A 96248-nucleotide genomic window follows, 5' to 3' on the forward strand; every position below is an offset into this window, starting at 1 on the left:
GCCGCCTCGGCCAGCCCCGGGTGATCGGCGAACTGCTCGCCGGGGTGCTGCTCGGCCCGTCGCTGCTCGGCTGGTTGTGGCCGCAGGCGGCGACCGTCATCGCGCCCGACGACCGTGTCGCCGCCGCGCCGCTCAACGCGATCGCCTGGCTCGGGGTGGCACTGCTGCTCGTGCTGACCGGCATGGAGACCGACCTGGTCGCCGTACGCAGGCTCGGCCGGCCGGCCACGTTCATCGCGGTCGGCGCGCTGGGTCTGCCCTTCGCGGCGGGGCTCGGCCTCGGGCTGCTCGTCCCGGTCTCCTTCCACGGGGACACCGCGACGCGGGTGTCCTTCGCGCTGTTCCTCGCGGTGGCGCTCAGCATCTCCTCGTTGCCGGTGATCGCCCGCGTGCTGAGCGAGCTGGGCATGCTGCGTAGCGACGCGGGCCAGTTGATCCTCGCGGTCGCGATGGCCAACGACCTGGTGGGATGGGTGGCGCTCGGCCTGGTGACCGCCGTGGCGCAGGCGGCGCGGCCGACGCTCGCCGACGCCGCGATCCTGGTCGGCGGGGTGGTGCTGCTACTGATCCTCGCCTTCACGGTCGGCCAGCGCCTGGTCGACTCGGCGTTGCGCGCCACAGCCGGTGACGACGGCAAGGGCGCCGACGCGGGCGGGCTCGTGGTCGCGGTGGTCGCCACTGGCGTGCTGGCCGCGCTCGCCCACTTCGCCGGGGCCGACGTCGTCATCGGCGCCTACCTGGCCGGACTGCTGCTCGGCCGGTCCCGCCGGTTCCCGCCGAGCCTGCGCCGCCAGCTCGAACCGCTCACCGTCACCATCCTCGCGCCGGTCTTCTTCGCCACGGCCGGGCTGCGGCTCGACCTGACCACGCTCGCCTCCTTCGAGGCTCTGGCCTGGGCGGGCCTGGTGCTGCTGGTGGCGACCGTGAGCAAGGTCGCCGGGGCGATGGGCGGCGCCGCCCTCGCCCGCCTCGACCGGCGTGACGGGCTGGTGGTCGCCGTCGGCCTGAACGCCCGGGGCGCCGTCGAGGTGGTGATCGCCTCCGTCGGGCTGGCCACGGGGGTGCTGAGCAGCACCGCCTACACTGCGGTCGTGCTGATGGCCGTGCTCACGACGGTCGCCGCGCCGCCCCTGCTCCGGGCCCTGCGCCGGGAGCCCGCGAGGGCGGTGTCATGACGTTCACCATGCGGGCGGCCGGCGCCCTCGGCGCGGCCGGACTGCTCGTGGCGCTCGTAGTGGCGAGCGTCGCCATCGGGTCGAAGGCCATCCCGTTCGACGACGTGTTCCGGCTGCTCGTGCACTTCGACGGATCGGACGAGGCGCTGATCGTCCGGGACCTCCGGCTGCCTCGCACGCTTCTCGGGCTGGAGGCGGGCGCGGCGCTCGCGCTCGCCGGGGCCCTGATGCAGATGCTGACCCGTAACCCGCTGGCCGACCCCGGACTGCTCGGCGTGGAGGCCGGAGCGGTCATCGCCATCGCGCTCGCCATCAGCGTGTTCGGCCTCGGCGACCTGCCGGGCTTCGTGTGGTTCTCCTTCGCCGGATCGGCCGTGGCCACCGTGGTCGTCTACCTCATCGGCAGCGCCGTACCCGGCGGGACCGGGCCGGTGAGGCTGGCCCTGGCGGGAATGGCGGTCGGCGCCACCCTGGCCGCCTCGACCCAGGCGCTGGTGCTGACCGACCCCGAATCCTTCGAGCGCTACCGCTACTGGGGTACCGGCGCTCTCAGCGGCCACGACGTCTCCGTGGGGGTGGAGGTCGCCCCCTTCATCGCCGTCGGCGTGTTGTTGTCGGGCACGCTGGCCAGGTCACTCAACGGCCTGGCCCTCGGCGACGACGTGGCGCGGAGCCTCGGCTACCACCCGGGCCGCACCCGGCTGCTCGGCGTCGTCGCCGTCACCCTGCTGTGCGGCGCGGCCACCGCCGCCGTCGGCCCGCTCGGGTTCGTCGGCCTGGTCGTCGCGCACGTCGCCCGGCTGATCGTCGGACCGGATGCCCGCTGGATTCTGCTGTACGCGGTGCTGCTCGGCCCCGTCGTGGTGCTCGCGGCCGACATCCTCGGCCGGTTGATGCTCTGGCCGGCAGAACTCGAAGCCGGGGTGGTGACCGCGCTGATCGGCACCCCGGTCTTCCTGCTGCTGGCCCGGCGCGGGAAGGTGAACCGCCTGTGAGCCCCGGTGACCTGCTCATCCGTACACCAGGGCAGCGGGTGTCCGCGCGCGTGCACCGCGGGGCCGCGCTGGTCGGCACTCTGCTGGTCGCCGCCCTGGCCGTCGTCACCGTGCTCGCCGTGGGCACCGGTGACTACGACATCGCGCCCGCCGACGTGATCCGCGTCCTGACCGGGGAAGGGAAACGCGCCCACGTCTTCGTGGTGGAGACGCTGCGCCTGCCCCGTGTGCTGACAGCGATCCTCGTCGGAGCCGCACTCGGCCTGGCCGGGGCGCTGTTCCAGAGCCTCACCCGCAACCCGCTGGGCAGCCCCGACGTCCTCGGTTTCGGTACGGGCGCCGCTACCGGCGCCCTGCTCCAGATCATCGTCCTCGGCGGCGGCATGACCGCGGTCGCCGGCAGCGCCCTGGCCGGTGGCCTGGCGACCGCACTCGTCATCTACGGGCTGGCGTTCCGCCGCGGCGTGCACGGCGACCGGCTGATCCTGGTCGGCCTGGCGGTCAGCTGCGGCCTGGTCGCGGTCAACACCTATCTGATCGCCCGCGCGGACTTCGCCGACGCCCACGTCGCGGTGACGTGGCTGACCGGCAACCTGAACGGCCGCACCTGGGACCAGGTCCACCTTTTGACGGTCGCACTGGCCGTGCTGCTGCCCCTCACCCTCGGGTTCGGCCGCCGGTTGCGTCTCATGGAACTGGGCGACGAACTCGCGACCGCCCTGGGTATCGCGGTGGAGAGATCACGGCTGACCCTCCTCCTGCTCGGGGTCGGTCTGACCGCCGTCGCGACCGTGGCCGCCGGGCCCATCCCGTTCGTGGCGTTGGCCGCGCCGCAGCTGGCCCGGCGGCTGACAGGGGCCACCTGTCCGGTGCCGGTGGTCTCCGCTCTGATGGGTGCTCTGCTCCTGCTGGCGGCCGACCTGGCGGCGCAGCGGGTATTCGCTCCTGCGCAGCTTCCCGTGGGGGTGATGACGGGGTCGCTCGGTGGGGTGTATCTGGTGTGGCTGCTGCTCACGGACCGGCGCCGAGCCAGGAGCGGGCGAATCGGCCTGTGATCACCCGGTCGGGTTCTGGGCTATTGGACGCTCCCGTGCCGCAGGGACCAGGTCTTGGGCGAGGAGCTCGGTGGGTGTGAGTTGGAGGGCGCGGATGCCTGCGCTCAGGACCAGGGGGACGGCCAGGGCCAGGGCCATTGAGAGGACGGCCGCGCCTGAGTCGTTGACGAGCATGCCGACCACGCCGCTGACCAGGGCGCCCAGGAGGCCAGCTTTCAGCATGGGGGCGCGTTCGAATGCCACTGGGAGGACTCCGGCGGTGGCTGCGCCGGGGCGGAGCAGAGCGAAGATGAGGAAGGCGAAGGCGGCGATGACGACGGGCATCAGGTTGGGGCTGAGGAGCGTGTGCAGCATCGCTTCCAGTTTGCGGGTGATCACTGGCAGGAAGGTGCCGTCGATCACCTGGCCGACGAAACGGCCCAGGTGCGTCTGCGAGGCCGGGGGGCGGCGGTAGTCGAGGTAGGCGATGGCCATGACGATCACGCCGCCCGCGACGCAGAACGCGCCCAGCTTGATGATCGACACGCGCTTGCCCGCAACGATCAGCGTCGCGACCGCGATACCGGGTACGAACGCGATCACTCCGCCGAAGTCGCTCCCGATTCCCGGCCAGCCGTCCAACACCATGGCGAAGATGCCGAGACTCGCCACCAGGGCGACGGCCAGGCTTCGCCTGCCGTGTCGTACCAGTGTGTCGGCGGCGGCCGTGGCGACGAGCAGGACGGCGGTGGCGAGCAGCGCGAACGGGATGTTGCCGAGGCCGTAGTAGCGGGCGCCCACCACGCCGGTGTAGCCCATCACGCCGTTGAGCTGGAGATGAGTCCCGGTCAGCAGGTCACCGAGCAGGACCGCCGCCGTCACACCCGCGACAACCCCCAGCGGAAGAAGGACATTCTCCGCCGAACCCGAACCCGAATTGGGGGTGCGGCGGGTGAGCAGTCTGGGGAGGCTGAGGGCGATGGTTGCGAGGGCTGCCGCGAACGTGATGATTCCGGCGGCCAGGGTCAGGGTGGGGGATCCGGTGGCGGCCCAGGGTGTGAGGTTGGTGAGGTAGGTCGCGGCGGGGATCGATGCGAGGGCGACCGCCGCGACGCGGACCGCGCCGAGGCCCTTGCGGCGGCGCAGCAGGAAGAAGGCGGAGGCGTAGAAGAGGACCTGGAGGACGGCCAGGCAGGTGAAGAAGATTCCGCCCATGTCGCGGATGGTCTGACCGGCGACGTCCGCGGTGCGGAGCCGCTCGACGGCCTCCTCCAGGGCGATCGGCTCGCCGGGCTGCCAGGCCTGTCCGATGGCCGTCGCCGGGATGTCGGCAGCGGTCCAGCCCGCGCTGAGGAACAGGCTCGTGGTGAGGTCGGGCAGGATGACCATGTCGTCCCGGTGCGTCGAGGCCGCCCCCAGCAACCGCGTCGTGCCCGCCCCCGGCGGCTGGGTCGAGGCCGGTGTCGCCGGGCGCATCATGGCGACCCGCAGATGCGGTACGGAACCGTGATCGGACACCCCGGCCACCAGCACCGTGAAGGACGACGGCAGCCCGGCCAGTACGGTCCCCACCTGGGTGTCGGCCGTGCGGACGGCGGCGCGTCTGGCCTCGGGGGAGAGCTTCTCCGCGGTCCTGGTGAGCTTTTCGCCGTCCAGGTAGGGGCGGACCACGCTGTCCACGTCCACGGCGAGGATCTCGCAGCGGGACCAGTCGGTGACCCGGTCCACGGACGGCTCGTAGAAGTCGACCGCGCCGTTCTCGTCGGAGAGGGCCAGGGCCGCGCCGGGTCCCACCGCCATCGTGCAGCGGTCCGCGTGCCGGATCCGGCCGACGGTGCCCGCGGTCGGCACCCCGGCGACCGAGGAGAACCAGCCGAACTCGCGGAGCGCGGGTTCCCGCAGGCCGGTGTCGGGTTCCGGCGGCAGGCCGCAGCGGGAGCCCACCGCCGATCGTACGCCGGCCGAGACGGTCAGCCACCCGTCGTACGGACACGTGACGCTGCCCACCGTGCGCACCGAGAGCGAGCCGACGGCGCTCTGCCCGGCGAGCCGCCACAGGTTGGGGGTGTCGGTGGCGTTGACGTCGCTCCACATCAGCCCGGGCACCCCGATCAGGGCGACCCGCCCGGCATCGACGGGATTCGCCCGGGCCGGTGCGGCCGCGAACGCCAGGCCGTACAAGATGACGGCCAGCCCGACCAGCGCGCGCCTCACCGAATGACCTCCCCGAACTCGTGAACGGCAAGGGGCACCGTAGGGGCAACCGACCCCCGGCGTCCAGGCGACGCCGCGCGAGCGCCCGATGAGGCTAGGGAAGGGTGATTTTCACGGTTGTGGGGGCGCTCTCGTTGTGCAGGCGGTCGAGCGCGGTCACGTGGAAGAACCCGCCCGCTTTGAGCTGGTACGCGGGACTGGCGCTCGCCGGGATGACCGCGACCAGATTGCGCCCGTCAGCGGTGGCGCAGCTGTTCTGCTGGGAGGTCCGGTAGACGGCGTACGCCCTGGCCCCCGGCTGGGCCTGCCACACGAGGGCGCCGCCGACGGCGCGGACCTGCGCGGGAGCGGCCGGAGTGCTCTTGGGGAGGCCCTGGATCAGCGGCAGCAGCGCGGGACGGGCGTAGTGGTCCTCCTCCAGCCGGTCCATCACCTTGAGCGGATTGCCCCGGACCTGCGACGCGCTGAAGTACACATCCCCCTTCACCTCCGGAAATTTCTGGTTCAGCGCCAGATGCGCGGGCATCTCACCCGCCTTCGACCAGGCGCCCTCCGTCCCGACCTGATACAACGCCTGCCCGATGTAAAGATCGACCCCGGTCCCGCGCACGGCCTTCGCCCACCACGGCACGAGCACCTTGTAGTCGGCGATCGCCAGCCCTCGCGGCCAGTAGAGCTGCGGCGTCAGATAGTCCACCGACCCCGCTTTGATCCACGCCTTCGGATCCGCATAAATCTGGTCATATGCGGACATGCCGCGCGTGTTCGATCCGTTCGGGTCGTCGGACTTGTTGCGCCAGATCCCGAACGGGCTGATCCCGAACTTCACATACGGCTTGGTCTCGCGGACCGCCTTCGACACCTGCGCGACCAGCTTGTTGACGTTGCTCCGCCGCCAGTTCGCCAGCGTCTTCCCATCCCCGTATTTCCGGAATGCCGCCGAGTCCGCGAACTTCGCCCCACTCCCCGGATACGGGTAGAAGTAGTCGTCGAAGTGCACCCCGTCCACGTCATACCGCCGCACGACATCCTTGATCACGCGCGTGACATGATCCCGCACCTGCGGCAACCCCGGATTGTAGTAAAGCCGCCCCTCATGCTTGACCGTCCACTCCGGATGCACCCGCGCCGGATGCCCCGCGGGCAGCTTCGCCGTCTTGTCGTCATACGCCGCCCGATACGGGTTGAACCACGCGTGGAACTCCAGCCCCCGCTTGTGCGCCTCGTCCACCAGGAACGGCAGCGGATCCCACCCCGGATCCTTGCCCGCCGTCCCCGTCAGGAACTTCGACCACGGCTCGAGCGACGACCGGTAGACCGCGTCCGACGCGGGCCGCACCTGCAGGAAGACCGCGTTGAACTTGCGCTTCACCGCCGTGTCCAGCAGCTTCACATACTCGCTCCGCTGCCGGTCCGGGCTCAGCCCGGTCTTGGACGGCCAGTCCAGATTGTGCACGGTCGTGATCCACATGCCCCGCAGTTGGCGCTTGTCGCTCCCGGGCGCGCACGTCGCCGGCGGAACGTTCCCGCCCGTGGCGGTCCCCGGGGTCAGCGCATACGCCGCCACTGAGGCCGCGGACACGGCGACGGTCGCGACGGCGAGAACCTGACCCACCTGACGTTTCACTGAGCCTCCTCGGAGAACGGCTCCTCAGTGTCGCATCGGCGTGGGCATGCTTTGGCCGGAAAAAAGAAATCGACTCGTGATGCGCATGTGACGAAAGGCACCTATGAGCATTGCCCGGCCGCCGGCCGCGCGAAACGGCCGGCGCTCGGAAACCCCTTAATCCTCGGTGCTCGCGACCTTGTCCGCGAGATGGGACGGCAGCGGCTCATAACGGAGGAAACCGCGATGGAATGACCCGGTTCCATGCGACATCGACCGTAGATCTATCGCGTATCGCGTGATTTCCAGCTCGGGCACCTCGGCCCGCACCAGGGTGCGCCCGGTGCCCACCGCCTCGGTGCCGAGCACCCGCCCGCGCCGGGAGGACAGGTCCGACATGACGGCGCCCACGTACTCGTCGGAGACGAGCACCGACACCTCGTCCACCGGTTCGAGCAGCAGCGCCGGGACCTTCGCGGCGGCCTCGCGCAGGGCCAGCTGCCCGGCGATCTGGAACGCCATGTCGGAGGAGTCCACCGAGTGTGCCTTCCCGTCGTACAGGGTGACCCGGATGTCCACCATCGGATACCCGGCGACCACGCCGCGATCCATCTGGGCCCGCACGCCCTTCTCCACCGACGGGATGAACTGGCGCGGCACCACGCCACCGACGATCTTGTCCACGAACTCGAACCCGCCGCCGGACGGGAGCGGTTCCACCTCGACGTGGCAGACCGCGTACTGCCCGTGCCCGCCGGTCTGCTTCACGTTGCGGCCCATGCCCTGCGCCCGGCCGCCGAACGTCTCGCGCAGCGGCACCCGCAGCTCGATCTTCTCGACCTCCACGCCGTGCCGCTTGGCCAGCCGGTCCAGCAGCACGTCGGCGTGGGCCTCGCCCATGCACCACAGCACCAGCTGCCGGGTCTCCGCGTTGTTCTCCAGACGCAGCGTCGGATCCTCGGCCACCAGCCGGGCCAGCGCCTGCGACATCTTGTCCTCGTCGGCCTTGGACTTGGCCCGGATCGCCACCGGCAGCAGCGGCTCCGGCATCTCCCAGGGCCGCATCAGCAGCGGCCGCTCCTTGTCCGAGAGCGTGTCGCCGGTCTCGGCGTGGGCCAGCTTGGCCACCACGCAGACGTCCCCGGCCACGCATTTGGCGATCGGCCGCTGGGTCTTGCCGAGCGGCGAGGTGAGCGCGCCGATCCGCTCGTCCAGGTCGTGCTCGCGATCCGGCACGTGCCCGGAGACGTGCACGGTCATGTCCGGGCGCAGCGTCCCGGAGAACACCCGCACCAGGCTGATCCGCCCCACATACGGATCGGAGGTGGTCTTCACCACCTCCGCCACCAGCGGCCCGTCCGGGTCGCAGGACGGGACGGCGACCGGCTTGCCGTCCAGCGTGGTGACCTCGGGCAGCCGGTGCTCCGGCGGGCACGGGAAGCCCTGCGTGATCACTTCCAGCAGCTCCAGCAGCCCCACCCCGGGCGCGACCGCCAGCACCGGGTGGAATCCGGCCCGCGCGACGGCCTTCTCCAGGTCGTCGATGAGCACCTTGGTGTCGATCTCCTCGCCGGAGAGGTAACGGTCCATCAGGGACTCGTCCTCGCTCTCCTGGATGATCCCCTCGATCAGCTCGCCGCGATACTGCTCGATCAGCTCCAGCTGCTCGGCGTCCGGCTCCCGTTCGGTACGGCTCCCGCCGCCATAGTCGAAGAAACGCTGCGACAGCAGCCCCAGCAGCCCGGTGCCGTTCACCGGCAGGTAGAGGGGGGCGACGCCGTCGCCGAAGGCGTCCTGGCAGGAGGCGAGCACCTCGTCGAAGTTGGCCCGCTGGTGATCGATCTTGGTGATGACGACCGCGCGGGGCATGCCGACGCCCGCGCACTCCTCCCAGAGCATCCGGGTGAGCCCGTCGATGCCCTCGGCGGCCGACACCACGAACAGCGCCGCGTCCGCCGCGCGCAGCCCGGCCCGCAGGTCGCCCACGAAGTCGGCGTATCCGGGCGTGTCCAGCAGGTTGATCTTGATTCCGTTGTGGACCACGGGAGCCAGGGACAGGTTGACCGAGCGCTGTTGCCGTACCTCGACCTCGTCGAAGTCGCTCACCGTGGTGCCGTCCTCGACCCGGCCGGCCCGCTGGATGGCGCCCGTGGCCGCCAGCAGCGCCTCCACCAGGGTCGTCTTGCCCGCTCCGGAGTGGCCGACCAGCACGACATTGCGCACCATGTCCGCCCGATCGGCCGTGGGTGCCCTGCCCGCGGCCCCTGATGTCCCTCCGCCAACTCTTTCCGCCACATCGCCTCCCGGGTCTGAGAAGGTCGCGAGCGGTCGTTCCAGCCCATACGCGCACGTCGCGGGCCGGAGCGGCCGCCCCCGGCCGCAGCTGCGCGCCCTTCCGCACCCCCGGTACTTCAGGCGCGTGTAACCCACCCTTTACCGATGTGCCCCAGATCACAAGACCCTTGCTGTGATTGTGGGTCCCCCCGGATGCCCTACGATCGGACCGCGATGCTGAACGTCCTACGCCCTGTGATCGCCCGAGTCATGACCCCGCTGGGCCGGGTGCTCGCCAAGCACGGCGTCTCGCCGAACGTGATCACCGCGATCGGGACCGCGGGAACCGTCGCCGCCGCGCTCTGGTTCTACCCGCGCGGGGAGCTGGTCTGGGGCACGCTGGTCATCACCTTCTTCGTCTTCGCCGACATGCTGGACGGCGTGCTCGCCCGGCTGACCGGCAGCGGCTCCACCTGGGGCGCGTTCCTCGACTCGACCCTGGACAGGCTCGGCGATGCCGGCATCTTCTCCGGACTTATCATCTATTTTGTCCTGTTTGACCAGTTTATCCTCGCCGGGGTTGGGCTCTTCTGCCTGGTCTCGGGGGCGCTGGTGTCGTACGCGAAGGCGCGCGCCGAAGGGCTCGGGATGACCGCCAACGTGGGCATCGCCGAGCGGCCGGAACGGCTGCTGATCGTGCTGGTGGCGGTGTTCGTCGACGGGCTCGGGGTGCCGTATCTGCTGGCGGCGGCGCTCTGGGCGCTGGCGGCGGCCAGCGCGGTCACGGTCGGCCAGCGGATGATCAACGTCTACCGACAGGCGGTCGCCCATGACGCTCACTGACCGGATCGTGGCCGCGGCGTACTCCGTCGGCTGGTCCCTGGTCAAACTCCTCCCCGAACCCCTCGCGGCCGGGCTGTTCCGGGCGATCGCCGACGTGATGTGGCGGCGGCGCGGCAAGTCCGTGCTCCGGCTGGAGTCCAACCTGGCCCGGGTGACCGGCAGGGACAAGACCGACCCCTACGTCCGGGAGCTGGCCAGGGCGGGCCTGCGCTCGTACTTCCGGTACTGGCTGGAGGTCTTCCGCCTCCCCGCCATGGATCACCGGCGGATCACGGAGAGCACTCACGTCACCGACGAGCACCACATCTTCGACGTGCTCGCCGCCGGGCGCGGCATCGTGATCGCGATCCCGCACACCGGGAACTGGGACGCCGCCGGAACCTGGATGATCGGCCGCGGGCACCCGCTCACCACCGTCGCCGAGCGGCTCAAGCCGGAGTCGCTGTTCGAGCGGTTCCTCGCCTTCCGCGAGGGTCTCGGCATGGAGGTGCTGCCCCTCACCGCTCAGGGCGGCGGCACCGCGCACGCCTTCGGCACGCTGGCCAAACGGCTGCGGCAGGGCAAGGTGGTGGCGCTGCCCGCCGAGCGCGACCTGACCGCGACCGGCGTCGAGGTGGACTTCTTCGGGGCCCGCGCCCGGATGGTGGCCGGGCCCGCCCTGCTGGCCATCCAGACCGGCGCGGCATTGGTGCCCGCGGTCCCCCTGTTCGTGGGCAAAGAATGGGGGCTCCAGGTTTTCGAGGAGATTTCCGTGCCCGCCGAGGGCACCCGGCAGGAGAAGGTCGCCGCGATGACCCAGCGCATGGCGCACGCCTTCGAGAAGGGCATCGCCGAGCGTCCCGAGGACTGGCACATGCTGCAGCGGCTCTGGCTGGACGACCTGGACCCACGGTGAGGGTCGGCATCGTCTGTCCCTACATGTGGGACGTGCCGGGGGGCGTGCAGGCCCACGTCCGGGACCTGGCCGAGGCGCTGATCGAGGACGGGCACCGGGTCTCGGTGATCGCCCCGGCGAGCGACGACGCGCCGCTGCCCGCCTACGTGGTGTCGGCGGGGCGGGCGGTGCCGGTGCCGTACAACGGGTCGGTGGCGCGGCTGACGTTCGGGTTCCTGTCGGCCAACCGGGTGCGCAAGTGGATCAGGGAGGGCCGGTTCGACGTGCTGCACGTGCACGAGCCCGCCGTGCCGTCCATCGGGGTGCTGGCCTGCTGGGTCGCCCGCGGCCCCATCGTGGCCACCTTCCACGCCTCCTACCAGCGCTCCCGGGCCATGTCGGTGGCCGCGCCGATGCTGCAGAGCGCGCTGGAGAAGATCACCGGCCGGATCGCCGTCTCCGACGCGGCGCGCAAGACGCTGGTCGAGCACCTGGGCGGCGACGCCGTGCTGATCCCCAACGGGGTGACCGTCGGCCGCTACGCGGAGGCCGAGCCGCTGCCCGGCTGGGGCCCGGACGGCGACGTGATCGGCTTCCTGGGGCGCATGGACGAGCCGCGCAAGGGCCTGCCCGTGCTGCTCGAGGCGTTCACGAAACTCGCCCCGGAACGCCCCCGGCTGCGGCTGATGGTGGCCGGGCCCGGCGACGCCGAGGACGTCTACGCCCGCGTGCCCAAGGACCTGCACCCCAGGATCGGCCTGCTCGGCCTGGTCAGCGAGGCCGACAAGGTCCGCGCCTACCACTCGGTGGACATCTTCTGCGCGCCCAACCTGGGCGGCGAGAGCTTCGGCATCGTGCTCACCGAGGCCATGTCGGCGGGCGCGCCCATCCTGGCCAGCGACATCCCGGCGTTCCGGCGGGTGCTCGGCGAGGGCCAGGCGGGCGCGCTGTTCGCCACCGGCGACGCCGCCGCCCTCGCCCGCGAGGCCGCCCGGCTGCTGGACGACGCCGCGCTGCGCGCCAAGTTCTCGACCGAAGCCCGCCTGGCGGTCCGCAAGTACGACTGGTCCACGGTCGCCCGCGACGTGCTGCGGGTGTACGAGACGGTCGTCGGGGCCCCCGTCATCGTGGAGGACGACCTCTGATGACGACCACGCTGATCCTGGTCGTGGGCGCCATCGTGCTGCTCACGGCCGTCTACATCTCCTGGCGGGCCGGCCGCCTGGACCGGCTGCACATCCGCCTGGAGACCGCCCAGGCCGCCCTGGACGCCGCCCTGCTGCGCCGCTCGGCGGTCTGCCTGGAACTGGCGGGATCCCGGCTGCTCGACCCGGCCACCTCGCTGGTGCTGGCCGCCGCCGCCCACGAGGCCCGTACGGCCGGCCCCGACGAACGCGAACACGCCGAGAGCGACCTCTCGCGCACCCTGCGTGCGGTCGTCGACCAGGAACGCTTCCTGGAGAAGGTGCACGCGCCGGAACTCCTGGAGGAGCTCGACAGCGCCGTCGCCAAGGTCGTCTACTCGCGCCGCTTCTACAACACCGCCGTCGGGGTCACCCGGATCGCGCAGCGCCGCTGGCTGGCCCGCACGCTCCGGCTGGCCGGGCACACCGACTTCCCGCAATTCTTCGAGATCGACGACGCCCCCCCGGTGGCCTTCGCGACCGAGTAGCGATTGATTAACCAGAAACCCGTCCCCAGACAGCCGCAGAGCCGCCGACCAGGCGACCCACCGCTGCGGCTGCCCAGATCACGACTTTCTAATTAATACCCGCTCTGGCCGATTTCCCAGACAGCCCGGGTAAGCTCTTGCCGTTTCATATCGGGAGGAGACTGTTCGGTGCGGGCAAAACGGGTCATTGGTGCCGCGCTGGCGTCGGGATTGGCGCTTCTGGCCGCTTCGTGTTCCTCCTCGGGGGACGACACGCCCGGCAGTCAGCCGCAGGCGGCCAGTGTCACCGAATCCCCGGCCGCCCCGCCCGAGCATCCGTTCACCGGGATGCCGGTCGCGGCCCGCCGCCCGGTGCTCGCCGTCAAGATCGAGAACACCTCCTCGGGCAAGCCGCAGATCGGCGTGGACAAGGCCGACATCGTCTACGTGGAGCAGGTCGAGGGCGGCCTGACCCGGTTGATGGCGATCTTCTCCTCGCGCCTGCCCAAGGAGGTCGGCCCGGTCCGCTCGGCCCGCATCTCCGACCTGCACATCCTGCCCATGTTCGGCAAGCCCGCGCTGGCCTACTCCGGCGTGCAGACCAAGATGATCCCGTTCGTGCAGGAGGCGTCGCTGTTCGACGTCTCCGACAGCGCGGCGCCCGGCGCGTACTTCCGCTACCCGGGCAGGTACGCGCCGTACAACCTGGTCGGCACCCCGAGCAAGCTGCTGCGCGAGGCCGGGAAGGCGACCAAGGCCAAGGACATCGGCTTCGCCTTCTCCGACGAGCCGCCCGCCGGGGGAGTCCCCAAGAAGAGCTACAGCGTGCGCTACCCGGCGGCCAGGTTCACCTTCGGCTGGAGCGAGGCCAAGAAGCGCTGGCTGGTCTGGCAGGACGGCGAGAAGGACATGGCGGCCGGCGGCGCCCAGCTCGGCGCGGCCACCGTGGTCGTGCAGTACACCAAGACCGAGCGGTCCCAGTTCCACGACGTGAACGGCAGCTACACGCCGCTGGTGCACTCCACCGGCAAGGGCACCGGTATCGTGCTGCGGGACGGCCAGGCGTACAAGGTCAACTGGGAGCGGCCGTCCGAGGAGGACGGCACCACGTTCACCACCGCCGACGGCGAGCGCATGACGTTCGCGCGCGGTCCGGTATGGGTGGTTCTGGCATCCAGGAAGCCGATCCAGCCGTAGGACACTCTGTCCAAGGTTTCCGGCCAACCCTGACAGGGTGGTGCGTCCGGGCGGGCACAGCCCGACGCCTAGGATAGAAACGTCCCGCTTATTAATCAGAAACCCGTCCCATAGCCAGCCGCATAGCCGCCGACCAGGCAACTCTCCGCCGCGGCTGTCCAGATCACGACTTTCTAATTAAGCCAGCACTGTGAGGTATCGCCGTGTCTACCCCTGAAGTCTCCCCGTCCGTCGGCACCGCCCGCGTCAAGCGCGGCATGGCCGAGATGCTCAAGGGGGGCGTGATCATGGATGTCGTCACCCCGGAGCAGGCGAAGATCGCCGAGGACGCGGGCGCGGTCGCGGTCATGGCGCTGGAACGCGTGCCCGCCGACATCCGCGCGCAGGGCGGCGTGTCCCGGATGAGCGACCCCGACATGATCGACGGCATCATCGCCGCGGTGTCGATCCCGGTCATGGCCAAGGCCAGGATCGGCCACTTCGTGGAAGCCCAGGTGCTGATGTCGCTGGGCGTCGACTACATCGACGAGTCCGAGGTGCTGACCCCCGCCGACTACGCCAACCACATCGACAAGTGGCGCTTCACCGTGCCCTTCGTGTGCGGCGCGACCAACCTGGGCGAGGCGCTGCGCCGGATCACCGAGGGCGCGGCCATGATCCGCTCCAAGGGTGAGGCGGGCACCGGTGACGTCTCCAACGCGGTCACCCACATGCGGACCATCCGGGGCGAGATCAAGCGCCTCACCTCGCTGCCCGAGGACGAGCTGTACGTGGCGGCCAAGGAGCTGCAGGCGCCGTACGAGCTGGTCGCCGAGGTCGCGAAGACCGGCAAGCTGCCGGTGGTGCTGTTCACCGCGGGCGGCATCGCCACCCCCGCCGACGCGGCCATGATGATGCAGCTCGGCGCCGAGGGCGTCTTCGTCGGGTCCGGCATCTTCAAGTCCGGCAACCCGGCCGAGCGCGCCGCCGCCATCGTCAAGGCCACCACCTTCCACGACGACCCCGACGTCATCGCCAAGGTCTCCCGCGGCCTCGGCGAGGCCATGGTCGGCATCAACGTCGAGGAGATCCCGGCCCCGCACCGGCTGGCCGAGCGCGGCTGGTGACGCAGGTGAAGATCGGCGTGCTCGCCCTGCAAGGGGATGTGCGCGAACATCTGCGCGCCCTGGCCTCCGCCGGCGCGCACGGCATGTCGGTACGGCGTCCCGAGGAACTCGAAGCGGTCGACGCCCTGGTGATCCCGGGCGGCGAGTCCACCACGATCTGGAAGCTCGCCGTCGCCTTCGACCTGCTCGAACCGCTCCGGGCGCGGATCAAGGAAGGGCTGCCCGCCTTCGGCTCCTGCGCCGGCATGATCATGCTGGCCGACCGGATCCAGGGCGGGATCGACGGCCAGCAGACCCTCGGCGGCATCGACATGGTGGTTCGCCGCAACGCCTTCGGCCGCCAGGTCGACTCCTTCGAGGCCGACCTCGACTTCGCCGGGCGCGGGCCGCTGCGCGCGGTGTTCATCCGCGCCCCCTGGGTGGAGTCCGTGGGCGCCGATGTCGAAGTGCTGGCCCGCGCTGGGGATAGGATCGTCGCGGTCCGTCAGGGGCCGTTGCTCGCGACGTCCTTCCATCCGGAGCTCACGGGTGACGCGCGGGTCCATTCCTATTTCGTTGAGATGGTAAAGGAGCTCTAGGCGATGTCCGGCCACTCCAAATGGGCGACGACGAAGCACAAGAAGGCCGCGCTCGACTCCAAGCGCGGCAAGCTCTTCGCCAAGCTCATCAAGAACATCGAGGTAGCGGCCAGGACCGGCGGTCCCGACCCGGAGGGCAATCCGACCCTCTACGACGCCATCACCAAGGCGAAGAAGAGCTCGGTCCCGAACGACAACATCGAGCGCGCGCGCAAGCGCGGCGGGGGCCTGGAGGCCGGTGGCGCCGACTGGCAGACGATCATGTACGAGGGCTACGGCCCCAACGGCGTCGCCGTCCTGATCGAGTGCCTGACCGACAACCGCAACCGGGCCGCCTCCGAGGTCAGGGTCGCGCTCACCCGCAACGGCGGCTCGCTGGCCGACCCCAACTCGGTGTCGTACATGTTCAATCGCAAGGGCGTCGTCATCGTGTCCAAGCTGGTCTCCGAGAGCAAGGCGGGCCGGGTCGAGCTGACCGAGGACCAGGTGCTCGACGCCGTCCTGGACGCGGGCGCCGAGGAGGTCAACGACCTGGGCGAGTCCTTCGAGATCGTGTCCGAGGCGGCCGACCTGGTGCCGGTGCGCAAGGCGCTGCAGGACGCGGGCATCGACTACGACTCCGCGGAGAGCAGCTTCATGCCCTCGATCAGCGTGCCCGTCGACGAGGAGGGCGCGCGCAAGGTGTTCCGCCTGATCGACGCGCTGGAGGACTCCGACGACGTGCAGAACGTGTGGGCGAACGTGGACGTCTCCGATGAGATCCTGGAGAAGCTGGACGCCTGAAATTCGTTCGCTCCGGGGTCGCCGGCCGGAATACGGTGTGAGGTTGTGGAGATTCGCGATCTGACCGAGGCCGACCTGGACGCCGTGCTGGACGGCCGCACCCGGGCCTTCGGGCCCCTGTCCGGCAGCTCGGCGGTCGTCTGGCGGAGGTTGGTCCAGCCGTTCCTGGCGGCGGGGCGTTACCTGGGGGTGTTCGACGGGACGCGGCTGGTGGGGACCGCGCGGATCAATCCGTACACGCAGTGGTGGCACGGGCGGCCGGTGTCCATGGGCGGGGTCGCCGGCGTCACCGTGGCGCCGGAGGACCGCGGCCGGGGCGCCGGGCGGCGGATCATGCTGGCCGCCCTGGAGCGCGCCGCCGAGCTCGGGCACGCGGTCTCCGCGCTCTATCCGGCCACCACGCACCCGTACCGGCGGCTGGGCTGGGAGCACGCCGGCTCCCAGCTGCTTGCCACCATCCCCGCCGAAGGGCTGCGCACCATCGCCCCCGCCGAGCCGGTCAAGCTCCGCCGGATGGGCCCGGACGACGCGCCCGAGATGATGTCCGTGCTCGCCCGCGTGTACGCGGCCACCCGCGCCTCCGGGCCGATCGGCCACGACGAGGCCACCTCGCGGCTCTGGCTCGACGACGAGGACGACTTCCGCTACCTCGCCGACGACGGGTTCGTGGTCTACAGCTGGTCCGGCGAGGACATCCAGGTCGAGAACCTGGTGGCCGGGTCCGAGGCCACCGCCCGCGCGCTGTGGTCCCTGGTCGGCTCGCACGCCACCGTCGCCAAGCGGGTCAAGGCCGCGGTAACCCCCGACGACCCGGTCTTCTGGCTGCTCGCCGACCGCAAGGAGGACACGCTCACGCAGCCGCGGTGGATGTTCCGCCTGGTCGACGTGGCATCGGCGCTCGCCGCCCGCGGCTACCCCGCCGCCGTCACCATGGACGCCGTCCTCCAGGTCCAGGACCCGCAGCGTCCGGGCAACTCCGGCGGCTGGCGGCTCGAGGTCGCCTCCGGATCCGGTACGGCTACCCGCTCCGATTCCCCCGAAGGCCCCAGCCTCGCCATCGGTGGCCTCTCCGCCCTGTACGCCGGGATTCCCACCTCGACCCTGCGGCGGACCGGCCTGCTGACCGGGCCCACGGAAAAAGATGAGGCGCTGGATGCCGCGTTCGCGGCCAAACCGTACATGATCGACTACTTCTGATCGTGTCCCGCGTGCTTGCGCGCCCCCGGTGGAGTAAAGTCTCCGCCGAACAGGTGTTCGGTGGAGTGGGGGTCTGGGCGTGCTCAGGGTGTTGGGGGTCGATCCCGGGCTGACCCGGTGCGGGCTCGGCGCCGTCGAAGGACGGCCGGGCACGCCGCTCAGCCTGGTGGCCGTCGGCGTGGTGCGCACCCCCGCCGACGACGACATCGGCGCCCGGCTGGTCGCCGTCGAGACCGGGATCGAACGGTGGCTCGACGACGTGCGGCCGGACGCGGTCGCGGTCGAGCGGGTCTTCGCCCAGCACAACGTGCGCACCGTGATGGGCACCGCGCAGGCCGCCGCCGTGGCCGTCCTCTGCGCGGCCAGACGCGGGCTTCCGGTCGCGCTGCACACCCCGTCCGAGGTCAAGGCCGCCATCACCGGCAGCGGCACCGCCGACAAGAAGCAGGTCGGCCTGATGGTGACCCGGCTGCTCCGGCTCGACGCGATGCCCAAACCGGCCGACGCCGCCGACGCCCTCGCCCTGGCCATCTGCCACCTCTGGCGCGGCGCGGCCCAGAACCGCCTCGCCGACGCCCTCGCCCGAGCGAAGGGGAAGCCGTGATCGCATCCGTCTCCGGCCGGGTCACCGCCCTCGCCCCGGACTCCGCCGTCGTCGAGGTCGGCGGCGTCGGCATCCTCGTCCACTGCACGCCAGGCACCCTGGGCACCCTCCGCACCGGCGAGCCCGCCCGCCTGTTCACCTCGCTGGTGGTCCGCGAGGAATCCCTGACGCTGTACGGCTTCGCCTCCGCCGACGAGCGCGTGGTCTTCGAGATGCTGCAGACCGCCAGCGGCGTCGGCCCCCGGATCGCGCTGGCCATGCTGGCCGTGCACACGCCGAACGCGCTCCGCATGGCGGTGGCCGCGGCCGACCTCAAAGCGCTCACCATGGTGCCCGGCATCGGCCAGAAGGGCGCCCAGCGCATCGTGCTGGAACTCAAGGACAAGCTCGGCACCCCGGAGGAGGCGGTCAACACCGCCATCAACGGGGGGCGGCGCGCGCCCTGGCGGGAGCAGGTGCACTCCGGCCTGATCGGGCTGGGCTACTCCACCAGGGACGCGGACGAGGCGGTGGCCGCCGTCACCCCGGAAGCCGACCTGGAGACCGCGGCCGGGCGCGCCCCGCAGGTCGCCGTGCTGCTAAAAGCCGCCCTGAGATCGCTGAGCGTTCGGTGACCGGCCGGCGTGGGGTGGCTGCCCGGGGGTTCGGCGTTGTGAATCTTTCAGGCAGGGGGCGGTCGTGAGTTTCGATCGGGAGCTCGTCTCGCCCGACGCCGAAGGCGACGAGCGGGTCATCGAGGCCGCCCTGCGCCCCAAACGGCTGGGCGAGTTCATCGGCCAGGCGCGGGTGCGGGAACAGCTGTCGCTGGTGCTGCAGAGCGCGCTGCTGCGGGCCAGGCCGCCGGACCACGTGCTGATGAGCGGCCCGCCCGGCCTGGGCAAGACCACCCTGGCGATGATCATCGCGGCCGAGCTGGGCGCCCCGCTCCGGGTCACCTCGGGCCCCGCGCTGGAACGCGCGGGCGACCTGGCCGCCATCCTGTCCACCCTCAGCGACGGCGAAGTGCTCTTCATCGACGAGATCCACCGGATGGCCCGCCCCGCCGAGGAGATGTTGTACCTCGCGATGGAGGACTTCCGCGTCGACATCGTCGTCGGCAAGGGCCCGGGCGCCACCGCCATCCCGCTCGACATCGCGCCGTTCACCCTGGTCGGCGCCACCACCAGGGCCGGGCTGCTGCCCGCGCCGCTGCGCGACCGCTTCGGCTTCACCGCCCACATGGACTTCTACGAGCGGGACGAGCTGGAGCAGGTGCTGCGCCGCTCGGCCCGGCTGCTCTCGGTGGACCTGCCCGGCGAGGCCGCCGAGGAGATCGCCGGCCGCTCCCGGGGCACCCCGCGCATCGCCAACCGGCTGCTCCGCCGGGTCCGCGACTTCTCCGACGTCCGCGCCGAGGGCCTGATCACCCGGGAGATCGCCTCCGCCGCGCTCAATCTTTACGAAGTCGACGCCGAAGGCCTGGACCGCCTCGACCGCGCCGTCCTCACCGCGCTGCTGCGCCGCTTCGGCGGCGGCCCGGTCGGCCTGTCCACCCTGGCCGTCGCGGTGGGGGAGGAGCCGGAGACCGTCGAGGTCGTGGCCGAACCCTTCCTGGTCCGGCAGGGTCTGCTGGCCCGCACGCCCCGGGGCCGGGTGGCGACCGCCGCCGCGTGGACCCATTTCGGGCTCGTGCCGCCCCCGGGCGCGTTCGGCGCCCTCGACGCGTTCGGGGCCGCCGATGAGGAGTAGTTTCCGCGTTCCTGACCGGGCATGGGGGCTCGCTGTGGGCGAAAGGCGTACACGGATGCCTTAGGGTGTGCTACGGATCACAGATCGGTTGCAAGGGCGTGAAAACCGGAACTTTCCCGCGCGCCTAAACGTGGGTTCGTTGCCGGGCTTCTCACCGCTCGCCTACACTGCGTGGCTTGGCTGGCTGTGTAGGCTGACGTGCTGAGCGGCACATTGGCGGCACTCAGCGGCCTGGCCCGGGCAGGCGTACACCTGTGTGACCTCCGGCGCGTTAGGCCGGTCATCTCGTACCGAAGGAGAGCCCCGTGGAAGGGCTTGCGCAGTTCCTCCCGATCATCCTGTTGATCGTGGTGTTCTACTTTCTGCTCATCCGTCCGCAGCGTAAGCGGCAGCAGGAGCAGGTCGCGATGCAGAACTCCCTCACGGTGGGCTCTCGCGTCATGACGACGACCGGTCTGTTCGCCACCGTGGTCGGTTTTATGGACGACGACGTGCTGCTGGAGATCGCGCCCGGCGTGGAGACGCGCTGGATCAAGGCCGCCATCGGCCGCGTGATCACCTCGGGGGAGGAGACGGAGGACCCCGATGAGGTGGACGCCGAGGACGCCGAGGACGCGGATGAGGAAACGGTGGTAGATACCCCTGAGAAGGGGGATCAGAGTACCAAGAAGTCCTGACTCACCTCATTGAAGACCCCTTGACCGAAAGACTGACCACCAGTGGCCCCACCGACAAGTAGCCAGATCAAGCCCGGACGTACGCTCCTGGTGCTGCTGGCGATCATCCTCGCCATGGGCGCGGCGACGATCCTGCAGAAGGCGTTCATTCCGAAGTTCGGCCTGGACCTGGCCGGCGGCACGACGGTGACCCTGTCACCGGAGACGCTGGACAAGAAGGCGCCGCCGGAGGAGAGCCTCAACCGGGCCGTCAACATCATCCGCGACCGCGTCAACGGCACCGGCATCTCCGACGCCCAGGTCGCCAAATCCGGCAGCAACATTCTGATCCAGATCCCTGGGGCCGGTCAGGAACAGGCGCAGAAGCTGGTGACCACCGCCGAACTCCGGTTCCGCCAGGTGCTGGCCATCGGCCCCGCCCAGGACACGCCCGCGCCGCTGCCCAGCGCCGCTCCCAGCGGATCCCCGGCGGCCACTCCCGCCGGCTCCGCGCCCGCCGCTTCGTCCGAGCCGTCCGCGAGCGCCAGCCCGGCGGGCCGTGCCCTCTCCAAGGCGCTCACCGCGCCGTCGCCGAGCGGGACCGCCCAGCCCGAGCCCAACACGTCGGCCAGCCCGGGCGCGAGCACAGAGCCGTCAGCGCTGCCGACGAGCAGGGCCACCACCCCGCCCGCGGACGACCCGCTGGCCGGGCAGGACCTGAGCGGCATCGACCCGGCCGTGCTCCAGCAGTTCAAGGACCTGAAGTGCTCGGCCACCAACTTCGGCCAGGGCCAGCAGGACGACCCGGACAAGCAGTACGCGGCGTGTGACACCAGCGGCCAGATCAAGTACATCCTGGACAAGGCCGCGGTCCGGGGCACCGAGCTCGCGGACGCCTCCGCGGGCACCGACCCGACCACCGGCGAGTGGATCGTCCAGGTCGACTTCAAGAGCGCGGGCGCCACCCAGTTCGCCGACGTCACCCGCCGGATCACCACGCTGCCGCAGCCGCGCAACCAGCTGGCCACGGTGCTGGACGGCGCGGTCATCGTCGCGCCGACCATCAACGAGGCGATCCCCGGCGGCCGGGCCCGCATCTCCGGCGGCTTCACCCAGGTGACCGCCAGCGACCTGGCCGACCAGCTCAAGTACGGCGCGCTGCCGCTCAAGTTCGTCACCAGTTCGGTCGTGTCGGTCTCCTCGACGCTCGGCGCCGACCAGCTGCGCGGCGGCCTGATCTCGGGCGCCATCGGCCTCGCGATCGTCATGCTGTACCTGCTGCTGTACTACCGCGGCCTCGGCGCCGTCGGCATCGCCAGCCTCGGCGTCGCCACGATCGTGACCTACCTGTCGGTCGCCGTGCTGAGCGAGAACGCGGGCTTCCGCCTGTCGCTCCCGCACATCATCGGCCTGGTGGTCTCGATCGGCATCACCGCCGACTCCTTCATCGTCTTCTTCGAACGCATGCGAGACGAGATGAAGGAGGGCCGCCGCTCGATGCGGGCCGCGGTCGAGGTGGCCTGGCGGCGGGCCCGCCGGACCATCCTGGTGGCCGACGCGGTCATGTTCATCGCCGCCGTGGTGCTCTACTTCCTGGCCGTCGGCGACGTGGCGGGCTTCGCGTTCGCGATGGGCCTCACCACGGTCATCGACGTCGTGGTGGTGTTCCTGTTCACCAAGCCGCTGATGTCCCTGGTGGCGCGCACCAAGTTCTTCTCCAAGGGCCACAAGCTGTCCGGCCTCGACGCCGAACGCATGGCCCGCGCCGAGACCTCATCCCAGACCATGCAGGAGGCATGATGCCGGGCGTCATCGGCCGCCTCTACCGCGGCGACATCAACATCGACTTCGTCGGCAAGCGCAAGCTCTGGTACGGCCTCTCGGCCTTCCTGCTCGTCGTGTCCATCGTCGGCCTGATCGTCAGGGGCGGCCTCAACCTGGGCGTGGAGTTCCGGGGCGGCTCGGTCTTCGACTTCGCCAGGACGCCGAACTCGACGGTGGAGACGGTCCGCGCCACCATGAGCGACGCGGGCGTGCACCAGATCATCGTCCAGGAGGCGGGCACCGCCAACTGGCGGGTCACCACCGAGAGCCTGTCCACGACCCAGGTGAGTCAGGTCCAGCAGGCCGTCGCCGACGAGTACGGGATCTCGAAGAGCCAGGTCAGCTCGCAGGTGATCGGCGCGACCTGGGGCGGTGAGGTCTCCGAGAAGGCGGTCATCGGACTGATCGTGTTCATGGTCGCGATCATGCTGTACCTGACCATCGCGTTCGAGTGGCAGATGGCCCTGGCGGCCATCGTGGCCCTCGTGCACGACCTGGTGATCACCGCGGGTGTGTACGCGTGGTCGAACTTCGAGGTGACCCCGGCGACCATGCTGGGCTTCCTCACGATCCTCGGCTACTCGCTGTACGACGCGGTCGTGGTGTTCGACATGATCAAGGAGGTGACCGGGAAGCTGGGCACGTCGGCGAAGATGACCTACACGCAGGCGGCCAACAACGCCCTCAGTCACACCCTGATCCGGTCGCTGAACACCTCGCTGGTCGCGATCCTGCCGGTGGCGGCGATCCTGTTCATCGGCACCACGCTGCTCGGCGCGGGCACGCTGAAGGACCTGTCGCTGGCGCTGTTCGTGGGAATGCTGGTCGGCACCTACTCCTCGATCTGCGTGGCGACCCCGATCCTGGTGTCGCTCAAGGAGCGGGAGCCGCAGTGGCAGGCCCTGGCCCGCCGGGTCGCCCAGCGCGAGGCGTCCGAGGCCAAGCAGGCCACTTCCAAGACCACCGCGAAGGCCAAGACGGAGCCGGTCGGCGCCGCCAAGGCCAAGCCCAAGAAGTAAGTTCCGCTCGCTCGCACCCCGCGATCCCACCAGGGAACGCGGGGTGCGCCGCGTTTAAGGCGTGCTGTGTCTATGGCCGCCCCTCCGGCACGACGGCTTGGCCGCGCCTGTGTCTTCCCTCGTCACTCCGGGCCGCTTCGCGACCCTGCGTTCCTCAGTCCAGACACAGGCGCGGCCAAGCTAGGGTAGGCGCGTGACCGATTGGATCTCACTGATCAGGGACATTCCCGACTATCCCAAGCCGGGCATCCTGTTCAAGGACATCACCCCGCTGCTGGCTGACCCGGCCGCCTTCACCAAGGTCGTCGACGGCCTGGCCGCCGGATACGCGTTCGACAAGGTGGTCGGCATCGAGGCGCGCGGCTTCATCCTGGCCGCCCCGGTCGCGATCCGCTGTGCCGCGGGTTTCGTCCCGGTGCGCAAGAAGGGCAAATTGCCTGCCGAGACGCTGGAGGCGTCCTACGATCTGGAGTACGGCTCCGCCACCATCGAGATCCACACCGACGCGCTCGGCCCCGGCGACCGGGTGCTGATCGTGGACGACGTGCTCGCCACCGGCGGCACGGCGGCCGCGACCGTGGACCTGGTCCGGCGGACGGGAGCGCAGGTGGTCGCGGTCTCGTTCCTGATGGAGCTGTCCTTCCTCTCCGGCCGGGAGAGGCTGCCCGACCTGGACGTCCGGTCCCTGGTGACCGTCTGATCCCGAGCTCAGAGCCGCCACCGATAGACTTGGGGCCTGGACTCGACGTGTAAGGAGTCTGTGTGCCCCGTGATGTGGTCGCCCCCGGCAGCGTGTCCTCCGTCGCGCCCGCGGAGCCCGCGCCGGCGGAACCGCGCGCGGCCGTGCCGGACAGAGGACCGGACAGAGCGCCGGACCGTGCGCAGGAACGAGCGCGGGAAAGTGCTCTTGGAAGTGAATCGCGCCCGCGTGACGTTGGAGTAGACGACGGGGAAAGGATCGGGGAGAAGACCGGCGACAAGCCCGCGCCGGCCGTGCGGCGCAGGCTCGCGCGGTTCGGGGGGCAGTGGGGGGCGATGAATCCGGTTCTGGAGCCTTTGTTCAAGACGGTGCGGGCCAGCCACCCCAAGGCCGACCTGCGCCTGATCGAGCGCGCCTACGACGTGGCCGCCTTCCACCACCGCGACCAGAAGCGCAAGAGCGGCGACCCGTACATCACCCATCCGCTGGCCGTGGCGACCATCCTGGCCGAGCTGGGCACCGACGACGAGACCCTGTGCGCCGCCCTGCTGCACGACACGGTGGAGGACACCGCGTACAGCCTGGACGAGCTGCGCGGCGACTTCGGCGAGAACATCGGGCTGCTGGTCGACGGCGTGACCAAGCTGGACAAGGTCAAGTTCGGCGACGCGGCGCAGGCCGAGACCGTGCGCAAGATGGTCGTGGCGATGTCCCGCGACATCCGGGTCCTGGTGATCAAGCTCGCCGACCGGCTGCACAACATGCGCACCATGCGCTACATGCCCGAGCACAAGCGGCAGCAGAAGTCCCGGGAGACCCTGGAGATCTTCGCGCCGCTGGCGCACCGGCTGGGCATGAACACCATCAAGTGGGAGCTGGAGGACCTCGCGTTCGCCATGCTCTACCCCAAGCGCTACGACGAGATCGCCAGGATGGTGTCCGAGCGGGCCCCGCGCCGCGACCTGTTCCTGCAGGAAGTGATCGAGAACGTCTCCGGCGACCTGCGCGAGTCCAAGATCAAGGCGGCCGTGAAGGGCCGCCCCAAGCACTACTACTCGATCTACCAGAAGATGATCGCCCGGGGCGTGGCCTTCGACGACATCTACGACCTGGTGGGCATCCGTGTCCTGGTGGACACGGTCCGCGACTGCTACGCCGCGCTCGGAACGATCCACGCGCGGTGGAACCCGGTGCCCGGCCGGTTCAAGGACTACATCGCGATGCCCAAGTTCAACATGTACCAGTCGCTGCACACGACGGTGATCGGCCCGGAGGGCAAGCCGGTCGAGCTCCAGATCCGCACCCGCGCCATGCACAACCGCGCGGAGTACGGCGTGGCCGCCCACTGGAAGTACAAGGAGGAGATGGTCACCTCCGGCCCGGCCAAGGTCAAAGAGGTCAACGACATGGCCTGGCTGCGGCAGCTGCTCGACTGGCAGAAGGAGACCTCCGACCCGGGCGAGTTCCTGGAGTCGCTCCGCTTCGACCTGTCGGTCTCGGAGGTGTTCGTCTTCACCCCGCGCGGCCAGGTGGTGGCCCTCCCCGACGGCGCCACCCCGGTCGACTTCGCCTACGCGGTGCACACCGAGGTCGGGCACCGATGTATCGGAGCCCGGGTGAACGGGCGGCTGGTGCCGCTGGAGTCCCGGCTCGGCAACGGCGACACGGTGGAGATCTTCACCTCCAAGTCGCCGGACGCGGGCCCGTCCCGGGACTGGCTGAAGTTCGTCAAGAGCGGCCGGGCCCGCAACAAGATCCGCCAGTGGTTCTCCAAGGAGCGCAGGGAGACCGCGATCGAGGCGGGCAAGGAGGCCATCGGCCGGGCCATGCGCAAGCAGGGCCTGCCGCTGCAGCGGCTGATGTCCGGGGAGGCGCTGCTGGCGCTGGCCCGGGATCTGCGCTACCCGGACGTCTCCGCGCTGTACGCGGCGGTCGGCGAGGGCCACATCGCGGCCCAGAGCGTCGTCCAGAAGCTCGTGCAGGCGCTGGGAGGCGTCGAGGGGGCAGAGGAGGACATCGCCGAGGCTTCGGTCGTCACGCGGCTCAAGGGGCGTCCCAGGGCCAATTCCAACGCGGGCGTCATCGTGGCCGGCGACCCGGACGTCTGGGTGCGCCTCTCCCGCTGCTGCACCCCCGTCCCCGGCGATGAGATCGTCGGCTTCGTGACCCGCGGCCACGGCGTCTCGGTGCACCGGGTGGACTGCGCCAACATCGGCCAGCTCCGCGAGCAGCCCGACCGCCTGGTCGAGGTCGCCTGGTCCCCGGGCGACGACTCGGTCTTCCTGGTCGCCATTCAGGTGGAGGCGTTGGACCGGCCCAGGCTGCTCTCCGACGTGACGAGGACGCTCTCCGATCAGCACGTGAACATCCTGTCCGCGTCGGTGACCACGTCCAGGGACCGCGTCGCGGTCAGCAAGTTCACCTTCGAGATGGGCGACCCCAAACACCTCGGCCACGTCCTGAAGGCCGTCAGGACCATCCAGGGCGTCTACGACGTCTACCGAGTCACCTCATAACGTCCCCTCCTAACGTCACCTCATAGCGAAGCCCTCGCACGATATGCGAGGGCCCTGCTAATGGCTTGGCCGCCCTGTGGTCAACCGCCGCGCCTTAATTCGTATGTCCCGGCTTGGCCGCGACTGCGTCTGGACTGAGGAACGCAGGTCGCGGAGCGGCCGGAGTGACGAGGGAAGACGCAGGCTGAGGGCGGCCAAGCCCGCCGATCCGAAGGATCGGCCAATGTCACGAGAATTCGGCCAGCGTGCGCTCGGCCTCCTGGAGCCAGGACCGGCGAGCCGCGATCGACTCCTCGGCCTCCTTGGCGGCCTTGCTGCCCGGCTGCGCCTTCGCCAGGCGGTTCTCCAGCTGCTCGATCGACTTCCTGAGCTGGTTCACCGTGTCCTGGGCGCGCGCCCTGGCCTCCGGGTTGGAGCGGCGCCACTGCTCCTCCTCGGCCTTGCGGACCGCGTCGTCCACCTTGCGCAGGCCGCCCTCAAGCCGGTCCCGCTGCTCGCGCGGCACCGGTCCGACGGCCTCCCAGCGCTCCACCAGGGCCCGCAGCGCGTTCCGCGCCGCCCGCACGTCGGAGACAGGGAGGATCTTCTCCGCGTCCACCAGCAGCGCCTCCTTGGCCTCGGCGTTGGCCGCGAACGAGGCGTCCCGCTCGGCGAACACCGCCGACCTGGCCTGGAAGAACAGGTCCTGGGCGCCCTTGAACCTGTTCCACAGGTCGTCCTCGGCCTCCCGGGAGGCCCGCCCGGCCGACTTCCACTGCCGCATCAGCTCGCGGTAGGCGGCCGCGGTGGCGTTCCAGTCGGTCGAGGCGGCCAGCGCCTCGGCCTCGGCGACGATGCGCTCCTTCTGCCCGCGCACCTGGTCGCGCTGCTCGTCCAGCGAGGAGAAGTACGCCTTGCGGCGCTTCGCGAACGCCGTCCTGGCCGCCGACAGCCGCTTCCACAGCCCGGCCTCGGTGGCGCGGTCGATCCGCTCGGCCGCCTTCCACTCCTCCACCAGCTGCCGCAGCCGCTCGCCGCCGGACTTCCAGTGGGTGGCGTCCTCGGCGATGCGCTCCGCCTCCGCGACGATCCGCTCCTTGATCTCCTTGGCCTGCGACCTGGCCTGGTCCCGGGCCGCCCGGACCTCCTCGCGGCGCTTGCCGACCAGTTCCGACAGCGCCCCGAGGCGATCGTTGAGCGAGCCGAGATCGCCGACCGCGTGCGCCTCCGCGACCGCCTCGCGCAGCTTGAGGATGCTCGCCTCGGCCTGTGCGGGCGGCAGATCGGTGCCCCTGACCCGCTGTTCCAGGAGCTGGACCTGCCCGGCCAGCTCCTCGAACTTGCGGTGGAAGTAGGCCAGGGCCTCTTCCGGTTCACCGGCCTGCCAGGACCCGACGGCCCGTTCTCCCTCAGCCGTACGCACGTAGACGGTGCCGTCGTCGTCTACCCGGCCCCACGGGTCGGTGGTCACCGTGTCCTCCCGCACTCGAATCAGCCTCCAGGGCGCAAACGGCCCTTGGTTGTATTACGTCAGCTCTTGCCGGTAATTGTCACGTCTTTGATTTCGACGGCCGTCTTCGGCGGGCCGTCGCCGCCGCCGCCCTCGACCCCGTCCTTGGCCACCTTGTCCACCAGGTCAAGACCCTTGGTGATGGTGCCGAAGGGGGTGTAGGCGTCCTGCAGGGCGGCGTCGGTCTCGTCGCCGTACACGATGAAGAACTGGCTGCCGTTGGTGCCCGCGCCGCTGTTGGCCATGGCCAGCACGCCGCGCTTGTAGCTCGCGCCTTCCAGGTTCTCGTCGGTGAAGCGGTAGCCGGGGCCGCCGCTGCCGGACGCCGTCGGGTCGCCGCACTGGAGCACCTTGATGCCCTCGGTGGTCAGGCGGTGACACTTGGTGTCGTTAAAATATTTCTTCTCGGCCAGGAACTGGAACGAGCCGACCGTGCAGGGCGCCTTCGCCCCGTCCAGGGTGGCCTCGATGACGCCCAGGTTGGTCTTGATGGTCATCGTCGCGGGCTGCGCGGCCACCTTCGCGGGCGGCTGGCCGACGTCCTTGGCCGCTTGGCCGTCCGCCAGGTACTCGCAGGTGCCGGAGGCCGGGTCGTACGCCTTCGGCCCGGCGGGCGCGCTCGCCGAGGGCACCGCCGTGTCCGTGGGGGTGGCCGTCGTCGCGTCGTCGCCCTCGCCGGTCAGCAGCATCGCGGCGGCCACGATGCCGCCGATCACCACGACCACGCCGACGGTGGTGCCGATGGCAGCGGTCCGCTTGGCGGCGCGCTCCCGCTGGATGCGCGCGGTCTGCTGGCGCTCGTAATGCTCGCGCGCGAGTTGCTTCTGGCGGTCCTTACCGCTGACCACTTCGTCCTCCCGACTGTCCAAGAATGACTATTGAGGTGGGCGAATCGTATCGGCACACAGGTATTAGTTCGCAGCCCGCCGACCCGCACCGGTACCCTTCGGTTACATTCGCTCGCGCAATCCTTGAGACATCGAGGCCTTTCCGTTGTTGATCGCCGCGTTCCCCGCTGGGTCCTTTCAGGCAAATTGTTATGTGATCGCGCCCGAGTCCGGAGCCGAGTGCGTGGTCGTCGACCCAGGTCAGGACGCTGTCGGGGAGCTGGACGAGGTGCTGCGCGAGCACCGGCTCAAGCCCGTCGCGGTCGTGCTGACGCACGGTCACCTCGATCACGTCTGGTCGGTCGCGCCGGTCTGCGGAGCCCGGGACATTCCTGCATGGATTCATCCCGATGACCGTGAACTGCTCACGGATCCGGCCAAGGGGATCTCGGCGCAGGCGAGCCAGGTGTTCGGCGGGCTCCAGCTGAGCGAGCCGGACGACGTGCGCGAGCTGACCGACGGCGTGACCCTGAAACTCGCCGGCCTGGAGCTGACCGTCGATCACCGCCCGGGCCACACCCGGGGTTCGGTGACGTTCCGGCTGCCCCCGGCCGAGGAGATCCCCCCGGTCTTGTTCTCCGGCGACCTGCTGTTCGCCGGTTCCATCGGCCGCACCGATCTGCCGGGCGGCGACCATCCGTCCATGCTGCGCAGCCTCGCCGCCACGATGACGCTGCCGGACGAGACGGCCGTGCTGCCCGGCCATGGACCACAGACGACGATCGGCCGCGAGCGCGCCGTCAACCCCTACCTTCAGGAGTTGCCGCCCGCGCGTGGCCCGCACAGGGGACTCTAATGAGCTTTCAGGCGCCCAAGGGCACCTTCGACTGGATGCCGCCACGTTCCGAGCGCGTGCTCGCCGTTCGCGACGCGCTGGCCGCGCCCGCCCGCAGGGCCGGGTACGGCTACATCGAGACGCCCGCGTTCGAGGACACCGGCCTGTTCTCCCGCGGCGTCGGCGAATCCACCGACATCGTGACGAAGGAGATGTACACCTTCGAGGACAAGGGCGGGCGCTCCATCACGCTCCGCCCGGAGGGCACCGCCTCGGTGATGCGGGCCGTGATCGAGCACGGCCTGCCCGGCGGCCCGCTGCCGGTCAAGCTCTGGTATTCGGGCAGCTACTACCGCTACGAGCGGGCCCAGAAGGGCCGCTACCGGCACTTCTCCCAGGTGGGCGCGGAGGCCATCGGCACCGAGGACCCGGCCGTGGACGCCGAGCTGATCACGCTGGCGGTGGACGGCTACGCCTCCCTCGGGCTGAGCGGGGTGCGGCTGCTGCTCAACTCGCTGGGGTGCGCGGAGTGCCGCCCGGCCTACCGGGCCGCCCTGCAGGACTTCCTGCGCGGGCTCGACCTGGACGAGCAGACCCGGCAGCGGATCGAGATCAACCCGCTCCGCGTGCTGGACGACAAGCGCCCGCAGGTGCAGGCGCAGCTGACCGGCGCGCCGCTGGTCACCGACCACCTGTGCGGGGCCTGCAAGGCCTACCACGAAGAGGTGCGCACGCTGCTGACGGCGGCCGGGGTGAAATACACCGACGATCCCCGGCTGGTGCGCGGTCTCGACTACTACACGCGTACCACCTTCGAGTTCCTGCACGACGGTCTGGGCGCCCAGTCGGCGGTCGGCGGCGGGGGCCGCTACGACGGGCTGAGCGAGATGATCGGCGGGCCGCCGCTGCCGAGCGTGGGCTGGGCGCTCGGGGTGGACCGCACGGTGCTGGCGATGGAGGCCGAAGGGCTTTTCGACGCCGAGCCCGCCACCGTGGACGTGTTCGCGGTGCCGCTCGGCGAGGAGGCCAAGCGGGTGGCGTTCGGCCTGGTCGTGGAGTTGCGGCGGGCCGGGCTCTCGGCCGACATGGCCTTCGGGGGGCGCGGGGTGAAGGGGGCCATGAAGGCCGCCGACCGCAGCGGTGCCCGGTTCGCCCTTATCCTCGGGGATCGGGATCTGGCGGCGGGGGCCGTACAACTGAAGGATCTCACCACTGCTGAGCAGACCGCGGTGCCGCTTGCCGAGGTCGCCGACACCCTGAAAGGGAAACTCTCGTGATCCGCACCCACGAAGCAGGAACGCTTCGTCGCGAGCATGCCGGCCGGCAGGTGACGCTGGCGGGCTGGGTAGCACGCCGCCGTGACCACGGTGGCGTGGTGTTCATCGACCTGCGCGACGCTTCCGGTTCGGCCCAGGTCGTCTTCCGCGAGGAGGACGACGCGCACGGGCTGCGCTCCGAATACTGCGTGAAGGTCGTCGGCGAGGTGCGGGTCAGGCCGGAGGGCAACGAGAACCCCGACCTGCCGACCGGCGAGATCGAGGTCGTCGCCACCCAGGTCGAGGTGCTGAGCGAGGCCGCTCCGCTGCCGTTCCCGATCGAGGGCAACGCCGGCGTCTCGGAGGAGGCCCGGCTGCGCTACCGCTACCTGGACATCCGCCGCCAGCAGGTCGGCGACGCGCTCCGCACCCGCTCCAAGGCCACCTACCTGGTGCACGAGGTCATGCGCGAGCGTGACTTCGTCTACGTGGAGACCCCCAACCTGACCCGCTCCACGCCCGAGGGCGCGCGCGACTTCCTGGTCCCGGTCCGGCTGCAGCCCGGCAGCTGGTATGCGCTGCCCCAGTCGCCGCAGCTGTTCAAGCAGCTGCTCATGGTGGGCGGCCTGGAACGCTACTACCAGCTCACCAAGTGTTTCCGCGACGAGGACCTGCGCGCCGACCGGCAGCCCGAGTTCACCCAGATCGACATCGAGATGTCCTTCGTCGACCAGGACGACGTGATGGAGCTCGGCGAGGCCATCATGGCCAGGGTCTGGCAGGACACCGTCGGCTACACCATGCCGCGCCCGCTGCCCCGCCTCACCTACGCCGAGGCCATGGCCAGGTACGGCTCCGACAAGCCCGACCTGCGCTTCGGCTGCGAGCTCACCGACCTCACCGAATACTTCGCCAAGACCACCTTCCGGGTCTTCCAGGCCGAGCACGTCGGCGCCGTCGTGATGCCAGGCGGCGCCGCGCAGACCCGCAGGGAGCTGGACGGCTGGCAGGACTGGGCCAAGTCGCGCGGCGCGCGCGGCCTGGCCTACGTGCTGGTCCAGCCGGACGGCTTCGGCGGCCCGGTCGCCAAGAACCTGTCGGAGGAGGAGATCTCCGGCCTGGCCGCCGCCACCGGCGCCCAGGTCGGCGACGCCGTCTTCTTCGCGGCGGGGCCGGCGCGCGCCGCCCGCGACCTGCTGGGCGCGGCCCGCCTGGAGATCGGCCGCCGCTGCGGGCTCATCGACGAGTCCCAGTGGTCGTTCCTCTGGGTGGTGGACGCCCCCATGTTCGAGGAGGACGGCGAGGGCGGCTGGACCGCCGTGCACCACCCGTTCACCGGTCCCAAGCCGGAGTGGGCCGACGACTTCCAGGACCATCCGGGCGAGGCGCTGGCCTACGCGTACGACATGGTCTGCAACGGCATGGAGATCGGCGGCGGCTCGATCCGGATCCACCGCGCCGAGATGCAGGAGCGCGTGTTCGGCGTGCTCGGCATCTCCAAGGAGGAGGCCGAGAACAAGTTCGGCTTCCTGCTCGAAGCCTTCAAGTACGGCCCGCCCCCGCACGGCGGCATCGCCTACGGCTGGGACCGGATCTGCATGCTGCTCGCGGGCGGCGACTCGATCCGCGACGTCATCGCCTTCCCGAAGACGGCCTCCGGCTTCGACCCGCTGACCGGGGCGCCCACTCCGATCACGGGCGAGCAGCGCAAGGAGGCGGGCGTGGACGCGAAGCCGCGCGCCCAGGAACTCGTCTGACCCACAAGCAAGGCCCCGGCGACCGCGCGTCGCCGGGGCCTTGCTTTGTAAAGGAGCCCGCGTGCGGCCGTCAGAAGGCTCGAGGCGGTGTCGGGCAGGCAAATCCCAGAGATGGCTGTTCAGGGCCTTAGGGGCGATTCTGGGGCGTTCAGGGCAGGTAGCCGACCCCGCCGAGGAAGCCGGCCTTGCTCCAGTCGGGGGTGAGGTCGTACTCCGGCCGCCACGCCTCCACCGGCACCAAGCCGGGCTCCAGCAACTCCAGCCCCTCGAAGTAGGTAAGGATCTGCTCCGATGTCCTAGGCGTCAGATTGCCCGTCTTGGTGGCCTTGTACGTGCTGGTCACCAAGATCTCGTCCTCCTTGCTGACCCGCCCCGCGTGCCCGTGCGAGATCACCAGGTAGCTGCCGGGCGCCAGCCGCTCCCGCAGCCGGGCCACGATCGAGGCGGCCTCCTCGTCGTCGGGCACGAAGTGCAGCACGGCCAGCAGGAGCAGGGCGACCGGCCGGCCGAAGTCGATCCTGGCGGCCACCTCCGGGTGGTCCAGGATGCCTTTGGGCTCGTGCAGGTCGGCCTGGACCACCGTGGTGAGCGGGTTCTCGGCCAGCAGGGCGCGGCCGTGGGCCAGCACGATCGGGTCGTTGTCGACGTAGACCACGCGGGAGTCGGGGGCGGTCTGCTGGGCGACCTGGTGCACGTTCTCCCGGGTGGGCAGGCCGGAGCCGATGTCCAGGAACTGGCGCACCCCGGCGTCGGCGATGAGCCGGACCGAGCGGGACAGGAAGGCGCGGTTGTCCCGGGTGAAATCGCGCACGTACGGCATGATCGAGAGTATGTGCTCGGCGGCCTCGCGGTCGGCGGCGAAGTTGTCCTTGCCCCCGAGGTAGTAGTCGTACATGCGCGCCACGCTGGGCACATGGGGGTTGATCACCCATGACGGGGCCTGCTCGCGGTCGGTCACGTCCTCGCCTTCCGGCGTAGCTCCGCCCCCTGCCGGTGGCGAGTCTGAAGGGTCTCGTGACACGCGTGGGGCCCGCGTTTCACGACATTTCCGTGCATGGTACGGCTCGCGACACTATTGGTGCGAACCGTACCAGACACGAGATGTCAGAACCGGACCGGCAACGCGGTCAGGCCGCGCACCACCGCACCGGTGGTCTTGTATTGGATCTCCTCGGGATCGATCCCGAGCTCGATCCCGGGCAGCCGCTCCAGCAGCGTCCCGATGGCGATCTGGCCCTCCAGCCGGGCCAGCGGCGCGCCCAGGCAGAAGTGGATGCCGTGCCCGAAGGCCAGGTGCCGGTTCTCGGTCCTGGTGATGTCCAGCCGGGACGGGTCGGCGACCGCGGCGGGGTCGTGGCCGGCGGCGCCCAGCGAGATGTGCACCATGCTGCCGCGCGGGATGGCCACCCCGCCGAGCTCCAGGTCCTCGGTGGAGAAGCGGGGGGTGGACCGCTCGACCGGGCCGTCGTAGCGCAGGAACTCCTCGATCGCCGACGGCAGCAGGCCGGGATCGTCGCGCAGCAGTTTGAGCTGGCCGGGGTTGCGCAGCAGGGCCAGCATGCCGTTGCCGATCAGGTTCACCGTGGTCTCGTGCCCGGCGATCAGCAGCAGCGTCAGGGTGGAGATCATCTCCTTGTCGGTCAGGCCGCCCTCGTCCTGGATCGCCAGCATCGCGCTGATCAGGTCGTCGCGCGGCTCCGCCCGTCTGGCCTCGATCATCTCGGTGAAGTAGGCCCGGGTGGCCCGCGAGGCCGCCGCGCGGGCCCGCTGCCGCTCCTCCTCGAACCGGGGGTTGATCAGCAGCTCCGACCATTCGCGGAACAGGTGGCGGTCCTCGGGGCGGACCCCCAGCAGCTCGCAGATGACGATGATCGGCAGCGGGAAGGCGAACTCGTCCAGCAGCTCGGCCCGGCCGTTCGGCTCCATGGCCGCGATCAGCTCGTCGGTGATCTCCTGGATCCTGGGCCGGAGCGCCTCCACCCGGCGGGGCGTGAAGGCCTTGGACACCAGCCGGCGCAGCCGGGTGTGGTCCGGCGGGTCGACCGACAACATGTTGGAGTCGAGCAGGATGTCGTCGTCGTTGGCGACCTTCCGGAAGTAGTCCCCGTAGACGGTGATGTCCTTGGACAGCCGGGGGTCGGCGAGGGCCGCCCGGCCGAGCTCCTGGTCGATGACCACGAACGCCTGGAAGCCCGGCGGAAAGTCGATCGGATGGACCGGGCCGCGGGCCCTGACGGTGTCGTACGCGGCGTAGGGGCTGGCGGCGAACTCGGGCGTGAGGACGAACTCAAACGGCAGTTTCTCCGGCACTTGCCGCTCCTAGCTAGGGATCGGATGGGAAGCCATCATGATCCCCTAATCCGGGTGGCGTGTCCGGCGGACGCGCCACCCGGAGGGAACTAGCGCACCACGACCGTCTTGATCTTGACGGGGATCTTCGGCGCGTTCGAGCCGCCCTCGTCGCTGGTGATGTCGACGCCGTCGGGCGCGGTGTTGACGCCACCCGCGACGATCTTGTCGACGATCTCCATGCCCTTCACCACCACGCCGAACGGCGTGTACGCGGCGGGCAGCTGGGCGTTCTCGTTGCTGAAGGAGATCGCGAACTGGCTGCCGTTGGAGTTGGCCGCGTCCCCGCCCTGCGCCATGAAGACCACGCCGCGCACGTACTGCGGGCCGAGGTTCTCGTCCGGGAACAGGTAGCCGGGCCCGCCGGTGCCGTCGGTCGGGTTCTCCCCGTCGCCCTTGGCCTGCGGGTCGCCGCACTGGAGCAGGTCGAGGCCGTTGGTCTCGGCGGTGATCAGCCGGTGGCAGACCGTGTTGTCGAAGTACTTCTTGCTCGCCAGGAACGCGAAGGAGTTCACCGTGCACGGCGTGTACGGCGTCAGCTCGATCACGATGTCACCGTGGTTGGTGCGCACCGTCATGGTCTTGGCCTTCAACGCCGCCTTGGTCGGCTTCTTGGGCGGGAAACCGACGAACTTGGCCGGGCTGCCGGAGTCGTCCTTGCGGTAGTCGCAGGTCACCTTGGCCGGGTCGACCGTGGCGGCGGCGCTCGGCCCCGGGAGCTCCGAGGGGACCGCGGACGGGACCTCCGAGGGCGGCACCGACGTGGGAGCGCCGGACTCGGCCGGGGCCGGTGTCGCGGTCCCGGCGGCCGTTTCCGCGTCTGAGCCGCTGCAGGCGGTCAGGGCCGCGAGCGTGATGACCAGCCCGACGCCGAGGATGGTGCCGCGCTTGGCCCTGCGGTTACGCATGGCCAGCTGCTTCTGCCGAATGGTGTCGGACACCGCTATACCTTCCGTTTTTCGATATATGACCAGTTCGATGCGCAACTCTAGCCGCGATTTCGTTCACTTCGCGTAAGCAGGAGTCCCAGCGGCACCAAGGGCCCCACGCGGCACGAGCTATGCCATTGCCGGGGGCGCGATTAGCATTGTGTGGGTGTCAGACGGGTCATACCTCCGCTTTCCCCACATTCACCGCGACCTTCTGGCTTTCGTCGCCGAGGATGATGTCTGGATCGCTCCGCTGGGCGGTGGCAGGGCCTGGCGGCTGACCATCGACCGGGTCCGGGCGAGCCATCCGAGGATTTCGCCGGACGGCGCCCGGGTGGCCTGGACGAGCTGGCGCGACACCGATCCGGAGGTGCACGTCGCGCCGGTGGACGGCGGGCCGGCGACGCGGGCGACCCACTGGGCCAACTACCGCACCCGGGTGCGCGGCTGGGCCGATCCGCGGACGGTGGTGGCCACGGCGGCCCATGATCAGCCGTTCCACTTCTGGACCATGGCGTACACGGTGCCGGTGGCGGGCGGGCCCGGCACGCGGCTGCCGTACGGGCCGGTCTCGGATCTGCACCTGGCCGGGGGGCGCACGCTGCTGCTCACCGGCTCCGCCAGCCACGACCCGGCGCACTGGAAGCGGTATCGGGGCGGCGGGACCGGGCGGCTGTGGCTGGACGGGACCCGGGTGCCGCTCGCCGTGGAGGGGCAGCTGGCCGCGCCGATGCTGGTCGGGGAGCGGATCGTGTTCCTGTCCGACCACGAGGGCGTGGGGAACCTCTACTCGTGCGCGCTGGACGGCTCCGACGTGGTCAAGCACACCGACCACCACGATTTCTACGCCCGCCAGGCGGCCACCGACGGGGAGCGGATCGTGTACGCCAGGGCCGGCGAGCTGTGGCTGCTGCCCAGCCTGGACGCGGAACCGGAGCGGCTGGAGGTGACGCTGGGAGGCGCGGGGCGGGGGCGGCAGCCGTACCCGGCGCATCCGCATGTCCGGAATCTGGCCTGTGACGCGACCGGGCGGGCGAGCGTGGTCGAAGTGGCCGGAACGGTGCACTGGCTTACCCACGAGGACGGCCCCGCCCGCGCGCTGTCGTCCCGGCCGGGTGTGCGCGCCCGCCTGCCGATCGTGCTGGGCGGCCACGAACCGCCGGAGGACAAGGACAAGGACGAGGAGAAGGAAGAGGCCAAGGAGAACGGGGAGGAGCCGGACGAGAAGAAGAAGCTCGGCAAGCGGATCAACGGCCCGGCCGCCTGGGTGACCGATGCGAACGGGGAGGACGGCATCGAGCTGGCCGAACCCGGCGGCACCGTCCGCACCGTCGCCGCCGGGGAGCTCGGCCGGGTGGTCGGCCTGGAAGCCTCCCCGGACGGCTCGATGATCGCCGTGTCCTGCCACGACGGCCGCCTCCTGCTGATCCGGGTGGAGTCCGGCGCCATCACCGAGCTCACCCGCACCGCCAACGGCCGGATCACCGGCATGGGCTTCGACCCCCGCAGCGAGTGGCTGGTCTGGTGCCACCCGGTGAACGGCTATTCCAGCGCCATCAGGATGGCCCGCCTCCCCGAGGATGGCCAGGAGATCACAGTCGTGGAGGTGACCGACGGCAGGTTCACCGACACCTGGCCCGCGTTCACCCTTGACGGGCGCCACCTCGCCTTCCTGTCCCGGCGCGGCTTCGACGCCATCTACGACGCGCACAGCTTCGACCTGGCGTTCCCGCTCGGCTCCCGCCCCTACCTGCTGCCCCTGTCGGCGGGCGCGCCGTCCCCGTTCGCGCCGTCGGTTCTCGGCCGCCCGGTGGAGAGCCCCAACGGCGACTCCCCGGTCGAGATGGACATCGAGGGCCTGGAGGGCCGGATCGTGGCGCTGCCGGTGCCGGAGGCCCGCTACTACGGCCTGCGCGCGGTCAAGGGCGGCCTGGCCTGGCTTCGCTGGCAGGCGGGGGAGAGCCCGACCCTGGAACGCTTCGATCTGGACAAACGCAAGTGCGAGGAGCTGGCCGAGGGGATCGGCCGGTTCTCGGTCAGCGGCGACGGCGCCAAGGTCGTGGTGCTGGACGGCCACGAGGTGCGGGTGATCTCCGCCACCGGCAAGAACGGCGACGGTGTGACCGTGGACCTGTCCAGGATCCGGGTCGAGGTGGATCCGGTGCGGCGGTGGCGGCAGTCGTACGCGGAGGCCGGGCGGATCGTCCGCGACCACTTCTGGGTCGCCGACATGGCCGGGGTTGACTGGCCGGGCGTGCTGCGGCGGTACCACCCGTGGCTGGACCGGATCGCGGGCGGCGACGACTTCGCCGACCTGCTGGCCGAGGCCGTCGGCGAGCTGGGCGCCTCACACGCCTACGTCTACGGCCGGTCCTGGGGTTCCGGCCGGTATGTCGGCATGCTCGGCGCCGACCTCGCCCCCGACACCGACGGCCTGTGGCGGATCCGCCGCATCTACCCCGCCGAGCTGTCCGACCCGCACGCCCGCTCACCTCTGCAGGGCACGGGCGTACGGCCGGGCGACGCCCTGCTGGCCATCGACGGCCACCCGATCGACCCCCGCAAGGGCCCCGCCGAACTCCTGGTGGACACCGCGGGCCGCGCGATCGAGCTCACCGTCGAATCCGGCGACAAGATCAACCGGATCGCGGTCGTCCCCGTCATCGACGACGTCTACCTGCGCTACCACGCCTGGGTGGGCGACCGCCGCGCCCGCGTCCGGGAACTCTCCGACGGCAGGCTCGGCTACCTGCACGTGCCCGACATGGGCCCGTCCGGCTGGGCCCAGCTGCACCGCGACCTGTCCCGCGAGCTCACCATGGCGGGCGTGGTCGTGGACGTGCGCGGCAACCGGGGCGGCCACACCTCCGAGCTGGTCGTGGAGAAGCTGTCCAGGAGGATCGTCGGCTGGAACATCTCCCGCCGCTACGAGCCGGAGAGCTACCCCAGGGACGCGCCGCGCGGCCCCGTGGTCGTGCTGTGCGACGAGGAGACCTGCTCGGACGGCGACGTCATCACCGCCGCCGTGCAGTCGCTCGGCCTCGGCCCGGTGGTCGGCGCCCGCACCTGGGGCGGCGTGATCGGCATCGACGGCTGGCACCTGCTCGGCGACGGCTCGGCGATCACCGTCCCCGGCTACGGCTACTGGATCGAGCGGTACGGCTGGGAGCTGGAGAACCGCGGCGCGACCCCCGACGTGGAGGTGCTCATCACCCCCGCCGACTGGGCCCGCGGCACCGACCCCCAGCTCGACACCGCAGTACGGCTCGCGCTGGAAGCCCTGGCGGAACGCCCGGCGGGCGGGCCGCCCGACCCGGCGACCCGCCCGTTCCGCGGCCGCTAGCCGACCGGCACCCGATCCTTTTCGGACTTCCCCTCCCGGAGCCCGAACCGGTCGTGCAGGCGGCGCAGCGGCCCCGGGGCCCACCAGTTCCAGCGGCCCATCAGCGTCATCGTGGCGGGCACCAGCAGGCAGCGGACCAGCGTGGCGTCCACCGCGATGGCGATGGCCAGCGCCAGGCCCATCTCCTTGATGCCCAGCATCCGCCCGGCCGCGAAGCCGCCGAACACCACGACCATGACCAGCGCCGCCGAGGTGATGATCTTGCCGGAGCGCTGCAGCCCGACCGCGACGGCCCGGTCGTTGGGCAGCCCGGCGTCGTGGAACTCCTTGATCCGGGCCAGCAGGAACACCTCGTAGTCCATGGAGAGCCCGAAGGCGAACATGAACACCAGCACGGGGACCCAGGTCTCCAGCGTCCCCGTCGGGGTGAACCCGAGCACCTCCGCTAAGAACCCATCCTGAAATATCAGGACTATCGCGCCGAAGGCCGCGCCGAGGGACAGCGTGTTCATGAGCAGCGCCTTGACCGGCACGAGCACCGAGCCGGTGAGCAGGAACAGCATCACGAACGAGCCGAGCGCCACCACCAGGATGGCCCACGGCAGGCGTTCGGCCATCTCCCCCCGGAAGTCCATCAGCCCGGCCGCGTTGCCGGTCACGTACATCGGGAACGCGGGCCGATGCTCCCGCAACCAGGTGACCGCGTCCTCGGCCCGGTCGTCCCGCCCGTCCCCGACCGGGAACACCTCCGCCAGCGCGACCTCAGGCGCCAGCTGCCGGGCCTGCCCCACCTGCGCGAACCCCCGCAGCGTGCCCAGATACCCCTGCAGCTCCGCCTGCGTCGAGCGCGCCACCAGCTGGATCGCCGGCGCGCCGCCGCCCGGGAACCGGTCCCGGGTGATGTTGGCCACCTGGCGGCTCTCGAAGCTCTCCGGCAGCAGGTCGGCGCCCCCGTTGCCGAACCGCACCCCCAGGAACGGCAGCGCGGAGACCACCAGCACCAGCCCGACCACCCCCACGGTGGTGACCGGCCGCCGCTGCACCGCCCGCGCCAGCCGCGCGAAGCGGCCCTCGTCGGAGTCGGCCCGCTGCGGCTTGATCCGGTTCCCGAGCGCCCCCAGCAGCGCCGGGGTCAGTGTCAGGGAGGCCAGCACGGCCACCGCGACCACGCTCACCCCGGCCGCGCCGATGGCGTGGTAGAAGGGCGACTGGAAGACGAACAGCCCGGCCAGCGACACCCCGACGATGACCGCCGAGTAGCCGATCGCCCGCCCGGCCGTCGCCGCGGCCCGCTCGATCGCCCCCACCACCTCGTGGTCGCGGCGTTCCTCCTTGTAGCGGCTGACGTACAGCAGGGCGTAGTCCAGGGAGAGCCCCAGGCTGAGCACGGTGGTCACCGGGACGATGTTCGGGTCCAGGTCGCCCATCGCGCTGAAGCCGTACAGGGTGAGCAGCGCCCCCGCGATCGAGCAGAGCGCGCCGAGCACCGGCACGCCCGCCGCCAGGAACCCGCCGAAGACCAGCACCATGACCACCAGCGCGGCCGGGATGGAGACCAGTTCGCCGCGCGTGGTGTCCTCGGCGACCTGCTGGTTGACCTCCCGGTTCACCAGCAACCTGCCGCCCGCCAGCACCCGCAGGCCGGGCGCGGAGATGGCGTGCAGCCGTTCGGCGACGCGATCCACGGCCTCCGTGGTCTGCTCGGAGGACAGGTCGTTGACCAGGTCCACGACGATCAGCCCGGCCTTGCCGTCGGTCGAGGTCAGCCGCTCGCTGTCCCACGCGGAACGGACCTGGTGCACGCCCGGGATGAGCTTGAGGTCGGCCACGGCGGCCGTGGCCTGGCCGCGGACGGCTTCCACCGGCGGGCCGTCCAGCAGGCCGGTCACCCAGCCGCCGGCAGGGGAGTGCTCGTCGATCAGATTGGCGCCCCGCACCGACTCGAAGACCGGGGAGGCGCGCTGGGGTTCCAGGCGGTCGAAGACCTGGCTGCCGAACCCGAAGCCCGCCAGGAGCAGCAATGTCCACAGCAGCAGGACCAGGCGGCGATGGCGGAAGCAGAGGCGACCGAGGGCGGCGAACATGGTCAAGAGTCTGGCGTCGCCTGAACACTGCCACATCCGCCAAGAGGAGGATCACTTATCCGGACTTTCCGATCTTTCTGAGAACCTGTTCCGGATCACATCCGTATCAAGGGGAGACATTCCAAGGAGCGCCCCCATGTTCGACGAAATCCTCGGTCTTCCGCTGCACCCGCTGGTCACCCACGCGGCGGTGGTCTTCTCCCCGCTGCTGGCGGTCCTGTCCGCCGCGTACGCCCTGATCCCGCGCCTGCGCCCCCGGCTGGACTGGGCGGTCGCCCTGCTCGCCGTGGCCGCCCCCATCACCGTCTTCGTGGCCAAGGAGAGCGGCGAGGCGTTCAAGACCCGGCTCTTCAAGGACCAGACCCCCGAGCCGGTGGCCACCCACGAATCCTTCGCCAACCCGCTGCTGATCGGCTCCATCGCCCTGGGCGTGCTGGCGCTGCTGCTGGTCTACGCGGCCAACCGGTCCACCCGCCAGTCCGCGATGATCCTGGGCGCGCTGACCGTGATCGCGGCGGCCGTCGTCGGCTACTACGTGTTCCGGGCCGGGCACTCCGGCGCGACCGCGGTGTGGGGAGCCTGAGCTAGGCTCCCCATGTGGAGAGCTTGTTCGATGCGGCGGCGAGGGACGCCACTCCCGAGCCGCTCGCCGTCCGGATGCGGCCGCGCACCCTGGACGAGGTGATCGGCCAGCGGCACCTGCTCGGCTCCGGCACGCCGCTGCGACGCCTGGTCGAGAGCGAGGCCCCCATGTCGCTGTTCCTGTGGGGGCCGCCCGGCACCGGCAAGACCACCCTCGCCTACGTCGTCTCCAACGTGACCAAACGCCGGTTCGTGGAGGTCTCCGCCGTCTCCGCCGGGGTCAAGGACGTCCGGGCCGCCATCGACGCGGCCCGGACCGAGCTCGGCATGACCGGCCGCCAGACCGTGCTGTTCGTGGACGAGGTGCACCGCTTCAACAAGGCCCAGCAGGACGCGCTGCTCCCGGCCGTGGAGAACCGCTGGGTCACCTTCATCGGCGCGACCACCGAGAACCCGTTCTTCTCGGTGATCTCCCCGCTGCTGTCCCGCTCGCTGCTGCTCACCCTGGAGTCGCTCGGCGACGAGGACGTGGCCGAGGTCGTCGGCCGCGCCCTCACCGACCCGCGCGGCCTGGCCGGGCGCGCCACCCTGCACCCCGACGCCCTGGCCCAGCTGGTACGGCTGGCGGGCGGCGACGCCCGCCGCTCCCTGACCTACCTGGAGGCCGCCGCCCTGCTGGCCGACGACATCACCGTCGAGGTGGTGGAGAAGGCCGTGGACAAGGCCGCGGTCCGCTACGACCGGCAGGGCGACCAGCACTACGACGTGATCAGCGCGTTCATCAAGAGCATGCGCGGCTCCGACGCCGACGCCGCCGTGCACTACCTGGCCCGGATGGTCGAGGCGGGGGAGGACCCGCGCTTCATCGCCCGCCGCATCGTCATCTTCGCCTCCGAGGACGTCGGCCTGGCCGACCCCACCTGCCTGCAGGTCGCGGTCGCCGCCGCCCAGGCGGTCGAGTTCATCGGCCTGCCCGAAGGCAAGATCAACCTTGCCCACGCGGTCATCCACTGCGCCCTGGCCCCGAAGTCCAACGCGGTCGTCAAGGCCATCGGCGCGGCCTCCGACGACGTCAGGCGCGGCGCGATCGGGCACGTCCCCAGCCACCTGCGGGATGCCCACTACGGCGGGGCCAAGAAGCTCGGCCACGGCGACGGCTACAAGTACCCGCACGACTTCGACCACGGCGTGGTCAAGCAGGACTACGCGCCGCAGGAGCTCCGCGACCGGCGCTACTACGAGCCCACCACGCATGGCGCGGAAGCGCCGGTGGCCGAACGCTGGGCCAAAATCCGAGCCTTCCTGCGTGGAACGTAATCACTGCCTGCGCGGGGCGTGACCGCTCGGTTGACGGGCAGAGCGCGATAGGGTCTTGCCATTCCAGCCAGGATCATCTAGGAGGCCGCATGCTCACCGCGGGAGAGGTCGCGGGCCTGATCGTCGCCCTGTTCTGGGCGATCCTCGTCTGCTTCCTGGCGTTCGTCCTGGTCAAGCTGGCCCGCCTGCTGGTCGAGACCACCAAGATGGTCTCCGAGCTGGGGGAGCGGGTCGGGCCGCTGCTGGAAGACGTCAGCTTCACGATCAACGAGACCAACCGGCAGCTGGTGGCCGTCGAGGCGATCGCCGAGAACATGAAGCACGCCAGCGGCGACATGGCCAAGCTCACCGGCGTCGCCTCCTCGATCGTGGCCGGGCCGATCGTCAAGATCTCCTCGCTCGCGCACGGCGTCAAGGCCGCGCTGACCCGCCGCCGCCCGCGCATGATCGGCGGGAGGAAATCGTGATCCGCCGGTTGTTCTACATGGCGCTGGGCGCGTATCTGGCCACCTGGGTGCAGCGCAGGCTGCGCGCGCTCAAGCCCGACCACGTCGCCCGGCGGGCCGCCGACCAGGTCAGGGGCTTCGCCGCCGACGTGCGCGACCAGGCGTGGAGCCGGGAAACCGAGTTGCGCGTCCGCTACGGGCTGGACAGTGTAAGTACGACACAACTACCACCGAACGTAAGGGATGGCCGCTGATATGGAGTCGGCAGAGATCGCCCGCCGCTTCCTGCGCTTCTTCGAAGAGCGCGGGCACACCGTCGTGCCCTCGGCCAGCCTGATAGCCGAGGACCCCACCCTGCTGCTGGTCCCCGCGGGCATGGTGCCGTTCAAGCCCTACTTCCTGGGACAGCGCACCCCGCCGGCCAAACGCCTGGCCAGCGCCCAGAAGTGCGTGCGCACCCCGGACATCGACGAGGTCGGCAAGACCACCCGGCACGCCACCTTCTTCCAGATGCTCGGCAACTTCTCCTTCGGCGACTACTTCAAGGACGACGCGATCCCGTTCGCGTGGGAGCTGCTCACCAAGCCGCAGTCCGAGGGCGGCTTCGGCTTCGCCGAGGACAAGCTCTGGGTGACCGTCTACCTGGACGACGACGAGGCCGCCGACATCTGGCACAAGAAGGTCGGCGTGCCGAAGGAGCGCATCCAGCGGCGCGGCATCATCGACAACTTCTGGTCCATGGGCGTGCCGGGCCCGTGCGGTCCCTGCTCGGAGATCTACTTCGACCGCGGTCCCGACTACGGGGTGGACGGCGGCCCGATCGCCGACGAGAACCGCTACCTCGAAGTGTGGAACAACGTCTTCATGCAGTTCGAGCGCGGCGCGGGCGGTGCCAAGGAGGACTTCCCGATCCTCGGCGAGCTGCCCAGCAAGAACATCGACACCGGCATGGGCCTGGAGCGCATGGCGGCGATCCTGCAGAGCGTCGACAACATTTACGAGATCGACACCACCTACAAGATCCTCGACCGGGCGGCCCAGCTCACCAAGGCCCGCTACGGCCGCGACCCGCGCGCCGACATCAGCCTGCGGGTCGTCGCCGACCACGTGCGCACCGGCACCATGCTGGTCGCCGACGGCGTGCTGCCCAGCAACGAGGGCCGCGGCTACGTGCTGCGCCGCATCCTGCGCCGCTCGATCCGCAACCTGCGCCTGCTCGGCTCCGGCGAGGACCGGTACATGCACGAGCTCACCGGCGTCGCCATCGACGTCATGGGCGAGCAGTATCCCGAGCTCAAGGCGGACGCGCCGCAGATCCACGGCGTCATCGACGCCGAGGAGGCGTCCTTCCTGGGTACCCTGCGCACCGGCACCGCGATCTTCGACGTGGCGGTGGAGGAGACCAAGCGCAAGGGCTCGGCCACGCTGGGCGGCGAGCAGGCCTTCCAGCTGCACGACACCTACGGCTTCCCCATCGACCTCACCCTGGAGATGGCCTCCGAGCAGGGCCTGAAGGTCGACGAGGAGGGCTTCCGGCGGCTCATGAAGGAGCAGCGCGACCGCGCCAAGGCCGACGCGAAGGCCAAGAAGACCGGCAACGCCGACATCTCCGTCTTCGGGCAGCTGCTGGAGAAGGCCGGCAAGGTCGACTTCCTCGGCTACGACCACGTCAGCGCCGAATCCGAGATCGCCGGCATCCTGCTGGACGGCGTCTCCGTCCCCGCCGCCGGGGCCGGCAGCACGGTCGAGATCGTGCTCACCCGCACCCCGTTCTACGCCGAGGGCGGCGGCCAGCTCGCCGACCAGGGCGTGATCAGGACCGACGGCGCCCAGGTCGACGTGGTGGACACCCAGACCCCGCTGGCGGGCGTCATCGTGCACCGCGGCAAGGTCAGGACCGGCGAGATCCGGGTCGGCGACCAGGCCATGGCCGAGATCGACGTCGACCGCCGCCGGGCCATCTCGCGCAGCCACACCGCCACCCACCTGGTGCACCGCGGCTTCCGTAACGCGCTCGGCGAGACCGCCGCGCAGGCCGGTTCCGAGAACTCGCCCGGCCGCTTCCGCTTCGACTTCACCGCGGCCGGGGCGGTCCCGCCCAGCGTGCTCCGCGACGTGGAGGACGAGGTCAACGCGATCCTGATCAACGACCTCAAGGTCAACGCCTTCCACACCACCCAGGCCGAGGCCCGCGCCATGGGCGCGCTCGCCCTGTTCGGCGAGAAGTACGGCGACACCGTCCGCATCGTCGAGGTCGGCGACTACTCCCGCGAGCTCTGCGGCGGCACCCACGTGGCCAGCTCGGGCCAGCTCGGCCTGGTCAAGGTGCTCGGCGAGGCGTCCATCGGCGCGGGCGTGCGCCGGGTGGAGGCCCTGGTCGGCCTGGACGCGTTCCGCTTCCTGGCCCGGGAGAGCGTGCTGGTCGCCCAGCTCAGCGAGCAGCTGAAGGCGCGCCGCGAGGAGCTGCCCGAACGCATCGACGGCATCCTCACCCGGCTGCGCGCGGCGGAGAAGGAGCTGGAGCGGCTGCGCTCCGCCCAGGTCCTCGCGGTCGCGGGCGAGCTGGCCGCGGGCGCCGCCGACCTGAACGGCGTGGCCGTCGTGGCGCACCGCGCGCCTGCTGGAACTACCCCCGATGACCTGCGTAAACTCGCCCTGGACGTGCGCGGCCGGTTCCCGGCTGAACGCGCCGCGGTGGTCGTCGTGGCCGGAGTTCCCTCCGATCGGCCGGTCGTCGTCGCCGCTGTCAACGACGCGGGGCGCGGACGAGGGCTCAAGGCGGGCCAGCTGGTCGGCGTCGCCGCCAAGGCGCTTGGGGGTGGCGGTGGCGGCAAGGACGATGTCGCGCAAGGCGGCGGAGCCCGGCCGGAGGCGATCGGCGACGCGCTGCGCGCCGTCGAGTCGGCGATCTCCGCGGCGATCGCGTGAGCATGCCGTGAGACGTGGCGTCCGGCTCGGGGTGGACGTCGGCTCGGTCCGGATCGGGGTCGCCCGCAGCGACCCCTCCGGCCTGCTGGCCACCCCGGTCGAGACGGTCCGGCGCGGCAAGGGCGACCTGGACCGGCTCGCGGAGCTCGCGGCCGAACACGAGGCGATCGAGGTCGTGGTGGGCTTGCCCACCACGCTGTCGGGCCGCGAGTCGCACGCCGCCTCGGCCGCGCGGGACTTCGCCGCCCGCCTGTCCGTACGGCTGGCGCCGGTCGAGGTCCGGCTGTACGACGAGCGCCTGACCACGGTCACCGCGACCCAGGGCCTGCGCTCCAGCGGCGTCAAGGCCAGGAACCAGCGCGACATCATCGACCAGGCGGCCGCGGTGGTCCTGCTCCAGGCCGCCCTGGACACCGAACGCAGCACAGGACGACCACCCGGCCACCCTCTCGACCCGCCCCCCGGTGGAGAAACGCGCGGCGGGACCGAGCGGTGACGCCGGTGGACGGGGACGACAGCCCGTTCCTGCTCTCCCGCGACGACGGCAAGCCACCCAAACAGCGCGGCAACCGGACCAAAGTGATCGTCGTCACCGGCACGGCGGCCGTCGCCGTCGCCGGGATCGTCGGCGCGCGCCTGGTGCTCGGCCCGCTGCTGGCGCCCGACGACTTCGAGGGCACCGGCACCGGCGCGGTGACCGTGGAGATCAAGCCGGGCCAGACCGCCGGGCAGATCGCCGAGACCCTCTCGGAGGCCGGCGTCGTCGCGACCGCCCGGTCCTTCGTCCGGGTGGTCCGGCAGCGCGACAAGGAGAACAGCCTGCGGCCGGGACGCTACCGGCTCAACCGGGGCATGGCCGCCGGCGCCGCCCTGGACCAGCTGGTCAGCGGCAAGGCCCGCCTGATCAAGAAGGTCGCCGTGCCGGAGGGCATGCGCGTCAACGAGGCCCTGGCCAGGCTCGTCTCCGGGTCCGGCATCCCGCTGGCGCATTTCCAGCGGGTCATCGCCCAGCCCCTGAGCCTCGGCCTCCCGCAGTACGCCAAGGGGCAGGTCGAGGGCTTCCTGTTCCCCGCCACGTACGAGATCGAGAGCGACACCACCGCGCAGAGCCTGCTCACCGCCATGGTCGCCCGGTACCGGCGCGCGGCCGAGCAGATCAGGCTCGAGGAGAACGCCGCCAAGCGGAAGCTCACCCCGCTGCAGGCGCTCACTGTGGCCAGCATCATCCAGGCCGAGGGAGGCCGGGACGAGGACTATCCGAAGATCGCTAGAGTGATCTACAACCGGTTGGCCAAGGGCGCCAAGCTGGAGATGGACTCGACCGTCCTCTACGCTCAGGGCCGGCATTCCCTCCGAGTCTCCGCGAAGGACATCAAGGTGAGCTCGCCGTACAACACCTACCGGCACACGGGTCTGCCGCCGGGGCCGATCGGAAGCTCGGGGGAGAAGGCGTTGCACGCCGCCCTGCATCCGGCCAAGGGTGATTGGTACTGGTTTGTCACCACCGATCCAGGACGTAGAATCACGAAATTCACTGACAAGGAAGCTGAGTTCGTGAAATATCGGGAAGAGCTGAACAGATACCTCGGGGCCGACTAGGCCACCGGTTCACCGCCCATGACCTCCCCCGATGTCGCGGGCGGCCGAGCCGAGCGACCAATCCGACCCGCATCCCCCCTCGGTTCTGCTCTCTCGCTTGACGTGGAGCGGGTCGGACCGGGAGATTGGCCTGCGCACTATGAACGATCTCGACATGGACTCGCTGCTGGGCGGCGCCGAGGACGAGGGTCCGTCCCGGCGGCGGTCCCGCGCTCCCTCCCGCCGCCAGCAGGCGCGCGGCCGCAAGCGCCGCCGCCGCACCCGCCGCAAGGGCGCGGCCGCCTCGCTCATCGCGGTCGTGGTGATCGTCTGCATCCTGGGCGGCGGCGGATACCTGGCCTACAACTGGGTCCGCGGGGTCATGATCCCCAAGGACTACACCGGCCAGGGCACCGGTGAGGTGACCATCGAGATCGCCGAGGGCGCGTCGGCGGGCGAGGTCGCGCAGACGCTGGAGGAGCAGGGCGTGGTCGCCAGCGCGCGGGCCTTCGTCAACGCCGTCGACGCGGCGGGCAAGGGCGCCTCGCTCCAGCCGGGCTCCTACGTCATGCGCAAGCAGATGTCGGCCGCCGCGGCGGTCGTCCTGCTGGACCCCGAGCACCAGGTGCTCAGGAAGGTCACCATCCCCGAGGGCAACCGGCTCAGCAAGATCTTCACCACCCTGGCCACCGCCACCGGCAAGTCCGTGGACGAGTTCAAGGAGGCGGCCCGCGGCGACCTCGGCCTGCCCGAGTACGCCAAGGGCAAGCTGGAGGGCTACGCCTTCCCGGCCACCTACCAGTTCCCCCCGAACATCTCGGCGAGCCAGATCCTCACCCGGATGGTCGACCGCTTCAACGAGACCGCCGCCAAGGACGACCTGGAGGCGGAGGCCGGCAAGCGCGGCTTCAGCCCGCACGACATCATGACGATCGCCAGCATCGTCCAGGCCGAGTCCGGCAGCCAGGACGACATGCCCAAGGTCGCCCGGGTCATCTACAACCGCCTGGCGCTCAAGCCGCCGATGCTGCTCCAGATGGACAGCACCCTGATGTACGGCCTCAACAAGTACGGCATCGCCGCCACCAACGCCGAGACCCAGAGCGACTCCAAGTACAACACCTACAAGTTCCACGGCCTTCCGCCGGGCCCGATCTCCAACCCGGGAGACCACGCCATCCAGGCCACGCTGCACCCGGCCAAGGGCGACTGGATCTACTTCGTGACCACCGACCCGGCCAAGGGCATCACCAAGTTCACCGCCAGCGAGGATGAGTTCTGGAAACTCCGCGAAGAGTTCAACCGCAACAACCAATGATGAGACGCGCCGCCGTTCTCGGCTTCCCGGTCACGCACTCGCTCTCGCCCGTGCTGCATCGCACGGCGTACGAGGCGCTGGGCCTGACCGGGTGGCGTTACGACGCGATCGAGTGCGCAGAGGACGGCCTGGCCCCCTTCGTCGCCGGGCTCGGCCCGGAATGGGCGGGCCTGTCGCTGACCATGCCGCTCAAGCGGGTGGTGTTCCCGCTCCTGGACACCGTCTCCGGCCTGGCCGTCCAGGTCGGCGCGGCGAACACGGTGATCTTCAGGGACGGTGCGCGGCACGGCGAGAACACCGACGTGCACGGCATCGTGCGGGCGCTGGCCGAGGCCGGGGTGTCCCGCCCCAGGTCCGCGACCATCCTGGGCGGCGGCGCGACGGCCGCCTCCGCCCTGGGCGCGCTGCGCGAGCTCGGCCTGGAGGAGGCCGCGCTGGTGGTCCGCGACCCGGCCCGGGCCGGGGAGACCCTGGCGGTGGCCGACCGGCTCGGCCTGAGCGTGCGCACCCAGACCTTCGACAAGTTCGACGCCGAGGTGGACCTGCTGATCTCCACCCTGCCCTCGGGCGCGGCCGACGCCTTCGCGGGCGTGGCCACCCGGGCCGGCGCGGTGTTCGACGTGGTCTACTCGCCGTGGCCGACGATGCTGGTCTCGGGAGCGCGTAAGGTCATCGGCGGGTTCTCCATGCTGCTGCACCAGGCCGCGCGCCAGGTGGAGCTCATGACGGGCAGCACGATCGCCCCGGTGGAGGAGATGCGGCGCGCCGGGGAGGCCGAGCTGATCAGGCGCGGGGAATGAACCGGAGCAGTTCGCGGTTCGTGGTAGTGTTGTAACTCGATCGGTCTGGCATACCAGCTGGACGCGCAAGCGGAGGTCCTCCTCCCACCTGATCGGCCGAGAGGCCGACGGGTCAAGGATCACATTGAGAGTTTTCGGACTCAGTGGCCCCGCATGCGTGACGTGTGGGGTCTTTTGTCGTTTCTTCCACACGGTCGAGCACTCAAGCGGAAGTCCCTTGGAGGTCCCATCAGCACCGAGCCCCGCATCAATGATCGTATTCGCGTGCCCGAGGTTCGCCTCGTCGGCCCGAACGGCGAGCAGGTCGGCATCGTGTCCATTCATGACGCGCTGAAGCTGGCCCAGGAGGCCGATCTCGACCTGGTCGAGGTCGCCGCCACCGCTCGTCCGCCCGTGTGCAAGCTCATGGACTACGGCAAGTTCAAGTACGAGTCGGCCATGAAGGCGCGCGAGGCGCGCCGCAACCAGGCACACACGATCATCAAGGAGATCAAGCTCCGGCCGAAGATCGACCCGCACGACTACGAGACCAAGAAGGGTCACGTCGTGCGCTTCCTCAAGGCGGGGGACAAGGTCAAGGTCACGATCATGTTCCGCGGGCGCGAGCAGTCCCGGCCGGAACTGGGCTTCAGACTCCTGCAGCGGCTCGCCGAGGACGTCACGGAGCTGGGCTTCGTGGAGTCGCAGGCCAAGCAGGACGGCCGGAACATGATCATGGTGATCGGGCCGCACAAGAAGAAGGCCGAGGCCAAAGCCGAGAAGGCGGCGGCCAGAGCCCAGCGCGGCGACGAGCCCGCGGGTGAGGGTCCCCCCGTGGAGGACGCCGCGAGCGAGGCGCAGCCGCAGCAGTAACACGCTGCGAAGTCGGGGCCGGACGCTGGTCTCGAACGAGTCAGGCATGCCGGTGACTCGGGCCCCGACAAGGCCCGGGGAACCGGCACGGGAACAAACGAGGGAGAGACGGCTCCATGCCGAAGATGAAGACGCACAGTGGTGCGAAAAAGCGGTTCCGGATCACCGGTTCCGGCAAGATCATTCGCCGGCGTGCCAACCGGAAGCACCTTTTCGAGCACAAGCCGTCCACTCGTACGCGCCGGCTGGAGAGTGACATCGTCATCTCCGAAGCCGACCGCAAGAAGATCAAGAAGCTGCTCGCTAAGTAACCCCCGGGGAGATAGATACACATGGCACGCGTGAAGCGGGCGCTCAACGCCAAGAAGAAGCGCCGCGTCGTCCTCGAGCGGGCGAGCGGCTACCGGGGTCAGCGGTCCAGGCTGTACCGCAAGGCCAAGGAGCAGATGCTCCACTCGATGACCTACGCCTACCGGGACCGCAAGGACAAGAAGGGCACCTTCCGGCGCCTCTGGATCCAGCGGGTCAACGCGGCGGCCCGGGCCAACGGCATGACCTACAACCGGTTCATCCAGGGTCTGCGGCTGGCCGGCATCGAGGTGGACCGCAAGATCCTGGCCGACCTCGCGGTCAACGACAGCCAGACCTTCGCCACGCTGGTCGAGGCCGCCAAGAAGGCGCTCCCGGCCGACGTGAACGCCCCGGTCGCCTGACCGGCCGCAGTCGCGGAGGGGCTCACCGACGAGGTGGGCCCCTCTTCGTGTTGCGGCTGGTTAACCAGAAACCCGTCCCTTGGCCAGCCGCGTAGCCGCCGACCAGGCGACTCGCGATTGCGGCTGCCCAGATCACGACTTTCTAATTAAAAGTCGTCCCCGAACCAAGGGGGATCATGTCCGAGCTGACCAACATCAAGTCGCCCCGGGTGAAGGCCGCCCGGCGGCTGACCAAGCGCGCCTTCCGGGACCGGGACCGCGCCTTCCTCGCCGAGGGGCCGCAGGCCGTCCGGGAGGCCCTGGCGACCGACGGGGTCACGGTCGAGCTGTTCGCCACCGCCGAGGCCGAGCTGCGGCACCCCGAGATCATCACCACCGCCAAGCTGGCCGGGGTGCCGGTCTTCCGGGCCAGCGGCGAGGTGATGGCCGAGCTGGCCCAGACGGTCACCCCGCAGGGGCTGCTGGCGGTGTGCCGGTTCGTGCACGTGCCGCTGGAGCAGGCGGTCGCCGCCGACGCGCGCCTGGTCGCGATCCTCGCGCACGTGCGCGACCCCGGAAACGCCGGGACCGTGCTGCGCACCGCGGACGCGGCCGGGGCCGACGCCGTGGTGTTCACCGACGCGTCGGTGGATCCGTACAACGGGAAGTGCGTGCGGGCCAGCGCCGGGAGCATCTTCCACCTGCCGGTGGTGACCGGGGTGCCGGTGGGCAAGGCCGTGCAGGACCTGAAGGGCCGCAGGTTCCGGGTGCTGGCGGCCGACGGGACCGGGCGGCGCACCCTCGACGAGGTGGCCCTGGACGCGCCGGTGGCGTGGCTGTTCGGCAACGAGGCGTGGGGATTGCCCGCCGAGTTGCTGGCGCTCGCCGACGAGGTGGTCCGGGTACCGATCTACGGGCGCGCCGAAAGCCTCAACCTGGCCACAGCGGCGGCGGTCTGCCTGTACGCCGCGGCGCGCGTTCACCGGGAGAAGTGAACACTGGCTTGGCCGCGCCTGTGTCTGGACTGAGGAACGCAGGTCGCGGAGCGGCCGGAGTGACGAGGGAAGACACAGGCTCCCGGGGCGGCCGAGCCCGCCGATCCGGAGGATCGGCCATGAACACGTGGAAGAGCCGCGTACCGACGCTGACAGAGTGCTCGGGAAAACCGCTATTGTCGGGCCTGACGGCTCATAGAGCAGGTGTGACGGGTACTCGATCAGTGACCCCCGGCTGGAGGCGGTCCCCTTTGCGTGGCGAAAACACCCATGACCGGGTTCCCGACCCGGCGAGTGTGATCGCTGTAGATGATCTCCCGGACGGCCTGGTGGCCGTGGACGGAGCCGGCACGGTGCTGGCCGTCAACCGGGCCGCCGAGCGGCTCACCGGGGTGCGCAGGGGCGACGCGGTCGGCGCCCATCTCACCGACGTGCTGCCGTTCCGCGACTCCGACGGCCGCGACTGGTGGAAGTGGCTGGACCCGCACGGCGGCCTGTCCACCCGGACCCGCCAGGTGGAGCGCCCCGTCGTGCTGGACCGCCGCGAGCTGCTGGTCGCCGCCCGGTTCGTCCGCAATCCCGGGCGCCGGGTGATCCGGGTGGTGATCACGCTCAGGGACACCGCCGCCCGCAGCCGCCTGGAACGCAGCCGCGCCGACCTGGTCTCCACCGTGGCGCACGAGCTGCGATCCCCGCTGACCAGCGTGAAAGGCTTCACCGCGACCCTGCTGGCCAAGTGGGACCGGTTCAACGACGCGCAGAAGCTGGTCATGCTGCAGACCGTCAACGCCGACGCGGACCGGGTCACCCGCCTCATCACCGAGCTGCTGGACGTGTCCAGGATCGAGTCGGGGCGGCTGGAGATCCGCCGCCAGCTGGTGGACATCCCGGCCAGGGCGCGCCGGCTCATCGCGGGCCGGGTCGCGGCGGGGGAGCCGGAGGACCGGTTCGTGCTCACCGTGGCGGGGGAACTCCCAGAGACCTGGCTCGATCAGGACAAGATTGACCAGATCCTTGGCAATCTGCTCGAAAACGCGGTGCGGCATGGGCGAGGTAAAGTCACTATTGTCGTAGAACCCGTGGAGTGGGGAGTGGCCGTGTCCGTGCGCGACGAGGGCGAGGGTGTCGCACCCGAGCAGGTCTCGCGCGTCTTCCGCCAGTTCTGGCGCGGCAACGGCCGCCGCCGCGGCGGCACCGGCCTGGGCCTGTTCATCGTGAAGGGCCTGGTGGAGGCGCACGGCGGCGCGATCAGCGTGCAGCGCGCCCCCGGCGGCGGCGCGGAGTTCCGATTTACCGTGCCCACCGGGGCCCCAGACTTCGCCTAGGGCTTCTCCGGTGGGCTCTCAAGCGCGCGCCGCGCACTAGACTTTGCTCGCTCAAGCCCTGGATACGGAGCTCTCTCTTGTCTGATTACGACCCGGTCGAGGTGACGCCGCTGCACGCCGACGAACTGGCGCGCGCGGAGGCCGACGCCCTCGCCGCCATCACGTCGGCCGCGGATCTCGACGCTTTGAAGCAGGTGCGGCTCGCCCACGCGGGCGACCGTTCCCCCGTCGCGCTGGCCAACCGGGAGATCGGCGCGCTGCCGCCGGCCGCCCGCGCCGAGGCCGGAAAGCGCATCGGCGGCGCCAGGAAGGCGATCGCCGACGCGCTCGCCGCCCGGCAGGCCGAGCTGGAGGCGGAACGGGACGCCAAGGTCCTCATCGAGGAGACCGTGGACGTCACGCTGCCCTGGGACCGCGCCCCGCGCGGCGCCCGCCACCCGCTGACCACGCTCCAGGAGCACGTCGCCGACTGCTTCGTCGCGATGGGCTACGAGGTCGCGGAGGGCCCCGAGCTGGAAGCCGAGTGGTTCAACTTCGACGCGCTCAACATCGCGCCCGACCACCCGGCCCGCTCCGACCACGACACGTTCTTCGTCGAATCGGTCGAATCCGGAAAAGTCCTGAGAACGCAGACGTCGCCGGTGCAGATCCGGGCGCTGCTCACCCGCGACCTCCCGGTGTACGTGATCTCGCCCGGCAAGGTGTTCCGCACCGACGAGCTGGACGCCACCCACACGCCGGTCTTCCACCAGGTGGAGGGCCTCGCCGTGGACAAGGGCCTGACGATGGCCCACCTGAAGGGCACGCTGGACCGGTTCGCCGAGGTCATGTTCGGCGAGGGCATCACCACCCGGTTCCGGCCGAACTACTTCCCGTTCACCGAGCCGTCCGCCGAGATGGACCTGCGCTGCTTCGTCTGCCGGGGGTCGTCGGCCTCGCCGGGCAGCCCGCCGTGCCGTACCTGCAAGTCCGAGGGCTGGATCGAGTGGGGCGGCTGCGGCATGGTCAACCCGCGGGTGCTGGTGGCCTGCGGCGTCGACCCGTCGGTCTACTCCGGCTTCGCCTTCGGCATGGGCATCGAGCGCACGCTGATGTTCCGCCACAACGCCGAGGACATGCGCGACATGATCGAGGGCGACATCCGGTTCACCCTGCCGTTCGGACTGGAGGTCTGATGAAGGTCCCGCTTTCCTGGCTGCGGGAGTATGTCGATCTCCCCGCCGTCACCGCGCACGAGGTCGCCGACAAGCTCACCGCGGCCGGGCTCAAACTGGAGAACATCGCCTCGCACGGCCACGAGATCAAGAACGTGGTGGTCGGCCGGGTGCTGGAGATCGAGGAGCTCGCCGAGTTCAAGAAGCCGATCCGGCACTGCAAGGTCGACGTCGGCGAGGCCGTGCCCCGCGAGATCGTCTGCGGCGCGGTCAACTTCGTGGCCGGCGACGTGGTGCCGGTGGCGCTGCCCGGCGCGGTGCTGCCGGGCGGGTTCGAGATCGGCTCCCGCAAGACCTACGGCCGCCTGTCCGACGGCATGATCTGCTCCGAGGCCGAGCTCGGCATCGCCGAGTCCTCGCCCGGCATCCTGGTGCTGCCCGCCGACACCGTGATCGGCGCGGACGTGGTCGAGCTGCTCGGGCTGCGCGACGACGTGCTGGAGCTGGAGATCACGCCGGACTGCGGCTACGCGCTGTCCATCCGCGGCGTGGCCCGCGAGGCCGCCACCGCGTTCGGAGTGGCCTTCCGCGACCCGGCCGCGATCGACTACCCGGTCGCGGGCGGCGCCTCGCACCCGGCCTCGATCGCCGACCCCACCGCCTGCGACCGTTTCGTGCTGCGCGCCGTCTCCGGCTTCGACCCGGCCGCGCCGTCCCCGCTCTGGATGCGGGTACGGCTGGCGCGTTCCGGCATGCGCCCGGTCTCGCTGGCGGTGGACGTCACCAACTACGTGATGCTGGAGCTCGGCCAGCCCCTGCACGCCTTCGACCGGGCCACCGTCCAGGGCGAGATCGTGGTCCGGCGGGCCGAGCCGGGGGAGACCCTGGAGACGCTCGACCACGTCGTGCGCAAGCTGCACGAAGAGGACATCCTCATCACCGACGACTCGGGCCCGATCTCGATGGCGGGCACCATGGGCGGCCTGGCCACCGAGATCTCCGAGGGTTCCACCGACATCCTGATCGAGGCCGCGCACTTCTCCGCCACCGGCATCGCCCGCGAGTCCCGCCGCCACAACCTGGTCAGCGAGGCCTCCAAGCGGTTCGAGCGCGGCGTCGACCGGGAACTGCCGCTGGCGGCGTCCTGGCGCGCGGTGGATCTGCTCTGCACCCTCGGCGGCGGTACGGCCGAGCCGGGCGTCACGCACGCCTCCGTCGAGGTCGCGCCGGTCGCCATCACCATCCCGGCGGGACATCCCGGGCGGGTGGCGGGCGTGCCGTACTCGAAGGAGACCGTGGTCTGGCGGCTGGAGCAGGTCGGCTGCGAGGTCGTGGACGGCGCGGTGGCGCAGGGTGGCGAGCACGGGGTGGCCGCGTCCGGCGTGGTGTCCGGCGGTGACCTGGCCGGGAAGCTGGCGGTCACCGGGGAGAACCCGATCACGGTCTATCCGCCGTCCTGGCGGACCGATCTGACCGACCCGAACGACCTCGCCGAGGAGGTCATCCGGCTGGAGGGCTACGACCGGCTGCCCTCGGTGCTGCCCGCCGCCCCCGCCGGGGCCGGGCTCACCGAGACCCAGCGGCTCCGCCGCCGGGTCGGCCGCGCCCTGGCCCTGTCCGGATATGTCGAGGTTCTGTCGTATCCGTTCATCGGGGTGCGGGATCTGGACGGCCTGCAGCTGCCCGAGGATGACGCGCGCCGCCGCGCCACCCGGCTGGTCAACCCGCTCAGCGAGGACGAGCCGCTGATGCGGACCACGCTGCTGCCCGGCCTGCTCAAGACGCTGGTCCGCAACGTGGGCCGCGGCTTCGCCGACGTGGCGCTGTTCGAGACCGGCCTGGTCTACCGGCCCAAGCCGGAGGCCCCGGCCACCGCGCCCATCCTCAAGGTGGACCGCAGGCCCACCGATGACGAGCGGGACTGGATCGAGGCCGCGCTGCCGGACCAGCCGGTCCGGGTGGCGGTCGTGCTGGCCGGGGAGTTCGACCGGTCCGGCTGGTGGGGCCCGGGCCGCGCCGCCTCCTGGGCGGACGCGATCGAGGCCGCCCGTTCGGTGGCCCGCGAGGCCGGTGTTCTTCTGGACGTGCGGGCCGACCGGCACGAGCCGTGGCATCCCGGCCGCTGCGCCGCGCTGTATGTGGGCGACACGCTGGTCGGGCACGCGGGCGAGCTGCACCCGCGCGTCGTGGAGGCCTACGGGCTGCCGCCGCGCACGGCCGCGATGGAACTGGAACTGTCCCGCCTCACCCCGGCCGGGCCCGCGCAGACGCCGCCGGTGTCCACCTACCCGGTGGCCACCCAGGACGTGGCGCTGATCGTCCCCGCAGACACCCCGGTGACGGCGGTCGAGGCGGCGCTGCGGGCGGGCGCGGGCGAACTGCTGGAGTCGATCCGGCTGTTCGACGTGTACGCGGGCGCGCAGGTGGGCGCGGGCAACAAGTCGCTCGCCTACACGCTGCGGTTCCGCGCACCGGACCGCACGCTGACCGCCGAGGAGATCACCGCCGCCCGGGAGGCCGCCGTCGCGGTCGCCGCCGAGCGCACGGGCGCCCAGCTGCGCGGAGCGTAGCCAGGGTCGTTTCCATCCGGGAGAGGAACCACGCTCCCGGATGGAACCGGGCCCGTGGTCCAGAACGCCTTCCCCGCGCTCTGATCAGCTGACGGCCTCCCGGCGGGCACGCTGCGCGACCGCGTGCTCGTCGGTGCGGGAGTCGTACGCCCGGAATCTCGGCAGCAGCGCCCCCAGCACGAGCACCCCGCCGACGCACAGCAGCCCGCCCGCCCCCAGCGAGAAACGTTCCCCGCCCAGGTGGGACATGAGCCCGGCCCGGCCGTTGCCCAGCATCGGCCCCGCCGAGTACGACAGCAGCTCGATCCCCGCCAGCCGTCCCCGGTACTCGTCCGGGATGGTCTGATTCCAGATCATGCCCCGGAAGATGCCGCTGATCATGTCCGCGCCTCCGGCGAACACCAGGCAGGCCACGATCAGCCAGATGTTCGGCATGATCGCCGCGACGGCCACGCCCACGCCCCACAGGGCCGCCGAGACGATCACCCCGAGGCCGTGCCGGTGCACGTGCGCGGTCCATCCCGACGTGAGCGAGGCGAGCACCGACCCGATGCCGCCCGCCGCCGCCAGCAGGCCGAGCGCGAACTGCTCGTTCGCGCCGCCGTACCGCTCGGCCAGGAACGGGAAGAGCGCGTTGGACATGGCGAAGAACATCGCCGCCATGTCCACCAGGTAGGTGCCCATCAGGTCGGGCCGGCGCGCCGCGTACCTGACTCCGTCGAGCAGGGACCCCAGGGAGGGCGGCGCCGCGTCCTCGGGCGGGGCGACCGTCGCCACCCGCACCAGCAGCAGCAGCGAAAGCAGGAACGACACCACGTCGATGCCGTAGGAGGTCGCCGGCCCGAAGCTGACCACGATCACCCCGCCGAGCGCGGGCCCCGCGATGCCCCCGATGTTCCTGGTCACCCCCTGGATCGCGAAGGCCGCCCCCATCTGGTCGAGCTTGAGCACCCGGTTGATGACCGCCTGCTCGCTCGGCCCGCGCACGCTGTACAGCCCCGCGCTCAGCGCCCCCACCACGAACAGCACCCACACCTGCGGCTCCGGCATCAGGGCGTTCACCATGAGCAGCAGCGAGGCCCCGCAGAGCCCCACCTCGGAATAGATCATGATCTTGCGCCGGTCCATCGCGTCCGCGATCGCCCCGCCCCACAGCCCGCCCACCACCATCGGCACGAACTCCACCACACTGACCAGGCCCACCATCAACGGCGAATCGGTCAGCTCCTTCATCTGGTACGGCACCGCGACCAGCGTGATGAAACTCCCGAACATGGTCACCAGCGACGACCCCAGCAACAACCGGAAGTCCCGCGATTCACGGATGGGGCTCACATCCATGCGCATACGCCGCAGGAAGCCCAGTGAAGTTCGTGACACGAACGGCCATAATCGCCGGATCGCCGGCCCGGCCGCAACGCATTTTCGCGCTGGCGCTAGCGGTAGGAACAGTGGTCAGATGTCACACATCTACCCGCCCAGGACCTCCCGGCGGAGGTGGGTTTTGAGGATCTTGCCGCCGGGGTTTCTGGGCAGGTCGGACTCGTGGAACCAGATTCTGACCGGGATCTTGAAGGGGGCCAGGGTTTCCTTCAGGAAGGCCTGGAGTTCTTCCTGGGTGGCGGGGGAGCGGAGTTTCACGATCGCGCCGACCTGTTCGCCGAGTTCGTCGTCGGGGATGCCGATGACGGCGGCGTCGTCGATGGCGGGGTGGTCGAAGAGGGCGGCCTCCACTTCGGCGCAGTAGACGTTCTCGCCGCCCCTGATGACCATGTCCTTGGCGCGGTCGACGATGTAGACGAAGCCCTCGTCGTCGACGCGGGCCAGGTCGCCGGTGTGGAGCCAGCCGCCGACGATGGTCTCCGCGGTGGCGTCGGGGCGGTTCCAGTAGCCCATGATGACGATCGGGCCGCGCAGGCAGAGCTCGCCGACCTGGCCGCGCGGGAGTTCGGCGCCGGACAGGTCGCAGACCTTGACGTCCACGACGGCCAGCGGGATGCCGATGCTGCCTGGCCTGTCCTGGTAGCTCTGGCCGCTGTTGTAGATCGCCAGGGCGGTGGTCTCGGTCATGCCGTACCCGTTGGACGGCGTGCGGCCCGGCAGGAGTTCGGTGAGGCGTTCGAGGAGTTTGGGTGGGGCGGGGGCGCCGCCGTACGAGACTCCGGACAGGGTGGAGATGTCGTAGGAGCCGAGCGCGGGGTGGGAGAGGAGCTGCCAGGCGTTGGTGGGCACGCCGCTCAGCCCGGTGATCTTCTCGCGTTCGATGAGGCGGAGAGCGCTCTCGGCGTCCCATTTGTACATGAGGATGAGGCCGTTGCCGCTGAACATGGTGGTGAGCAGGACGGCGAAGCAGCCCGTGGCGTGGAACAGGGGCACGGTGAGCAGGGTGATCCGGCGTCGTTTGAGCGATTCGCCGGGGTCCCGGCCGGTCAGCGCCACGCCGCGCGTCATCGCGTACACGACGGACATCGGCGCCTGGCCCAGGTTGCGGTGGCTGCCGAGGGCGCCTTTGGGGTGGCCGGTCGTACCGGAGGTGTAGAAGATCGTGGCGGGGTCTTCGGGGTGGATGTCAGCGGGCGGAAGCACGACATCAGGTGAAATTTCGCCCAAGACCTCCTGCCAATCGGCCCCCAGCGAACCGGAGGAGCGGTTGACGATCATCGGGATGTCGATTCCGGCCAGGGTGGTCGCGCGTTCCCCGTCGGCGATCAACAGCGTCGCGCCCGAGTCGGACAGGCCGTATTCCAGCTCCTTCCGGGTCCACCACGCGTTCAGCGGGACCGCGACGGCGCCGATGGCGAGCGTCGCCGAGAACGCGACGATCCACTCCGGGTAGTTCCGCATCGCGATCGCGACCCGGTCGCCCTTGCGCACCCCGAAGGAGTCCGCGAGCCGGTGCGCGAGGGTGGCGGCGAGCCGGAAATGTTCGGTGTAGGTGAGCCGCTCGTCCTCGTACACGACGAATTCCTTGTCGCCGTGGAAGGCGCTGTTCTCCAGTAGCGCCCGGAATGTCGCGGGCGCGTGCTTCCAGGCCCGTACGCCCCCGCCCACGTCCTCCATCTCGAACAGCTGCCCCGGCGCCGTCAACCGGGCCTGGACCTCGTCGTTCGTGATGATGCTCATCCACGGCTCCCTCACCAAAGGCGATATTTCACGATACCGACCAGTAGGTATGGTGGCCAAGATCTCGCCACAAGTCCACTCCGTGGACGCTGGCTTGCATGCTCATGCTTCCCGGTGCATACTCTCGTTGAGAGGCAAGAAGATAAGTCCCAGTGCATAAACATACAATCCGGGGGGATTCAGGGTGAAAGCGGCCATCGCCGGAGCGAGCGGATACGCCGGGGGCGAGCTGCTCCGGCTCCTGCTCGCGCACCCCGGCATCCAGATCGGCGCGCTCACCGCGGGTTCGAGCGCGGGCACCACGCTCGGCGAGCACCAGCCCCACCTGCCCGCCCTCGCCGACCGGATCATCGAGCCCACCGGCCCCGACACCCTCAGCGGCCACGACGTCGTCTTCCTCGCCCTCCCGCACGGCGCTTCGGCCGCCATCGCCGCCCAGCTCGGCCAGGACACCCTGATCGTGGACTGCGGCGCCGACTTCCGCCTCAGCAGCGAGGCCGACTGGACCGAGTTCTACGGCGGCCCGCACGCCGGCACCTGGCCCTACGGCCTGCCGGAACTCCCCGGCCAGCGCGACGTCCTGGCGAACGCCAAGCGGATCGCGGTCCCGGGCTGCTATCCCACCTCGGTCACCCTCGGCTTGTTCCCGGCGTTCGCCGCGGGACTGGTCGAGCCCGACGTGGTGGTGGTCGCCGCGAGCGGCACCAGCGGCGCGGGGCGCTCGCTCAAGGCGTCCCTGCTCGGCAGCGAGGTGATGGGCTCGGTCAGCGCGTACGGCGTGGGCGGCACGCACCGGCACACCCCCGAGATGACCCAGAACCTCTCCGCCGTCGCCGGTCAGCCGGTCCGGGTATCCTTCACTCCGACGCTCGCCCCGATGGCGCGGGGCATCCTCGCCACCTGCTCGGCCCCCGCCACCCCCGGCCTGACCAAGGCGCGGCTGCGGGAGGCGTACCAGGAGGCGCTCAAGGACGAGCCGTTCACGCACCTGCTCCCGGAGGGCAGGTGGCCCGCGACCGCGATGACCCTCGGCGCCAACACGGCCGTGCTGCAGGTGGCGCTCGACGAGCGGGCCGGGCGCGTGATCGTCGTGGTGGCCATCGACAACCTGACCAAGGGCACCGCCGGGGGCGCGATCCAGAGCGCCAACCTCGCGCTCGGCCTGCCCGAGGAGCTAGGCCTGCCCACCACCGGCGTCAGCCCGTAAAGGAGAGCACCTCATGAGCGTGACCGCCCCCCTCGGCTTCCGAGCCGCGGGCATCGCCGCCGGCATCAAGAAGCGGCAGGGCCCGCCCGATCCGGCCAACGACAGCCGTGACCTGGCCCTGGTCGTCAACGACGGCCCGTCCAGGGCGGCCGCCGGAGTCTTCACCAGGAACCGGGTCAAGGCCGCCCCCGTGCTGTGGTCGGCGCAGGTCGTCGAGGGCGGCCTGGTCCGCGCCGTGGTGCTCAACTCGGGCGGCGCCAACGCCTGCACCGGGCCCGCCGGCTTCCAGGACACGCACGCCACCGCCGAGAAGGTCGCCGAGGTGCTCCAGGACTCGGCGGGGGAGATCGTGGTCTGCTCGACCGGCCTGATCGGTGAGCGGCTGCCGATGGACCCGCTGCTGGCGGGGATCGACACGGCCGCCGCCCAGCTGTCCCGGGACGGCGGCGTGGCCGCCGCGGACGCGATCAGGACCACCGACACGGTCAGCAAGATCGCCTTCAGAAGGGGCGAGGGCTACATGGTCGGCGGCATGGCCAAGGGCGCGGGCATGCTGGCCCCCGCGCTGGCGACCATGCTGAGCGTGCTCACCACCGACGCCGACCTGACCTCCCGGGAACTCGACGAGGTGCTGCGCCGGGCCGTCTCGGTCACCTTCGACCGGCTCGACGCCGACGGCTGCATGTCCACCAACGACACCGTGCTGCTGCTGGCCAGCGCCGCCTCCGGCGTCCGGCCCGACCTGGCCGAGTTCGAGCGCAAGGTCACCGAGGTCTGCGCCGACCTGTGCCGCCAGCTGCTGGTGGACGCCGAGGGCGCGAGCAAGGCGATCGCGATCGAGGTGGTCGGGGCGGCGTCGGTCGAGGACGCGGTGGACGTCGGGCGTACCGTGTCGCGGAGCAACCTGCTCAAGTGCGCCCTGCACGGCGAGGACCCCAACTGGGGGCGGGTGCTGAGCGCGGTCGGCACGACCGACGCGGAGTTCGAGCCGGACCGGCTGAACGTCGCGATCAACGGCATCTGGATCTGCCGGGGCGGTGCGGCCGGGGACGACCGGTCCAAAGTGGACCTGAGGCCCCGGGACGTGACGATCACCATAGACCTGTCCGCCGGCCCGCACTCGGCCACCATCCACACCACCGACCTGACCGCGGCCTACGTGCACGAGAACTCGGCCTACTCCTCATGACGCTGGAGAAAGCCCAGACCCTGATCGAGGCGCTGCCGTGGCTGGCGCGCTTCCACGGCGCCACCATCGTGATCAAATACGGTGGTCACGCCATGACCGAGGACCATCTGCGCGCGAACTTCGCCGACGACGTGGTCTTCCTGCGGTACGCGGGGCTGCGCCCCGTGATCGTGCACGGCGGCGGCCCGCAGATCAACGCCCACCTGGACCGGCTCGGCATCGAGTCGAGCTTCACCGCCGGGCTGCGGGTGACCACGCCGGAGGCCATGCAGGTGGTCAGGATGGTGCTGGTCGGCCAGGTCAACCGGGACGTGGTCGCCGCGATCAACCGGCACGGCCCGTTCGCGGTGGGCCTGTCCGGCGAGGACGCGCACCTGCTCACCGCCGAGCGCAAGCACGCGCTGGTGGACGGCGCCCAGGTCGACATCGGCCAGGTCGGCGAGATCGTCCGGGTGGACGCGGACACCGTCGTGGCGCTGCTCGACAACGGGCGCATCCCGGTCGTCTCCTCGATCGCGCGCGGCGAGGACGGCACCGTCTACAACGTCAACGCCGACACCGCCGCCGCCGCGCTGGCGGTGGCGCTGAAGGCGTCCAAGCTGATCGTGCTGACCGATGTCGAAGGCCTGTACGCGGACTGGCCGCACAGCACCGACGTGATCTCCGCCATCGAGGCCTCCGACCTGGCCGAACTGCTGCCGGGCCTGTCCGCGGGCATGGTCCCCAAGATGGAGGCCTGCCTGACGGCCGTGCGCGGCGGCGTGCCGCAGGCGCACGTGCTGGACGGCCGCAAGCCGCACGCGATCCTGCTGGAGATCTTCACCGACGAGGGCATCGGCACCATGGTCCGGCCCGACACCCCGAAGGAGCGGGCATGACCCTCTTTGACCGGTTCGAGCGGGCGTTCATGCCCAACTACGGGGTGCCGCCGGTCGCGCTCGCCCGCGGCGAGGGCACCCGGGTGTGGGACGTGGACGGCAAGGAATACCTCGACTTGATCGGCGGCCTCGCGGTCACCTCGCTCGGCCACGCCCATCCGGCGCTCGTCGAAGCCGTGTCCACCCAGGTCGCGACGCTCGCGCACACCTCCAACCTATTCCTGCACGAGCCGGAGGTGAAGCTGGCCGAGCGGCTGCTCGAACTGCTGGAGCACCCGGGCCGGGTCTTCCTGGCCAACTCGGGCACCGAAGCCAACGAAGCCGCCCTGAAACTCGCCATCAAATACGGCAAGACCACCGGCCGCACCTATGTCGTGTCGACTGAGATGAGCTTCCACGGGCGCACCCTCGGCGCGCTGTCGCTGACCGGCAAACCGTCCATCCGCGACCAGTTCGGGCCGTTCCCGGCCGATGTGCGTTTCGTCCCGTACGGCGACGCCGACGCGCTGGCCAAAGCCGTCGACGAGAACTGCGCGGCCGTCTTCCTGGAACCCACCCAGGGCGAGGCCGGGGTCGTGCCGCCGCCGGACGGGTACTTCGCCGCCGCGCGGGAGATCGCCACCCGGACCGGCGCGCTGCTGGTCGCGGATGAGATCCAGTCGGCCATCGGCCGTACCGGGCACTGGTTCGCGCACCAGGCGGACGGGGTACTCCCCGACATCCTCACCCTGGCGAAGGGGCTCGGCGGTGGCCTGCCGATCGGCGCGGTCGTCGGCTTCGGCGACGCTGGGACGATCTTCGCCACGGGGGAGCACGGTTCCACGTTCGGCGGCAATCCGGTCGCCTGCGCGGCGGCGCTGGCCGTGCTGGACAACGTCGATCTCGCCCATGTCCGCGTGGTGGCCCAGCGGCTGCGGGACGGGCTGGAGTCGATCGCGCATCCGCTGCTCAAGGGCGTACGCGGGCGTGGCCTCTGGCTGGCCACCGTGCTCACCGAGGACCGCGCCGCCCAGGTGCAGGCCGCCGCGCAGCGGGCCGGGCTCCTGGTCAACGCCGTCCAGCCCGACGCGGTCCGGCTGGCCCCGCCGCTGGTCATCACTCCGGCCGAGATCGACGCGTTCCTCGCGGCCTACCCCGCGATCCTTACAGAGGCCCAAAATGGTTAGACATTTCCTGCGAGACGATGATTTGTCGCCCGCCGAGCAGGCCGAGATCCTCGACCTCGCCGAAGCGATGAAGAAGGACCGGTACGGCTACCGCCCCTACGAGGGCCCCAAAACCGTCGCCGTCCTGTTCGACAAGCAGTCCACCCGCACCCGCGTCTCCTTCGCCGTCGGCATCGGCGACCTGGGCGGCCTGCCGCTGATCATCGACGGCGGCACCTCCCAGCTGGGCCGGGGCGAGCCCATCGAGGACACCGCCAGGGTCCTGACCCGCCAGGTCGCCGCCATCGTCTGGCGCACCTCCGGCCAGGACAGGATCGAGGCCATGGCCTCGGCCAGCGAGATCCCCGTCGTGAACGCGCTCACCGACAGCTTCCACCCCTGCCAGGTCCTCGCCGACCTGCAGACCATCCGCGAGCACAAGGGCGCCCTGACCGGCCTCACCCTCGCCTACTTCGGGGACGGCGCCAACAACATGGCGCACTCCTACCTGCTCGGCGGCGCCACGGCCGGCATGCACATCCGGATCTGCGCGCCCGGCGGCTACCACCCCGATCCGGCGACCGTGGCCGACGCCGCCGCCATCGCCGCGGCCACCGGCGGATCCGTCGCCGTGTTCGACGATCCCGCCGCGGCCGCCAGGGACGCCGACGTGCTCGCCACCGACACCTGGGTGTCCATGGGGCAGGAGGGCAAGGACGAGCGGATCGCGGCGTTCACGCCGTACCAGGTGAACGCCGACCGGCTCGCCGACGCGGCGCCCGGCGCGATCGTGCTGCACTGCCTGCCCGCCTACCGCGGCCTGGAGATCTCCGCCGACGTGCTCGACGGCGCGCAGAGCGTCGTCTGGGACGAGGCCGAGAACCGGCTGCACGCCCAGAAGGCCCTGCTGCACTGGCTGGACGCGCGATGAGCATCCCGCTGACCAAGACCGCCCGGCACGCCAGGATCGTCGAGCTGCTCACCCGCAACAAGGTCAGATCCCAGCCCGAACTGGCCAAACTGCTCGCCGAGAGCGGGGTGGAGGTCACCCAGGCCACCCTCTCCCGCGACCTGGACGAGCTCGGCGCGATGAAGCTGCGGGCCGACGACGGCACCCTCGTCTACGCCGTGCCCGGCGAGGGCGGCGAGCGCATCCCGCTCTACCGCACCGGGAACACCGGCGAGAACCCGGACGCCCGGCTGCGCCGGCTGGCCGAGGAACTCCTGGTGTCGGCGGAGGCGTCGGCCAACCTGGTGATCCTGCGCACCCCGCCGGGCGCCGCCCAGTTCCTCGCCTCGGCGATCGACCACGCCGACTGGGAGTCCATCCTCGGCACGGTCGCCGGGGACGACACGATTCTCGTCATCAGCCGCGACCCCCACGGAGGTGACGTTCTGGCCGAATCCATGCTTCGGCTGACCAACCGTTCGCGTACCAACTCACTGGAGAAGCAATCATGAGCGACCGCGTCGTACTCGCCTTCTCAGGCGGCCTCGACACCTCTGTGGCCATTCCGTTCCTGGCGGAGAAGATCAACGCCGAGGTCATCGCGGTGGCCGTCGACGTCGGCCAGGGCGGCGAGGACATGGAAGTGATCCGCAAGCGTGCCCTCGACTGCGGCGCGGTGGAATCGGTCGTGGTGGACGCCAGAGAGGAGTTCGCCGCCGACTTCTGCGTGCCCGCGCTGCAGGCCAACGCGCTCTACATGGACCGCTACCCGCTGGTGTCCGCGCTGTCCCGGCCCTTGATCGTCAAGCACCTGGCCGCCGCCGCGCAGCGCCACGGCGGGACGATCGTCTCGCACGGCTGCACCGGCAAGGGCAACGACCAGGTCCGCTTCGAGGCCGGCCTGGCCGCCCTGCACCCCGAGTTGAAGGTCATCGCCCCGGCGCGCGACTACGCGTGGACCCGCGACAAGGCCATCGCGTACGCGGAGGAGAAGAACCTCCCCATCGAGACCACCAAGAAGAACCCGTACTCCATCGACCAGAACATCTGGGGCCGCGCGGTCGAGACCGGCTTCCTGGAGGACATCTGGAACGGCCCGATCGAGGACGTGTACGCCTACACCGCCGACCCAGCCGAGCCCCGCGAGGCTGACGAGGTCATCATCACCTTCCAGTCCGGCGTGCCCGTCGCCCTGGACGGCCGCCCGCTGAGCCCGTTCCAGATCATCGCCGAGCTCAACACCCGGGCCGGCGCCCAGGGCGTCGGCCGCCTGGACATGGTCGAGGACCGCCTGGTCGGCATCAAGTCCCGCGAGGTGTACGAGGCCCCCGGCGCGATCACCCTGATCACCGCCCACATGGAGCTGGAGAACGTCACCGTCGAGCGCGACCTGGCCCGCTTCAAGCGCAGCGTGGACCAGCGCTGGGGCGAGCTGGTCTACGACGGCCTGTGGTTCTCGCCGCTGAAGAAGAGCCTGGACGCCTTCATCGCCGACGCCCAGCGGCACGTCACCGGCGAGATCCGGATGACCTTGCACGGCGGCCGCGCCGTCGTCACCGGCCGCCGCTCCGAGACCTCCCTGTACGACTTCTCACTGGCCACCTACGACACGGGCGACACCTTCGACCAGTCCCTGGCCAGGGGTTTCGTCGAACTTTGGTCACTGCCGAGCAAGATCGCCGCAGCCCGCGACGCGCGCGCCTGACCGCCGGACGGCGGGGCCTCGGCGAGGCCCCGCCGTCACCCTCCGGGGCCCAGGTCGGGTCGCCGCGCTGGGGCGGCCTTTTCAGGATCGCCCGGACGCTGTCCGGAATCTCTAGGGCACCTCAGGCCCGCCCCACCGAAGTTGCGACCCCTCGCAGGGGCGATGAGGACCGAGCGCACCGGCCTGCCCGTCGGCCGGGCCGACGTGTTGCGACCCCTCGCAGGGGCGATGAGGACCCGCTCCTTGGCCGTGCCCTCAAGGGTTGGCTGCCGTTGCGACCCCTCGCAGGGGCGATGAGGACGCCAGCGGCGGCGCGGGGTGCCAGCGAGACGGGCGGTTGCGACCCCTCGCAGGGGCGATGAGGACGGGACGGGCGCCCGCGGCGGTGTGGGAATGGGCAGTTGCGACCCCTCGCAGGGGCGATGAGGACTCCATCTCCGCCGCGCTGGCGTCGGTGAAGTTCAAGTTGCGACCCCTCGCAGGGGCGATGAGGACGAGTGGGGAATCAGGTGGCTGGCTGGCCGCGGCGAGCGGTTGCGACCCTCGCAGGGGCGATGAGGACCATCATGCTTAACGGCCGAACCCAGACGGCCTGGTAGTTGCGACCCCTCGCAGGGGCGATGAGGACGGCCGACCATGGCGGACCTGCGCGAGTCGGGCGAGATGTTGCGACCCCTCGCAGGGGCGATGAGGACCCCTGATATTCGCTATTCTCGATGACGTAGGCCACGTTGCGACCCCTCGCAGGGGCGATGAGGACTCCGGATCAACGCCCCCCACGTCCGCGTGCAGACCAAGTTGCGACCCCTCGCAGGGGCGATGAGGACCTCGCCTGCGTAGGTGGATTCGGCCGCGTACATGCGTTGCGACCCCTCGCAGGGGCGATGAGGACACCTTGCCGACCTCGCCCTGAACGGCGCGGAGTTCGGGTTGCGACCCCTCGCAGGGGCGATGAGGACCCCAAGGTAAAGCCGCTGGTCATCGCTGGTGGAGGCGACGGGTTTTGGGGCTGGTTTTCAGCGGACCTTCGGTTGTGCAGGAAAGCCCGGCGTGTCGCTGAAATCTGGCGCTATGGAGGAGTCAAGGAGCAGCGACCTTAAGGGTACAGGTCGGTACTTGCTTCCACGCTTGATACTGTCCTCTTTCGTTTCCCGATCATAGATCCACCTCGAACCAAACCACTCGGCCCTTTGGATGCTGGTGCCAACCCCAGGAGGATGCGATTTCCTGCACAATCCAAAGTCCTAGCCTCCTGGAACGATAAGGCTCCGAGAACGAGAACGGGTGCACTTCCGGGGCGCTATCAGCCGAGCCCTCGTCTATCACCTGCACGCGGATTGCATGTACGCCGCCGGTGACTATTATCCGTAGTCTCCCATTCGGAACTCGACCCGAATCCGAATGCCGCACAGAATTGGTAGCCAATTCCGTAGTGAGTAAGACTACTTCATGAAGGCGGTTGCGGCTTATCCCCGCACATACGCGTTGAACATACTTCCGTGCTCGGGACACCGCGTCCGCGTTACCGAGAAGATTGATGGCACCCATGAACGGGGTCAGAGATCCTCCGCTGTCCCTCGCGCTAGACATAGGTCCCGCCTGGCAAGAAGTAACACCAAAGACCCACCAGCGCGCTGACAGGCGCCCAGCGTCGGCCGGGGATCCCCTTTTGCGTTTGACGCCAACAGGGGCCCAGCCCGGTCCCCCGGCCCGGCCAGGCGCAACCGTTCACTTCTCCTCCCGACGGCCCCGATGACGAGCGATCGTCTTGTGCCATTCCTGCTCGGAGGGCCACTTCTCCGCCGGGGTGACGTAGCTCCCGGTGTCGGCGATGGTGTACACCCAGTTCTTCTCCCGCAGTGCGGCTGTGGCTTCTCCTGCCGTGACCAGACTGGTCTGGAATCGCTTGGCGAGCATTCTCCGGCTCGGGATCTGGCGGCCTGGCGGTATGTCACCGGCGCGGATCCGCGTGGCCAGTTCGTCGGCGATCACCAGATAGGTCGGCATCACCTGGGGGGCGGGTGTGGTGTCCTCCGGTCCGACGAACGTGCCCGCCCCCGCCACCGTGTGTGCCAGGTGCCGGGTACGCAGCGCCTCATGCGCCTTCCGCGAGGTCGTGATCGAGACGTTGTATTGCTGGGCCAGTTCGGTCTGGCTGCCGATCCGGTCTCCGGGCACCAGTTTCCCCTGATGGATCTGCTTCTCGATGTCATTGGCGATCCGCACGTACAGCGGGTCTTCATCCCCGTCGCTCAGGTCGCGAGATGGGCGTCCCGGACCTCTGCCGGCTTCCTTCACCCAGTCCCGCTCGTCCGGGAGGCCTTTGTCTTTGTGGGTCATCATCTATTCCCGCCCCCAGCGGGACCTGTTTGGTTGAGGCGCGACACCATTGACTCCTCTGGGCGGGCCGTTCAAGGGCCGCGAAGGTAGGTGTGCGTGACTTCAATCTCCCGGCCGGGGTGATCGGGCCTCCTCAGCCAGGCGTTCAACTCGGGCGTACAGGAGGCCCTCCCACGTCTTAGGGGTCCCCCGGGGGTGGTCGGGCCTCCCACCAGCCGTGCTGCAAACTCGGGCGGGTAGGAGGCCCTTCCACGTCTTGGGCGGCTCGGGCCACAAATGAGGCGCGACACCAAGAACTTTCGCTGAGCGGTCAAAGGCCGCGAAGATAGGTGAGGGTGACCTGGATCTCTCGAGACAGTTTCGTCGCCGCAGGATCGGTGAAGGCGGCCAGATCGGTCAGCGCGAGTTCCCACTGGGTACGGGCCTGTGGGAGGCGTTGCATCGAGGCTAGGGCCTTGCCCATCCCGACCAGGCTCAACGCCTGATGCCAGCGGTCGCCCAGATCGCGGTGGACCGCTTCGGCGGCGCGGTGCAGGCTAACCGCCTCCGCCGCGCGGCCCTGCGCCCGGTGGGTTTCCGCGGCTGCGGCCAGGGCCAGGGCTTCGCCGCCGCGCTCGCCGAACTCGTGGTGGATCTCGGCGGCGTGCTGGTAGGTCTCCAGCGCGTCGGCGGGCTGCCCAGCTGCGAGCTGCACATGGCCGAACTCCAGCAGCCGGGTTGCTCGCCACGTCGGGTTGCCAACGGTGGTGGTGGCGATGGCCAGGGCGGCGTCTATAGAGGCTCGGGCGCTGACCAGGTCCCCTTGGGTCCGCTGGGCGCGGGCCAGGAGGAACAGCGCGTGGCCTTGGCAGGAGCGGTCGTGGAAATGGTCGAAGACTTCCGCGATTTCGCCGAGGATGTGCGCGGCCTCCGCCGCCCGGTCCAGTTCGATCAGTGTTTCCGCTTCGTTGGTGCCGGTCACGGCCACCCCGTGGGCCATGTCGTCGAGTTCGGCGAAGATGAGCGAGCTGTCCTCAAAGTGCATGCGGGCTTCCCGCAGGTGGCGTCGGCTCAGGGCAAGCAGGCCGAGCGCGTTCACCGAACGTGCCTGGCCGAAACGGTCGCCCAGACGGCGGTAGATCACCAGCGCGTGACGATGATGAGATTCGGCTTCCCGTGGGCGGTAGGTCTGGGCGTACAGGTCGCCGAGGCTTTCGGCGGCCAGCGCCTGACCGGTGAGGTCGCCGTCGGCGACGGCGGAGGCGGCGCCGATGGTGGCCACTTCTTGCCAGTCGGTGAAGGCGTTGCGCTGGGCGTAGACGGCGCGCAGCACGGCCGACATCCGCCAGGCCAGCCCGTGCAGCCCGGCCTGCGCAGCCGTACGGACAATGGAGACGATGGTGGCCCGCTCGGCTTCCCACCAGGCCGCAGCGGCCCGCGGCGTGTCGAAGGTCTTGGGCGTGACCCCGGCCGGGACCTCCTCCTCCAAGTCGTAGGCATCGCACGGGGCCAAGGCATCCTGGACCCAATCACAGGTGTGCAGATACCAGCAGACCAGCCGTACCAGCGCGTCATCTGCCTGTCTGGCGGATGGCCAGGCCCGCTCGGCAGCGTGGGTACGCAACGGCTCATCGAGCCGGTACCGGCCGGGCACCACCCGTTTGGCTAGACCCACCCCGTGGAAACTCTCCAACAGGCTCAGGATCGGCCCAACCCGACTCCCGTCCAGCGCGGCAGCCGACTCCGCCGAGAAATCGGCCCCTGGATGCAACCCAAGCAGCCCGAACAGCCGCACGGCATCATCGGACAGCGCGAAGAATCCTTCCTCTCGTACAGAGCGCGTCTGGACGTCCATTGCTCTTCCTACCTCTCGGTTTGGCTGATCCGGAGGAAACTGCCAGGAACGTGCATGACAAGGAGAGGCCGCGTCGGCAGGCAGGAAACAGCGAAAGGGAAGGACCCTCTCGCGCCGCCGCGCCGGACATCTTCCGCCTCCACAGGACCTCTTCCTGATCAAGCCTCGGTCAGTCGCAAACCCGGCCTTGGGCGCTCGCTTCGGATTTGGCACGCCGAGGAGAGACGCGAGCCTGTCCGCTGTGGACACCTCGTCACCGACTTGGCCGAACTCATAGCCCCGCTCAGTGACGTAATGGCCGGGGACCAACTTGATCGTCTCGACCATGCATGCTGCTGCGGCAAGATTCGTAACCATGAGGCGAGAGGCCACGCAGTGGTCGGTAGTCAGTCCACGTCCCACTGGGAGCGTGGCAAGCTGCTTCAGCGCCGTCGTGCTCGTCATAAGGTCGAGTACACCGGCGGCGTTCATCGGCCGGGAGATGACATCTGATGACACGGAGCAAAAGCCGAAATGCCCAAATCGCTGACGATTACCGGGTCTCGATCCACTCAGCATCGAGAGCTGTCGGAATACAGGGACCTCTTCGCCGCCTATATCGGCCCGTTTGCTGTCCCGGATTCGCATTTCTACCTCGGTGGAGCCAGCGGGATTGATTCGCTCGCCCTGCTGTGGTTGTCCGATAACACCTCCGCCCGCCTCACGGTAGTCGTCCCGGCGACGCTCGCCGACCAACCCGCTGACGCCCGGCACGCTGTTGCGACGGTTCGGGACAGCGGGCGGCTTGATGATCTAGTAGAACTGAAAGGCGAAGCTCGGACGACGGGTTATCACGCGCGCAATCGCTGGATGGTGGACCGCAGTGAGTTCATCATCGGATTCCCGCTCGCTACTGATCTGTCCAGCGGGACGGCCTATACCCTTGACTACGCGGCCACCCATGGGAAACCTAGGCTGATCGTGCCGATCTGAAAGTCTGCCCGTGTTTTACTGCACGTATGGGCACCACCCGGCCAAGTGCCGATATCCTGAGACGCCTTCGACAGGCTCGGGGCTGGTCATGGGCGTACCAGGCCCGCTTGTTGCGCGACCTGGCTCAGACGCTGCAGTTTGCGCGCATTGGATCGAATTCTGTCGCGAGCATCCAGCGGACAATCGCGCGGTGGGAGAACGGCACCAGCACTCCGGACGATCGGTACCAAGTCCTCCTCGCCCACGCCTTCGCGCGCACGCCCACAGGTGATGTCTCTCTAGGCCCCGGCTCAGACTTCGCCGTGCTTCTGAACGCCTTCGAAGAGGCAGGTACAGCCCGGCAAACGTTGGACGAGTTGACCGCGGCCGTGGCGGCGGTCGGGACCGACATGGGCCTGGCGGCGTTCCTCAGCGAGCCGTTGCGAGCTGACATCGCGCGCGCCTTGGCCGATGGCAGCACTATGGAGCTCGACATCCTGGACCGGTTGGGCGACGCGAGCGCTGCCGTGAATCGGCAGATCGGTACGGTCCCGTTCGTGCGGCTGCACTTGGCCCAAGCGGCAATCGTTGAGGTGTGCCGCCGACTACTCGGCCGCCACGCGCACACGCCCATCCGCGCACGGATGGTGGAGGTGGCCGGTGTCACGCTCTCGCTGGCCGCCAGGCTGGCGTTCGAGAATCACGACGATGCGGCCGCACTCGCCCTTTACGATGAGGCCACATCCCTGCCATTCGAAGCTGGTCAGGAGCATAGACGCGCTCTCATCCGCACGAGCCAGACCATGGTGGTCTACTACGCGACCGGGGATCTTGAGAGGGCCAACGCCATCGCCAACGCCGCCGTTCAGGAGGCACGTCGGGGAGCGAGCGTGGTCGTCCGCGCCCGTTGCCATGCCTTGCAGGCCGAGATGGCCGCTCGCTCCGGCAAGGAACGGCACGCCCGCACAGCGTTGCATCTGGCCTGGCATGATCTTGATTTGGACACCACAAGCGATCCGGCCGTGGACAGCTTCACGCCCGGCCATCTCCAGGGCTTCGTAGGCGTCTGCGGCATCTTCATCGGGGAGGCCGAGAAGGCTGAGCAGCAGCTGGCCAGCTCGGCGGCAGCATTGACCGGGTTCCGCGACGCCGTTCAGCGTGGCATCGTCCTCGCCGACCGGGCACTCGCCGTACTCCGCACCGGTGCGCCCGGAGCGGCCGAGGCTACAGCTGGGCTGCTGCACGAGTGCGTCGACTTGACCGCCGCGACCCGCGCACGCGTGCCGGCCCAGCGGCTCCGGCAGACCCGACTTGCCTTGCGGCCCTGGCGTACAGACACGTTCGTAGCCGATCTTGACGACCACATTCATACCGCCCTCGTCGGACTCTGAGGCGGCTGGGCCCTTCCCCGGAGTTGGGTGCTGCGTGGGAGATCGCGACCCTCGTAGGGGCGATGAGGAATTGTGCGTGTATTGCTACCAACTCCACTGGCCGCAGTGTTGTGACCCCTCGCAGGGGCGATGAGGACTTCGGCGCGGTGAATCCAGGCGCGAAGTATCGGTTGTGACCCCTCGCAGGGGCGATGAGGACCCCCCATGCCGCCGACATGATTGTCAACTCACCGTTGCGACCCCTCGCAGGGGCGATGAGGACGAGGGCATCTGGGGTGGCACGACGAAGGCGGAACGGTTGCGACCCCTCGCAGGGGCGATGAGGACATCGGAACTGGTCTGCGGTGAGCCCACGCCCACAAGTTGCGACCCCTCGCAGGGGCGATGAGGACCGGTGAGCCGGTGGACGCCGAAGTCGTCGATGACGTGTTGCGACCCCTCGCAGGGGCGATGAGGACGTGGATGCGCGGGCCGGCGTAGAACGCGGTGTGAGGTTGCGACCCCTCGCAGGGGCGATGAGGACCGAAGATCGCCGGAATCGACCTCGACGAACTGGAGTTGCGACCCCTCGCAGGGGCGATGAGGACCTGGGAGATCGGGCCCAAAGCCATCAGCCCAGCCCGTTGCGACCCCTCGCAGGGGCGATGAGGACTCAGGTCACGGACGACGAGTTCATCACGTGCGTCAGGTTGCGACCCCTCGCAGGGGCGATGAGGACCCCGGCCCCCTACCGGATCGGCAACCCGCCCTACGCGTTGCGACCCCTCGCAGGGGCGATGAGGACCGGACCGAGTGCCTGTGCCAGCGGGTCGAGTCACTCGTGTTGCGACCCCTCGCAGGGGCGATGAGGACAACAGCTCGATCTGCACGCCCTCCCACGACGTCGCCGTTGCGACCCCTCGCAGGGGCGATGAGGACCTTCGTAGCCACCATGCGAACAGCAGCCCCCTCGTTGCGACCCCTCGCAGGGGCGATGAGGACCGGCAGGGCCGTCCCGGTCGAGGAACTTTGGCCGGTTGCGACCCCTCGCAGGGGCGATGAGGACTTCCCCGTGGGGGTAGAGCGCCAGCAGCGTGGTGTGTTGCGACCCCTCGCAGGGGCGATGAGGACGTGGGGGTGGGGCCGAGGGCGGCAGGCCCAGCAACGTTGCGACCCCTCGCAGGGGCGATGAGGACCAATGAGAAAGCGTCCCGTCCTCATCGAGATAAATGCGTTGCGACCCCTCGCAGGGGCGATGAGGACCCGGAGGGCTGGGCGTAGACGTCGGCGATGTTGGCGTTGCGACCCCTCGCAGGGGCGATGAGGACGCCAGCTCGGCGGCCTCGGCCGGACTGTGCCCCTGCCGTTGCGACCCCTCGCAGGGGCGATGAGGACAGCCGAACGGCTCCTTCGGCCGGGCCGACTTCACCGGTTGCGACCCCTCGCAGGGGCGATGAGGACCCGAACAGCAGGCCGCCTACGTCCAACACACACACGTTGCGACCCCTCGCAGGGGCGATGAGGACGTCGTGGTGGGCTTTGTCGATCCAGTTGCGCCATGCCGGTTGCGACCCCTCGCAGGGGCGATGAGGACTGGGGAGTGTCCCCGCCACCAGCGCCTGGGAGTCGTGTTGCGACCCCTCGCAGGGGCGATGAGGACGCTAGCCCAGCGGTTCGGCTGGCGGGTCGAGATCCAGTTGCGACCCCTCGCAGGGGCGATGAGGACCGGCCTCATCGTGCCGAAAATCACCCGGATGCACATGTTGCGACCCCTCGCAGGGGCGATGAGGACTCAAGAGGCCCGACGAGGAGTACTTGGAGAGGCTGGTGTTGCGACCCCTCGCAGGGGCGATGAGGACCGAGTCCCTCGGGTTGTCGGCCGACCAGATGGTGTTGCGACCCCTCGCAGGGGCGATGAGGACAAGGCGTACAGCTCGCCGGTGTCCGCCTCCTCCGAGTGTTGCGACCCCTCGCAGGGGCGATGAGGACCTGGTGGTGTACGGCTACTACGCCTTCACCGTCCAGGTTGCGACCCCTCGCAGGGGCGATGAGGACGTCATCACCACCAACGCGACCACCGACCTCCACTTCGAGTTGCGACCCCTCGCAGGGGCGATGAGGACCCGGTCTGCAGCGGGGAGTAGCCCAGGATGTGCTGGTTGCGACCCCTCGCAGGGGCGATGAGGACCCCAAGGTAAAGCCGCTGGTCGTTGGCGGTGGGGGCGGCGGGTTTTGGGGCTAGTTTTCAGCGGACCTCCGGTTGTGCAGGAAAGCCCGGCGTGTCGCTGAAATTTTGGCGCTATAGAGGGGTCAAGGAGCTGGGTTAAAGGATATCCGTGGGTTCAGGTTCGGTGGCTCCCCAGGCGAGGTGTTGAGGGGTGCTGCCGGGCGGGAAGGTGTAGACGATGACGCTGTAGTAGGTGAGATCGAGGACGGTGGTGACGGAGGCTTGGAAACGGCGTAGTTGGGCTCCAGGCCGAGCGCGTACTTCCAGTCGATCCTCGCCCGGACAGCCTCAGCGGCTTGGCGGTCGGACAGGCCTTCGCCGAACTGCAAGATGGACACCAGCGCCAGACGGGCTGGAGAGAGCGGGTCGTCCCAGGGCCGAGAAGGCGGCGGCGAAGTCCTGATCTCGAAACAGCACGCCCAGCTCGTCGCGGATCCGGATCGCCATGCTCCCCTTGGGGAACGCGGCCCGCGCCACCTCGACGGTGATGCTCGGGATCAGCTCGGATTCGACTTGGCGCAGCGACACCACGACCCGCTCTCGGCAAGATCAACGGTGTCCTTGTAGATGGGGCGGGCGTTCTTGTTGCTGCCCCTCGCAGGGGCGATGAGGACAAGGCCGAACGCAACGCCCAGGCCGCCAACACCGTCCGGTTGCTGCCCCTCGCAGGGGTGATGAGGACCGCCTCCTCCAGGCCATCCACGCCGCCACCGAACAGTTGCTGCCCCTCGCAGGGGCGATGAGGACCGTGGACTCCAAGGACGCCGAACGCCGCAAGCACTTGTTGCTGCCCCTCGCAGGGGCGATGAGGACGTCCCAGCCCCGAGTGACACGGAACCGGTTGCCGCGTTGCTGCCCCTCGCAGGGGCGATGAGGACCCGCACGCCGGACACGTCCACTCGTCCGGGCCGTCATGTTGCTGCCCCTCGCAGGGGCGATGAGGACTAATCGCCTTCGGGTAGTGGCGGCCGTGCTTGCCCGCGTTGCTGCCCCTCGCAGGGGCGATGAGGACCTCGGCGCGGATCGACCCCTGCACACGTAGACGTTGAGTTGCTGCCCCTCGCAGGGGCGATGAGGACGAGGAGCCGCTTCACCTGCTCACGCCGGACTCCCTGTTGCTGCCCCTCGCAGGGGCGATGAGGACCCGGATGAGCGAGACCACCCCGCTGGAGACCTTGCGGTTGCTGCCCCTCGCAGGGGCGATGAGGACATCCGCGCCCGCTGCTCATTCAGCGCGATCTGCATGTTGCTGCCCCTCGCAGGGGCGATGAGGACCGCCGCGTTTCCGGTCGCGCAAGGACAACCGGCAGGGTTGCTGCCCCTCGCAGGGGCGATGAGGACTCGGGGGCGAGCAGTAGCTGGTCCAGCCGCCATCGCGGTTGCTGCCCCTCGCAGGGGCGATGAGGACCAGCGAACACCTCCGGGTTGGCCCGGCGCAGTAAGAGTTGCTGCCCCTCGCAGGGGCGATGAGGACCCCACGGTAAAGTCCCAGCTCAAAGCTCGTGGAGTCGATGCTCTTCGTTCGCGGAATGCAGCGAACCACCGGTTATGCATGTGACCCCGGCGGTTTGCTGCAATCATCATCAATGATGATGATCTTGATTTGGGAGCTGAAGCGCAAGGTATTCGGTCTTCACGTAGTACGGAACAAAAGCGTACAGAAGTGCGCCGCCATGCTCGGAATCGGTCATTCCTATGATGTCCGCCCGAAATAGTCTTTTAGTTGGGCAGGCTGAGGCTACTTCGAGTCATCTGTGCGGGGCGTGGTCGATGCGCTGTCGCCTGGTTCTGGGCGATTGGCCAGCCACCGCAAGAATCGGAAGGCTCGCTCGCTGTGTGCCTCCTTGCCGAACAGTAGGGTCACGACCACAGTTATGATCAAGACCATCTGAACGCCCGTTACCAGTGGACCAACGCTTGGGTGCATGAACCAGGCACCCGTCGAAGTACCGACTAGAACCCCACCTGCGCCTGCAATCCAACTGCGTCGCAGCCTGCCGCCGGGAGACACCCTAAGCGCCAGCCCGGCAGTCAGTGCGCTCCACTGCCTGGTCTGCTGCTATGGGAGGGGGTTCAGCATTTCTAGCTTTTCTGTCCACCGGACAAGCCTCCTGCTCGGTAGTAAGCTGATTGCAATATTTCTCCCTCGTGGTGGCCTGAGGATATACGCCGGACCGACGGCCGCGAGAGTCATTCGCCCGAATACGGGGTTGCAATGTAGTCAGCTGCGTGCATGCGGAGCAGGCGAAGATCTATCTCATCGTCCCTTCGAGGGGCTGGCGCGTTACGAAGTGCCGATTGGGCTGGGTAGCCCTGGCGTTTCTGGCTGATGTGATCACCTGAGGTAGCTTTCTTCTACCCAGATCCGGATCTATCGCCATACGCCCAACTTTTGTCGGTGCGTGCCGCTAGAGTCTGGCGCGGTCCAAGATGGAGGTGGAAGGCTGCATGCGGTTACGGATCGAGATATCCACGCTGGCCCGGGAGATCCCGTGGCAGAGCGTATTGATGCCTGGTCGAGGCTTTTGTTACGACTTGCTAGCCAAAGGTGCTCCCGAACTCGGTAAGCGGTTGCATGATCAGGGCTTGAGTCCGCACGGATTGGTTCCCTTCGGCTACAGCGGCCCTGTCTTTCCGACGGCTCCGCGTAGACGAGGGGCTTATACAGCATCTGGTCGTGGTTACGTGGAGCTGGGTAGTCCCTTGCCTGAGGTGATTGCTGGGTGGTCGGTGGCGCTTATCGGTTGTCGACTGATCGATTGGGGTGGCGTGGCGCTTCGTGTTCATGGAATCTCGCTTGTGGAGGGAGGCGATTTCGCCTCTGGCCGAGCGAGGTTTCGGACGCGTACTCCGGTGGTGATGAAGGGTTCGGGTCGCGACGATTCGGGCGAGAGGATCACGCGGCAGGCGTGGGTGCTGCCGGCTGAGCCGGAGTTCGCTGCTTACCTCCAAAACAATCTGTGTCGGAAGGCCGAGTCGCTCGGTCTGGAGCCGTTGGTTCAGCTTGAGCAGATCACCTGGGTTGGGCCGAAACGCTCCTTCGCGGTAGGTGGGGGCCTGAAGCCTGGCGCGGCTATAGAGGTCCAGCTGACTGGGGAGCCGCACCTCCTGCATGCTCTTCGCGACTGGGGGCTGGGCCAGGCGAATGCTGCCGGGTTCGGGTGGGTGGCCGCATGAATTCTGATCAGTCTCCGGTCGTTTTGACGCCGCATCCGCTACAGCGGGTCGGCGCGTACGCCCTGGCCGCACTTGCCGGTGTCGACTCGCCTGAGGAGATGACGGCCGAGTCGTTCGAACGCGCCTACAACTTGATGACCAAGCATCTCCTGCTGACTGCCAGGGTGGAGGGGAGTAAGGATCCGGGCGGCTTCTGGTTGGGCGCGAGCTATACGTATTGGCCTAATGCGAGCGGGCTGAACACCACCAACCGAAAGAAGATATCCCCGGATGAGCGCCGCGAGCAGATGCGAGCGTGGCGAACTTTCCCGGAAACGGGACCAGATGCGCCATGCATGCTCTGTGGACGGGCATCGTGCGGATTTTACGGAAAGGTCGATCTCCCGCTCGGCGCCAGCACGTCGTATCGCAATACGACGGTGCCTGGTCACGATGGCTTGGCGTTGTGCCGGGGCTGCCTGGCAAGCTTTCATGCCTTGCCGTACGGCTGCAGCCTCAAAGGCGGCAAGGCGGTGACGCTTCACAGCTGGGACGACGAGTTTTTGGCCAGGGCGGTGCCGACGCAGGTTCAGCGGACCAAAGAAGCGGCAGCCTTGACGACTGCGGGGATCAAGTCCGGGCCGTACGCGCGCGAAGTGGAGGCGCTGCGCTGGCTGCGTGGCTATGGGGCAAGAATCACAGAGATGGTCGAGCTGTTCGTTTTCAGCAACAGCAACAAGGAACAGACGCTGGACATCCATGGGCTGGATCAGCCTTTGGCTGAATGGTTGCGCACCACTATGCAGGACACGCGCAACCCGGATGGGTTCCGCTATCTGATCCGTGCCCATCAAACCGAGAAGATTCCTGGCACGGCGCTACTGGCCCGCAATGCCTTTCGCAACCCTCCCGCAGTGGCGCAGCGAGTTGTCAGCTATCTCGTCGGTCTGGCCGTGGAGAAGGATGCTCTGCCGATCGAGGCCCGTCCTCTAACCGAGTTGTGTCTTTCGTACGTGACAGAGGTGTTGCACGTGAACCAACGAGACGTTGATCGAGTCAAGGAACTGGCTGCCCGCGTCGCCGGGGTGTTGGCCGCCAAACCTGAGCGAGGAACACTCAAGAGTTACGAACACATGCATCGCGAATCCCGCAGGTTGGAAGGCTGGCTCAAGGAACAAGCCGTCCGCTGGACACTTCAACCCGACCAGGAGGGCTCCTTCGTTACCGATGAGCAGTGGCGGCTGCTTTTTGATTCCGACGGGCGCAGCCGACTCCACCGCGACATCCTCTTGATCAGCGTGCTGCAGGAGTTGAGTCAACTCAACTGGCTCAAGGGCGTTCCTGAGGATCCTGATGAACGAGCCGACCGCGACGATGACGGCCTCTCAATTTAAGGAGCAGCAGTGACCTATCTGACCGGAAAGATTGCCCTCGATATCGATGCGGGCGCTCCGAACAACGGCCGCGGCGACAACAACCGGGGCGAGGTCAAGCACCTGTGGATCGGTCGGGATAAGCATCCCTACGTCTCGGCCCAAGCGTTCCGCCGTTGGCTGCGTGACAGCCTGCCGGTAACCGAGGCCGCCTCTCCGGTCATCCGGACCGGTTCAGGCGCCAAGCAGCAGGCGTACACATCCGGTCGGCCCGACAAACACCTGGACGATGACCTGTTCGGCTACATGGTCGCCATCAAGAACGAGAACTATCAGCGCGACACTGTGCTGGCCACGGGCACTCTTGTCTCGGTAACCCCCCGTCAGCCTGCCATGGACTTCGGGACGATGAGCCGCGGTTTTGCCGCTGGCGAGAATCCCGTCATCCATGAGCACGAGCATTACTCGGCGGAACTGGGGGGAGGCATCCTGCTTGACCTGCCAAGGGTGGGTACTTTCGAGCTCGACGGGGGCGGACTGCGGCGCACGCTGTCTGCTGACGCCGCCAAGGAGGCACTGGGCGCGGGGGCCGTAGAAGTACAACTTCGCGGAATGAGCTGCCTGCGGCTGCCGCTGGAAGAACGACGTCGCCGAGTCGCAGTGCTGCTGCGTACGCTCGCGGAGGTCCGGGGTGGCGCCAAGCGGGCGCTTCACTATGGCGATCGGACGCCAGCCCTGGTGTTGCTGGCTCCTGTCAAAGGCGGAAACAACCCATTCACCCGCGTGCTGGCCGCCGAAAACAACCAGACAGTTTTTGACACAGACGTCCTTCGCGAGGAGGTTGATGTCTGGGCGGATGAACTGGACGGTCCCGTCCTCCTGGGCTGGGCACCAGGGTTCCTCGGCGACCAGCGAGAGGTCGCCAGCAAGAATCTCGCCGACCTGATCAACGATGGCCGCCTCACGATCGGCCACCCGCGCGTACTACTGCGTGCGCTGGCCGATGGAATTCAGGCGGGCCGGCACGATGACTGGTTTGAGGACCCCGCCCGGTGACTCTTGCACTCGAGGTCGAGGTAACTGCCCCGGTCGTGTCATTCCGGAATCCCCTCTACGCCGGAGTTCAGGTCGGGCTACCCTGCCCGCCGCCCTCAGCCATCGGCGGGCTGCTGGCCTCTACCGTTGGCGGCTGGGCGCACATGCCGATTCACACCCGGTTCGCAGTCTGCTTCACCGCTGGCGGGAGTGGAACCGATCTGGAGACCTATCATCCGCTGGACGCCAAGGGCGCTAAGACTTCCCCAACGCCTAAGGATCGTGAATTCCTGGCGGACATCCGCCTTCGGCTGTGGCTCATCAGTGACCTGGATCTGTGGGAGGGAGCCTTCCGTCGACCTGTTTGGCCCCTTCGATTCGGCCGTAGCCAGGATCTGGCAAGTGCCCGCACCCGCCGGGTGGTTCTGAACGACGGATACGGAACGCAGGGTCAAGCATTGATCCCGGCTGACAGATCCAGCGCAGGCGCCTTGCTGCGGCTGCCGACATCAGTGAGTATCGACCGGGCCAACTCCATCTGGAAGACCTACCGGTACGCCACCACGCGCGGCGATGTCCAGATCGGTGGCGAGTACGTCACTGACCAGGGCCAGGCCGTGACAATGTTGGACGCCGTCCACCCCGCCAACTACTGGCCGACGTCATGAGAAAGCTCAGCCATACCTGGGCTAAAAGCCCACGGAAGAATCAGCAAACGGGAGAGCTGCTAACCGCGCACTCAATGGCCGCGCTGGAGGCAGCCCAACTGCTGTCGTCCAGGGTGGGGCGCATCGCCGTCCTCCCTGGGGACTTTTGGCGGTGGGCTTGCCTGGCTTGCCTGCTGCATGACGCTGGAAAGGTCGCCGAAGGCTTTCAACTCCAAGTAGGTAACGGCCCGGCTCAAGCACGAAGATGGGGAGAGCGCCACGAGGTGCTTTCGCTGGGATTCGTCTCCCATGTTCTGGCCGACCTCCCGCAGGCGGATCGAGAGTGGGTCGCCCTGGGCGTGGTTACCCACCACAGGCCGTTGACCGGCCTCGGTGACCGCTGCATCTTCGCTCGCCACGCCGACCCCGATCCGGCTTCGTTCATCAGCCGATTCGGTCCTGTCGAACTTCCATTGGTTACTGAATTGGCAGCCTGGCTCACGGCCAAGGCACAAGGAGCGGCGTTGCTGAGCTCCGTTCCCTCTGGGATGCAGCCGGCTGATGTCTACCGTTTGGCCCACCAGATGCTGGACGCCCTGAAGGACCGGTGGGATCGCATCATGAGCCGGCGTTCAGGCCTGGCCGCCGTTCTGCTGCAGGGCGCCGTCACTCTCGCTGACCACGTCTCTTCCGCGCACGGCAGCTTGCAGACCCGCCAGCCAATAGATGCCGCCTTCGCGCATGCACTCTCCGCAGGGGTCAAGCTCCACAAACATCAAGAACTGGCGGCAGCCGTACAAGGCCATCTGCTTCTCAGGGCTCCGACTGGGTCAGGCAAGACCGAAGCGGTCGAACTGTGGGCGGCAACCCAAGTTGAGGCGATCCGAAAGACGTGCGGCGGCGAGCCGCGCGTGTTTGACACGCTGCCCTACCTGGCATCGATCAACGCGATGGCGACCAGGATCGGAAATCAGCTGGGAGATACGGCCCTGGTTGGCGTCGCCCACTCGAAAGCGGCCTCCTATCACCTCAACCAGTCCGTATGTGACGACTCCAACGTCGACACGATCCAAGCGGCCAAGAAGGCGGTAGCACGAGGAGAGGCGACCCGGCTATTCCAGGAAATGGTCAGAGTGGGCACCCCCTACCAATTGATGCGCGGAGCGCTTGCCGGACCCGCTCATGCGGGCCTGCTTATCGACGCGGCCAACTCGGTGTTCATTCTGGACGAGTTGCATGCCTATGACACCCAGCGCATGGGCATCATTTTGGCCATGCTCGGGTTGTGGGAAGAACTTGGCGGGCGAATCGCCGTCATCTCCGCCACGTTACCCAGAGCGCTTTCCGCGCTGTTGTGTGATGCTCTGGCCCAGGAGCCAACCGAGGTGAACGCGCTCGACGATGGTTGGGCCGTCCGCCATCGGCTGTCGGTCTGCCCAGAGCCTCTGACTTCGGCCTCATCCATCGAAAAGATTGCTGCTCGGCTTCAGGCGAATGAGGCTGTGCTCCTGGTAGCCAACAACATCGCTGACGCGCGCCTGCTCTACAATGCGCTCGGACCACTCGCCGGCCAACTGCACGGTCCAGGCGCGGCCTTGCTATTGCACTCCCGATTCAAGGCCGGGGACCGGGCGAAGATAGAGAAGCAGATCATGGAGCGGTACGGGGTCGGCGTTCCCCACATGCCCGGATTACTGGTATCCACCCAGGTAGTCGAGGTTTCACTGAACGTGGATTTCAGCAGTATCCACACTTCCGGCGCCCCGCTGGAAGCGCTGCTGCAACGGTTCGGCCGAGTGAACCGCCTCGCAAAACGCGAACCCGCTGACGTCATCGTCCACCACCCCGACTACCGAAAACGTCGTTCTGGAACTGCGTTGTGGGCCGACGGAGTTTATGATGAAGCGCCCACAAAACTGACCATGGGAATCCTGGAGCGCAACCATGGCGCCATGCTTGACGAAAAGGTCACCGGCGAGTGGCTCGACGAAATCTACGACTCGCCATGGGGAATTCAGTGGGCTGAAGACGTCACCAGTCATCGCGAACAATTCAGCGAGGCCTTCCTGCAGTTCAAGCTTCCTTTCGACGACCGAACCAAATTAGCTGATGAGTTCGACGAGATGTTCGATGGCATCGAGGCTGTACTGGCCGACGACATCGACAACTACACCACGGCACTGAACTCAACAGATGAGAAATCTGCCGGACGGCTGCTTGCTTCCGAATATCTGCTGCCGCTCCCGCACTACGCCGTTCGCCTGGGTCGGTTCGATCGAGATCTCCGTGTAGTGGTAATCGACGCCGAATACGACGCTGAATCCGGCCTCGGCACGATCCGCACCGACAAGGATGGCCCGGTCTATCTGCTCGGCGAGCTGCTGTGATCGGCGCGGCCGATGTCGGCGGGGTCCACGTGAAGTACCTCTACCACTGTCCGCGGCAGCTCTGGCTGTATGTGCGGGGCATACGCCCAGAACATCTCAGCGACCGAGTCCAACTCGGCGAGGCCGTACATGAGACTTCTTACCGGCGTAGTCAGCCGGTCGACCTTGGCGCGGCCAAGCTGGATCACTTGGACGGGGCATTGTGGGTTCACGAGGTCAAGTCTTCGGCGGTATCGCGCGCGGCCGACAACGCACAGGCCATCCACTACTGCTACCGCCTCCATGAGGTCGGCATCGACGCCAAGGGAGCCATCCTCCACTACCCCGCGACACGCCGTACCATCCGCATTCCCTATACGACAGAGCAAGCGGCCAAGGCAGCCGCTGACGTGGTCACCGTCCTTGAAACCGTCGCCGCCCCCAGCTCACCTCCTCGCCTGGCTCGTCCAGCCTGTAAAGGGTGCAGCTATATCGACTACTGCTGGATGGAATGAATGCCCAGCGCCGCGCGTACATACTGGCTCACCACAGCCTGCCGGATCCGCCGCCAAGACCAGTCGTTAGTTATCGAACGTCCCGATGACAAGCCTGTCCACATCCCCATCACCGACGTGCGTGACATAGTCGCGTGCGAACCGGTAGACGTGAACACCGCAGTCGTCAGCCTGTTGAACCGCCACCGGATCAATATCCACCTACTCAGCCACTACGGGGACTACGCAGGATCACTGCTCACCTCCGAGACAAGCACCTCAGGCGAGACCGTTGTCGCTCAAGCACGGTTATCCACCGACCCCACTGCCTCGCTGAAGATCGCCAGGAGCTTGGTCCGCGCGGCGGCTTTCAATGTGCGCCGGGTGGTCGAGCGGACATTGCTGGCGCGGCCGTACGCGGTGCTGGAGGAATCCGTAGAGGCATCCACCACAACCGAGCAACTGATGGGCGCGGAAGGCACCTTCCGCCGGTCAGCTTGGGAAGTTCTGGATACTCGCCTTCCCGACTGGCTACAACTCCACGGCCGGAGCCGTCGCCCGCCCCGCAATGCGGGGAACGCCTTTATCAGCTACGCCAACGGCGTCACCTACGCACGCATCCTGACCGCCGTACGACTCACTCCACTGCACAGCGGAATCGCGTTCCTGCACAGCACGATGGAACGGCAGCGTCATTCGCTCGTGCTAGACCTCGCCGAGGTGTTCAAACCCCTCTTCGCGGAGCGCCTGCTCCTCCGCCTGGCAGGCCGAGGTCAGTTGAAGGAGCACCACTTCGACGTCAACTCCAGTCAGGCGATGCTCAGCACAACGGGTCGCAAGCTCGTCGTTCAGACCATTCGCGACGAGCTCGGCGTCACCGTCCAGCACCGGGGGCTCGGCCGCAAAGTCGCCTACGACGAGTTGCTCTACCTTGAAGCCCTTCAGCTGACACGAACCTGCTTGGAAGACCAGCCATACAAGCCGTTCCGGATCTGGTGGTAACGAGTCATGTACGTCGTCGTGGTCTATGACACCGCTGCAGAGCGTAATCCGCAGATCCTTCGTACCTGTCGCCAGTATCTCCACCATGTCCAGCGCAGCGTATTCGAAGGAGCCCTCAGCGCCGCCCAGTTCAAGCGCTTCCAAGCCGCCGTGGCGGGTGTGATCGACACTGGATACGACAGCGTGCTGGTGTACACCTACCCACCCGGTTCCGTGCCACGTCGCGAAGAGTGGGGCGCTGCCCAGCCGTCCCCGAGCGACATTCTCTAACTAAGATCAATCCGACGGATTGCAGCGAACCACCGGGCTCAGATGCACAACCGACAGTTCACTGCATTTCGAGCACCCAAACCACCGACTCCACCGCCATTGAGCTGGCGCTTTACCTTGGGGTCCTCATCGCCCCTGCGAGGGGCAGCAACAGGTGACCGAGCCGCCCTGGCCGAGCGTGACCGAGTCCTCATCGCCCCTGCGAGGGGCAGCAACTCGAAGACGATGCAGGTGACCTTCCGGCCGTCCACGGTCCTCATCGCCCCTGCGAGGGGCAGCAACGTCGAGGTCTTCTCCACCCAGTCCTTGCGCCGAGTCCTCATCGCCCCTGCGAGGGGCAGCAACAAACCTACTGGAGTCAGGGCAGGTCAATCGGGCTAGTCCTCATCGCCCCTGCGAGGGGCAGCAACATACTGAGGGCCTCGGAAACATGATGCGCGATCACGGTCCTCATCGCCCCTGCGAGGGGCAGCAACATGGGCGTGATCCGCAGTGGCCTGATGCGCTGGGCAGTCCTCATCGCCCCTGCGAGGGGCAGCAACTTCGTCGAGATCATTCGCAAGGCGGCGACGCAGACGTCCTCATCGCCCCTGCGAGGGGCAGCAACTCAACGATTTGGACGGCTACAACGGGCGGGTCCGGCGTCCTCATCGCCCCTGCGAGGGGCAGCAACGTCATAGCGACAACTAATCCTTCGGCCAGTCCTCGCGGCGTCCTCATCGCCCCTGCGAGGGGCAGCAACTGCTCCAGTGCCCGCGCGCCGACTGCGGCATCGGTCCTCATCGCCCCTGCGAGGGGCAGCAACGAGCAGGATGCGGCGGTCACCGTGACCGGTGACGTGTCCTCATCGCCCCTGCGAGGGGCAGCAACATCACGGTCGGCTTGGTGTGGCCGGTCACCGCCATGAGGTCCTCATCGCCCCTGCGAGGGGCAGCAACCCCGCAAGAACGGCAAGAGCGAGCTCGCCGCGGGTCCTCATCGCCCCTGCGAGGGGTCACAACCAGCGGTAGACTTCCTGATTCCACGTCTGAGGATTCGTCCTCATCGCCCCTGCGAGGGGTCACAACCTGATCATGGCGCGCGGCTACTACACCCGCAGCCTGTCTTCATCGCCCCTGCGAGGGGTCACAACATGCCGACGCTGGCGAGCCAGGCGACGAGCACGGTCGGTCCTGAAGTTGACCCCTGACGCTAGGGAGGTGCTGAAAGTGGAGGACTGGGCCGAGATACGCCCCCGGAATCCTCACCGCGCTGGGCACGACGTCCACCGCCCTGCGCCTGGTCGAGGCGATGACCGTGTCCCGCGCTGTCGCCGCCCTGCTGGCCGGTTCCACCGACGGCCAGCGGGACCGCCTCCTCGACGCGCTGGAGGAGCTTTGCGCGAGCAGGTCTGACGTCTCCTCAGGCACAATTGATCTTTCTCGTGCTGTGGGCGGGCGGGCCTGGGCGCAGGTCACCGATGGCTCCGGCATGGGCTATCGTCGCGGATTGAACAGTGAGAGGAGACGACTCGGTGGTGCAGGAGACGCGCTCGCGCGATGACCAGAGGGTGAGCGGCACGTGAGTCCTGAGGGGAAGCCGATGCGGCTCTGGGGCGGCCGGTTCGAAGGCGGCCCGGCGGACGCGCTCACCCGGCTGTCGGTGAGCGTGCATTTCGACTGGCGGCTGGTTCCCTACGACCTGCTCGCGTCGCGGGCGCACGCCCGGGTGCTGAACCGGGCGGGGCTGCTGGCGGACGACGAGCTGGCCCGCATGCTGGCCGCCATCGACGATCTGGAGGAGGCCTGCAAGTCCGGCGCCTTCCGGCCGACGGTGGCCGACGAGGACGTGCACACCGCGCTGGAGCGCGGCCTGCTCGAACGGCTCGGCTCGCTCGGCGGCAAGCTGCGCGCCGGGCGGTCCAGGAACGACCAGATCGCCACCGACCTGCGGCTCTACCTGCGCGACCACGTCCGCACGATCGTGTCCCGGCTGGTGGAGCTGGAGACGGCGCTGATGAGCCAGGCCGAGCAGCACGCGGAGACGGCCGCCCCCGGCATGACGCACCTGCAGCACGCGCAGCCGGTCTCGTTCGGCCACCAGCTGCTGGCGCACGTGCATCCGCTCACCCGCGACATCGAGCGGCTGCGCGACTGGGACAAGCGGGCCGCGATCTCGCCGCTCGGCTCCGGCGCGCTGGCCGGGTCCTCGCTGCCGCTGGACCCGCAGGCGGTCGCCGCCGAGCTCGGCTTCGACGCGGCGGCGGCGAACTCGATGGACGCGGTCGCCGACCGGGACTTCGCCGCCGAGTTCCTGTTCTGCGCGGCCATGATCGGGATCCACCTGTCCCGGCTGGGCGAGGAGATCGTCCTGTGGGCGTCGCAGGAGTTCCGCTGGATCGAGATGGACGACGCCTACTCGACCGGCTCCTCGATCATGCCGCAGAAGAAGAACCCGGACGTGGCCGAGCTGGCCCGGGGCAAGTCTGGCCGCCTGATCGGGTCGCTGATGACGCTGCTGACCACGCTGAAGGGCCTGCCGCTCACCTACAACCGGGACCTGCAGGAGGACAAGGAGCCGGTGTTCGACGCCGTCGACACCCTGCTCCTCGTCCTTCCGGCGGTGTCTGGCCTGGTCTCCACGATGCGGGTGAACACGGCCAAGCTGGAGACATCCGCGTCGGACGGGTTCGCGCTGGCCACCGACCTGGCCGAACTGCTGGTCCGCAAGGGCGTCGCGTTCCGGGACGCGCACGAGGCGGTCGGGCACCTGGTGGTGTGGTGCCAGGTCAACGACAAGGAGTTCGGCGAGCTGACCGACGAGGAACTGGCCAAGGTGTCGCCGCACTTCGGCGGCGACGTCCGGGATGTGCTGAGCGTGCCCGGCGCGCTGGCCGCCCGGAAGGCGTACGGCGGGACCGCGCCCGACCGCGTGCGTGATCAGCTGGACACGCTCCGTGAGACCGTGGACGCGCAGGCGGCATGGGCGACCGGAGCCTGAAGCCGCTGACGCGCGACTTCTTCGACCGGCCCGCGCACGAGGTCGCCCCCGACCTGCTCGGGCGGGTCATCGCGCACGGGCCGGTCGCCGTCCGCCTCACCGAAACCGAGGCGTACGGCAAACCCGGCGAAGACCCCGCCTCGCATTCGTTCCGCGGCCGGACCCACCGGAATTCCGTCATGTTCGGCCCGCCGGGGCATCTGTACATCTATTTCACGTACGGGATGCACTTCTGCGCCAACCTGATCTGCCTCCCGGAAGGGATCGCCTCCGGCGTGCTGCTCCGAGCCGGGGAGGTCGTCTCCGGCGTTGACGTCGCCCGGTACCGGCGGGAGAACGACCGCCCGGTGCCCGACCGCGACCTGGCCCGTGGCCCTGCCCGGCTCGCGGTCGCGCTCGCTCTCGCCAGGGAGCACAACGGACTCGACTGCTGCGGCGGCGACGGAATCATCCAGGTCCTGGAAGGCGAACCCGCCATGGCGGTCAAGGCGGGCCCCAGGACCGGGGTCGCGGCCGGAGCCGAGACTCCGTGGAGGTTCTGGATCGACGGGAACAGCACGGTTTCGCCGTACCGGCCTCATGTCCGGCGGATCCGGGCGTAGGTCCAGGGAACAGCGCACCTGAACAATGGGATAACTACATCCTGTGACGAAAGGCTCGCGAACAGGTGTAAATCCTGCGGGATGCACCGTCGTGTCGGAGTCGTAAGGACGTCCCTCTAGATCAGCCCTTGGCAACGTCGAAACGCCCACCTTCCCGAGGGGAGTGGGCGTTCTGGTGCTCGCAGGCGACGGCGACAGGTTACTTCCCGGGCTGGTACTCAGCGCGAACTCGTTCATCAGCGGGCCGCCTTCGCGGCTTCGCCCGTCGGCCCGTGCGTGCGAGCCCCTCGTAGTACGCCTTCTGCGCGTTGACCGCGAGCGGTAGCGCCTCAGTCGGAGCAGCAGATGTGGACCTTGGTCGGCAGGGTGTTGGAACGGTCTGCCGACCAAGATCACGGCCCGCTCACGGCCCGAGAGCGTGGGGCCGGAGCGTGACGTTCAGCGGACGTAGACGTTTGGCCTGGTCGGAGTGGCCATGCCGTCGCCGATGAAGAAGCTTGGGTGTGGTGGCTGGTTGTAGGCGGTGTTTTGCCAGGCGATGGCGACGCGGTACATGGGGTCGTGGGCCAGGGTGTGGATCTTGCGGTCGGTGACTGAGGTGGTCGCGTAGATGCGCAGGGCGGTGTTGGCCGTGGTTGGCCAGATCACTTCTTCGCGCCAGTCGCCGAGGATGTCGCCGGACAGGGACGGGGTGGCCTTGGTGCCGTTGTTGGAGTGCACGCCGGAGGCGGTCAGGAGGCGGATGTCGCCGCTGGTGCCGTACTTGTCGACGCGGGTGGCGTCCACGAGTTCGCGGACGGGGTCGCCGTCCCACCAGGCCAGGAAGTTGATCGACGACGGTTCGCGGCCGAGGGAGGCGCCGGTGACGCTGCGTAGTGTGGTGTCGCTGGCCGACCATGACTCGGCGCCGGGGCTGCCGGCCCAGATGTCGGCCGAGACGCCGCGGCCGTTGTCCGCGCCGCTGGCCGACTGCCAGAGCACCTGGCCGGTGCGGGCGTCGGCGAACCAGGAACCCGGGCGGGCCGTCTCCTCTGAGACCTTGAACACCTCGAGCCCGGCCCTAGCGGGGTTGAGGTCGCCAACGTGTAGCGCGTCGCCGTGGCCGAGACCGGTGTTCCACAGCGGCGAGCCGTTGTCGTTGATCGTCATCGCGCCGAAGATGATCTCGTCGCGGCCGTCCTGGTCCACGTCGCCGATGGACAGCTGGTGGTTGCCCTGGCCGGCGTACTGGCTGCCCGCGGAGTTGGAGTCGAATGTCCAGCGGCGGGTCAGCGTGCCGTTGCGGAAGTCCCAGGCGGCGATCACGGTGCGGGTGTAGTAGCCGCGCGACATGATCAGGCTGGGCCGGGTGCCGTCCAGGTAGGCGGTTCCGGCCAGGAATCGGTCCACGCGGTTGCCGTAGTTGTCGCCCCAGGAGGAGACGGTGCCGCGGGCGGGGTCGTAGTTGACGGTGGAGAGGGCCGCGCCGGTTCGGCCGTCGAACATGGTGAGGAATTCTGGACCGGCTAGGACATAACCGGAGGAGTTGCGGTGGTCGGCGGTCGAACTTCCGATCACCTGACCGGTGCCGGAGGTGGTGCCGTCCGCCGTCTTCATGGCGACTTCCGCGTCGCCGTCGCCGTCGTAGTCGTACACCTGGAACTGGGTGTAGTGCGCTCCCGCGCGGATGTTCCTGCCCAGGTTGATACGCCAGAGACGGGTGCCGGTCAGCGTGTACGCGTCCACGTAGACGTTGCCGGTGTAGCCGGACTGGGAGTTGTCCTTCGCGTTGGAGGGGTCCCATTTCAGGACGAACTCATAGTCTCCATCGCCGTCGAGGTCGCCGACGCTCGCGTCGTTGGCGGCATACGTGTACGCCTCGCCGGATGGCGTGGTTCCTCCGCCCGGGGGCTGGATGGGCACGTCGAGATAGTTGCCGCCGGTGAATCTGAGCGACGCGGGGGAGGCGGCCTGTTCCGCGCCGTTGATGACCGCTCTGACCGTGTACGACGCGTCCGCGGCGGCCGTGTCCAGATAATTCGTGGAATTGCTCACCGTGGCCACCCGGGTGCCCCCGCGGTAGACGTTGAACGTGGTCGCGGACGGCTCGGTGCCGAGCAGCCGCCAGGAGACCAGGTTTGCGCTGCCGGACCTGACGCTGATCAGGCCCCGGTCGAGGTCCTCGACCTGCTTTGCCCCGGCGGGAATGGTCGTCGGACTCGGGCTGGGGCTGGGACTTTGGCTTGGGCTGGGGGATGGGCTTGGGGTGGGTGTGGGGCTGGGGACCGTACCCGTGCAGACCGTGCCGTTCAGGGCGAACGACGCGGGAGCCGGGTTGCTGGAGTTGTTCCATGAGGCGTTGAAGCCGAACGCCGCGCTCGCGCCCGTGGCGAGCGCCGCGTTGTAGCCGGCGTCCGCCGCCGTGACCTGCGAGCCGCTCTGGGTGACGGTGGCGTTCCAGGCCTGGGTGACCGCCTGCCCGGCCGTGTACGTCCAGACCAGGCTCCAGCCGTTGAGCGGATCGCCCAGGTTGGTGATGGTCACGCTGCCGGAGAAGCCGCCCGACCATTGGGTCGGGACGCTGTAGTCGACCCGGCAGCCGGGGGCGGCGGCCTGGGCGGTGACTCCCGTGGACGCGGCCGCGAGCGCGATCAATCCGATGATCGCGAAGCGCTTCGATTGCGTACGCATGTGCCCTCCCTGTGGGGGACTGGGGTGACCACCTTGTACCGAAACCTTTCGGAAAGCGCTATCCGGGAGGGGGGCCGGATTTATCGGCATATGCTGGGCGGTCCTCTTACCTGGAGACATCCGATGCCTGGGCACTCACGGGAGGTGAACGTTTCAGCTCCCGGTATTGAGTGGCGATAGGGTTTCGTGATCAGGCAGGCTGGACTCAGCCGCCTCCCGACGAGCAATGGGAAACTGGAACCGTGACCGACATCCTCGATGAGCTTGACTGGCGCGACGTCACCGCGCAGACCACCGATGCCGACGCGCTCCGCGCGGCACTGGCCGAGGGTCCGATCACGGTCTATGCGGGTTTCGACCCCACCGCGCCCTCGCTGCACGTCGGCAACCTCGCCACCCTGCTCATCCTGACCCGCTTCCAGCGCGCCGGGCACCGCCCGATCGGCCTGGTCGGCGGCGCCACCGGCCTGATCGGCGACCCCAGCGGCCGTAGCACCGAGCGGGCCCTCAACTCCGAGGAGATCGTCGAGGAGTGGGTGGCCAGGATCCGCGTCCAGGTGGAGAAGTTCCTCTCCTTCACCGGCGACAACGCCGCCACTCTGGTCAGCAACCTCGACTGGACCGCCGGGATGTCGGCCATCGACTTCCTGCGCGACATCGGCAAACACTTCCCGGTCAACCGCATGCTGGCCCGCGAGTCGGTGTCGGCCCGGCTGGCCGGCGAGGGCCTCAGCTACACCGAGTTCAGCTACCAGATCCTGCAGGCCAACGACTACCTGGAACTTTTCCGGCGGTACGGCTGCACGCTGCAGCTCGGCGGCAGCGACCAGTGGGGCAACATCATCGCCGGGGTGGACCTGATCCGGCGGGTCGAGGGCGCGCACGCGCACGTCTTCACCGGCAAGCTGATCACCAAGGCCGACGGCACCAAGTTCGGCAAGACCGCCGGCGGGGCCGTGTGGCTGGATCCGGCGCTGACCTCGCCGTACGCGTTCTACCAGTACTGGCTGAACGCCGACGACCGCGACGTGATCCGCTTCCTCAAGGTGTTCACCTTCCGCACCAGGGAGGAGATCGAGGAGCTGGAGAAGGCGGTCGCCGACCGGCCGTTCGCCCGCGAGGCGCAGCGCACGCTGGCCGAGGACCTGACCACGATGGTGCACGGCGCCGACGAGCTGGCCCGGGTGGTGGCGGCCTCGCGCGCGCTGTTCGGCCAGGGGTCCATCGCTGACCTGGACGAGGGCACGCTTGCCGCCGCCCTGTCCGAGGTGCCCAGGGCGGAGGTGGCGGGGCTCGGCCTGCCGTATGTCGATCTGATGGCGGAGAGCGGCCTGGCCAAGTCGAAGTCCGAGGCACGCCGCGCGGTCAAGGAGGGCGGGGCGTACCTCAACAACACCAAGATCACAGACGAGGAGTATGTGCCGACCGCCGAGGACCTGCTGCACGGCCGGTTCCTCGTGCTGCGCCGGGGCAAGCGCACGATCGGCGGCGTCGAGGTCTCCGGCTAGATCTCCCGGGCGTTCTGCGTATTCGTTCACAGAAACCCGCGCGCCGCGCACCTACCTTTGGGCGACCCCCTCCCAGACGGTGAACAAGGTGGAACGATGTGCGTGGAACAGGACGTGGCCCGGCTGGGCACGGTGACGGCCGACCTCCTCGAGTGCAACCGGCTGCTCGCCGCGGGCGACGCCACACCCGAGGTACGGCTACGACGGGGGATCGCGCTCGACGCGATGCGTGACTACTCGGGTGCCCTGGCCGAGCTGACCGCCGCGCTCGACGGTCAGCTCGGCCCCGACGACCTGGCCGACGCCCACCACCGCCGGTCGCTGCTGCTGCGACGCTCCGGCCGTTACGCGGAGGCCGAGCTGGACGCGACCGCGTCCCTGGTCGCCAAGCTGACCTCGCGCGGGTACATCGCGCGGGCCATCGCCCGTTCGCTGCGCGGCGATCAGCAGGGCGCGTGGACCGACACCGAACGGGCGCTCCTGCTCAACCCCGGCGAATGGGAGGCCCGCGCGGTACGCGGCCGCGCGTTCCTGGCCATGAGCCGCTGGCGGGACGCGATCGACGATTTCGACTGGGTCATCGAGCTGGGGGAGTGCCCGGTCTACTCGGAGGAGCTCCGGGTGGACCGCGCCGAGGCCCTGCTGGCCATCGGCGAAGCCGCCCGCGCGGTGATCGACTGCGGCCTGGCCCTCGCGGCTCGCGTCCCGTGCCACCCCGTTTCCGGGGCACATCGGGCTCATCTCGTACGGGCCCGCGCGCAGCTCGCGCTGGGGGACGCCCAGGCGGCGCTGGGGGACTGCTTCCTGGCGGCGGCCATCGAGCCGGGTGCGGCGGAGGTGTTCGAGGTGCGGGCTGCGGCATATGAGGCGGCCGGGTGCCCGGAGGACGCCAGGAGCGATCTGATGCGCGCCAACGACCTGCGTGAGCCAAGAATTGTTGTGACCCCGGTAACAGTCTCGTAGCGATGTTGGCGGTCCGGGCCTTCGCGGGCGGTGTGACCTGCGAATTCGCGTGCGGAGCGGCGATTTGACGAGGGGGGAACGGTTGCCTAATGTTCTCTTCGCGCCGGGAGTGCGCGGCGGCCGAAAGGCAGCCGGATCCCGGGCCATCCTCTGATCAACCGTACGAGTCATTCGTGATGTGATCAAACACCCCAAACAGGGTGATTGGACACGAAGCGGATGAGCGGGTAAGTTAGAGGGGTTGCCCCGGAGACGGGGGAACGAT

At 69.2% G+C, this 96248-nt stretch carries 77 protein-coding genes, 1 pseudogene and 4 CRISPR repeat arrays; of the genes and pseudogenes, 62 read left to right on the forward strand and 16 right to left on the reverse strand.

The genetic code is table 11. The features are described from left to right. The 3 genes from Aple_RS22540 to Aple_RS22550 form a co-directional block, all read left to right on the forward strand. On the forward strand, nt 1-1175 hold a 1175-nt coding region (locus Aple_RS22540; RefSeq protein ID WP_174889859.1), incomplete at its 5' end, for a cation:proton antiporter. Then, entirely contained in the window at nt 1172-2170 is a 999-nt protein-coding gene (locus tag Aple_RS22545; protein ID WP_155346654.1) for a FecCD family ABC transporter permease, read from the forward strand. The genes Aple_RS22540 and Aple_RS22545, both read left to right, overlap by 4 nt. Then, nucleotides 2167-3225 (forward strand): FecCD family ABC transporter permease, encoded by a 1059-nt coding sequence (locus tag Aple_RS22550; protein ID WP_155346655.1) that lies wholly within the window; start codon nt 2167-2169, stop codon nt 3223-3225. The genes Aple_RS22545 and Aple_RS22550 overlap by 4 nt, the downstream gene beginning before the upstream one ends. Here Aple_RS22550 and Aple_RS22555 read toward each other — a convergent pair whose 3' ends face one another. The 3 genes from Aple_RS22555 to Aple_RS22565 all read right to left on the reverse strand — a co-directional run bounded on the left by Aple_RS22555 (nt 3226) and on the right by Aple_RS22565 (nt 9319). Next, nucleotides 3226-5418, reverse strand: a complete 2193-nt coding sequence (locus Aple_RS22555; RefSeq protein WP_155346656.1) for a hypothetical protein — start codon at nt 5416-5418, stop codon at nt 3226-3228. It abuts the gene before it with no gap. 94 nt (nt 5419-5512) lie between these two features. Continuing rightward, nucleotides 5513-7045: a glycoside hydrolase family 10-like protein gene (locus tag Aple_RS22560; protein WP_246264703.1), complete on the reverse strand. Its 1533-nt coding sequence runs from the start codon at nt 7043-7045 to the stop codon at nt 5513-5515. A 156-nt stretch (nt 7046-7201) separates the two neighbouring features. Beyond that, nucleotides 7202-9319 (reverse strand): elongation factor G-like protein EF-G2, encoded by a 2118-nt coding sequence (locus Aple_RS22565; protein WP_155346657.1) that lies wholly within the window; start codon nt 9317-9319, stop codon nt 7202-7204. A 192-nt stretch (nt 9320-9511) separates the two neighbouring features. On the opposite strand from Aple_RS22565, the gene pgsA reads away from it, so the two are divergent. The 17 genes from pgsA (at nt 9512) to Aple_RS22650 (ending at nt 26574) form a co-directional block, all read left to right on the forward strand. Further along, the gene (gene pgsA, locus Aple_RS22570) at nt 9512-10141 is read left to right on the forward strand and encodes a phosphatidylinositol phosphate synthase (protein WP_246264704.1); all 630 of its coding nucleotides are present in this window, start codon (nt 9512-9514) and stop codon (nt 10139-10141) included. After that, entirely contained in the window at nt 10128-11036 is a 909-nt protein-coding gene (locus tag Aple_RS22575) for a phosphatidylinositol mannoside acyltransferase (protein ID WP_155346658.1), read from the forward strand. The genes pgsA and Aple_RS22575 overlap by 14 nt, the downstream gene beginning before the upstream one ends. Next, nucleotides 11033-12160 (forward strand): glycosyltransferase family 4 protein, encoded by a 1128-nt coding sequence (locus Aple_RS22580; protein WP_155346659.1) that lies wholly within the window; start codon nt 11033-11035, stop codon nt 12158-12160. The genes Aple_RS22575 and Aple_RS22580 overlap by 4 nt, the downstream gene beginning before the upstream one ends. Then, nucleotides 12160-12687, forward strand: a complete 528-nt coding sequence (locus Aple_RS22585) for a LemA family protein (protein WP_155346660.1) — start codon at nt 12160-12162, stop codon at nt 12685-12687. The genes Aple_RS22580 and Aple_RS22585 overlap by 1 nt, the downstream gene beginning before the upstream one ends. Before the next feature lie 168 nt (nt 12688-12855). Then, on the forward strand, nt 12856-13863 hold the full coding sequence (locus tag Aple_RS22590) for a DUF3048 domain-containing protein (protein ID WP_155346661.1): 1008 nt from the start codon (nt 12856-12858) through the stop codon (nt 13861-13863). A 197-nt stretch (nt 13864-14060) separates the two neighbouring features. Further along, nucleotides 14061-14969, forward strand: a complete 909-nt coding sequence (pdxS, locus tag Aple_RS22595; protein WP_218038478.1) for a pyridoxal 5'-phosphate synthase lyase subunit PdxS — start codon at nt 14061-14063, stop codon at nt 14967-14969. Beyond that, nucleotides 14966-15547, forward strand: a complete 582-nt coding sequence (gene pdxT, locus Aple_RS22600) for a pyridoxal 5'-phosphate synthase glutaminase subunit PdxT (protein ID WP_281361591.1) — start codon at nt 14966-14968, stop codon at nt 15545-15547. The genes pdxS and pdxT overlap by 4 nt, the downstream gene beginning before the upstream one ends. Before the next feature lie 3 nt (nt 15548-15550). Beyond that, a complete protein-coding gene (locus Aple_RS22605; protein WP_155346664.1) occupies nt 15551-16330 on the forward strand; it encodes a YebC/PmpR family DNA-binding transcriptional regulator in 780 nt (259 codons plus the stop codon). Between the two features lie 45 nt (nt 16331-16375). Then, the gene (locus Aple_RS22610) at nt 16376-17527 is read left to right on the forward strand and encodes a GNAT family N-acetyltransferase (protein ID WP_155346665.1); all 1152 of its coding nucleotides are present in this window, start codon (nt 16376-16378) and stop codon (nt 17525-17527) included. A gap of 79 nt (nt 17528-17606) precedes the next feature. Then, nucleotides 17607-18131 (forward strand): crossover junction endodeoxyribonuclease RuvC, encoded by a 525-nt coding sequence (gene ruvC / locus Aple_RS22615; RefSeq protein WP_155346666.1) that lies wholly within the window; start codon nt 17607-17609, stop codon nt 18129-18131. After that, nucleotides 18128-18745, forward strand: a complete 618-nt coding sequence (gene ruvA, locus Aple_RS22620) for a Holliday junction branch migration protein RuvA (RefSeq protein ID WP_155346667.1) — start codon at nt 18128-18130, stop codon at nt 18743-18745. The genes ruvC and ruvA overlap by 4 nt, the downstream gene beginning before the upstream one ends. A gap of 64 nt (nt 18746-18809) precedes the next feature. Further along, nucleotides 18810-19859, forward strand: a complete 1050-nt coding sequence (gene ruvB, locus Aple_RS22625) for a Holliday junction branch migration DNA helicase RuvB (RefSeq protein WP_155346668.1) — start codon at nt 18810-18812, stop codon at nt 19857-19859. Between the two features lie 305 nt (nt 19860-20164). Further along, on the forward strand, nt 20165-20536 hold the full coding sequence (gene yajC / locus Aple_RS22630; RefSeq protein ID WP_155346669.1) for a preprotein translocase subunit YajC: 372 nt from the start codon (nt 20165-20167) through the stop codon (nt 20534-20536). 42 nt (nt 20537-20578) lie between these two features. Beyond that, nucleotides 20579-22315, forward strand: a complete 1737-nt coding sequence (gene secD, locus Aple_RS22635) for a protein translocase subunit SecD (protein ID WP_308805515.1) — start codon at nt 20579-20581, stop codon at nt 22313-22315. Beyond that, entirely contained in the window at nt 22312-23358 is a 1047-nt protein-coding gene (gene secF, locus Aple_RS22640) for a protein translocase subunit SecF (protein ID WP_308805516.1), read from the forward strand. Before secD ends, secF begins: the two co-directional genes overlap by 4 nt. Before the next feature lie 193 nt (nt 23359-23551). After that, nucleotides 23552-24058, forward strand: a complete 507-nt coding sequence (locus Aple_RS22645) for an adenine phosphoribosyltransferase (protein ID WP_155346670.1) — start codon at nt 23552-23554, stop codon at nt 24056-24058. Between the two features lie 335 nt (nt 24059-24393). Continuing rightward, on the forward strand, nt 24394-26574 hold the full coding sequence (locus tag Aple_RS22650) for a RelA/SpoT family protein (RefSeq protein WP_155346725.1): 2181 nt from the start codon (nt 24394-24396) through the stop codon (nt 26572-26574). 226 nt (nt 26575-26800) lie between these two features. On the opposite strand, the gene Aple_RS22655 is transcribed toward Aple_RS22650, so the two are convergent. Together Aple_RS22655 and Aple_RS22660 are read right to left on the reverse strand one after the other, a co-directional pair. Further along, nucleotides 26801-28039, reverse strand: a complete 1239-nt coding sequence (locus Aple_RS22655) for a DUF349 domain-containing protein (protein WP_246264705.1) — start codon at nt 28037-28039, stop codon at nt 26801-26803. Nucleotides 28040-28083: 44 nt separating this feature from the next. Continuing rightward, nucleotides 28084-28911, reverse strand: a complete 828-nt coding sequence (locus Aple_RS22660; protein ID WP_155346671.1) for a peptidylprolyl isomerase — start codon at nt 28909-28911, stop codon at nt 28084-28086. Nucleotides 28912-29056: 145 nt separating this feature from the next. On the opposite strand from Aple_RS22660, the gene Aple_RS22665 reads away from it, so the two are divergent. Genes Aple_RS22665 through aspS form a run of 3 tightly spaced genes read left to right on the forward strand, consistent with a single transcriptional unit; the run spans nt 29057 to nt 32738 of the window. Beyond that, the gene (locus tag Aple_RS22665; protein ID WP_155346672.1) at nt 29057-29746 is read left to right on the forward strand and encodes an MBL fold metallo-hydrolase; all 690 of its coding nucleotides are present in this window, start codon (nt 29057-29059) and stop codon (nt 29744-29746) included. Further along, nucleotides 29746-31002 carry a histidine--tRNA ligase gene (gene hisS, locus Aple_RS22670; RefSeq protein WP_155346673.1) on the forward strand — a complete coding sequence of 419 codons (1257 nt, stop codon included), beginning with the start codon at nt 29746-29748 and terminating at the stop codon, nt 31000-31002. Before Aple_RS22665 ends, hisS begins: the two co-directional genes overlap by 1 nt. Continuing rightward, nucleotides 30999-32738 carry an aspartate--tRNA ligase gene (gene aspS, locus Aple_RS22675; protein ID WP_155346674.1) on the forward strand — a complete coding sequence of 580 codons (1740 nt, stop codon included), beginning with the start codon at nt 30999-31001 and terminating at the stop codon, nt 32736-32738. Before hisS ends, aspS begins: the two co-directional genes overlap by 4 nt. 148 nt (nt 32739-32886) lie before the next feature. Here aspS and Aple_RS22680 read toward each other — a convergent pair whose 3' ends face one another. The 3 genes from Aple_RS22680 to Aple_RS22690 form a co-directional block, all read right to left on the reverse strand. Then, on the reverse strand, nt 32887-33696 hold the full coding sequence (locus tag Aple_RS22680; RefSeq protein WP_155346675.1) for an SAM-dependent methyltransferase: 810 nt from the start codon (nt 33694-33696) through the stop codon (nt 32887-32889). Nucleotides 33697-33842: 146 nt separating this feature from the next. Continuing rightward, the gene (locus Aple_RS22685) at nt 33843-35048 is read right to left on the reverse strand and encodes a cytochrome P450 family protein (protein ID WP_155346676.1); all 1206 of its coding nucleotides are present in this window, start codon (nt 35046-35048) and stop codon (nt 33843-33845) included. 89 nt (nt 35049-35137) lie between these two features. Further along, complete coding sequence (locus Aple_RS22690; RefSeq protein WP_246264706.1) at nt 35138-36028, reverse strand: peptidylprolyl isomerase; 891 nt, start codon at nt 36026-36028, stop codon at nt 35138-35140. A gap of 154 nt (nt 36029-36182) precedes the next feature. On the opposite strand from Aple_RS22690, the gene Aple_RS55600 reads away from it, so the two are divergent. After that, nucleotides 36183-39359, forward strand: coding sequence for a S41 family peptidase (locus tag Aple_RS55600; RefSeq protein ID WP_155346677.1), 3177 nt, complete (start codon nt 36183-36185; stop codon nt 39357-39359). Here the strand turns inward: Aple_RS55600 and Aple_RS22700 are convergent. Further along, complete coding sequence (locus Aple_RS22700) at nt 39356-41443, reverse strand: MMPL family transporter (RefSeq protein ID WP_170321623.1); 2088 nt, start codon at nt 41441-41443, stop codon at nt 39356-39358. The genes Aple_RS55600 and Aple_RS22700 overlap by 4 nt on opposite strands. Nucleotides 41444-41579: 136 nt before the next feature. On the opposite strand from Aple_RS22700, the gene Aple_RS22705 reads away from it, so the two are divergent. The 16 genes from Aple_RS22705 (at nt 41580) to Aple_RS22780 (ending at nt 58000) form a co-directional block, all read left to right on the forward strand. Continuing rightward, the gene (locus tag Aple_RS22705) at nt 41580-42026 is read left to right on the forward strand and encodes a DUF2231 domain-containing protein (RefSeq protein WP_155346679.1); all 447 of its coding nucleotides are present in this window, start codon (nt 41580-41582) and stop codon (nt 42024-42026) included. 74 nt (nt 42027-42100) lie between these two features. After that, entirely contained in the window at nt 42101-43342 is a 1242-nt protein-coding gene (locus tag Aple_RS22710; protein WP_155346728.1) for a replication-associated recombination protein A, read from the forward strand. 89 nt (nt 43343-43431) lie between these two features. Continuing rightward, complete coding sequence (locus tag Aple_RS22715) at nt 43432-43809, forward strand: DUF948 domain-containing protein (RefSeq protein ID WP_155346680.1); 378 nt, start codon at nt 43432-43434, stop codon at nt 43807-43809. Next, a complete protein-coding gene (locus tag Aple_RS22720; protein WP_155346681.1) occupies nt 43806-44042 on the forward strand; it encodes a hypothetical protein in 237 nt (78 codons plus the stop codon). The genes Aple_RS22715 and Aple_RS22720 overlap by 4 nt, the downstream gene beginning before the upstream one ends. A 1-nt stretch (nt 44043) precedes the next feature. Next, nucleotides 44044-46716, forward strand: a complete 2673-nt coding sequence (gene alaS / locus Aple_RS22725) for an alanine--tRNA ligase (protein ID WP_155346682.1) — start codon at nt 44044-44046, stop codon at nt 46714-46716. A gap of 7 nt (nt 46717-46723) precedes the next feature. Continuing rightward, complete coding sequence (gene ruvX / locus Aple_RS22730) at nt 46724-47212, forward strand: Holliday junction resolvase RuvX (RefSeq protein ID WP_218038471.1); 489 nt, start codon at nt 46724-46726, stop codon at nt 47210-47212. Further along, nucleotides 47209-48315, forward strand: coding sequence for an endolytic transglycosylase MltG (gene mltG / locus Aple_RS22735; protein ID WP_246264708.1), 1107 nt, complete (start codon nt 47209-47211; stop codon nt 48313-48315). The genes ruvX and mltG (Aple_RS22735) overlap by 4 nt, the downstream gene beginning before the upstream one ends. A 139-nt stretch (nt 48316-48454) precedes the next feature. Next, on the forward strand, nt 48455-49612 hold the full coding sequence (mltG, locus tag Aple_RS22740) for an endolytic transglycosylase MltG (RefSeq protein ID WP_155346684.1): 1158 nt from the start codon (nt 48455-48457) through the stop codon (nt 49610-49612). After that, nucleotides 49612-50412 (forward strand): shikimate dehydrogenase, encoded by an 801-nt coding sequence (locus tag Aple_RS22745; protein ID WP_155346730.1) that lies wholly within the window; start codon nt 49612-49614, stop codon nt 50410-50412. Before mltG (Aple_RS22740) ends, Aple_RS22745 begins: the two co-directional genes overlap by 1 nt. Before the next feature lie 153 nt (nt 50413-50565). Beyond that, complete coding sequence (gene infC, locus Aple_RS22750; RefSeq protein WP_281361592.1) at nt 50566-51264, forward strand: translation initiation factor IF-3; 699 nt, start codon at nt 50566-50568, stop codon at nt 51262-51264. 116 nt (nt 51265-51380) lie between these two features. After that, on the forward strand, nt 51381-51575 hold the full coding sequence (gene rpmI, locus Aple_RS22755) for a 50S ribosomal protein L35 (RefSeq protein WP_155346685.1): 195 nt from the start codon (nt 51381-51383) through the stop codon (nt 51573-51575). Between the two features lie 21 nt (nt 51576-51596). Further along, nucleotides 51597-51977 (forward strand): 50S ribosomal protein L20, encoded by a 381-nt coding sequence (gene rplT / locus Aple_RS22760; RefSeq protein WP_155346686.1) that lies wholly within the window; start codon nt 51597-51599, stop codon nt 51975-51977. Nucleotides 51978-52153: 176 nt separating this feature from the next. Beyond that, nucleotides 52154-52951, forward strand: a complete 798-nt coding sequence (locus tag Aple_RS22765; RefSeq protein WP_155346687.1) for a TrmH family RNA methyltransferase — start codon at nt 52154-52156, stop codon at nt 52949-52951. A gap of 251 nt (nt 52952-53202) precedes the next feature. Continuing rightward, on the forward strand, nt 53203-54276 hold the full coding sequence (locus Aple_RS22770; RefSeq protein WP_246264710.1) for a sensor histidine kinase: 1074 nt from the start codon (nt 53203-53205) through the stop codon (nt 54274-54276). Between the two features lie 77 nt (nt 54277-54353). Beyond that, nucleotides 54354-55451 (forward strand): phenylalanine--tRNA ligase subunit alpha, encoded by a 1098-nt coding sequence (gene pheS, locus Aple_RS22775; protein WP_155346689.1) that lies wholly within the window; start codon nt 54354-54356, stop codon nt 55449-55451. Continuing rightward, nucleotides 55451-58000 (forward strand): phenylalanine--tRNA ligase subunit beta, encoded by a 2550-nt coding sequence (locus Aple_RS22780; RefSeq protein WP_155346690.1) that lies wholly within the window; start codon nt 55451-55453, stop codon nt 57998-58000. The genes pheS and Aple_RS22780 overlap by 1 nt, the downstream gene beginning before the upstream one ends. Before the next feature lie 84 nt (nt 58001-58084). Here Aple_RS22780 and Aple_RS22785 read toward each other — a convergent pair whose 3' ends face one another. Both Aple_RS22785 and Aple_RS22790 read right to left on the reverse strand, forming a co-directional pair. Next, entirely contained in the window at nt 58085-59341 is a 1257-nt protein-coding gene (locus tag Aple_RS22785; RefSeq protein WP_155346732.1) for an MFS transporter, read from the reverse strand. A 129-nt stretch (nt 59342-59470) separates the two neighbouring features. Then, complete coding sequence (locus Aple_RS22790; protein ID WP_155346691.1) at nt 59471-61123, reverse strand: class I adenylate-forming enzyme family protein; 1653 nt, start codon at nt 61121-61123, stop codon at nt 59471-59473. Between the two features lie 184 nt (nt 61124-61307). On the opposite strand from Aple_RS22790, the gene argC reads away from it, so the two are divergent. From argC to Aple_RS22825, 7 genes are read left to right on the forward strand one after another with little or no spacing between them, the layout of a single operon-like run. Further along, nucleotides 61308-62330, forward strand: a complete 1023-nt coding sequence (gene argC, locus Aple_RS22795) for an N-acetyl-gamma-glutamyl-phosphate reductase (protein WP_155346692.1) — start codon at nt 61308-61310, stop codon at nt 62328-62330. A 13-nt stretch (nt 62331-62343) separates the two neighbouring features. Next, complete coding sequence (gene argJ, locus Aple_RS22800) at nt 62344-63519, forward strand: bifunctional glutamate N-acetyltransferase/amino-acid acetyltransferase ArgJ (RefSeq protein WP_155346693.1); 1176 nt, start codon at nt 62344-62346, stop codon at nt 63517-63519. Continuing rightward, complete coding sequence (argB, locus tag Aple_RS22805) at nt 63516-64397, forward strand: acetylglutamate kinase (protein ID WP_155346694.1); 882 nt, start codon at nt 63516-63518, stop codon at nt 64395-64397. Before argJ ends, argB begins: the two co-directional genes overlap by 4 nt. Next, the gene (locus Aple_RS22810) at nt 64394-65563 is read left to right on the forward strand and encodes an acetylornithine transaminase (protein WP_155346695.1); all 1170 of its coding nucleotides are present in this window, start codon (nt 64394-64396) and stop codon (nt 65561-65563) included. The genes argB and Aple_RS22810 overlap by 4 nt, the downstream gene beginning before the upstream one ends. Next, complete coding sequence (gene argF, locus Aple_RS22815) at nt 65556-66473, forward strand: ornithine carbamoyltransferase (protein ID WP_155346696.1); 918 nt, start codon at nt 65556-65558, stop codon at nt 66471-66473. Before Aple_RS22810 ends, argF begins: the two co-directional genes overlap by 8 nt. Beyond that, nucleotides 66470-67003 carry an arginine repressor gene (locus Aple_RS22820; protein WP_155346697.1) on the forward strand — a complete coding sequence of 178 codons (534 nt, stop codon included), beginning with the start codon at nt 66470-66472 and terminating at the stop codon, nt 67001-67003. Before argF ends, Aple_RS22820 begins: the two co-directional genes overlap by 4 nt. Beyond that, nucleotides 67000-68196: an argininosuccinate synthase gene (locus Aple_RS22825; protein ID WP_155346698.1), complete on the forward strand. Its 1197-nt coding sequence runs from the start codon at nt 67000-67002 to the stop codon at nt 68194-68196. Before Aple_RS22820 ends, Aple_RS22825 begins: the two co-directional genes overlap by 4 nt. 140 nt (nt 68197-68336) lie before the next feature. After that, a CRISPR array of direct repeats spans nt 68337-69155; the repeat unit is 30 nt; unit sequence GTTGCGACCCCTCGCAGGGGCGATGAGGAC. 196 nt (nt 69156-69351) lie between these two features. Here Aple_RS22825 and Aple_RS56345 read toward each other — a convergent pair. From Aple_RS56345 to Aple_RS22840, 3 genes are all read right to left on the reverse strand, one after another. Then, nucleotides 69352-69786, reverse strand: coding sequence for an ATP-binding protein (locus tag Aple_RS56345; protein ID WP_155346699.1), 435 nt, complete (start codon nt 69784-69786; stop codon nt 69352-69354). 138 nt (nt 69787-69924) lie between these two features. Beyond that, nucleotides 69925-70539 carry a GntR family transcriptional regulator gene (locus tag Aple_RS22835; protein WP_155346700.1) on the reverse strand — a complete coding sequence of 205 codons (615 nt, stop codon included), beginning with the start codon at nt 70537-70539 and terminating at the stop codon, nt 69925-69927. 307 nt (nt 70540-70846) lie between these two features. Further along, a complete protein-coding gene (locus Aple_RS22840; protein WP_155346701.1) occupies nt 70847-72370 on the reverse strand; it encodes a tetratricopeptide repeat protein in 1524 nt (507 codons plus the stop codon). Nucleotides 72371-72883: 513 nt separating this feature from the next. On the opposite strand from Aple_RS22840, the gene Aple_RS22845 reads away from it, so the two are divergent. Both Aple_RS22845 and Aple_RS22850 read left to right on the forward strand, forming a co-directional pair. Further along, nucleotides 72884-73342: a hypothetical protein gene (locus Aple_RS22845; RefSeq protein ID WP_155346702.1), complete on the forward strand. Its 459-nt coding sequence runs from the start codon at nt 72884-72886 to the stop codon at nt 73340-73342. Between the two features lie 26 nt (nt 73343-73368). Then, nucleotides 73369-74712 (forward strand): helix-turn-helix domain-containing protein, encoded by a 1344-nt coding sequence (locus Aple_RS22850; protein ID WP_486303362.1) that lies wholly within the window; start codon nt 73369-73371, stop codon nt 74710-74712. A gap of 107 nt (nt 74713-74819) precedes the next feature. Further along, nucleotides 74820-76880: direct repeats of the CRISPR family, unit length 30 nt; unit sequence GTTGCGACCCCTCGCAGGGGCGATGAGGAC. 280 nt (nt 76881-77160) lie between these two features. Here the strand turns inward: Aple_RS22850 and Aple_RS22855 are convergent. Next, nucleotides 77161-77446 (reverse strand): annotated as a pseudogene (locus Aple_RS22855) (transposase); the annotation flags it as partial. A 56-nt stretch (nt 77447-77502) separates the two neighbouring features. After that, nucleotides 77503-78392: direct repeats of the CRISPR family, unit length 30 nt; unit sequence GTTGCTGCCCCTCGCAGGGGCGATGAGGAC. A 1034-nt stretch (nt 78393-79426) separates the two neighbouring features. On the opposite strand from Aple_RS22855, the gene Aple_RS22860 reads away from it, so the two are divergent. The 11 genes from Aple_RS22860 (at nt 79427) to Aple_RS22910 (ending at nt 90842) form a co-directional block, all read left to right on the forward strand. Continuing rightward, nucleotides 79427-80095, forward strand: coding sequence for a CRISPR-associated endoribonuclease Cas6 (locus Aple_RS22860; protein ID WP_246264714.1), 669 nt, complete (start codon nt 79427-79429; stop codon nt 80093-80095). Further along, nucleotides 80092-81468 (forward strand): hypothetical protein, encoded by a 1377-nt coding sequence (locus tag Aple_RS22865; protein WP_155346705.1) that lies wholly within the window; start codon nt 80092-80094, stop codon nt 81466-81468. The genes Aple_RS22860 and Aple_RS22865 overlap by 4 nt, the downstream gene beginning before the upstream one ends. A 9-nt stretch (nt 81469-81477) precedes the next feature. Beyond that, nucleotides 81478-82503 carry a type I-B CRISPR-associated protein Cas7/Cst2/DevR gene (cas7i, locus tag Aple_RS22870; RefSeq protein ID WP_155346706.1) on the forward strand — a complete coding sequence of 342 codons (1026 nt, stop codon included), beginning with the start codon at nt 81478-81480 and terminating at the stop codon, nt 82501-82503. Beyond that, nucleotides 82500-83150, forward strand: coding sequence for a CRISPR-associated protein Cas5 (cas5, locus tag Aple_RS22875; protein ID WP_155346707.1), 651 nt, complete (start codon nt 82500-82502; stop codon nt 83148-83150). Before cas7i ends, cas5 begins: the two co-directional genes overlap by 4 nt. Then, nucleotides 83147-85516 carry a CRISPR-associated helicase Cas3' gene (cas3, locus tag Aple_RS22880; protein ID WP_155346708.1) on the forward strand — a complete coding sequence of 790 codons (2370 nt, stop codon included), beginning with the start codon at nt 83147-83149 and terminating at the stop codon, nt 85514-85516. Before cas5 ends, cas3 begins: the two co-directional genes overlap by 4 nt. Before the next feature lie 29 nt (nt 85517-85545). Next, nucleotides 85546-86010 (forward strand): CRISPR-associated protein Cas4, encoded by a 465-nt coding sequence (locus tag Aple_RS22885; protein WP_246264712.1) that lies wholly within the window; start codon nt 85546-85548, stop codon nt 86008-86010. Beyond that, nucleotides 86011-86991: a type I-B CRISPR-associated endonuclease Cas1b gene (gene cas1b, locus Aple_RS22890; protein WP_155346709.1), complete on the forward strand. Its 981-nt coding sequence runs from the start codon at nt 86011-86013 to the stop codon at nt 86989-86991. It begins immediately after the preceding gene. Between the two features lie 6 nt (nt 86992-86997). Beyond that, complete coding sequence (gene cas2, locus Aple_RS22895) at nt 86998-87261, forward strand: CRISPR-associated endonuclease Cas2 (RefSeq protein ID WP_155346710.1); 264 nt, start codon at nt 86998-87000, stop codon at nt 87259-87261. A gap of 122 nt (nt 87262-87383) precedes the next feature. Then, nucleotides 87384-88393: direct repeats of the CRISPR family, unit length 30 nt; unit sequence GTCCTCATCGCCCCTGCGAGGGGCAGCAAC. A 158-nt stretch (nt 88394-88551) separates the two neighbouring features. After that, the gene (locus tag Aple_RS22900) at nt 88552-88803 is read left to right on the forward strand and encodes a hypothetical protein (protein ID WP_155346711.1); all 252 of its coding nucleotides are present in this window, start codon (nt 88552-88554) and stop codon (nt 88801-88803) included. A gap of 39 nt (nt 88804-88842) precedes the next feature. Further along, on the forward strand, nt 88843-90240 hold the full coding sequence (gene argH, locus Aple_RS22905) for an argininosuccinate lyase (RefSeq protein WP_155346734.1): 1398 nt from the start codon (nt 88843-88845) through the stop codon (nt 90238-90240). After that, nucleotides 90222-90842, forward strand: a complete 621-nt coding sequence (locus tag Aple_RS22910) for a DNA-3-methyladenine glycosylase (protein WP_155346712.1) — start codon at nt 90222-90224, stop codon at nt 90840-90842. Before argH ends, Aple_RS22910 begins: the two co-directional genes overlap by 19 nt. A 438-nt stretch (nt 90843-91280) precedes the next feature. Here the strand turns inward: Aple_RS22910 and Aple_RS22915 are convergent, their stop codons facing one another. Continuing rightward, nucleotides 91281-93512 (reverse strand): rhamnogalacturonan lyase family protein, encoded by a 2232-nt coding sequence (locus Aple_RS22915; RefSeq protein ID WP_155346713.1) that lies wholly within the window; start codon nt 93510-93512, stop codon nt 91281-91283. A gap of 242 nt (nt 93513-93754) precedes the next feature. On the opposite strand from Aple_RS22915, the gene tyrS reads away from it, so the two are divergent. Together tyrS and Aple_RS22925 are read left to right on the forward strand one after the other, a co-directional pair. Then, nucleotides 93755-95020, forward strand: coding sequence for a tyrosine--tRNA ligase (tyrS, locus tag Aple_RS22920; RefSeq protein WP_155346714.1), 1266 nt, complete (start codon nt 93755-93757; stop codon nt 95018-95020). A 96-nt stretch (nt 95021-95116) separates the two neighbouring features. Then, on the forward strand, nt 95117-95983 hold the full coding sequence (locus Aple_RS22925; RefSeq protein WP_155346715.1) for a tetratricopeptide repeat protein: 867 nt from the start codon (nt 95117-95119) through the stop codon (nt 95981-95983). Nucleotides 95984-96248 lie beyond the last annotated feature (265 nt).

The organism is Acrocarpospora pleiomorpha (assembly GCF_009687885.1).
GTDB lineage: Bacteria > Actinomycetota > Actinomycetes > Streptosporangiales > Streptosporangiaceae > Acrocarpospora > Acrocarpospora pleiomorpha.

Coding starts and splice junctions, on each gene's coding strand:
- Aple_RS22715 (WP_155346680.1), top strand. CDS start 43,432: ATGCTCACCGCGGGAGAGGTCGCGGGCCTGATCGTCGCCCTGTTCTGG.
- argJ (WP_155346693.1), top strand. CDS start 62,344: ATGAGCGTGACCGCCCCCCTCGGCTTCCGAGCCGCGGGCATCGCCGCC.
- Aple_RS22910 (WP_155346712.1), top strand. CDS start 90,222: ATGGGCGACCGGAGCCTGAAGCCGCTGACGCGCGACTTCTTCGACCGG.
- Aple_RS22915 (WP_155346713.1), bottom strand. CDS start 93,512: ATGCGTACGCAATCGAAGCGCTTCGCGATCATCGGATTGATCGCGCTC.
- argF (WP_155346696.1), top strand. CDS start 65,556: ATGGTTAGACATTTCCTGCGAGACGATGATTTGTCGCCCGCCGAGCAG.
- mltG (WP_155346684.1), top strand. CDS start 48,455: ATGAACGATCTCGACATGGACTCGCTGCTGGGCGGCGCCGAGGACGAG.
- Aple_RS22865 (WP_155346705.1), top strand. CDS start 80,092: ATGAATTCTGATCAGTCTCCGGTCGTTTTGACGCCGCATCCGCTACAG.
- rplT (WP_155346686.1), top strand. CDS start 51,597: ATGGCACGCGTGAAGCGGGCGCTCAACGCCAAGAAGAAGCGCCGCGTC.
- Aple_RS22850 (WP_486303362.1), top strand. CDS start 73,369: ATGGGCACCACCCGGCCAAGTGCCGATATCCTGAGACGCCTTCGACAG.
- argH (WP_155346734.1), top strand. CDS start 88,843: ATGCGGCTCTGGGGCGGCCGGTTCGAAGGCGGCCCGGCGGACGCGCTC.
- Aple_RS22825 (WP_155346698.1), top strand. CDS start 67,000: ATGAGCGACCGCGTCGTACTCGCCTTCTCAGGCGGCCTCGACACCTCT.
- rpmI (WP_155346685.1), top strand. CDS start 51,381: ATGCCGAAGATGAAGACGCACAGTGGTGCGAAAAAGCGGTTCCGGATC.
- infC (WP_281361592.1), top strand. CDS start 50,566: ATGCGTGACGTGTGGGGTCTTTTGTCGTTTCTTCCACACGGTCGAGCA.
- secF (WP_308805516.1), top strand. CDS start 22,312: ATGATGCCGGGCGTCATCGGCCGCCTCTACCGCGGCGACATCAACATC.
- Aple_RS22840 (WP_155346701.1), bottom strand. CDS start 72,370: ATGGACGTCCAGACGCGCTCTGTACGAGAGGAAGGATTCTTCGCGCTG.
- Aple_RS22605 (WP_155346664.1), top strand. CDS start 15,551: ATGTCCGGCCACTCCAAATGGGCGACGACGAAGCACAAGAAGGCCGCG.
- Aple_RS22545 (WP_155346654.1), top strand. CDS start 1,172: ATGACGTTCACCATGCGGGCGGCCGGCGCCCTCGGCGCGGCCGGACTG.
- Aple_RS22780 (WP_155346690.1), top strand. CDS start 55,451: ATGAAGGTCCCGCTTTCCTGGCTGCGGGAGTATGTCGATCTCCCCGCC.
- Aple_RS22900 (WP_155346711.1), top strand. CDS start 88,552: ATGACCGTGTCCCGCGCTGTCGCCGCCCTGCTGGCCGGTTCCACCGAC.
- Aple_RS22835 (WP_155346700.1), bottom strand. CDS start 70,539: ATGATGACCCACAAAGACAAAGGCCTCCCGGACGAGCGGGACTGGGTG.
- Aple_RS22785 (WP_155346732.1), bottom strand. CDS start 59,341: ATGGATGTGAGCCCCATCCGTGAATCGCGGGACTTCCGGTTGTTGCTG.
- Aple_RS22575 (WP_155346658.1), top strand. CDS start 10,128: ATGACGCTCACTGACCGGATCGTGGCCGCGGCGTACTCCGTCGGCTGG.
- Aple_RS22650 (WP_155346725.1), top strand. CDS start 24,394: ATGAATCCGGTTCTGGAGCCTTTGTTCAAGACGGTGCGGGCCAGCCAC.
- Aple_RS22810 (WP_155346695.1), top strand. CDS start 64,394: ATGACCCTCTTTGACCGGTTCGAGCGGGCGTTCATGCCCAACTACGGG.
- cas1b (WP_155346709.1), top strand. CDS start 86,011: ATGCCCAGCGCCGCGCGTACATACTGGCTCACCACAGCCTGCCGGATC.
- alaS (WP_155346682.1), top strand. CDS start 44,044: ATGGAGTCGGCAGAGATCGCCCGCCGCTTCCTGCGCTTCTTCGAAGAG.
- hisS (WP_155346673.1), top strand. CDS start 29,746: ATGAGCTTTCAGGCGCCCAAGGGCACCTTCGACTGGATGCCGCCACGT.
- cas2 (WP_155346710.1), top strand. CDS start 86,998: ATGTACGTCGTCGTGGTCTATGACACCGCTGCAGAGCGTAATCCGCAG.
- Aple_RS22820 (WP_155346697.1), top strand. CDS start 66,470: ATGAGCATCCCGCTGACCAAGACCGCCCGGCACGCCAGGATCGTCGAG.
- pgsA (WP_246264704.1), top strand. CDS start 9,512: ATGCCCTACGATCGGACCGCGATGCTGAACGTCCTACGCCCTGTGATC.
- Aple_RS22585 (WP_155346660.1), top strand. CDS start 12,160: ATGACGACCACGCTGATCCTGGTCGTGGGCGCCATCGTGCTGCTCACG.
- Aple_RS22745 (WP_155346730.1), top strand. CDS start 49,612: ATGAGACGCGCCGCCGTTCTCGGCTTCCCGGTCACGCACTCGCTCTCG.
- argB (WP_155346694.1), top strand. CDS start 63,516: ATGACGCTGGAGAAAGCCCAGACCCTGATCGAGGCGCTGCCGTGGCTG.
- Aple_RS22710 (WP_155346728.1), top strand. CDS start 42,101: ATGCGGCCGCGCACCCTGGACGAGGTGATCGGCCAGCGGCACCTGCTC.
- Aple_RS22705 (WP_155346679.1), top strand. CDS start 41,580: ATGTTCGACGAAATCCTCGGTCTTCCGCTGCACCCGCTGGTCACCCAC.
- Aple_RS56345 (WP_155346699.1), bottom strand. CDS start 69,786: ATGTCTAGCGCGAGGGACAGCGGAGGATCTCTGACCCCGTTCATGGGT.
- Aple_RS22845 (WP_155346702.1), top strand. CDS start 72,884: ATGCCCAAATCGCTGACGATTACCGGGTCTCGATCCACTCAGCATCGA.
- Aple_RS22925 (WP_155346715.1), top strand. CDS start 95,117: ATGTGCGTGGAACAGGACGTGGCCCGGCTGGGCACGGTGACGGCCGAC.
- cas3 (WP_155346708.1), top strand. CDS start 83,147: ATGAGAAAGCTCAGCCATACCTGGGCTAAAAGCCCACGGAAGAATCAG.
- Aple_RS22790 (WP_155346691.1), bottom strand. CDS start 61,123: ATGAGCATCATCACGAACGACGAGGTCCAGGCCCGGTTGACGGCGCCG.
- Aple_RS22860 (WP_246264714.1), top strand. CDS start 79,427: ATGCCTGGTCGAGGCTTTTGTTACGACTTGCTAGCCAAAGGTGCTCCC.
- Aple_RS22700 (WP_170321623.1), bottom strand. CDS start 41,443: ATGTTCGCCGCCCTCGGTCGCCTCTGCTTCCGCCATCGCCGCCTGGTC.
- Aple_RS22765 (WP_155346687.1), top strand. CDS start 52,154: ATGTCCGAGCTGACCAACATCAAGTCGCCCCGGGTGAAGGCCGCCCGG.